The sequence below is a fragment of the Gardnerella sp. c11Ua_71 genome, from assembly GCF_055818025.1.
This window is the reverse complement of sequence record NZ_JARFVR010000003.1, coordinates 57,672-173,014: the sequence shown is the minus strand read 5'-3', so window position 1 is coordinate 173,014 and position 115,343 is coordinate 57,672. Positions and strand designations below refer to the sequence as shown.

Annotated in this window: 67 protein-coding genes, 5 tRNA genes and 1 riboswitch (2 of these 73 cut by a window edge); of the genes, 18 read left to right on the top strand and 54 right to left on the bottom strand. The window is 42.6% G+C overall.

From position 1 onward, the window contains the following. From P0106_RS03255 to infC, 12 genes are all read right to left on the bottom strand, one after another. Nucleotides 1–1,518, bottom strand: the 5' end (the start) of a protein-coding gene (locus P0106_RS03255; RefSeq protein WP_473730434.1) for a peptidase. 6,012 nt of this gene lie to the left of the window's left edge; only the first 1,518 of its 7,530 coding nucleotides appear in the window; the start codon lies at nucleotides 1,516–1,518; its stop codon lies beyond the left edge, outside the window. 1,453 nt (nucleotides 1,519–2,971) lie between these two features. Continuing rightward, nucleotides 2,972–3,418 carry a 50S ribosomal protein L9 gene (gene rplI, locus P0106_RS03250; protein ID WP_004112972.1) on the bottom strand — a complete coding sequence of 149 codons (447 nt, stop codon included), beginning with the start codon at nucleotides 3,416–3,418 and terminating at the stop codon, nucleotides 2,972–2,974. A gap of 16 nt (nucleotides 3,419–3,434) precedes the next feature. After that, nucleotides 3,435–3,683, bottom strand: a complete 249-nt coding sequence (gene rpsR, locus P0106_RS03245; protein ID WP_004105399.1) for a 30S ribosomal protein S18 — start codon at nucleotides 3,681–3,683, stop codon at nucleotides 3,435–3,437. A 205-nt stretch (nucleotides 3,684–3,888) separates the two neighbouring features. Beyond that, nucleotides 3,889–4,530 carry a single-stranded DNA-binding protein gene (gene ssb / locus P0106_RS03240; RefSeq protein ID WP_004112976.1) on the bottom strand — a complete coding sequence of 214 codons (642 nt, stop codon included), beginning with the start codon at nucleotides 4,528–4,530 and terminating at the stop codon, nucleotides 3,889–3,891. Nucleotides 4,531–4,604: 74 nt separating this feature from the next. Next, entirely contained in the window at nucleotides 4,605–4,901 is a 297-nt protein-coding gene (gene rpsF, locus P0106_RS03235) for a 30S ribosomal protein S6 (RefSeq protein WP_004112977.1), read from the bottom strand. A gap of 172 nt (nucleotides 4,902–5,073) precedes the next feature. Next, on the bottom strand, nucleotides 5,074–6,090 hold the full coding sequence (locus P0106_RS03230) for a ribose-phosphate diphosphokinase (RefSeq protein ID WP_004112979.1): 1,017 nt from the start codon (nucleotides 6,088–6,090) through the stop codon (nucleotides 5,074–5,076). Between the two features lie 67 nt (nucleotides 6,091–6,157). Next, a complete protein-coding gene (locus P0106_RS03225) occupies nucleotides 6,158–7,180 on the bottom strand; it encodes a ribokinase (protein ID WP_004114540.1) in 1,023 nt (340 codons plus the stop codon). An 81-nt stretch (nucleotides 7,181–7,261) separates the two neighbouring features. Continuing rightward, nucleotides 7,262–8,626, bottom strand: a complete 1,365-nt coding sequence (locus tag P0106_RS03220) for a PFL family protein (RefSeq protein WP_075038750.1) — start codon at nucleotides 8,624–8,626, stop codon at nucleotides 7,262–7,264. Nucleotides 8,627–8,645: 19 nt separating this feature from the next. Next, nucleotides 8,646–8,939, bottom strand: a complete 294-nt coding sequence (locus tag P0106_RS03215; RefSeq protein ID WP_004112985.1) for an ACT domain-containing protein — start codon at nucleotides 8,937–8,939, stop codon at nucleotides 8,646–8,648. A 368-nt stretch (nucleotides 8,940–9,307) separates the two neighbouring features. After that, entirely contained in the window at nucleotides 9,308–9,691 is a 384-nt protein-coding gene (gene rplT / locus P0106_RS03210) for a 50S ribosomal protein L20 (RefSeq protein ID WP_004114536.1), read from the bottom strand. Nucleotides 9,692–9,747: 56 nt separating this feature from the next. Continuing rightward, entirely contained in the window at nucleotides 9,748–9,942 is a 195-nt protein-coding gene (rpmI, locus tag P0106_RS03205) for a 50S ribosomal protein L35 (protein WP_004112988.1), read from the bottom strand. Continuing rightward, nucleotides 9,923–10,657: a translation initiation factor IF-3 gene (infC, locus tag P0106_RS03200; RefSeq protein ID WP_013399724.1), complete on the bottom strand. Its 735-nt coding sequence runs from the start codon at nucleotides 10,655–10,657 to the stop codon at nucleotides 9,923–9,925. Before infC ends, rpmI begins: the two co-directional genes overlap by 20 nt. 301 nt (nucleotides 10,658–10,958) lie before the next feature. Here infC and P0106_RS03195 point away from each other — a divergent pair, with 301 nt between their 5' ends. The 5 genes from P0106_RS03195 to P0106_RS03175 all read left to right on the top strand — a co-directional run bounded on the left by P0106_RS03195 (nucleotide 10,959) and on the right by P0106_RS03175 (nucleotide 14,722). Further along, nucleotides 10,959–11,696 (top strand): thiamine diphosphokinase, encoded by a 738-nt coding sequence (locus tag P0106_RS03195; RefSeq protein WP_004112993.1) that lies wholly within the window; start codon nucleotides 10,959–10,961, stop codon nucleotides 11,694–11,696. A 175-nt stretch (nucleotides 11,697–11,871) separates the two neighbouring features. After that, a complete protein-coding gene (gap, locus tag P0106_RS03190; protein ID WP_004112995.1) occupies nucleotides 11,872–12,927 on the top strand; it encodes a type I glyceraldehyde-3-phosphate dehydrogenase in 1,056 nt (351 codons plus the stop codon). A gap of 110 nt (nucleotides 12,928–13,037) precedes the next feature. After that, nucleotides 13,038–13,538 (top strand): Cys-tRNA(Pro) deacylase, encoded by a 501-nt coding sequence (gene ybaK / locus P0106_RS03185; RefSeq protein WP_004112997.1) that lies wholly within the window; start codon nucleotides 13,038–13,040, stop codon nucleotides 13,536–13,538. Between the two features lie 47 nt (nucleotides 13,539–13,585). Further along, entirely contained in the window at nucleotides 13,586–14,545 is a 960-nt protein-coding gene (locus tag P0106_RS03180) for an aldose 1-epimerase family protein (RefSeq protein WP_004112999.1), read from the top strand. Nucleotides 14,546–14,647: 102 nt separating this feature from the next. Then, nucleotides 14,648–14,722, top strand: coding sequence for a 50S ribosomal protein bL37 (locus P0106_RS03175; RefSeq protein ID WP_369803150.1), 75 nt, complete (start codon nucleotides 14,648–14,650; stop codon nucleotides 14,720–14,722). Nucleotides 14,723–15,056: 334 nt separating this feature from the next. Here the strand turns inward: P0106_RS03175 and P0106_RS03170 are convergent, their stop codons facing one another. The 3 genes from P0106_RS03170 to P0106_RS03160 all read right to left on the bottom strand — a co-directional run bounded on the left by P0106_RS03170 (nucleotide 15,057) and on the right by P0106_RS03160 (nucleotide 18,301). Then, nucleotides 15,057–15,845, bottom strand: a complete 789-nt coding sequence (locus P0106_RS03170; RefSeq protein WP_473730433.1) for a zeta toxin family protein — start codon at nucleotides 15,843–15,845, stop codon at nucleotides 15,057–15,059. A gap of 38 nt (nucleotides 15,846–15,883) precedes the next feature. Further along, the gene (locus tag P0106_RS03165; protein WP_004113003.1) at nucleotides 15,884–16,357 is read right to left on the bottom strand and encodes a helix-turn-helix transcriptional regulator; all 474 of its coding nucleotides are present in this window, start codon (nucleotides 16,355–16,357) and stop codon (nucleotides 15,884–15,886) included. A 537-nt stretch (nucleotides 16,358–16,894) separates the two neighbouring features. Beyond that, nucleotides 16,895–18,301 (bottom strand): hypothetical protein, encoded by a 1,407-nt coding sequence (locus tag P0106_RS03160; protein ID WP_473730432.1) that lies wholly within the window; start codon nucleotides 18,299–18,301, stop codon nucleotides 16,895–16,897. Nucleotides 18,302–19,158: 857 nt separating this feature from the next. Between P0106_RS03160 and galE the strand changes: the two genes are divergently transcribed. Beyond that, nucleotides 19,159–20,169, top strand: coding sequence for a UDP-glucose 4-epimerase GalE (gene galE, locus P0106_RS03155; RefSeq protein WP_004114525.1), 1,011 nt, complete (start codon nucleotides 19,159–19,161; stop codon nucleotides 20,167–20,169). Nucleotides 20,170–20,393: 224 nt separating this feature from the next. Here galE and P0106_RS03150 read toward each other — a convergent pair whose 3' ends face one another. From P0106_RS03150 to P0106_RS03135, 4 genes are read right to left on the bottom strand one after another with little or no spacing between them, the layout of a single operon-like run. Further along, nucleotides 20,394–21,506: an ROK family transcriptional regulator gene (locus tag P0106_RS03150; RefSeq protein ID WP_016828784.1), complete on the bottom strand. Its 1,113-nt coding sequence runs from the start codon at nucleotides 21,504–21,506 to the stop codon at nucleotides 20,394–20,396. 47 nt (nucleotides 21,507–21,553) lie between these two features. After that, nucleotides 21,554–22,411 carry a carbohydrate ABC transporter permease gene (locus P0106_RS03145; protein WP_004113011.1) on the bottom strand — a complete coding sequence of 286 codons (858 nt, stop codon included), beginning with the start codon at nucleotides 22,409–22,411 and terminating at the stop codon, nucleotides 21,554–21,556. Then, on the bottom strand, nucleotides 22,408–23,361 hold the full coding sequence (locus P0106_RS03140) for a carbohydrate ABC transporter permease (protein ID WP_075038671.1): 954 nt from the start codon (nucleotides 23,359–23,361) through the stop codon (nucleotides 22,408–22,410). Before P0106_RS03140 ends, P0106_RS03145 begins: the two co-directional genes overlap by 4 nt. Then, nucleotides 23,358–24,698 (bottom strand): extracellular solute-binding protein, encoded by a 1,341-nt coding sequence (locus tag P0106_RS03135; protein WP_004113015.1) that lies wholly within the window; start codon nucleotides 24,696–24,698, stop codon nucleotides 23,358–23,360. The genes P0106_RS03140 and P0106_RS03135 overlap by 4 nt, the downstream gene beginning before the upstream one ends. A gap of 346 nt (nucleotides 24,699–25,044) precedes the next feature. Between P0106_RS03135 and P0106_RS03130 the strand changes: the two genes are divergently transcribed. Then, the gene (locus P0106_RS03130; RefSeq protein ID WP_014554396.1) at nucleotides 25,045–26,361 is read left to right on the top strand and encodes a PTS sugar transporter subunit IIC; all 1,317 of its coding nucleotides are present in this window, start codon (nucleotides 25,045–25,047) and stop codon (nucleotides 26,359–26,361) included. A 5-nt stretch (nucleotides 26,362–26,366) separates the two neighbouring features. Beyond that, nucleotides 26,367–28,268, top strand: coding sequence for a DUF4838 domain-containing protein (locus P0106_RS03125; protein ID WP_014554395.1), 1,902 nt, complete (start codon nucleotides 26,367–26,369; stop codon nucleotides 28,266–28,268). 203 nt (nucleotides 28,269–28,471) lie between these two features. Here the strand turns inward: P0106_RS03125 and galK are convergent, their stop codons facing one another. Both galK and galT read right to left on the bottom strand, forming a co-directional pair. Further along, nucleotides 28,472–29,749 (bottom strand): galactokinase, encoded by a 1,278-nt coding sequence (galK, locus tag P0106_RS03120; RefSeq protein ID WP_075038673.1) that lies wholly within the window; start codon nucleotides 29,747–29,749, stop codon nucleotides 28,472–28,474. Between the two features lie 190 nt (nucleotides 29,750–29,939). Next, nucleotides 29,940–31,292: a galactose-1-phosphate uridylyltransferase gene (gene galT, locus P0106_RS03115; protein WP_473730431.1), complete on the bottom strand. Its 1,353-nt coding sequence runs from the start codon at nucleotides 31,290–31,292 to the stop codon at nucleotides 29,940–29,942. Between the two features lie 326 nt (nucleotides 31,293–31,618). Here galT and P0106_RS03110 point away from each other — a divergent pair, with 326 nt between their 5' ends. Further along, a complete protein-coding gene (locus P0106_RS03110) occupies nucleotides 31,619–32,389 on the top strand; it encodes an exonuclease domain-containing protein (protein WP_004113025.1) in 771 nt (256 codons plus the stop codon). A 21-nt stretch (nucleotides 32,390–32,410) separates the two neighbouring features. After that, the gene (locus tag P0106_RS03105; RefSeq protein ID WP_415706715.1) at nucleotides 32,411–34,204 is read left to right on the top strand and encodes a UDP-N-acetylmuramoyl-L-alanyl-D-glutamate--2,6-diaminopimelate ligase; all 1,794 of its coding nucleotides are present in this window, start codon (nucleotides 32,411–32,413) and stop codon (nucleotides 34,202–34,204) included. 38 nt (nucleotides 34,205–34,242) lie between these two features. Here the strand turns inward: P0106_RS03105 and P0106_RS03100 are convergent, their stop codons facing one another. Next, a complete protein-coding gene (locus P0106_RS03100) occupies nucleotides 34,243–35,697 on the bottom strand; it encodes a bifunctional folylpolyglutamate synthase/dihydrofolate synthase (RefSeq protein WP_473730430.1) in 1,455 nt (484 codons plus the stop codon). Between the two features lie 497 nt (nucleotides 35,698–36,194). Between P0106_RS03100 and P0106_RS03095 the strand changes: the two genes are divergently transcribed. Together P0106_RS03095 and P0106_RS03090 are read left to right on the top strand one after the other, a co-directional pair. After that, nucleotides 36,195–36,893 (top strand): ECF transporter S component, encoded by a 699-nt coding sequence (locus P0106_RS03095; RefSeq protein ID WP_473730429.1) that lies wholly within the window; start codon nucleotides 36,195–36,197, stop codon nucleotides 36,891–36,893. A 158-nt stretch (nucleotides 36,894–37,051) separates the two neighbouring features. Further along, nucleotides 37,052–37,125, top strand: a tRNA-Ile gene (locus tag P0106_RS03090). A 111-nt stretch (nucleotides 37,126–37,236) separates the two neighbouring features. On the opposite strand, the gene P0106_RS03085 is transcribed toward P0106_RS03090, so the two are convergent. The 6 genes from P0106_RS03085 to P0106_RS03060 all read right to left on the bottom strand — a co-directional run bounded on the left by P0106_RS03085 (nucleotide 37,237) and on the right by P0106_RS03060 (nucleotide 46,780). Continuing rightward, complete coding sequence (locus P0106_RS03085) at nucleotides 37,237–38,133, bottom strand: carbohydrate kinase family protein (RefSeq protein ID WP_032841172.1); 897 nt, start codon at nucleotides 38,131–38,133, stop codon at nucleotides 37,237–37,239. 249 nt (nucleotides 38,134–38,382) lie between these two features. Next, entirely contained in the window at nucleotides 38,383–39,963 is a 1,581-nt protein-coding gene (locus P0106_RS03080) for an aminopeptidase P family protein (protein ID WP_473730458.1), read from the bottom strand. A gap of 134 nt (nucleotides 39,964–40,097) precedes the next feature. Then, the gene (pepN, locus tag P0106_RS03075; RefSeq protein WP_473730428.1) at nucleotides 40,098–42,710 is read right to left on the bottom strand and encodes an aminopeptidase N; all 2,613 of its coding nucleotides are present in this window, start codon (nucleotides 42,708–42,710) and stop codon (nucleotides 40,098–40,100) included. Nucleotides 42,711–42,748: 38 nt separating this feature from the next. Next, nucleotides 42,749–44,728, bottom strand: coding sequence for a ribonuclease J (locus P0106_RS03070; protein WP_004114505.1), 1,980 nt, complete (start codon nucleotides 44,726–44,728; stop codon nucleotides 42,749–42,751). A 147-nt stretch (nucleotides 44,729–44,875) separates the two neighbouring features. Continuing rightward, a complete protein-coding gene (locus P0106_RS03065) occupies nucleotides 44,876–45,019 on the bottom strand; it encodes a hypothetical protein (protein WP_004113042.1) in 144 nt (47 codons plus the stop codon). A 381-nt stretch (nucleotides 45,020–45,400) separates the two neighbouring features. Beyond that, nucleotides 45,401–46,780, bottom strand: coding sequence for an MFS transporter (locus tag P0106_RS03060; RefSeq protein ID WP_004113044.1), 1,380 nt, complete (start codon nucleotides 46,778–46,780; stop codon nucleotides 45,401–45,403). A 401-nt stretch (nucleotides 46,781–47,181) separates the two neighbouring features. On the opposite strand from P0106_RS03060, the gene P0106_RS03055 reads away from it, so the two are divergent. Next, entirely contained in the window at nucleotides 47,182–51,690 is a 4,509-nt protein-coding gene (locus P0106_RS03055; RefSeq protein WP_473730427.1) for a hypothetical protein, read from the top strand. A 350-nt stretch (nucleotides 51,691–52,040) separates the two neighbouring features. Here P0106_RS03055 and P0106_RS03050 read toward each other — a convergent pair whose 3' ends face one another. From P0106_RS03050 to P0106_RS03010, 9 genes are all read right to left on the bottom strand, one after another. After that, the gene (locus P0106_RS03050) at nucleotides 52,041–57,851 is read right to left on the bottom strand and encodes a MiiA motif-containing surface protein (RefSeq protein ID WP_473730426.1); all 5,811 of its coding nucleotides are present in this window, start codon (nucleotides 57,849–57,851) and stop codon (nucleotides 52,041–52,043) included. Next, complete coding sequence (locus P0106_RS03045; RefSeq protein WP_473730425.1) at nucleotides 57,770–57,940, bottom strand: hypothetical protein; 171 nt, start codon at nucleotides 57,938–57,940, stop codon at nucleotides 57,770–57,772. Before P0106_RS03045 ends, P0106_RS03050 begins: the two co-directional genes overlap by 82 nt. A 495-nt stretch (nucleotides 57,941–58,435) precedes the next feature. Then, complete coding sequence (locus P0106_RS03040) at nucleotides 58,436–59,107, bottom strand: GNAT family N-acetyltransferase (protein WP_004138751.1); 672 nt, start codon at nucleotides 59,105–59,107, stop codon at nucleotides 58,436–58,438. An 87-nt stretch (nucleotides 59,108–59,194) separates the two neighbouring features. Next, entirely contained in the window at nucleotides 59,195–63,406 is a 4,212-nt protein-coding gene (locus P0106_RS03035; RefSeq protein ID WP_473730424.1) for a UvrD-helicase domain-containing protein, read from the bottom strand. Continuing rightward, a complete protein-coding gene (locus tag P0106_RS03030) occupies nucleotides 63,399–68,339 on the bottom strand; it encodes a PD-(D/E)XK nuclease family protein (RefSeq protein WP_473730423.1) in 4,941 nt (1,646 codons plus the stop codon). Before P0106_RS03030 ends, P0106_RS03035 begins: the two co-directional genes overlap by 8 nt. 111 nt (nucleotides 68,340–68,450) lie before the next feature. Next, nucleotides 68,451–69,212: a Pr6Pr family membrane protein gene (locus P0106_RS03025; protein ID WP_473730422.1), complete on the bottom strand. Its 762-nt coding sequence runs from the start codon at nucleotides 69,210–69,212 to the stop codon at nucleotides 68,451–68,453. A 112-nt stretch (nucleotides 69,213–69,324) separates the two neighbouring features. After that, nucleotides 69,325–77,364: a cell wall-binding protein gene (locus tag P0106_RS03020; RefSeq protein ID WP_473730421.1), complete on the bottom strand. Its 8,040-nt coding sequence runs from the start codon at nucleotides 77,362–77,364 to the stop codon at nucleotides 69,325–69,327. Between the two features lie 121 nt (nucleotides 77,365–77,485). After that, nucleotides 77,486–78,643, bottom strand: a complete 1,158-nt coding sequence (locus P0106_RS03015) for a class C sortase (protein WP_075038684.1) — start codon at nucleotides 78,641–78,643, stop codon at nucleotides 77,486–77,488. Between the two features lie 183 nt (nucleotides 78,644–78,826). Next, the gene (locus P0106_RS03010) at nucleotides 78,827–80,638 is read right to left on the bottom strand and encodes a SpaH/EbpB family LPXTG-anchored major pilin (protein ID WP_473730420.1); all 1,812 of its coding nucleotides are present in this window, start codon (nucleotides 80,636–80,638) and stop codon (nucleotides 78,827–78,829) included. 608 nt (nucleotides 80,639–81,246) lie between these two features. Between P0106_RS03010 and P0106_RS03005 the strand changes: the two genes are divergently transcribed. Then, a complete protein-coding gene (locus P0106_RS03005; protein ID WP_473730419.1) occupies nucleotides 81,247–82,689 on the top strand; it encodes an ATP-binding protein in 1,443 nt (480 codons plus the stop codon). Between the two features lie 510 nt (nucleotides 82,690–83,199). Here P0106_RS03005 and P0106_RS03000 read toward each other — a convergent pair. The 5 genes from P0106_RS03000 to P0106_RS02980 form a co-directional block, all read right to left on the bottom strand. After that, complete coding sequence (locus P0106_RS03000) at nucleotides 83,200–87,219, bottom strand: DNA-directed RNA polymerase subunit beta' (protein WP_473730418.1); 4,020 nt, start codon at nucleotides 87,217–87,219, stop codon at nucleotides 83,200–83,202. A gap of 87 nt (nucleotides 87,220–87,306) precedes the next feature. Continuing rightward, nucleotides 87,307–90,873, bottom strand: coding sequence for a DNA-directed RNA polymerase subunit beta (gene rpoB, locus P0106_RS02995; protein ID WP_004116667.1), 3,567 nt, complete (start codon nucleotides 90,871–90,873; stop codon nucleotides 87,307–87,309). A gap of 199 nt (nucleotides 90,874–91,072) precedes the next feature. Next, entirely contained in the window at nucleotides 91,073–91,807 is a 735-nt protein-coding gene (locus P0106_RS02990; RefSeq protein ID WP_285060206.1) for a peptide ABC transporter permease, read from the bottom strand. An 86-nt stretch (nucleotides 91,808–91,893) separates the two neighbouring features. Further along, nucleotides 91,894–92,547, bottom strand: coding sequence for a tRNA (cytidine(34)-2'-O)-methyltransferase (locus P0106_RS02985; protein WP_225622766.1), 654 nt, complete (start codon nucleotides 92,545–92,547; stop codon nucleotides 91,894–91,896). Between the two features lie 56 nt (nucleotides 92,548–92,603). Then, nucleotides 92,604–93,551, bottom strand: a complete 948-nt coding sequence (locus P0106_RS02980; RefSeq protein ID WP_004138573.1) for a DMT family transporter — start codon at nucleotides 93,549–93,551, stop codon at nucleotides 92,604–92,606. Nucleotides 93,552–94,006: 455 nt separating this feature from the next. Here P0106_RS02980 and P0106_RS02975 point away from each other — a divergent pair. After that, nucleotides 94,007–94,091, top strand: a tRNA-Ser gene (locus P0106_RS02975). A 100-nt stretch (nucleotides 94,092–94,191) separates the two neighbouring features. On the opposite strand, the gene P0106_RS02970 is transcribed toward P0106_RS02975, so the two are convergent. The 9 genes from P0106_RS02970 to pgi all read right to left on the bottom strand — a co-directional run bounded on the left by P0106_RS02970 (nucleotide 94,192) and on the right by pgi (nucleotide 106,188). Beyond that, on the bottom strand, nucleotides 94,192–94,929 hold the full coding sequence (locus tag P0106_RS02970) for an HNH endonuclease family protein (protein ID WP_473730417.1): 738 nt from the start codon (nucleotides 94,927–94,929) through the stop codon (nucleotides 94,192–94,194). Then, nucleotides 94,913–97,513 (bottom strand): 6TM ABC transporter family protein, encoded by a 2,601-nt coding sequence (locus P0106_RS02965; RefSeq protein WP_473730416.1) that lies wholly within the window; start codon nucleotides 97,511–97,513, stop codon nucleotides 94,913–94,915. Before P0106_RS02965 ends, P0106_RS02970 begins: the two co-directional genes overlap by 17 nt. Before the next feature lie 253 nt (nucleotides 97,514–97,766). Then, on the bottom strand, nucleotides 97,767–98,450 hold the full coding sequence (locus tag P0106_RS02960; protein WP_004114467.1) for a ribonuclease HII: 684 nt from the start codon (nucleotides 98,448–98,450) through the stop codon (nucleotides 97,767–97,769). Between the two features lie 39 nt (nucleotides 98,451–98,489). Continuing rightward, nucleotides 98,490–99,344: a signal peptidase I gene (gene lepB, locus P0106_RS02955; RefSeq protein WP_004114465.1), complete on the bottom strand. Its 855-nt coding sequence runs from the start codon at nucleotides 99,342–99,344 to the stop codon at nucleotides 98,490–98,492. 38 nt (nucleotides 99,345–99,382) lie between these two features. Continuing rightward, nucleotides 99,383–99,751, bottom strand: a complete 369-nt coding sequence (gene rplS / locus P0106_RS02950) for a 50S ribosomal protein L19 (protein ID WP_004114457.1) — start codon at nucleotides 99,749–99,751, stop codon at nucleotides 99,383–99,385. Nucleotides 99,752–100,004: 253 nt separating this feature from the next. Then, complete coding sequence (locus P0106_RS02945) at nucleotides 100,005–101,555, bottom strand: ABC transporter ATP-binding protein (RefSeq protein WP_020760650.1); 1,551 nt, start codon at nucleotides 101,553–101,555, stop codon at nucleotides 100,005–100,007. Between the two features lie 95 nt (nucleotides 101,556–101,650). Further along, complete coding sequence (locus tag P0106_RS02940; RefSeq protein WP_004114453.1) at nucleotides 101,651–103,399, bottom strand: ABC transporter permease; 1,749 nt, start codon at nucleotides 103,397–103,399, stop codon at nucleotides 101,651–101,653. 137 nt (nucleotides 103,400–103,536) lie between these two features. Then, a complete protein-coding gene (locus P0106_RS02935) occupies nucleotides 103,537–103,749 on the bottom strand; it encodes a hypothetical protein (protein ID WP_226913173.1) in 213 nt (70 codons plus the stop codon). 113 nt (nucleotides 103,750–103,862) lie between these two features. Next, a riboswitch (M-box (ykoK) riboswitch) is annotated at nucleotides 103,863–104,023 on the bottom strand. Nucleotides 104,024–104,493: 470 nt separating this feature from the next. Beyond that, nucleotides 104,494–106,188, bottom strand: a complete 1,695-nt coding sequence (gene pgi, locus P0106_RS02930) for a glucose-6-phosphate isomerase (RefSeq protein WP_004114451.1) — start codon at nucleotides 106,186–106,188, stop codon at nucleotides 104,494–104,496. A gap of 315 nt (nucleotides 106,189–106,503) precedes the next feature. Between pgi and P0106_RS02925 the strand changes: the two genes are divergently transcribed. Then, nucleotides 106,504–106,576 (top strand) — tRNA-Thr (locus P0106_RS02925). Nucleotides 106,577–106,613: 37 nt separating this feature from the next. Further along, nucleotides 106,614–106,694: transfer RNA gene (locus P0106_RS02920), tRNA-Leu, on the top strand. Nucleotides 106,695–106,780: 86 nt separating this feature from the next. On the opposite strand, the gene P0106_RS02915 is transcribed toward P0106_RS02920, so the two are convergent. The 3 genes from P0106_RS02915 to P0106_RS02905 form a co-directional block, all read right to left on the bottom strand. Continuing rightward, the gene (locus P0106_RS02915) at nucleotides 106,781–108,700 is read right to left on the bottom strand and encodes a glycoside hydrolase family 25 protein (protein ID WP_473730415.1); all 1,920 of its coding nucleotides are present in this window, start codon (nucleotides 108,698–108,700) and stop codon (nucleotides 106,781–106,783) included. Nucleotides 108,701–108,875: 175 nt separating this feature from the next. Further along, nucleotides 108,876–108,949: transfer RNA gene (locus P0106_RS02910), tRNA-Gly, on the bottom strand. Between the two features lie 216 nt (nucleotides 108,950–109,165). Beyond that, entirely contained in the window at nucleotides 109,166–109,642 is a 477-nt protein-coding gene (locus tag P0106_RS02905; RefSeq protein WP_014554368.1) for a holo-ACP synthase, read from the bottom strand. A gap of 572 nt (nucleotides 109,643–110,214) precedes the next feature. Between P0106_RS02905 and P0106_RS02900 the strand changes: the two genes are divergently transcribed. After that, nucleotides 110,215–115,343: the 5' portion of a Rib/alpha-like domain-containing protein gene (locus P0106_RS02900; protein WP_473730414.1), read on the top strand. 4,423 nt of this gene lie beyond the right edge of the window; only the first 5,129 of its 9,552 coding nucleotides appear in the window; the start codon lies at nucleotides 110,215–110,217; its stop codon lies off the right edge, out of view.

The window sequence follows — 115,343 nt, the reverse complement described above, 5'->3', positions numbered from 1 at the left end:
CGGAGACTTCATTCCCAAATCTGTTACAAGATACGTTTTAAGCTTTCGCTCGCCAAATGAGTAATCTCCACTATCATTAGTTTTATTAATTTCTCCAAACATAGCTCCGTCATAAGAACCCATGCCCTGCGGAATTTTTGCATCTACCGTATCTGGAGTGTTATTAACAGTGCTTTCATCAACACGTAAGCCAACACCCGCTGACTTACTTTGAGCAACAAGCTGCTCAGCTACACTACTACCAGCCTTATGTTCAGTAGGAAGATTTACTGCTTTGTGAAGTACTTCTCGTACTTTATCTGCCGACAATCTCTCGTCATACTTTAAGACAATTGATCCTGCTGTTTTTGGCGGAACAAGCGTTGCAACACGGAAGTTATTAGATGTTTGGTCATGCTGCAAATTATCCTTATCATAATACAAGAAGATTGAGCGATTTGCACAATAGCCTTGACCCGAAGATATGCCGCCATCCCTGAATGGCTGCTTCATAACCAAGTCCACACTACCGTCAGTATTCGTCTTTAACTCGTAAATTCCGGAATAGCTTTGGTGCATTTCATCTACACGAGCAGAATCAAATTCGATGATTTTCTTGTAAGCTTCAGGATCATCAGTATTAATACTATCTTTTGAATCTGGAAGAATTACTACGCGTACAACCGTCTTACCATCCGCACTCTTTGGCAAATGGTACACAACTTGCTGCTCCGCAAGTTTCGTGTCAAACGTGTTGCTAGGAGTTGCCCAACCATAAATATTTGGCAGATTTTTGGAAAAAGCTACCTCATCAGGATTGTGCTCGTTGCCAGCGCGATCTTCTCCCTGAGCTACTGTGCTTGCAGGAGTCTCAGGTTGCTTATTTTCATCTATCGAACGCTTTGAACGACTCTTCTTTACAGTAGTTTCTGCAGGGGCGCTATTTTCCGCAGTGGTGCGACTGGTTGCATTAGTCCTATCAGCTGCAGAAGTCTTATCGGTAGTGGTCTTATTATCTACAGACTCAGTGCTCGCGGTCTTCTGCTCTGCGATTTTCTTCTGCTCAGCATTATTCTCAATTTGCTTCTTATCTTCAGCCTTTACTACAGACTGCGCAGAAGCATTCTTACTGCTAGTTAAATTCTGTTCGGTCTTAGACTTGTTATCCTGAGTCTCGGCAACCTTATTATCAGTCTGATCTTTCTTAGACTCAGAAGGCTCAGTTTTCTTAGAATCCTCATCCTTAGAAGCCTCATTCTTCTTAGTAGCCTTAGAATCATCAGAAGTCTTAGAATTACCCTTATTAGCATCAACTAAATTCTGCTCTTTTGCTGTATCAGTATTTTTAACAGGCGCAGGATTCGCCTCCGCCGCCATTGCAGGAGTTGCGCCAAAAGCAATCGCAGCGCTAGCAATTACGCCAGCAGCACCAGCCGAAAGAGCAGCCACCTTACGCATATAAACAGCCTTTTCAATCGCTTTACTTACTACAGCATCTAACTTCACAGTATTCGCATGCTTTCTGGATTTTGATACCATGATATACTTCTTTCACTTAGTAATCCGATAACGAGGCAGATTCGCATGCCCGCCTATAGACATGCAAAATGCAAATTTTCAATAACGCTAATTTAAAATTTTCATAGCTCACGTTTATAAAATCGCAAGCTATCTTTGTTAGGTTATTATAACAATTTAAAAATTTTTTTGAAGTCAAATAACATATGTTTAAATCAAAAAAGCCTATAGTACCCCCCCCCCCCAAGCCATATTTTTCAACGATTTTAGGGATTAATATTTTTTTGTAAATATTTTGAATAGGGGCGTTTTTTCACAACTTTTCATTAACCAATCTAAACATTTGTTATGATACAAATCACATTTTAGACCCTCTGCAGTGGGTTTTTTACTTTTATCCCGCGTTTGTTCCCATATTTGGTATTTCGATAAACAAACGCGGGAATACCCCTCGCGAACGTAGAAACACCCAGCCCTCGCGCAACAACAAACAAGGAATATCGCTCGCGCGGATTAGCCGCGCTCACGTCTTCGCCGCATGTAAAGTCCACTGGACTTTACGTTTGAGCGGCTCAGCGCTCCGAATTGCCTTTTCGCGCTACGCTCTAAGCGAAAAGGCAGGTCGTCGCGCAAGCAAGGTAGAGATTCGAGATTTTTCGCACTGAATGAGATGTATCGCTCGCGCGTTACAGCGCGCTCACGTCTTCGCTTGCGTTGAAAGCACACTGTGCTTTCAACTTTGAGCAAGCTCAGCGAATCGAAGTGCATTCGCGCGCTACGCTATTCCTCGCGGCTATTAGTAGCCGCTCGGCTGATTTGGCATGTAAAGTCCACTGGACTTTACATTTGAGCCAAATCACGCTTTGAAGGAGCTTGAAATGCGTTATGCAATTTCAAGCTCAGTCAAAGCGCCCATGCAAGTCGATTCGCAGTCCTCCGATGGTGATTCATCGAATGAAGAAGAAAAATCTCGAATATCGGTGATAAAAACCACGCAAAAGTCCTAGATATTCAGAAGGTTTGATGTATTTCTATACGAGCAATAAAAGAGGAGCGTAGCGACGGGACTTGCGAGGAGAGAAATACATCAAACCTCGCGTAACAACAAATGGGTAATATCGCTCGCGTTATATTTGCATCACGAGCGAGACAAATCTAACGAAATTAAGCCAAAAAACGTTACAAATATCTCATCAATGATGCAAATATAACGAATTTGGGTCAAAAAACGTTACAAATGCCTCACGAGCGAGACATATGTAACAAATCTTGGGAAAAGCACAAAGCGCCCATGCAGGTCGATTCGCACGCAGAATAATAAAAAGCTCTGTGTGAGTCACAGCAAGTAAAACTCGCCACAACTCACACAGAGCCAATGCTTAAGATCAATCCAAATGGATTGCCTCCCAACGCAAATACAACGCAAATCCTACAAAACTCGCAACACTCGCGTGGGAAGCTGGAACACGTTTAACTACTCAGCTACAACCTTAACAGTAAAGGAAGCGCTGATTTCTGGGTGAAGAGCCACAGTTGCTGGGAATTCGCCAGTGGTCTTGATTGCAGCCACGCTAATAGCGCGTGCTTCAACGGCGGCCTTTGGTGCCAAAGCAGCAGCAATCTTATCGGCGGAAATACCACCGAAGAGCTTGCCAGACTCGCTCACCTTAGCGGCGATTTCTACAACAGTACCTTCGATTGCTGCCTTAGCTGCAACAGCCTCTTCGCGAGTGGCAACAGCCTTAGCCAAGCGAGCGCGGCGCATTGCTTCAATCTGGGAAGCAGCACCCTTATTCCATGCAAAAGCTAAGCCTTGTGGAATCAAGTAGTTACGTGCGTAACCAGCCTTAACAGTAATAACGTCACCAGAGTGACCCAAGTTTGCAACGGTCTTGGTGAGAATAACCTTGGTTTCTGCCATGTTCTTATCCTCTCAATCAGCGACCAGTGGTGGCGTATGGGAGCAAAGCCATTTCGCGAGCGTTCTTAACTGCCTTCGCGATCTTGCGCTGTTCCTGTACGGTTACACCAGTAATACGACGGGAACGAATCTTGCCGCGGTCCGAAACGAACTTACGCAACAAAGCAACGTCCTTGTAATCAATTTCAGTAATCTTGGCAGCCTTCAAAGGATTTGGCTTCTTTTTGAAAGGCTTGACCGGTGGTTGCGGCCTCTTACGTGACATAGGATGTCCTCTCTCAAATGCGTTATAAACATTTATTTTTGTTTACACGCTAAACTGATGTTTTTAAGTTTATAAAAGTCAATTTTTAGTTAGATTTTAAATCAAATTCTAAATTATGTTTTAGATTAGACTAACAAGCGCCCAACTAGATAGTCGCAAGCAACCGCGGATTAACCGCCATTATCTCGCCTAGTAAGCTAGTAAACTAGAACTCTGGCTCTTCGTCTGATCCACCAAAATCGGAGCTGGCTCCAAACGTTGCAAATCCGCCATTTGATGGAGCAGAAGCACTCCACGGGTCTTCAACGTTTACGCCCTGATTAGCGCCATTTTGCGCATTCATTCCAGCACCAGCAGCCGCACTATTCGCATAATTCGCGCCGCCAGCATAACCGCCAGTGTATCCACCAGCATTCATACCAGCTCCAGCACCAGCGCCCTGATTGAATCCATTATTGTTCCCAGCAAAACCGCCTTTAGAGCTCAAACGATTAACTTGAGCAGTAGCAAATCGCAGGGATGGCCCAATTTCGTCAATCATCAAATCGATGCTGTATCGCTTTTCGTTGCTGTTTTTATCAACGTAGTTGTTTGCACGCAATCTTCCCTGAACAATAACACGCATTCCCTTTGTAAGCGTTTGCGCGCAATGCTCAGCTAAGTCTCCCCATGCAACACATCTAAGCGATAATGGTGTGCCATTAATGTAGCTATTTGTTCTTCTGTCAAAAGTCGAAGAATTAGACACAATCGTGAAAGAAGTTCTAACACTGCCGTTAGAACTGGTGGCAGTTTCTGGCTCTTTAGCCAAATTTCCAATCACCGTTATAACAGTTTCTCCAGCCATTGCAGCCTCATTCCCTACTTTAAGACTTTTCTTACTTTGAGATTTTAGAACAAAAATCCAACTTTATTTTGACTTTACTTTGCGTCCTTGCGAAGAATCTTCGTGCGGACTACAGATTCGTTAAGATTCAAAACACGGTCAAGCTCGTCGCTAAGAGCTGGCTCAGCAGTGTAATTCACTACAACGTAGTTGCCTTCAGTCTTGCCGTCAATCTCATAGGCAAGCTTACGACGACCCCAGTAGTCGGTACCGTCAACGGAACCGCCCTCTTTGGTGACAAGCTCAAGATACTGCTCGGTCAACTTCTTAAGACCGCGCTCATCAAGCTCTGGATCGGCAATGAACATCAGTTCATACTTATGTGCAGACATCACCCACCTCCTTCGGACTATTCGGCTGTGGAATTTCCACAGCAGGAGTGTGTTTGCAAATCGTTCGCAAATTAAGTTATTACGCAATATTTTTTGCATATTTAATTTTACGAACAACCTATTAAGTCTACATCATGCTGGCGACTCGCCACCGCGCAGCTAATCAACAACACTAATGAGCGTAAATATTTCTGTGCTTCATGTCTTCTGGAAGTGCGTTTCTAAGCGAAACAAGCGATCCAGACCTGAACACAGACCTAATTCCAGCAGCAAGAAGAGGTGCAATCGAAAGAACCGTCATATTCTCTAAGCGCTTTTCTTCTGGAACAGGAACAGTGTCTGTCAAAATGATTTCGCGAGCTCCGCAACCTTTAAGTCGCTCTACGGCAGGTCCTGAAAGAAGCGCATGAGTTGCCACCAAAGTAACAGACTTCGCACCTGCTCCTCTAAGCGTGCGCACAGCTTCACAAATCGTGCCGGCCGTGTCAATCATATCGTCTACAACAATGCAATCTCTGTCTTGAATATCGCCAATAATTCCGTGCGCTTCCGCGTGATTTGGCCTTGTTGTATCTCGAGTTTTGTGAATAAACGCTAACGGCAATCCACCAAGCTTTGCGGCCCACTGCTCCGAAACCTTGATTCGTCCAGCGTCTGGGGAAACAATCGTAGTGTTTTCTAGGCTCATAGTGTTACGAACGTAATCAATCAACACTGGCATTGCTGTTAAGTGGTCTACAGGTCCGTCGAAGAATCCCTGCTCTTGAGCCGCGTGCATGTCAACGGTAAGAATCCTTTTAGCTCCAGCGGAACGGAATAAGTCAAACATAAGTCGCGCTGTAATTGGCTCACGACCTTGATGCTTTTTATCTTGACGCGAATACCCAAAGAAAGGTGCTACAACGTTTATGCTTCTAGCGGATGCTCGCCTTAAAGAGTCAACCATAAGCAGCTGTTCCATAATCCAATTGTTGATTGGATCGGTGTGCGCTTGCAAAACAAAAACGTCTGCGCCTCGAACTGGCTGCGTAAAGCGCACATACATTTCTCCGTTTGCAAAATCGTAGGCAGTTGTTTCTAGAACGTCTATTCCAAGGTATTTGGCAGTTTCTTCCGCAAGTTGCGGATACGCTCTACCCGTTACCAGCATCATTTGCTTTTTTGGAGTGCCTTCAAGAATTGTTGACATATCTGCCTTCCCATTTGCAAAATCTGTAAAAACGCATACTAACCTAGTCTATCAGCATACAGCGCCACTACTCAAACGCACGAACCACCTGTTGCGCGCTGCCGTAAGACGATTGCGCTCCAAATCCTGTTGCTGCGTACGCAGAAACATATGTTGCCACTTGCGCACTTTGAGCTAGACTAAATCCAGCTGCAAGTCCTGCCAAAACGGTTCCCATAAATGCGTCACCGCATCCCGTGGTGTCTACTGCAGAAACTTTTTGCGGGCATATGCGAACAGCCTTTTTACCATCTTCCGCATTGTAATCTAAAACAACAGAGCCTTCTGCACCAAGAGTCACAACTGCCTCGTCGAAACCATACTCGTGCATAATGCGCGCCGCATCAAACCAGTCAAAATCATCCCAATTGCCATCTTCTGGCTCGTGAATTTTAAGTAATTGCGCCATTTCATGCTCGTTTACAAGCAGTATGCTTGCGTTTTCAATCAACTCGCGTGGCAGCTCGCTTACAAAAGGCGAATTATTAAGTAAAACTTTTACGCCAGCTGTGCGCGCAATTTTTGCAGCCTCCGTTACAGTTTCCATTGGGCTTTCAAGGCACAATCCTAAAACGCTTGCACTGCTAATAGCCTTCTTAACATCTTCTTGACTAATATATTCCACACTTACTTTTGCATTAGAACCTGGAGCATAGACGATTGTGTTTTCGCCAGCTTTTGCATCTACTGTTATTACTGTTGCGCCACTTTTTATGCCTTCTACACGTAAAATTTTAGACGTGTCTACACCTGCAGATTCTAGCGTGTTAAGAAGGAATTCTGCGTTTTCGTCGCTGCCTACAGCACCAAACATTTGCACATTCGCGCCGATTTTTGCTGCAGAAACGGCTTGATTCCCAGATTTTCCTCCTGGTAGTACTCGCAAATCACTTCCGTTTACAGTTTCTCCAGGATTTGGAAGACGGTCGGCAACTATTGTGTAATCTGCGTTCATGGAACCTACTACAGCAACATGATTTTGACTTTCGCCTATTTTTTTAAGCGCGTTAGCAAGATTTTCGTTGCTTAACGGAGTAGTTTTTTCTATCATAGAAACCCTTTCATAAATATTCATAAATATTCACAGATATTCACACAATTTTAGACGTCGTCATTTTTAGACGACATCGCCCTAATTTTTAAAGCTATGCACAGGCGCTGGAATTCGCCCACCGCGCGAAACGAATTCCTCGCAGCTTTCGGTGTTTACTGGCATAATCGGAGCATACCCCATTAAACCGCCAAAATTGGCCATTTGCCCAACGCTTTTCCCTTCCACAGGGATTATGCGCACAGCAGTTGTTTTTTGATTTATCATTCCTATTGCTGCCTCATCCGCTATCATTCCAGATATTGTTGCAGCTGTTGTGCTTCCAGGAATTGCAATCATGTCTAAGCCTACAGAGCATACACACGTCATTGCTTCTAGCTTTTCTATTCTAAGGCAGCCTGACTTTGCCGCAGCAATCATGTTTGCGTCTTCCGAAACAGGTATAAACGCGCCAGAAAGCCCACCAACGTAGCTGCTAGCCATTATTCCGCCTTTTTTAACTTGATCATTAAGCATTGCAAGAGCGGCTGTTGTGCCAGGAGCGCCAACAGTAGAAAGTCCGATTTTTTCTAAGACTTCGCCTACGGAATCTCCCACGGCTGGTGTTGGCGCAAGCGACAAGTCGATTATGCCAAATGGCACCCCTAGCCTTCTAGATGCCTCTTGCGCAACCAACTGGCCTACTCGCGTAATCTTAAAAGCCGTACGCTTAATCGTTTCGCACAAGAACGCAAAATCCTTCCCGCGCGCCTCGTCTAGCGCGCGCGAAACCACGCCTGGTCCAGATACGCCAACGTTTATCACAGCGTCTCCTTCTGTTACGCCGTGGAATCCACCTGCCATAAACGGATTATCGTCTGGAGCGTTGCAGAATGCTACGAACTTCACGCATCCGTAGGAGTCTCGGTCTGCAGTTGCCTGTGCGATTTGTTTGATTACTCGCCCAAGTAACTCCACGCAATCCATGTCAATTCCAGTGCGTGTGGAACCTACGTTTGCGCTTGAGCACACAATATCTGTCTCACTCAAGGCTTTTGGCAATGATTCTATAAGCATGCGGTCGGCTGTTGTCATGGATTTTGCAGGCAGCGCTGAGTATCCGCCGATTAGATCCACTCCAACTTTTTTAGCTGCTCTGTCTAGCGCGTGCGCAATTTGCACAAAATCGTCTGGGCTTTTGCACGCAGAAGCTCCAACTAGGCTTATTGGTGTTACGGTTATGCGCTTGTTCACAATAGGAATTCCGTAGTCGCGTTCAATCGCGCAGCCCGTGCTGACTAAGTCTTTTGCAATGCGCGTAATTTTGTTGTACACGTTTTCGCACACTTTTTGCACGTTCGAGTCCGTACAATCTAGCAGGTTTATTCCCATTGTTATGGTTCTAACGTCGAGTTTTTCTTGCTCGATCATTGAGTTTGTTTCGCTCACTTCCATAATGTTTAGCATGGGTTTCTCCTACTAATACCTAGATTCTGTGCATGTTTGTAAAAATTTCCGCGCGCTGGCAGTGTATGCGAACGCCGATTTCTTCGCCTAGTTTTGCTAGTTCTTCCGCTAATTCGCCAAATTCTACGCTTATTTCATTTACGTCTACAATCATCATCATGTTAAAAAAGCCATTGACGATTGTTTGAGATATGTCTAGGATATTCGCTTTGCGGCTTGCTAAATGTGATGTTACTTTGGCTATGATTCCTACGGCATCTTTGCCTACTACGGTGATTACGGCTTTGTTTTCATCATGATTAGTGGTGTTCATAATCACTCCTATTGGCGATTTTTCTCTTTTATTGGTCTTATTATTTTTTTATTTTTTATTTTTATTAGGCGCAAAACCCTTACCGACCGACGGTTGCTGGCGACTCATCAGCACGTCACCTGATCTGTTTCGCTCTAGTAAAGCGCTGGTTTTTGCTCAATGCTTATACTATTGCCCGTTATGTATAAAACGCAACATACATAATACATATGCAAAATACTTATACAAAAACCCGCCACAATGGGCGGGTTTAATATAAAAACCTAGCTAAACTATCTATTTAGCTTAATCTATTCAGTCTAATCTATTTAGCCTGACTAGTCAGCTTAGCTAGAATAGTCAGACCGAACAGGCTAAATCAAACTAAATCAGGCTTCTACTGGAGCATTCACATCAGCTGGCAAAGCAGCCTTAGCAGCTTCAACGATTGCCTTGAAGGTTTCAACGTCGCTAACAGCGAGCTCAGCCAAAGCGCGGCGATCCAGTTCGATGCCAGCCAAACGCAAGCCCTGAATGAAGCGGTTGTAGGTGATTCCTTCTGCGCGAACTGCAGCGTTAATACGCTGAATCCACAACTTGCGGAAGTCGCCCTTGCGAGCCTTGCGGTCGCGGAAGTTGTAAGTAAATGAGTGAAGCAGCTGTTCCTTTGCCTTACGATAAAGACGGGAACGCTGACCGCGATAACCCGAAGCCCTATCAAGAACAACGCGACGCTTCTTGTGAGCATTAACTGCGCGCTTTACTCGTGCCATAAGTATTCCTCAGCTTTCTTAAAAAATCTTTAATTGCGTCTTTGCTTTACTGCAACTTACTTAGCCAGCAAGCCCTTCAAATTCTTGCTCTGTGCTGTAGCCAAAACTTTATCTGCAGACAAAGCACGACGCTTGCGAGCAGACTTATGCTCCAAGTTGTGGCGCATTGCGCTACCATCGTGCATTACCTTACCGGTGCCGGTAAGGCGAACGCGCTTGGACGCTGCGGAATTAGTTTTCATCTTCGGCATTGCTGCCCTCCTTATGATTCTGATCAGATTCTACAGAAGCTTGTGCTGCGACTGCTGCCGCATCCTGAGTTCCTTGCTTTGCTGCAAGACGCGCTGCCTGGCGAGCCTGACGTTCTGCGCGCGATTCAGCGCCTCTACGACGCTGCTCAGACTGAGTATGAATCTTCTTGCCCTTAGGAGCGAGAGTCATTATTATGTTACGACCCTCCTGCTTAGGGGCAAACTCAATAGTTCCACTTTCGGAAACCTCATCTGCAAGCCTACGCAATAACTCAACTCCGCCGATAGGACGCGATTGCTCGCGACCACGCAGCATAATGGTGACTTTAACCTTATCGCCGCCATTTAGGAATCGAAGAACATGACCCTTCTTAACATCGAAATCATGATCATCAATCTTGAGTCGGAAACGAATTTCCTTAATCTCAGCTGTGCTTTGATTACGACGCGCTTCACGAGCCTTAATCTTCTCGTTGTACTTGTACTTACCGTAGTCAATAAGCTTGGCTACAGGAGGCTTAGCAGTAGGTGCCACCTCGACGAGATCGAGGTTCGCTTCCTTTGCCAGGTTCAACGCTACCGAGGTCGCGATGACCCCCACTTGCTCGCCTTTCGGACCGATAAGGCGTACCTGGGAGACGCGAATCTCTTCGTTAATGCGTGGTTCGTCGCTAATGATGACTCCAATCCTTGTTAAAACAGTGGAACAGCACACCAAAAGGCAAAGATAAATTCAAGTTCACACATCAATCAAAATAAGCACGCAACCTAAATTCATAGCCGTGCGGCTTTGTAGCAATAAATAAATGCCACGTGACCGAAGTCATGAACCCGAAACCACTTTGGGCTTCCAGGTGGGATATACCACTTTCTTGATTACTCAAGCCAAATGTCTATTCTACTTGGAGCCTTGACATTAATCAATGCCAATAATCAACCGTGCTCAAAAATACTAAACAAATCGCAGTAAAACACGCAAAATAAACGCAATTCCACGCGCGCGATATTATGAGACTATGGAGCCTTTAAAGCGCTGCGTTGTTTTAGCAGCTGGAGATTATTACGACCATACGCGCGAACATGTTCCTGATCGCGCTTTAACTATTGCGGCAGATGGTGGCTGGGACCATGCGTGCAGACTCGGCTTGCATGTTGATGCTCTAATTGGTGACTTTGATTCTGTGCGCTTAAAGCTTCCAACAGATGCTGCCATTACACGACTTCCCGCCGAAAAAGATGATCCAGATTTGCTTTCTGCTCTTAAAGTTGGCTGGGCTAAAGGTTCTAGAGAATTCCATATTTTTGGCGGCTTAGGCGGTCGCGTCGATCACACGATTTCCAATATTCAGCTTATGGTTCGACTTGCCGTTAGAGGCGGAATTGGATTCTTGTATGGAGACGGCACGATTGTTACAGCAATTCACAACGGTTCTCTTGACTTTCCTGCATCTAATGGTCACGAAGGCCGCATGGTTTCTGTGTTCTCACACACGCCCGTTTCTAGCGATGTAAACGAGATTGGTCTTAAATATCAACTTCAGCACGCAACTATGTATGGTGATGCCGTTCAAGGCTTAAGCAACGAGTTACTAAACGATACTCCTGCACATATTGACGTTCATGAAGGCACTCTTGTAATCACATTCCCTATAGATGCTCCACTGCCGCAAGTCAGCTGGTTTAAGCGGCCAGTTGGCGATTTGGGAGATATAAACACTAGCATTTCAAGCGCTCTCGCTGTGCCATCAAAATAGCGTAAATAATCGCAAATTTGCGGTGTAGAGAGCAAAAATGCCTCGTAATGCGTCGTACATACCGCACATTAAAATGAACATGTTAGTTTAAATAACGAAGACCAAAACGTATTGTTAAAAATCGCGAAAAATCGCTAGAACTATGCGTTAAGGTTTCACTCAAGGGAGATCCCATATGACAGTCAAGATTGGTATTAACGGCTTTGGACGTATCGGCCGTTTGGCATTCCGTCGTATTTTTGAGCTTCAGGCTCGTGGCGGTCAAGCTGGCGATATCGAAGTCGCAGCCATCAACGATCTGACCACTCCTTCGATGCTTGCTTACTTGCTTAAGTACGACAGCACTCATGGCACTTTCCGCCACGACGACGGCACCCCAGTTGAGGTTACCTCCACAGAAGACGCAATCGTCGTAGATGGTAAGACTTACAAGGTTTACGCTGAAAAAGACGCAAACAATATTCCATGGGTTAAGAACGATGGCGTTGAGTTCGTGCTCGAGTGCACTGGTTTCTACACTTCTGCAGAAAAGTCCCAGGCTCACTTGAACGCTGGAGCTAAGAAGGTTCTTATCTCCGCTCCTGCTAAAGACGAAACCACCCCAACCGTTGTGTTTGGTGTGAACCAAGACATTTTGAAGCCAACCGACAACATTGTGTCCGCTGGCTCTTGCACAACTAACTCCATGGCTGCAATGGTTAAGCTTTTGCAGGATAACTGGGGTATTAAGTCTGGCTTCATGACCACCATCCACGCTTACACTGGCACCCAGATGATTCTCGACGGCCCACGCGGCTCCAAGCCACGCAACAACCGTTCTGCAGCTTGCAACACCATCGAGCACTCCACTGGTGCTGCTAAGGCAATCGGCAAGGTTGTTCCAGAGGTTAACGGAAAGCTTCAGGGTCATGCTCAGCGTATTCAGGTTCCAGATGGATCTGTTACCGAGTTGACCACTGTTCTCGAGAAGCCAGCAACCACCGAAGAAATCAACGAAGCCTTTAAGAAGGCATTCGAAAACTGCGAATACTTCGGTTACAATGCCGATAGCATTGTGTCTTCCGATATTATTGGCGACACCCACGGTGGCGTTTTCGATCCAACTCAGACCGATGTTAACACTGTTGACGGCGTAACTTTGGCTCGTACCGTTACCTTCTACGATAACGAGTACGGCTTTACTGCTAACATGATTCGCACCTTGCTTTACTTCGCTGAGATTGCTGAGTAAAGTTAGCGAAACACGGTAAAGCTAATAAAGCTTAAATAAAAGCTATAAACCCCTTGCGATGACTCATCGCAGGGGGTTTTCGCAAAACATTTTGCACACGGGGGGTAAAAATGAGCAAAAAACATGCTACGACAGGTAAAGCAACGCCAGCAATCGCACAGTTAGAAAACGCTGGAATTACGTTCCGCGTTGTTGACTATGAGCACGATGCAGACCACATGGATGATGGGTATGGCATGGAAGCAGCGCAAAAATTAGGCGTAAATGCTGAACAAGTGTGCAAAACACTTATGGTAGACACTGGGGAAAAACGCGTAGTTGGGATTGTGCCAGTAAACGGTAGATTGAGTATGAAGGCGATTGCTAGCGCAGTAAATGCCAAAAAAGCCAGTATGACAAGCCCAGATGTAGCCCAACGCGAAAGCGGCTACGTGGTTGGCGGAATCAGCCCATTTGGTCAGCGTACTCATCACGAAACCGTTCTGGATGCTAGTGTTATGCACTTTGATGAGATTCTTGTTTCTGGAGGCAAACGCGGTCTTGATGTTGTTCTAAATCCAAACGATTTAGTTAGCTTGCTTAACGCAACCGTAGCAGATATATTGGCTTAAGTAATACAATTCGTATTATTAAAAACGTTTTCACATAGGGGTGATTTATGAAATCGTATTCGCTACCACCGCGAACAGGCAACCAATACACGATTTGCCACAAAGATTACAAGGCTACAATAACACAACTTGGAGCTGCACTACGCAATTTTACTTGGAGAAATAGTGATATTGTTGTGCCATTTGAGGCTGACGAGTTACCGCCTTGCTACAATGGACAAATACTTATTCCTTTCCCAAATCGTGTAGATAAAGCGTCTTACAAGTTCCAAAACGCGTCTTATACTCTGCCTATCGACGAGCGAGATAGAGACACAGCTTTACACGGCTACGGATACCGCTCATACTGGCAAACTTTAAGCGTTACACAATCCAGTGTGAGTCTTTTATGGCGATCACCAAATATGGAAGGATATCCTTTTGACATTGTTACAATAGCCACTTGGGAGCTTGACGATTATGGGATTCATTTAACGTTGAATACAACCAATCATGGCAATGATGATGCTCCATGGGCTGCTGCAATGCACCCTTGGCTGTGCAACGGATTACAAGGGCATGGAGACGAGATTGATCAACTAAACTCTAAGTGCAAGCTTAAACTTCCTGCAAAAACGCATGTGCGCGCAAATGAACGTTTAATACCAGTTGGTACAGAAAGCGTAGACGGAACGCGATTTGATTTACGCGATAATCCATTTTTAGTTAATCAGCCATTTGATGATGCTTGGACTGATTTAATTAGGGATGACGATGAGTGGACTACTGCGATTTTTACGCGAGCTGACGACTTACAAATAGCGGTGAAAGGCGACAAAAGCGTAACATCATTCCAAGTGTGCACTGCAACTGGTTTCCCTGCAGACAAGCATCCTTGCGGAGTTGCTGTAGAACCACAGACGGCGTATGCGAATGCATTTAACACAGGAACAGACTTGACTGTTATAGCACCACAGGAAACTGTTGTTAACCAATTTAGAATTTCACCTCTGATTGAGAATATGTGATAGCTGCATATATGTGACATCTGGTGAAAGACAAAAGCTTGAACGTCTTGGCAATGTGCGATAATCCCTAAGGTTGTTCATTTTAATCGTTAGGAGTTTATTATGGGTATGCGTGGACGTAAGCGCAAGGCACGCCGCAAAAAGGCAGCAAATCACGGCAAAAGACCAAATGCTTAAGTTAGTGATTTATTAACCTTTATTTTTGGTGATTTTAAACTATTTAAAAAAAAAAAACGAGCATATTCACTTTTATTGTGGACATGCTCGTTTTTTATATTAACTACGACAAGTCTTTCTTGATATTTCAACGAAAACTCGATTTGTTGACACACCTTTTGCCGCTTATCTGAATTTTTTACACCACAACTCTTCACTCTGCCTATCTCTTACCCCGCATTTGTTTATCAAAACGCCAAATATGGGAACAAATGCGGGATAAAAAAAAAACAAAAATACTACAAAATAACCCACTCGCGCAAATCAGCCGCGCTAATGCAAGTCTCTGCAAATTCTACAAACTTTTATCTATCAACTTGTCTAGTTCATTCAACCTATTCTTAGCGTGGCAAATCAACTTTTTCTCATCAATAGTTTTCTTGCCAAAGAGCACTTCCTTAAGAACACTAGCTGCTGTAATATTTGGACTATTTTTATACGAATCAGAATCATATATACATTTTTCGTCTCGCTTGTAAATCTGAATTCTGTCAAATATTTTCGATTGTTCTAATTTCAACAAGTTATCTACTATATTGTTCACAATATTGTCGTGATGATCCTTAAGAGTTGCCCTAGCACTTTTAGGATCTTCCAAATACATTTCCCTGTAGCGAATCAGCGTACTGATCCATGACAATTCAGGTTTTGTTGCAATGACAGCAAGAGAAACACGGTAACCACGATCTATCAACATTTTCGCAGTACTACTAGGAACTTCAACACTGCGCAAAGTACCTTCAATTATGAGATTATATTTTTTAGAACTTAACTCATCAATTAAGCTTCTCACCATTTTTGCTGAAAAAGCACTCGTATATTTAACACTTTCTTTACCGTATTTATCAAGCAACTCGCAATAATAAGGGTGTTGAGTCCTATAGCTATCAGCATCAAGGATTATTATGTTACAGTTAAATTCTTTTTGTTTTATTACATGAATGGTCGTTTTGCCAGCACCACTTTGACCACCGAGTAAAACCGCCTTAGGATGCAAATCTGCATGCTTATACATTTGTAAAGAACGTAAATTTCTTAACAAACAGTGAGTAAAATACTCTTCGCTAAAATCTTCTATAACCATAGCAAAATCACACTTACCCATATTTTTCTATAAGATTGTTAACTATTTTTATTGCAACTTACGTATTCAAGCAAGCGTTCTATGCCATCTAAATATCCGATATAACGATTTATATCTTCAAAATTTGTAGATGTATAAATCTTTGTATTAATTACATCTGATAAATCATCACTAATTGCAATCCATGCATTAGAAGAATCATCAAATTGTATATTCATACTATCCTCGTATTTATATAAACGAGCCAGTAAAAGTGCGCCACGCTCCTTTAAAACTTCAATCTTCATATTCAAATCGTATTTATCAGATGCAGATAATTCTTTTTCATGTACGATATCAAAAAGAGAAACCTTGAATTTATCACAAATCTTATCTATTAACCTAGTTGAAATAGCACTTGTACCATTTTCGTATCGCACAATGCTATTACGAGATACTCCTAATGCTTCAGCTAACTCTTGTTGAGTTATTTTTTTTGAGCGACGTAGTGCTCGAATATTCACAGAAACCATATATACGCCCTTTTATAAAAAATCTGCAATAACAATTAATTCAAAATTAAGATTTAAGATTTATTTGTGATATAAGCATATAACAAAAAACATTGAAGCACCAATTTTGGTGCAAAATCTTTACAAAATTTTTAAACTCTCACAACACATACAAAAATATTAAATTGCTCAATAATTGAAAATAAAAAGGGTCATAAGCCAAAATAAAAGATTTAAAGAAAACAAAAAGGCTCGGAGAGTTGACGCCCCTAGTAGCATCTATCTCCAAGCCCTTAATAATCACAGCACTATTACTGTCCCTAGCAAAAACAGCACTGCTAATTACCCTCAACAGTCAACTCACAAAACCAGTATCACCAGAATCCACTGCGAAAAAAGGAAATTAAGCAAAACAGTAAAAACCAGTAATGCAATCCTGTAAGAAAACTTGCGATAGAAATCAAAGAAAACTACCACAGTTGAGAGCAAAATCATAGAAGTGAGCGCACTGAAAAATACGCAGCACGCTCACCGATAACACTTAACGTGCTTTTTAACTTAGTGACGCATCTTGCGAACAGCAGCACCCATACCAGCAAGCATAGAAGCAGCCAAAGCAGTCAAAGCAACACCAACACCAGCATTACCAAGCTTCTCGCCAGACTTACCATGACCATTGCCACCCTTAGCAGCAAGCTCACCCTTAGCAGCAGCAGCGGCACCAGCCTTACCAGCGGCTGGAGCAGCAGTCTGAGCCTTAGCCTCAACCTTCTTAGCCTCAGCCTTAGCAGCAGCAGAAGCAGCAGGGAAATCAGTAGAAACTGGGTTCAAAGTGTTAGGATCAGCAAAGCCCTTAACAGCAGAAGCCTCAACCTCAACAGCCTTATTAAAAGCAGCACGATAATTCACAAGAGCAGTATTATAAGCAGTAGCAGCAAGCAAAGCCTTACCACTCTTCTCTCCGAAATTCTTCTCAGCATCAGCATACTCATGAGTCCTATAAGCATTAGCCTTAGACTGAGCAGCCTTCAAATCAATAACAGCAGCCTTGTAAGCATCAGTATCAGTCTTACCAGCCACGCGAAGAGCCTCTTCACGATCAGCAGCAGACTTCACCTGAGCATCCAAAGCAGCCATCTGAGTCTTAGCAGCCTCAAAATCAGCCTTAGCCTTAACAAACTTCTCCTGAGCATCCTTATTAGTAGCATCAGCCTCAGCAAGCACAACCTGAGTACGCATCAACTCAGCAGAAGCAGCAGACTTAGATGGATCAGCAGTCTGAACAGGTTTAGTCTGATCTGGCTTAGTCTGATCTGGCTTAGTCTGATCTGGCTTGGTCTCACCAGGCTTAGTCTGATCTGGCTTAGTCTCACCGCCTGGATTCACACCACGCAACGCGTTCAAATAACGCTGATTGGCTTCAACCTGAGCCTTAGCAGCAGCAACAGCCTCAGTCTGAGCTGTAACCTTAGCATCAGCAGCATCAAGAGCAGTCTTCAAATCTTCAGCTTTCTTCTCAAGAGTATTGCCATCCTTAAGCTTCGCTTCAGCTTCAGCATTAGCCTTATCTAAACTCTTGTATTCTTCAGACTGCTCATATTCTGCAGTAGCTTTAGTCTTATCGAAATCCTTATCGTTAACATGTTTTCCAAGATAAGCAGTCAAGCCATCTTCCACTGCCTTCTTAGCAGCTTCTGCAGCCTTCTTAGCAGCATCAAACTTGGTTTTAGCATTCTCATAAGCCGTCTTAGCTGCAGCTTGGGCGCTTTGAAGCTTGACCAAACTTATCTCTGCAGTTCTCACAGCACGCTGGCTTTCACGAAGAGTCTTGTTAGCCTCATGAATTTGTACAGCATCAGCAAGAGCATCACCTTTGGCACCAGCGAATGCTGGGGTTGCCATTGCGAAGCCGGCAAGCAAAGTTGCGCCAGCAGCGAAAGCGGCGATAGCCTTCTTATTCATCATTTTAATTTCCTTTCTTCTTCTCCTCCACGTAAAACACGCGAAGAGAAATTTTAAACATCCAACAACATTCCGAAATATTGTGGATAACCACCATCTAGAGCATCTAGCTAGCAGCTGTTATTAACATACCCCCCCCCCGTTTAAAAAAGTCAAGAGGCAATCACACAAAACAAACAGAAAAAAATAATGTTATACACAAACTAATCCACAATAAAAACTATTTTCATCATAATATTTGTGGATTAACACTAATAAAACCGTAAAAACACATTGTTTCAAGGTTTTTAAAGAATTTTCCCAGACTTTTCTCAGGAAACTACTCGAACAAGAACACTAACACTATAAAACCATTGAAAAATCAACATTCCACACACATCACACACGCAACACGCCGACACCATGCAGCGCCACACAGCGCCACGCCAACACAAACCAACATCAAACGAAATGCCATGCTACAAGGCAATCACACCCAACTAGATTCCCGCGTTTGTTCCCTTTTTTAGCAAAATAGAAACAAACACGGACGCGATACCTGCCTTCGCGCTCAAAGCGTAGCGCGCGAATGCACTTCGATTCCCGCATTGCTTCTAAAAATTTGCTGCAAAAGTACAAATTCTCGAGCAAGTGTTGTATACTAAAATCACAAAAGATAACATATATGAGCAAAAATGAACACAGAACTGATGGAAAATGTGCATATCACAATCTGTATGTTTTTCAATCTTTCTATTTCAGCTTTTGCTTTATATGATGATTTTTTGCCTTAAAAAATATATAGCGACCTTATACAACCAAGTTCGTATAACAAATCTTATGCAATACTTTTGCGTAAAACATGCAAGAAAGGCTTCAAAATGACAGTCCTTGTAACAGGTGGATGCGGGTACATTGGCGCACACGTTGTTCACGCACTACATCAAGCCAAGCAAAACGTCGTCGTAGTGGATGACCTTAGCTATGGCAAACCAACTCGCATCGAAGGCGCGCGACTTTATGGAATGGATATATCTTCTCCAGACGCTGGTGCGCGACTTGCACAAATCATGAAGGATGAAAATGTTGACTCCGTTATTCACTTTGCAGCGCGCAAGCAGGTTGGGGAATCTGTAGAAAAGCCGCTTTGGTACTATCAGCAGAATATAAACGGCATGCTTAATGTTTTAGAAGCTATGCGACAAAGTGGAGCAAAAAAACTCGTGTTCTCGTCTAGTGCTGCAACATACGGCGAGCCTCCTGTAGAGGTTGTTCCAGAAGACGTTGTACCAATGCTTCCAATTAACCCATATGGTCAAACAAAGCTCTTCGGCGAATGGATGGCACGGGCATGTGAAAAACCATACGGCATTCGCTTCTGCGCCCTACGCTACTTTAACGTTGCAGGCTGCGGACCTGTTGAGCTAGAAGATCCAGCTATACTGAACCTTATTCCTATGCTTCTTGAACGTTTACAGAAAGGCAAAGCGCCTGCAATTTTTGGCAGCGACTACCATACTCCAGACGGCACTTGCATTCGCGACTACATTCATGTTTCCGATCTTGCAGATGCACACATTGCTGCACTATCATACTTGGATCGCGACGAGCGCAAGTACGATGCGTTTAACGTTGGTACTGGAAAGGGCACATCAGTGCGCCAGATTGTTGAAGAGATTCGCAAAGTTACGAAATTGCCATTTAAAGAGGCAATTCTAGATCGTAGAGCTGGCGACCCACCTCAGCTAATTGGCAGCCCGAAGCGAATCAACGAAGAAATGGGATGGCATGCAAAATACAACGTGCAAGACATAGTTGAATCTGCATGGAAAGCTTGGCAAGCAAATCCAGAACATCATATTGACGTTGATACTTGGAAGCAGCAAGACTAAAACAAGATACATAAAAATAAAGACGCATAAACAAAGACACATAAACAAAATAGCTCCTTCGTAAAACGCAACATATGAATCTAAATCACAACATATGTTTATAAACGAAGGAGCTATTTACATTATGATTTATAATTATTTAAATTTGCATTATTGCCAACCAGCCAACAATTAACACAAAACCACTAAGCACACAAACACACTAATGCATACATCAACACGCATCAACAAAGTTCGCTTCGCATAACAGCTACACTTTCTCCAAGCAATGACGCATCTTGTTTTAATGCTGGGAATCGCACTCTTACAGCCCCAAATAGCTTGCTATCAATCCTGCTGTTAATCGCAAACTGCATATTAGCAATAAAAGTATCGTTAATAATACTGCTATCACCATTTACTACCACATCTTCAATACCATTCATAGCTATAGGAATGGCTAATATCTTACCCAAAGAAGTTCCAGCCTGAGTAATAATCCTATCTTTTTCCGATGGAGCATCCGCAATACGCTGTTGCAAACGCGGAATCGATATAAGTGTTTCCAAACATCCTCGTTTACCACAACGACATAAAAGACCATCTTCATCAACAACAACATGTCCAATTTCGCCTGCAGTAAATTTTCCGCCGTCAACAATCTTATTAGAAATCAGTGTTCCTGCACCAACACCACGAGCGATTTGTATGTATATTAAATTACTCGATCCATTAGCAAGTTGTTTTTCTCCCAAGGCTGCAGCATTAGCATTATTATCAACACGAACCGGAACATTAAATATTTTTCGCAAATCATCCGCCAGTGTAACATTTTTCCAACCTAGATGAGGTGCTGATAGAATTTTCCCTTCATCGTCAATAACTCCAGGAGATGAGATACCAATTCCCAATAGTGGTGCCGTAGTCTTTTTACGCAAATCAACGATTAAAGACACAATATCATCTACAGAAAGCTTGTCATCTAAACGAATCGGAGTTTGAATACGCTCTATAACATTTCCAACAAGATTTGTTATAGCTCCAACAATCGTATTCTCTCCAGCAATGTCAACAACTATTATTTGCCTAGAATTCTCGCATAAATGCAATAAAACTGCAGGCTTACCAGGGCACGTTGCAGACTTTGTTTTGCCTTCTTTTACAAGACCGTCGGAAATCAAGGATTCTACCACTGCGGATGCAGACGATTTAGATATACCAGTTAATTTTGCCACATCAGATCTCGAAAGAATATAATTTGAGTAAAGAAGATTTAAAACATTACAACGATTCTTCTTACGAATATCTTCTGGCGTAAATGAGATCAATCTATTACGCGAATCATCAGAGTCTTTCATTCTTTGTTTCTCCTAAGATTCCCACACTAGGTAATTATTTATTTTTATCATTTTATTGCGCCTTGCATAGAACCAAACGTAAGACCATGTTGAATAATCAAGAAGAAAACAATCACTGGCACAGAGAAAATCAGAGATGCAGCCATCTGAGCACCAACATCAACTCCTGAAGGTGTAGCAAATGACGCCAACCATACAGGAAGAGTGTATTTTTCTTGAGTTTTCATAAAAGTATACGCTATTAAATAATCATTCCATGCGTGAATACAAGCAAATACTGATGTTGCGATAATCCCTGGAGCTGCAAGCGGAAATGTAATCCTCCACAAAATTTGCCATTCACTAGCACCTTCAACACGAGCTGATTCAAAAATAGACATTGGCATAGCCAAGAAAAATCCTCGCAAATTCCAAATTGCCACTGGAAGCACAGCAGTAACATAAGCTAAAACTAAACCAACGTAAGTATCAAGCATTCCAAAACGATTGAAAACAATGAATTGTGGTATAAGAATTGCTGTTGCTGGAATCATTTGCACAACAATCACAGCAGCCATAATAAGCTTTCTGCCAGCAAACGCGTGCATAGTTAAAGCAGCACAAGCCAAAAACGCTACAATAACCGCAATAACTACACTCAACACTGTTACCAACAGACTATTGCAAGCATATGAAAGCATTGAATCAGAAGAAAAAGCATCATGCATATGTTCAAACGACCAGTGACTTGGTAACAAAGTTGGCTTGGATTGTAGAACTTCGTTTCGAGGTGAAAATGCCGTAACACACATCCAATACACGGGGAAAATCCATACAATAATAAACACAAAAGCAAGCAACGTGTTAATAATTTTATTCAATGTAACGCGCCTACGAAGCAAATCCAATAAGGTAACTATCTTCATAGCTCATCACCATTCTTTAGAAGTCGTCTAATATAGTAAACCGTGGCAAAAAAGAGTATCAGAGTAGTTACCACGCTTATTGCAGAGCCTTGTCCAATAGAAAAATTAATAAATGCTTTCTTATATGTAAAAACTCCAACGGTTGCAGTAGATTCACGAGGACCGCCCTGAGTGAGTAACCATATTTGATTAAATACGTTGAAATCCCATATGCAAGAAAGTATGGTTATAGCCGTTAATTGTGGAGCCAATATAGGTACTGTAATTTGCCAATATATACGCGTTTTTGAAGCTCCGTCAACTGCCGCAGCCTCAGCATATTCAGGAGCAATCTGCTTTTGTGCCGCATATAAGGTAATAGCAATATATGGAACAGCCTGCCATACGATTATTAATCCAATACAGCAAAAAGCTAAATTCGTGTTACTAGTCCACGAAAGATTGCGAATATTGCCAAAAATTTTTAACTGAGTTAACAGCCAACCTACTACTCCATAACCAGGTTGAAACATCCATTTAAACACTAATGCAGCAGCAACATTAGGCATTGCCCATGCAGCTACAAGAACAATGGACATAATCACCCTTACTACTGCAGATTGTTTAAACATGGTTTGCGCAACCCACATCCCTATGAGCACGCTAGTAATAACGAGAAATGCAGCAAAAGCAATTGTGATTCCTAGAGAATAGTAGAATCCTTTGTCTGCAAAAAGAGCTAAATATTGCTGAATGCCAACGAACTCGAATTCTCCAGTAAACAACGATCTAGCATTAAAATTGCTAAGAGATGCTACAACAAGCATAAGTAGAGGCAAAATAACCAACACTATAAGTAATATGCAAGCTGGAAGTAGCATTAGAACTGGAACTATTTTACTAGCACTGTTACTAGCAGATTTACTAGCACATCTACTACTATAATTTTTGCTAACTTTTAGGAGCCTCATAAGTCACCACCAACCTGATTATGAGAGAAAATCTCTTGTGCATGGTCATGAAATACGCGTGCTGCTTGCAAAACAGATTTTGCAGACATAGCAGATGAAGCGAATAATTCTTTAAGAGAACCATCTGCTTCGATAGTCGACCATCCAGGAGCTGCAGGAGTTGATTGAGATACTCTAGCTGTTTCGAAGAATCCTTTTTGCACCTCGTCTAAATCGCGAGAATGTAAATATTCATCCAACAAGTCAATACTATTAGGAAGCCAACCATCGTGTTCCACAATCCACTTACGCTGAATTAAAGGGCTTGCAGCAATGCGTATCCATTTTAACGCCAACGCAACGTTGCTACTTCTAGACGGTATTGCCCAGTCTGAACCAGCAAGAACAGAAGGTTGTATACCCTTACCATTTACGCTTGGCATTGGAAATGTAGCAAAATCTTTTCTAGAAAGAGATGGATTAATTGAGATTGCCTTTGTAACAGCTGCACTATTTGTCAATACTGCTGAAGCTTTTTGTTGAGCGAGTATTTGCGCTTGATCAGGATTATTTATTTCAGCAGATCTTGATGCTTCTGTTGAGAACGCGTTTTGAAAATCTGCCCATTTTTTAAGTCCTTGTAAGGTTTTCTTACTTATTGCAGACGAATGCCATTGCATTCCATTGAATGAAGCTAAGCTTCCACCACAATCCCAAACAAATTGCATTCCAGCAAACCAATTCTGTCCTGGAAGATACATTGCACTAAAATCCGCTTCATTTTTGTGAGCTTGTTTTATTGTGTTAAGTGCAGAAATCAGCTGAGTAAAAGTTGTTGGCTGATTTGTTATTCCAGCTGAAGACCATATGCGTTTGTTGTAAATAACAACTCTAGATGCCGCAAATGCTGGGACAGCATACAGCTTATCTTTATAAATAGCTGGCTCTCGTAATCCTTTAAGCCAACGTTTACCTTGTGAAAGCATTTTTTCGTGTTCTGTTATATCTAGTAATCCTCCACTTGCTGCAAAATCCGCTATTTTTGTATTACCAATATCAACAACATCTGGCGGACGCGATGTAGATAATGCAGTTGTAAGTTTTGTAGAAATACCGTCCCAGGGCTGAACTTGTACATGTACTCGCACGCCTGTTTGTGCTTCAAACTGTTTGTTGATTGCGTTAAGTGTTTCTTTTGTAAAATCGTCTTGCATAACCCACACTGTTATGCCATTTTTGGATGAGGATTGGGAAGATACACTGCTTGTTGGCGCTCCTATAGAGCATCCACTAAGCATTATTGCCATTGCTAGCGTAATAACCGCATAAGCAGTACACTTTCCGTATATTCGTCTCATGCGCGCTCCTTGAAAACATATTTGGCTTCGCACCATTGCTTAAGCCGTATTACTATTCTACACCTTCATAAGTACGATTTCCGCACTTATTAAATTTTGTAAAATACATGCAAAAAATGAATCAAATAGTTTATAAGACAAAGAGCGACACGCTCATAACTGTTGGAATTAAAACGATTCGACGACAAAGTTTGATTTTTGATAATTTAAATGCGATGATAGATATACTTTATTTTTTAACCAATAATTAGAAAGTAAAGCGAACTAAATATGTTCAGTGAAGAACCCTATACATAACATAAGCCAAACAAAAAGTTCATTGATGAACAACAAACAAAGGATAAAAATGGCTAGAAATACGATGATGGATTTTTTGTCCAATAAACTTGCGCCGTTTGGTGAAAAAGTCGCAGCACAACGGCATTTGAAAGCATTGCGTGAAGGCGTGCTTATGGCAATGCCTCTTGTACTTATTGGTTCCATTTTCACATTAATTGGAAGCTTCCCTATTGAAGCGTGGACCAAATGGCTTCACACACACGGCGAATTAGATGCTTTACTTAGCACTATGGCAAACAATTCCTTTGGATTAATCGGTCTAGCAACCGCATTTGGAATTTCATACAGACTTGCAGAATCATACAAAACAGACGGACCTTCTGCAGGAGTTCTTGCAATCGGCGCATTCCTTCTCGTAACTCCACCAATCGCAAGCAAAGAAGGAGCAAACGGCATTCCTTACGGACTTATTGGCGGAAAAGGTTTATTCACAGCAATTGTTATAGCCTTCATAACCGCAGAAATATATCGCCAGTTTATTCAACGTAAATTCACAATTAAAATGCCAAAAAGCGTTCCAGAAGCTGTTGGACATTCGTTTGCAGCACTCGTGCCAGGAACAGTAATAATTGTTCTATTTGCAATAGTAACAAAAGTTTTGCAAGTCACAGGAATTGGCAGCCTCAATAATCTTCTCGCTATTATAGTTGGAACTCCATTAGCTCTTATTGGTGCAACACTTCCAGGAACATTCGTTGCCGTACTCCTAAACTCCGTATTCTGGTTCTGTGGCGTAAACGGCGGTCAAGTTGTTGGTTCTGTTATGAACCCAATCTGGCTTCAGCAAGCCGACGCCAATCGTATTGCTTTGCAAGCTGGTCACGCGCTTCCTAACATCATCACTGCACCGTTCATGGATTTGTTCGTGTACATGGGTGGCGGCGGAGCAACAATCGGTCTTGCGCTCTGCCTTCTCTTCTTCTCAAGGAGCCGCGAATACAAAACATTGGGTCGCATTTCAGGCATACCAGCATTGTTCAACATCAACACTGCTATCCTCTTCAGCTTCCCAACCGTTCTCAATCCTATTATGATCTTCCCATTCATCTTTACGCCTATCATCAATGCTGTAGTAACATACGGCGCTATGGCAACAGGATTAGTTCCTTACACCACTGGTGTCGCACTACCATGGACGACTCCACCAATCATCGGCGGATTCCTTGCTACAGGAAGCTGGCAAGGTGCTATATTACAAGCACTGCTTGTAGTACTATCCTTTATAATCTACTTCCCATTCTTCAAGGCAGCAGACGCAGCTCATTCTAAGGCTGAAAAGGATTTAATGGATAGCAAGAACAGCGCTACTTCTAAGGAGGATTAATTAACATGTTGTCTAAGACACTATATGTTCAAGCTAATCCTAATACTGGTGAATTTATTTACAATGAGATGGAACGCCTCTGCAAAAGAATGTTTGGCATGAAAATAACGCCTGCAAGCACACTAGAAGAGGCAGATTTCAAGCTTTTATCCGACGAGCAGAAGCAACGTGCGAATCTAAAAGATGCTTTTAGCTTGAAAGTGACTAGCGCAAAAATCTCAATTCACGCTAATACAGATGTAGCACTATTAATTGCCGTTTACAGGTTTGCTTACGAGTTTGGAGCAAGATTCCTAAGACCAGGCAGAAGCAACGAAATACTACCTTCTCTTAGCGAAGAAGACTTTGAAAAGGCAAATATTCAACTTGATGAAACGGCAAGTTTTGCTCATAGAGGCGTATGCATCGAAGGAGCCGACAAGATTGAGAACATAGTCGATTTCATTGATTGGCTTCCTAAAATTGGCATGAATAGCTTCTTTATACAATTTGAAAACCCTTACCCATTCCTCAAACGTTGGTATGAGCACGAGTTTAATCCGTATCAAGAGAAAGAGCCATTCAGCATTGAGATTGCGCAACAAATGAGTGATTCTGTTGATGAAGCAATGCACAAGCGCGGTATTGTTCAGCATAGAGTTGGACATGGTTGGACTGGTGAAGTTCTAGGATACTCCTCAAAATACGGATGGGAATCAGGCGTTAGTCTTCCAGAAGACAAGAAACCACTAGTAGCCGAAATTGCAGGGAAACGAGAACTGTTTAACGGCGCTCCAATATTAACGAGTCTAGATTTTGCAAATCCAGAAGTAACTAAGCAACTTGTTGATATTGTTGTATCGTATGCTCAAGAACATTCAGACGTAGATTATCTGCACGTATGGCTGTCTGACGCTTGCAACAATATTTGTGAATGTGAAGAATGCAAAAAGACATTCCCTTCCGATCAGTACGTTGATTTTCTTAACGCGCTTGACAAAAAACTTACGGAAAAAGGTTTGGACACTCATATTTGCTTCTTGCTTTACCACGAATTATTGTTTGCACCAGAGCATGCGAAAATTGCTAATCCAGAACGTTTCACCATGATGTTTGCACCAATTAGTAGAACGTTTGAAAAAAGTTACGCAGACGTTGACTACAAGAATGGTATTCCACAAACTGAAGCCTACAATCGCAACAATACAGTTATGCCGAACTCGCTAGAAGAAAATCTAAGCTACCTGTTTTCTTGGAAAAAAGCCTTCCAAGGAGATGGATTTGTGTACGATTATCCACTCGGACGAGCACATTATGGCGATTTAGGATACATGGCTATAAGTTCAACTATTTACCGCGATATTGCACATCTTAGTAAGTTAGGATTAGATGGATACATTTCTTGCCAAGAGCTTCGAGCAGGATTCCCACATAATTTCCCTAATTATGTTATGGGATCCATGTTGTGGAACAATACGCGCACTTACGATGATATAAAGCAAGAATACTTTGCATCACTGTATGGCAATAGTTGGAAAACTGCTGTAGATTGGCTGCAAACCGTTTCTTACCTTTCTTCATGCGATTATTTCAACGCCATTGGTGAAAGAATTAATCTAAAGCAAAGCGAACAGTTCAATGCCATTGCTTGCCTAGCGGACTCAATGGTAACAACTATTTCTAAACAGATAAGTAATGAAACTGGTCACATTGCTAACGAATGGTTGCTTCTCTCTTGGCATCGTGAATACGTTAAGAAACTTTCCCAAGCATTGCGAGAAATTTCTTGCGGACACAACGAACAAGCCCAACAATATTGGTACGAATTCCTTGATTTTATTAGAAGGGAAGAAAACAATATTCAACCGAATCTTGATGTTTACAGAGTAATCGAAGTAGCTAAAAACTACGCTGGATTCAAGCTTTAATCAAAAATAATCCAAAAGATCAATAAATTACCATTAAGAAGTGCCTTTGATTGTTTCTACAGGTTGAAAAACAAGTAGAGACTTTCAAAGGCACATTTTGTTTATATATTATTTGTTTATACGTTATATGCTATTTATGCACAATATTTATACACAATCTTTAAGGCGATACTACTTAAGGCATACACCATTTAAGGCAGATACTACAAAATTCGCTCACCACTTGATGACGGTACAGCCGAAAGAGAGCGCGGAGCAGCAAAACCACGTTTTGCAAACTCATCAGCAATAGCCTGAGCAATCGGCTTAGCCCTATTAGTATCAACTAAAGCAATAATGGAACCACCAAATCCGCCGCCAGTCATGCGAGCGCCATAAGCTCCCTCATTGCGAGCCACATCAACAGCAGTATCGAGTTCTGGAACAGTAACCTCATAATCATCTCTTAATGAATTATGTGACTGGTTCATCAATTCTCCCGCAAGAGTAATGTCTGTTTTATGGAAAGCCTCAACAAACTCTCGAACGCGATTTATTTCCGTAACAACATGACGCACTCTTCTCATCATTGTTTCGCCACCAAGTTTCTGCACTCGATTAAGAGTATCTTGTAAAGTCTGCTGTGAATCCTCACTATTAGAAATAGAATCAGCAACAGCACGCAAAGATGACACATTAAGCGCTTGAGCAGCCTCTTGACACATCATTCGACGAGCAGCATATTGACCATCATTAAGCTGATGAGGAGCGCAAGTATCTACAACCAGTAGTTCTAGATTATTCGCCGCCAAATCAAACGGCTGCTGGCTCACGCTTTGTAATGGCGTCAAATCTTTCTTGCAGTCCAACAGAAGCGCATTACCTTCAACACATCGCAAAGAAGCATTTTGATCCAAGCCTCCAGTTGAAGCTCCAGCCATTTCATTCTCTGCCATAATCGCCGCATGAATAAGCTGCACGCGCCCAACATCCGAATCAGATAATCCTAAGTCAAATGCATCACTTAAAGCGAGCGCAATAGAACATGTCATTGCTGCAGAAGAGCTTAAGCCTGATCCAAGCGGAACGCATGAAACAAACGCAGCATCAAAACCACGTACCTTTAAGTAGCCTGCTTTACGCAATGCCCACGCCACTCCAATAGCGTATGCCGCCCAACCTTTTACATCTCCAGCATGTAGATGATCAAGATCCGCTTGTTCGATTGACATAGGGTTAACGCTTGAAACTACTCTAACTTTTGTGTCTCTTCTAGGATGCAACGCAACAAAAGTGCGATGCGGAAGAGCGATAGGCAAGCATAATCCTTCGTTATAATCCGTGTGTTCACCAATAATGTTTACTCGTCCAGGGCTTGCCCATACTCCACCATTATCTTGCAAACGCATTCTGCAATATTCGCCAAAAGTCTCGCTGAATAGTGATGTTGCTTGTCTGGCACCATCATCATTCTTCACTGCTTCAATAAATGATACTGGCATAATAGCACTCCTTTGTACTCACAAATCATAATAACATTTAATATTACTAATATAGTTAATAACATTATCCTAATTATCCTAATTATCCTAATTATCCTAATTATCCTAATTATCCTAATTATCCTAATTATCCTAATTATCCTAATTATCCTAATTATCCTAATTAGCCCAATTATCCCAACTATCTTAACTAGTCTAAGTCAACTGCACCGAGTTCATGGAATCGTTGTGCGATAAGTTCTGGCGTAGTATCTGAAACCCACGCAGCCATACCAGACTCAGATCCAGCCAAATACTTGATTTTGTTAACATCTCTGCGGAATGAGAAGAATTGCAAATTAAGACGATAATTTTCACGACGAGGGTCATGCAATGGGGCTTGATGCCATGCTGCAATATATGGAAGATCCATTCCCAATCCATCTCCCTTATCGAAGAATGCGTTTCCGCGACGCAATAATGTTGAATACATTTGTGCCAAATCCCAACGCTCTTGGTCATCAAGCTGATCCAAAGAAAGAACATCTCTAACTGGAGCAACATGCACCTCTAGTGGCCAGCGCGCTGCAGCTGGAACATATGCCACCCAACTGTGATTTCTCATTACAATGCGCGAAGCATTATCAATCTCTGAAAGCATTAAATCTTTCAACAAATTACTGCCAGTGCGTTCAAAATAAGCTTGAGTATGTCGCAATTCTTGCTCAAGTCTAGGCGCAATAAACGGATAAGAATAAACCTGACCATGAGGATGAGCTAAAGTAACGCCAATTTCTGCACCATGATTTTCGAATGGGAATATTTGTTCAATGCCATCAATCTGGCTAATTTCAGCCGTTCTAAAAGCCCACGCCTCTACTACAGTTCGCAAACGAGATACTGGCAATTGAGCCGGTAACATATTTTCGTCTGGTCCGAAGCAAATCACTTCACAACGACCAGCTGCAGGAGCCTGTTTCCATAGTGGATTGCCATTAAGATAATGAGGTTCACGGCTTACACCAGGAACTTGAACCATGGATGGAAAACGATTTTCAAAAACCACAACATCGTAATCAGTGTCTGGAACTTCCCCATCTTGATATGCAGAACCAGGTTTGCGAGCGGCAAGCGGATTGCCCTTAGTAAGCGCTCCAGGGCCAGCAGTGATTGGTCTATTCATGCGCGCTGTAGACATAGGAATCCAGTCTCCAGTAAGAGGATCTTGACGCATTTGCGGAGCTGCATACTGCACTTCATTACCATCCGCATCAATATGCGAGGCAAACCTATACGCTAATTTTCGAGGATCTTTCAATTCGCGCGTTTTAAGACCGCTAACATAATCTGGGCTATCATCAAGATAGAAAAAGTCACGACCGTCAGACAATTTCGTTGCAGTAATGCGAATATGATTGCGAGCATACTCTCCTTGCTTATATGACTTATAAGAATTATAAGAATATTCGCCATTATTATTATCAGTAGCATTCTGATGATTTTGAACGTCGTTAAGTCCGTCGCCAAGTCCGTCATTAAATCCGTCATTGATGTCTATGTTCATATACACCTTTGTCCTTTTGATTTTAAATCTTTTGCTATGTTGTTATTTTGTATTTATTATTTTGTTTCTTTGCTTTTGCAAAGGTAAATCCACAACGACTCCTAAACAAAAAGCACATCTCAACTCTCAGAAAATGTTACTTTTTGTAACATAACGAGCGTTCTTGATGCTATTCTATCATATAATTGTGTACTTTGAGGGCATTTTATTACATATTTTGCAAAAATTCGCACTAAATAACTCATAGACGAAACATTACAAAAAATAACAATCCACCATTTACTAACACAAACTCAGGGTCTGCAGCGCATTCTACGATTAAGACTATGCCAAACAACATTAACGAGCTTATGGAAGCGCTAAACGAGACACAGCAGCAAAGCGAAAAAACGCCACTCAGCCAATCCTTCCTGCTCGGTTTCGACACAGAAACAACGGGCGCAATTCTCGGCGAAGACTCCATTTGTTCAGCAACTCTTGTGCTCAGAAACCCACAAAATAAGACTCACAATGACGTGATAGCAACCTGGTTAATAAACCCGCACAAGCCAATTAATCCAAAAGCAAGCCAAGTCAACGGATTTACGGACGAGTTCCTACAAGAAAACGGTGGGGAACCAACGGCGGAAATCGAAGCATTGGCTGCGGCGGTAAGCCTCGCGCAGAGCAAAAATATTCCACTGCTTGCATACAACGCTCCTTTCGACGTTGAAATGCTAAGGCATGATTTAAAAAAATGGGATTTAACAAGCCTGAACAATCGCCCGAATAGCACAATCAACGATGGAGAAATTCTTGTAGTAGACCCATTAGTTATAGACCGCGCTGTTTCTAAGCGCACAGGCAAGCGAACACTTACGCATACAACACAATTCTACGGCGTAGAGCCAATAGGAGACTTTCACGACGCAACAGCAGACACTGTAGCCGCAGTAGACTTGATTAAGCCTATAAGCGAATTACATGAAGATGTTGCAAATCTTGAATTATGCGATTTAATGACATGGCAACGCAAAGCGTATACAAAGTGGAAAAACAGCTTCGACGAGTGGCTAAAATCCAAAGGAAAACCAGCTAGCAGCGGAAACTGGCTATAATTCAAAATCAAGAGGAACAAAATGAGCGAAAAAACAAATCTTCATCTAAACATGCTAGACGCAAGCACAATTTTAAAAAATTACAGACTTCTACGAGAAATTATCCAAAAACTCCCACAGACCAATACTGAACACTCAGACGAACAAAACAACTGCATAGAAAACAACATAGAAAACAACGATTTCGTGCATATTCGCAACGAAATCTGGTCTATGAACGCGGACGATTTTAAAAACTACAAAAAAACATACAACCACATAACATACGATTCACGAGATATTAAGAAAAACACTCTTCTGTTCATTAAAGGCAATTTTAAGCCAGAATATCTTAAAGACGCTGATAAAAATGGCTTAACTACATACGTTGCCGAGCAAAGTTACGCGGATTACACCAATGCAGTAGGACTTATAGTAACAGACGTTCGTAAAGCAATGAGCTTGCTTTCATCAGAATTCTTTGGAAACCCGCAAGAAAGACTTAGAGTTATTGGAATTACGGGAACAAAAGGAAAAACAACAACAGCTTACTTCACTCATGCAATTTTAAACGAACATTCTGAAGGCAAAGCAGCCCTATTCTCCTCCGTTGACAATTGCTTAGATGGAAAAACATATGTTGAATCTAATTTGACTACACCAGAAAGCCTAGACGCATTTCGCATGATGAGCCAAGCCGTAAAAAACGGTATGAAATACCTAGTCATGGAAGTTTCATCACAAGCATACAAAGTAAACCGAGTATACGGACTACACTTTAATGTGGCAGCATTCCTAAACATAAGCCCAGACCACATAAGCCCAATAGAACACCCAACTTTTGAAGACTACCTGTATTGCAAACGCCAAATCGTAAAAAACACTGACGCGCTTATACTCAATGCAGACTGCGCTCACGCAGACTTAATACTCCAAGACGCACAAAACGAATACGTGGACGTCACAACATTTTCAAGAGTACGAAAAGAAGAAATGGGCGAAAACATATGCAACTGCCCAGAATGCAGCGATAATTCAGACATTCACCCTTACGAAAAGAGCGAAAAATACCCAGAACTTATTTGGACAAAATATGTAGCAATGCCAGTTTCATCAGACGCGCAAGAACATTATGTTGCTGTTTTAGACAACGAAAGCAAGAAAAACAAAAAACAATTCGTACCTAATTACACAACTATAGACAAATTCAATCTAAAAATCGCAGGCGACTTTAACTACGAAAATGCCACTGCAGCAATTGCAATAGCAAACGCATTAGGCATAAACGAGAACACAGATCGAAAAGCCCTACATGCTATAGAAAACGTTCAAATATCAGGGCGAATGGAAGTCTTTAAAGACACAGAATCCAATACAGTTGCCATAGTAGATTACGCACACAACTACATTTCCACAAAATCTGTTATCGACTTCGTATACGACAAATACGGTAACAATGATCTTAGAATCACGCTTGTAACAGGATCCACTGGAGACAAAGCCGTTGACAGGAGAAAAGAAATAGTTCAAGCTGCACAAGATCGAATCAGCCAATTTGTGTTCACTCAGGAAGACACAAATGTCGAAGACGAAATGGACATTTGCAAATACATGCAATCTTGCGTAACCAATACAAACGTTGAATCGCGAATTATTATAAACAGAGCTGAAGCTATTGAGTACAGTGTCGAAGACGCAAGAAAAGATGCGAGAGAGAACAACAGACTCAACATAATACTTGCTATCGGAAAGGGCGACGAACGCTGGATAAAGGTGCACAACAAGCATGTTCCTTACGAAGGAGATTCGTTTATTATTAAACGCTTATTCAGCTAAGCACCTCTCTTTAGCTAAGCACCTCTCTTTAGCTAAAGTCAATTCGCAATGTTTGGATGAATATTAGCGCGCTGATCCTTAGGCTTCTTTAAGTCTGGATTAACGCGCTCAATAAGCATAGTTCGAGCGTCGCCAGCTGTAACAAAACTGCCGCAAATCAACACTCCATGTCCGTATCCAACTCCAAGCTCATCGTCTTCGTCAACAAGATTCACAGCTTCTTGAATAGCGTCTGGAAGATCGTCAACACGAATCACTCGATCTCTGCCAAATACGTTAACCGCAATCTTCTCCAAATCTTTTGGATCCATAACGCGATCACGCCAAGAGTTACGAGTAACAATAATATTCGTTAAAATCGGCTCAAGAACACCCAAGTATTCTTCAACTTGCTTATCTGCCATCATTGCCACAACGCCAATAAGCTGCTCAAAATTATAATTCTCCTCGATTGTTTTACGAAGCGACTCAGCAGCATTAACATTGTGGCCGCCATCAATAATAATTGTCGGAGAAGTGCGCACTTGCTCAATGCGCCCAGGAACATTAACTTGGCTCAAAGCCTCGGCAACCAAATCGCCATCCAAAGCGCCATTTACAGGCAGAACAACCTCCGCAGCAGCAAGCGCCGCAAGCGCATTATGAGCCTGATGCACACCAAACTTGTCAATCGGAACATCTTCATAAGTTCCAAAAGGCGTGCGCAAAGTGGCAACTTGACCACCAACAGCTGGAGTGCGCGAAATAACATCTAAATCGCCATCCCCATCGTATGAATCGCGTAAAAGCTTGGCATTATTGCGATTTGCAACCTCTTGAATAATTGGCAAAACTTGCGACTCATGCGGCTGCGGACCCAAAATCACAGTGCAATTTGGCTTAATAATACCAGCTTTTGTGCGCGCAATCTCTTCAACCGTGTTTCCAAGCCATTGCATGTGATCCATATCTACAGGACCAATAATTGCAGCATCCGCGTTCATAACATTAGTGGCATCCCATTCGCCACCCATGCCAACTTCCATCACGGCAACATCTACAGGAGCGTCGGCAAAAGCCCAAATCGCCATGGCTGTAAGCACCTCAAAAAAGCTCATGCGCGGTTTGCCATCGGCGTCCATGCGAGCGTCAACCATGTCTATAATGTCTTTCATTTGATCATACACGTCAACGAACTGGTCGTCGCTAATTTCCTCACCATCAATCATGATTCGCTCATTTATGCGCTGCAAATGCGGAGAAGTGTAAAGACCCGTGCGCAAACCGTATGCGCGGCAAATCGCCTCCGCCATGCGAGCCGTGGATCCCTTGCCATTGGTGCCAGTAATGTGAATTACGTGCATCGATTGCTCTGGATGCCCCAAAATATCAAGGATTAGGCGCATTCTGTCTAAATCAAGATTCGTCTTATTATGCTCTGGAGCGCGTCGCATGATATCACGCTCAACGTCAATAATGCGCTCACCGCTACTATTTGGATGTTCCATAGACATTTTGTTTGTACTCCCCCTGATTTAACTCTCGCCATACGCTGTGTTCGTTATATGCGACATTCTTATGCTCATTTTTCCAACTATCTAGATTAGTAACTGTAGTGTTTTTGTTAGTGCGTATCGGCGTGTCGAAGTAGCGACACACTACAAATTCGTTAGATTTATCTCACTCATGAGGCATTTGTAACGCTTTTTGGCTCAAATTCGTTATATTTGTCTCGCGCATAATGCAAATATAACGCGAGCGATACGCCTCGCGCACCGCGAAAAATCTCAAATCTCCACCATGCTCGGTATCGCGCAAACGACTTTATAGCGCGTTATAAATTTCTGCAATAGTGAAAAATGTTACAAATCATACAAAAAATTATCCAAAAGGCGTGTTAGTGGAAACTAAATGGTAGAGTACTCGATGTCGTTTCCGCCCAGGCTGCGTAGGTCAAGAAACGATTTTAAAGAAATTACAATACGCAGCATCTAGTAGTTAAGGGACTCTTATGAGTGATATTTTCAATAATGAATCAAATAATGAATCAAATTACACGCAATCCAGCACGCCTATAACAGACAAATCTCAAAATCAAGAAGAAGTTACGCCTACAATAATTAGCAGTCTTCGCTGGCGAGTGGCAGATATATCACTTGGAGCTGCTTTAGCTGCTTTGTTTGGTGTAATCTACTGGGGCTTTACGATTGTGTTCTTCTCCCAGATTTCACCTATTTTGCGAACGGTTTTGCCTGGTTTTGGAAGCATTTTGCATGGCGTTTGGTACATGTCTGGTCCTCTTGCTCTTCTTTTGATTCGTAAGCCTGGTGCTGCGATTTATGTTAATGTTCTTGGTGCTGTATTCGAAAATATTCTTGGTCAACAATTCTCCGCATTCATGGTTCTTGCTTCTGCCGCTTTACAAGCTGTGTTTAGCGAAATTCCTTTTGCGATTGCCAAATATAAGAAGTATAACCTTACCTTAAGCGTTATTGCTGGTGGTCTTACAGCTATTGAATATGGTATTTATTTGATGTTCGTAATTTACCAAGGTAAGTCTGTAAATTATCTAACAATTCACATGATTTGTGAGTTTATAAGCGGTATTGTGATTGCTGGAATTATTCCTTGGATTTTGTTCGTTGCAGTTCGTAAGACTGGAGCTTTGAGTAATTTCGCTTCTGGAAGAGGACAAGCTACAGTAGCATAATTATTTGCGCTAAAACAGCTGGCGACCAAACTAGCGACTAGATTAGCCAGACCAAATAAGCATTCATTGCAATACGCATTGTATATAAATCGTGTCGCATAGCGTGTTAAACGTTTATGGGTGTGTGCTAATCTAGTCGTTGCTGACTTTGTTAGCGTGGGGCTTTAGCTCAGTCGGTTAGAGCAGCGGACTCATAATCCGCCGGTCCAGGGTTCAAGCCCCTGAGGCCCCACTAGAAAAATAGAAAATAGAAAATAAAACAGTAAAGCTTCAACTCGTTTGATTCTTAGGATTATCCTAATTCTTCTTACAAGTTGAAGCTTTTTGTTTATATTCTTACAGCCTATAGCCCTGCTTTAGCAAGATAGTCTGGGATTTCGCTCGGATATTCTGGCCACGCTCCAGCCTGAGTGCAGACATACGCAGCAGTGTTAATCGCAGCACGATGCGCGTCTTTAAGCGAATCGCCAGCCAAAATCCTTGCAGTAAAAGTACCAGAGAACGAATCGCCAGCGCCAACTGTGTCATTAACTTCCACATGAGGGGTCGGATATGTGGAGCTTTCTCCCGTCTTAGTAAAGATTGTGCTAAAAGTAGATCCGCCAGTCAAAATCACATAATCCAAGCCGTAGCGCGCCTGGAACCATTTGCAAGCCTCATTGTCTGAAGTTTCGCGAATATTGAACATGTCTCTAAGAAGAAGCAGCTCAGAATCGTTAAGCTTAAAAACAGTAGCCTCTTTGAGCAGAGCATCAATTAAATCTTTTGAATAATGATCACTACGAATGTTAATGTCAAAGAACTTCATGGCGTTTGGCTTAGTGTGCTTTAAAAGCTCCAAAACAGTGTCGTGCGTTTCTTGCGATCTTAAGCTAAGAGTGCCAAAGCAAATCGCGTCTGCTTTGCTAACAAGGTCTACAAGTTCTCGCGTATAAACAATATGGTCCCACGCAATGTTTCGCACAATCGTGTATTCTGGAATGCCATTTTTAAGTTCCACATCTACTGTGCTAGTTGGCCAAGCATTGCGCTGAATAACGTGCTTGATCCCTGCTTTTTTAACTTCTTCAACAAGTTCATCACCGAGAGAATCTTCTCCAACCGCACTAATAACATAGCTTTCTGCTCCATTGCATTGCGCGTGATACGCAAAGTTGGCTGGAGCACCTCCAACTCGTTTTCCTTGTGGGAGCAAATCCCACAGTAGTTCTCCAAGCGAAAGAACGATTGGCTTAGTCATTATATTCCTTTCAAGAGCATCAATGATTTTGGCTACAACTTGTTGATTCAACATTTTTACCCGCAGCACGCCGATAATAAAATAATGCTGTTATAACAAAGCGATATAACAACATTATTGCGTTAAGATTAGATAAATTGGGTCTTTAGGATTTTGAACTTTACAACTCAACGGTTAGTTGCCACTTTTCCGCCGAAATTATAAGAAAAGTGGCACTAATCTCATCGAAAAAAGTTGCCCTGCTGCGCGTTACTTTGACGCGCGCTGAGCCATCCAAGCCTCTACATCATCAATCTGCTTAGGAATATCGATAGAAAGCCATTCAGGACCATTCTCCGTCATCAAAACATCGTCTTCAATGCGGATTCCAATTCCGCGCATTTCTGGCGGAAGCATAAGATCGTTGGCAGCAAAGTACAAGCCAGGCTCGATTGTGAAAATCATTCCTGGAGTAATCTTCGCACCCTGATACGCCTCGTAGCGAGCTTGAGCGCAATCGTGAACATCCAAACCCAAGTGGTGAGCAACACCACACGCATGCCAGCGGCGATGCTGCTGACCTTGCGGCGAAAGTGATTCTTCAACGCTAACCTTTAGAATACCCCACTCGTGCAAATGCTCTGCAAGCACGCGCATGCAAGCGTGGTGAATATCGCTGTAAGTGGCGCCTGGCTTAGCAGCCTCAAAACCAGCTTGCTGAGCGTCGAGAACGCACTGGTAAAGCTTCTTTTGCAAATCCGTGAACTTGCCGTTTGTTGGGAAGGTTCGCGTAATGTCTGCAGTGTAAAGGCTGTTGACTTCTACGCCTGCATCAATCAAAAGAAGATCCCCGCTAGAAACCACGCCCGTGTTGCGCATCCAATGCAAAATTGGAGCGTGCTTTCCAGAAGCAACAATCGTATCGTAGCCAACCTCGTTGCCAACTTCTCGAGCAACGGAGTTAAAAGCACCTTCAATCATGCGCTCAGAATGCTCTTTGCCTAAAGCTTGAGGTAAACGCGTAAGCATGCGATCAAAGCCTAACTTTGTAGAAGCAACAGCTTTGCGCATTTCACCAATCTCGTAAGCATCTTTAAGCATACGAGCTTCGGCTGCTACTTCATGCAACTTATCGTCTGCGGCAATATTTGCATCTTCGTCGCTAAATCCGCTCGCTTCTCTTAAAGCATCTACACGTGCTGTTAAATCGGAGTCCGCTTCTCGCACAATTCGCACACGCACGCTTTCGGCAGAGCTATTATCGTCGCTAACGTTTTTTGCGATTGCTTCATCAAGCTCCGCAATATCACGCGTTTCAATGCCTGTCATAGCCTTAAGCTCTTTAAGTCCTGCGCGAGGACCAACCCAGTATTCGCCATAGTGTGGGTCTTTGTAGAATGCGGCAGTACTATTGTCTGCGCGTGGGGCAACAAATAGCTGAGGAACGTGTGTTTTGCCAGCTGCTTCCTCGTCGCTGCATGCTTGCACTGGTTCAAGCACAAGCACGGCACCAGCTTCATAATCTTGACCCAAGCCAGTGTAGTATGCGAACGTTGTGTCTGGTCTAAAAGCGTAGTCGCAATCGTTATTGCGTACTTTTGGCTGACCTGCTGGGATAACAAGGCGCTCGCCTGGGAATCTCTTGCCAAGCGCTTCTAGACGCGCTGGCGTGTACTTTGAGGACTCAAGCGGTTCGATTTGTGGCTCCTGGTTATCCCAGCCACTGGTCATAAACTCTTTAAAGGAGTCGCTGTTTGGGCGCAAAGATCGATTGTTTACGCGGTCTTGCGCTTTCTGCGTACCATCCGCATTAAGCTGCTCGCCATGTATTGTTGGTGTTGATTGACGCATATCTTCTGCCATCTTGCGACTCCTTGATTTTAATATTTAATCAACTTAATCTTTAATCAACTTAGATTCAATCTACATCTTCTTATTTTCTTATTAGGAATGTACATTGAACATCGCCATTAACTTGCAAAAGACTAAAGCGAAGCGTTGTAATGCTGCACCTTAAGCGTGCGACGAGAAGAATCGAGCTTGCCGAGAACCATGCGACACAAAGCCTGATCCGCATCCTTATGCTCATCAAGCCATAGCTGTCCGCGCTCAACTAACTCGTCTACATCCGCATAATTTGGATACAAGCCTTCAATCAAAGTTTCAGCCATGTGGAATGTGCGATTCTTCCAAATCCACTCAACTTCAGCAAAATAGCGCTCAACATAAGGCTTAACTAAATCTCCTTTAGCAGTGCTTGCAAAGCCAGCAACCACAGCACCCATTTGCATATTAGTCAAATCGAGATTGCGCAAAGCCTGTTCAAAAGCCCAATCCTTAGCTTCTGCAGTTGAACGAGCCGCATGAGCTTGATATGCGTATTCGCGATTCTCAGTCGTGTCGCGCTTTTTAAGTTCCGCGTCAATTCCAGCTTCGTCCAAAGCGTTCACACCTGCGAGCGCAATAAGAATGCTCCAGCGCAAGTCGTTGTCGATTTCCAAGCCTTCCAAACTCACGGAACCGTCAAGTAATCCGTTAGCTACGCGCACAAACTCAGCATCTCCAACTTCGCCGTAGCCAAGATAAGCCTTGAGCAACTGGAATTGCTCGTCGGAACCTGCAGAAGCTGCCAAAGCCAACTGCCAGAGTTCGTGAGCTACATGCTTTGCGACTTCTGCTTGGCGCTCTGGAACAACGTAGTGGCTTGCAGTTACCTTTACTTGACCAAGAGCATAGCGGAAAGTAGTTGATTCGCGCTCGGTGGCAAAGGCTTTAAGGCTGAGTTCCACGAAGCGTTCTGCTGGGAATTCTGCGTCTCGAGTCATATCCCACAATGCGAGCCAAATAAGCGAGCGAGTCAAAGAATCCTTAAAGCGGTAAAGATTTTCTGCGGCAAATTCAAGCGACTTTTCGTCGAAACGTAACTTTGTGTAAGTCAAGTCGTCATCGTTTACAAGAATAAGCGCTGGCATTTTTTCGCCGCGAGCTTCAACAACTTCCGTCACTTCGCCGTCAACATCTAGTTCGATTCGCTTTGTGCGCTTAATTTCGCCAGTTGCTTCATCTACATTGTAGAATCCAACAGCCAAGCGGTGTGCGCGCAAAACTGGATGCTCTTCTGGCGCGCTCTGGCGCAAACGCAAGGAAGCAATAGTGCCGTCACCTGCTTCTTCGACTTCGGTGGAAATCGTGTTAATTCCAGCTTTTTCAAGCCACTGAGCACTCCAAGCCTTAAGATCGCGTCCGCTTGTAAGCTCCAACTCGTGCAATAAATCAGCCAAAGTTGCGTTGCTGTATGCATGCTTGCTCAAGTAATTGTGGATTCCTTCAAAGAACTTTTCGCGACCAACGTACGCTACGAGTTGCTTTAATACGGAAGCGCCCTTTGCGTAAGTGATGCCGTCGAAGTTAACGGAAGTGTCGTTCAAATCGTTGATTGGAGCAACGATTGGGTGGGTTGTTGGAAGCTGATCTTGATTAAGCGCCCAGCTTTTTTCGCCGGAGTTGAAAGTGCTCCAAGCGTCATGCCATTCGGTTGCTTCAGCAGTTGCAAGAGTAGACGTAAACTCAGCAAAAGACTCGTTAAGCCACAAGTCATTCCACCACTTCATTGTTACGTAATCGCCAAACCACATGTGTGCAAGCTCGTGCAAAACTGTTACAACGCGGCGCTCAGCATAAGCGTCCGTAACCTTGGATTCAAACACGTATTGGTCGCGAATTGTAACCATGCCAATGTTTTCCATAGCTCCAGCGTTATATTCTGGCACGTAAATCTGATCGTACTTTGCGTACGGGTATGGCACTCCCCAAGTCTTAGCGTAGAAAGCAAAACCTTTCTTCGTAATATCGAACAAGTAGTCAACGTCTTTTGCAAAAGCGTCTTTAAGCGCCTGACGGCAATACATTGCCATTGGCACTACGCGACCGTCTTCGTTGTTGTAAGACGTGTGCCATTCTGCGTAAGGTCCTGCGCAAATCGCAGTTAAGTAGGAGCTCATTTTTGGAGTTGACTCAAACACCCAGCGCTTCATTCCTTCTACAGCGCCATTTTCCAAAGTGCCGTCTTCCGTCTCGCGGCCTTCAATCGCAGTTTCGCTCTTAACTGGCATGTTGGAAGTCACAATCCAGCTTTCTGGAGCATCCACGCTAAAATCAAAAACAGCCTTCAAATCTGGCTGATCAAACACTGCGTAAACGCGGCGAGCGTCCGGAACCTCGAACTGAGTGTACAAATACACGTTGCCGTCGGAAGGATCCACGCTTCTGTGCAATCCCTCGCCCGTGTTGGAATATTGGCAGTTTGCTACAACTTCTACGGTATTATGCTCAAGCAGATTTGCTAGCTCAATTCGGCTGTTTGCAAAAACCTCAGAAACATCAAGAGATGCTCCATTGAGCACAACTGATTCAACGCTGTTTGCAATCAAATCGAGGAAGCTTGTTCCACCAGCTTTAGCATCAAACTCAATCTTTGTGTGCGACTTAAAATCGCGTCCCCCTTTGCCTAAATCAAGCGCAACATCGTAGTGAATTGGCATTTGAATTGCGCTAAAACGTTCCGCTGCTTCTACGCGAGTCAGATTTGCTCCTGGCATATTTACCTTCCTTTTTCTTATTTTCCTTTATATTTTCCTTATTCTTGATTATTTTCTGAAATATTTGCTACTACTGGCACAATCATTGGCTTCCTACGCAACGCACGCGCAATCCAACTTCCAAGCGTTCTTCGCATAATCTGCTGAAGCTTATACGTGTCTTTCTCGCCGTGCATCATGGCATCTTGAAGCTGGAAAACAATTTGAGATCGAACTTTTTCAAAATCAGACTCGTCTTCTGCAACAGCATTCAAGTAGATTTTTGGACCAGCTACAACATCTGCGCTATCTGTATTTACCACTATAAAGCTAGACACAAATCCTTCTGTGCCAAGGATTCTGCGCTTTTCCAGCTCTTCGTCTGTAAGCTCGCCAACGGAATCGCCATCAACATACACGTATCCGCATGGCACAGATCCAACAACGGCGGCGTTTCCGTGGTACAAGTCCACAACATCTCCATCTTCCGCCAAAACAACATTTTTAGGATCCACGCCTGTTTTAACAGCAATCGAACCGTTTGCCACAAGATGCCTGTGTTCGCCGTGAATTGGCATAGCGCATTTTGGCTTAACAATGTTGTACAAGTAGAGCAACTCACCCTCATTGCAATGACCAGAAACATGAATCGCAGCATTATCTTTGTTGATTACGCGAGCGCCCATTTGTACAAGCTTGTTGATTACTTTGTAAACTTCATGCTCGTTTCCTGGGATTAGTGAGCTTGCAAGAATTACGGTATCAAGCTCATTAACTGTAATATCTTTGTGTATTCCGTCTGCTATTCGCCCAAGAGCTGCCATTGGTTCGCCTTGAGATCCTGTGCACATATACACAAGCTTGTCGTCTTGAATATCTTTTGCTTGCTTTAAATCTACAACAGTATTTTCTGGAATATGCAAGTAGCCGAGATCTGCCGCAATAGACATATTTCTAACCATTGAGCGCCCAACGAACACAACTTTTCGACCATACTTGTGTGCAGCGTCTACGACTTGCTGAACGCGGTGAACATGGCTAGAGAAGCTTGCGACGATTATTTTGCGAGTGGCTTCCGCAAATGCACGATCCAAAGCTGGTCCAATAGTGGTTTCTGGCTTAACGAATCCTGGAACCTCGGCATTTGTGGAATCCGCCATTAATAAGTCAATTCCCTGTTCGCCAAGCTTTCCGAATTCAACTAAATCAGTAAGCCTATGGTCTAGTGGAAGCTGATCTAGCTTTATATCTCCCGTATCAATAAGCGTTCCTGCTGGCGTTTTTACACACACTGCAAGAGCGTCTGGAATGGAGTGTGTTACGCTAATAAACTCCAAATTAAAAGGACCTATTTTTAGCTTGTCTCTGCCTTCTACATGAATCATTTTTGGGTTGATTCTGTGTTCTGCACATTTTGCTTCAACAAAAGCGAGTGTTAATTTAGATCCGATTAGAGGAATGTCTGGACGCATTTTTAGCAAATATGGCACGCCACCAATATGGTCTTCATGTCCGTGCGTAAGTACCAGAGCATCTACTTTATCTAACCTGTTTTGAATGTAGTGAAAATCTGGCAAAATCAGGTCTACGCCCGGCTGCTCTTCTTCTGGGAAAAGCACTCCGCAGTCTATAAGCAGAATATGACCGTTGTATTCTATAACGTTCATATTTCTTCCGATTTCGCCCAATCCGCCAAGTGGAACAATTCTCATTGACCCCTTGCGATATTTTGGCGGAGCGATTAACGCACCATCGCGCTGATCGTTTACCACTGGTGGAAGCGCGTTTTTAACTATTTTAGAACTTTTAGAACTTTGCGTATTTTTGATTTTTTTGCTTGCTTTCAAAGATTCGATATTGTTATCGTTAATCTTGTTATCGCTTGTTTTATTGCTTTTTTTACTTGTATTAGTTGTTTTTTCTTTTTTCACAGTTTTATTTGACTTTTTATTCGTTATTTTTGAAGGTTGGGAGGTTTTTACAGAGTCTACAATTTCTGCAAGAATCTCATCCGTCAATTGCATCGTTGTCTTACTCATCTAATCCATTGTAGCGTTACGCCTCAACGGATTAACACTTAAAAATATGAAGCAAATCGCTTTGAATTTGTCGTAAATAACCTATAAAGCTAAAGCTAAAGTCAAAATGTTAAAGCGTGTGTTGAAACGTGTGTTAAAGCGTAAACTCTAATGCTTACCGTATTTTTTCCAAATCTTGATTCCGATGCCGATTAGTACTACAACGATTGCGAAAATCATTGAACCTAAAATTGCGGAGCCTGATTGAATGTCAGCAAAGCCTGCTGCTGCGAATAAATCTGAACCAAACATTACACACCTTCTAAAATTCTTGTTTATTGTTTATTGTTTTGTTATAAAAACCTATTATTCCTAATTCTACAATACTTTTTTGCAAAAGATAATACTCCGAATTGCCTTCGTGCTACGCTTTAAACACTCAGACAGGTTGTCGCGCTTAGAGCGTAGCACGCAAGGGTAATTCTCTGTTTGCTGTTGCGAGATATGCGGATTCGTTACATTTGTATTATCGGTGAGGCATTTGTAACGCTTTTCGGGTCAGATTTGTTATATATGTCTCGCGCATGAGATATTTGTAACACTTTTGGCTAAGATTTGTTACATTCGTCTCGGTGATGAGACATTTGTAACGTTTTTTGGCTGTGGCATATACCCCTTTTAGTATGAAAAGCGTCAGTGTTGTTTGCGTGTTACAATAATCCACCCAATTGACGCGATTGGAATTGCAACAAGCGTAGAAATCCACGGAACCATCATTCCGCCGTGCGAACTCCACGCGTCAATCGCAAAGCCCGCGACCATTGATCCAAGAGAAGCGCCAGTTGCAGATGCCGTTGGCAGCCACGATAATCCTTCGGTAAGCGAGTGCTCAGGAATCGTGTCTTTAACAATAAGATTTCCAGTTGCAAAAATCGGAGAAACACATAGTCCGCTTAAAAGCTCAAAAATGCTTAAAAGCACGAGTCTATCTAAGTTAATGTTCATAAGAATAAAGCCAATAGTAAGAAGGCTTAAAAACACGATTAGATGAGACCAATTAGATCCGCGGAATTTGTGCGAACCAAAAATAACAGCTCCAACTAAAGATCCGCATGCAAACAGCGCAAGTTGCAAGCCGATTAATTTGTCTAATCCTTGCGCGCGCATTGCTGCAGTAACAGATACGTCAAAAGCGCTAAAACTCATATTAAAAACAAGGAACATAACAACAAGTGGTATGATTCCGCGGTAAAGAAGAACGTTTTTAGGCTTCTTCTTACGATTTTTGTTTTTGAGTTGTTTAAGTGAAAGCCTGTCTATAAGCTTTGTAGTGTTGTTGCTTTTATGTGTGTTTTGTACGTTTTCGCTTTGCTCGCTTATTGCATTTTGCACGTCTTCGTCGTATTTAGGCGCGCTTTCTACTTGCACGATTTTAATAACCGCTGGCTGTGTGTTTTTAAGTGATAAGAACCACGCTCCACCTAGTCCACTTGCTAAAACCGGCACAAAAAGTTGAGATACAGGGTGAACGCTAGTGGCAAGCCATGCTGCAAGAATTGGTCCGAAAATAAACACAATCTCGTCAATTCCAGATTCAAGCGCATATGCAACGTTTAGTAACGTATCGTCGCTTTGACTTTTAAGTGTGTATGCCCAGCGCGTTCTAACAAGCGCGCCGAACGCAAATTGCGTAACTCCCATTAAGATTGCAAGCACAAAAAGTATTGGCAAGGGTACACGTATTAGCGCTGCAACAGCAAAAGATAGCATAGCTACAACTTGCGCGCTTAGAGCAAGTGTTCCAACTTTTCTTTGACCAAATCTATCAAAAAACTTTGCATATAATGGCGTTACGGCTGCTTGTGATAGCACGTATGCGGCACTCATAGTGCCTGCAATAGTCCAATTGTTGTAAATGTGGTTTAGTGCAAGAACGATTCCTAAACCCATCATCGAAATAGGCAGCCTTGCTATTGCTCCAGATATGCAAAACGCTCGCGTTCCTTCAAAAGAGAACAATCTTGCATAATTTGACATAGGCGAAGACTTTTGCTGCGCCGATTTCGATGACATATTCACTTCCCTTAAAATTTGTACGCGTTTAACGTGCTTAACATGATTGATTTTTGAGTATCTTTCTAGTCTACATTATGGCGTCAAAGTTTGCAGATTGATGTTTTGATTTTCCCGTGTTTGTTCCCTTTTTGATCGATTGGGGAAACAAAAGCGGGAAAATCGTTCGCGCATTATGCAGATCGAAATCGTCGATTCGAACGTTAATCCATAGGTATTTGATAAAATCGCATTGAAAACTTGATACCCCCCCCCCGTAGAGCTGTATACTATTTTCGTATGAAGCAAGGTTTAAAAAAGATCGCAATGGAAGCGAACAAAAAATTGCGATTCTCGCACAAAATCTTGTTTAAATAGCAGAGTCTACGATTTTAATCATTAGAAAAGAGGAGAGGTTAGTTATGAACGCTAAGCTTGCCGTAGCAATATCTTTAGGCGCAAGTTCTCTTGCATTATTCGGCATGGCAGGTGTTGCCAACGCTGAAACAGTTACTCCACCAAATTCTGATACCAATACGCCACCTGTTGTACAGGCTCCACAACCTGGAAACACAAATCCTGGTGGCAATTCAGGTAGTCAAAATCCTCAACCTGGAAGCACAAATCCTGGAAACACAAATCAAGGTGGTAATTCTGAGCAGAATCAACCTGGCAGCACTCCTGCAGTCCATCAAGGCGGTGGAAATAGCGAGGGAACGAAGCCAGAAGAAAAGAAAAATGAAGCTGCAGAACAAGCTATAAAGGATGCAAAGTCCAAGAGTGAAGACGCTCAAAAAGATGTAACTACAGCAGACAATGAAGTTAAGCAAGCAAACGAAAAGGCAACTGAAGCCAAGAACACTGCCGAAGAAGCTCAGAATGGTTTAAATGCTGCTAACAAGTCAAAAGATAAAGCAGATAAAGAAAAGACCGAAGCTGACAACAATTTAAACGCAGCTAACAATGAAGTTAACGCCAAAGAGAAAGTAGCTGAAGAAGCTGCAGGCGATGTAGCTGCAAAAGATAAGGCTTTAAAAGACGAGCAAGCTAAGCAGACTGCAGCTGAAGAAGCAAAGAAGAAAGCCGAGAACGAACAGGCTGCGGCTGAAGAAGAAAAGAAAACCGCTGAAAATAATGTTACTGATAAAAACACAGCTTTAGAAAAAGCAAAAGGAACTTTAGAATCTAAGCAAGACGAGAAAAACGATTACGACAAAAAATTAAAGGAAGCACAAGAAAAGTTAGAAAACGAAAAGAAGGAACAAGCTCGTTTAGATGATATAGCTGATAGAGCCAAAACAAAACAAGAACAAGCAGATCTCGCTGTTGAAAATAACAAAAAAGAGCAGCAAGAAAAGCAAAATAAGATTGATGCTCTAAATAATCCGACTACTACCACTAACGAAGAAGTAGAAAGACTTAAGCGTGAAGCATCTGAAGCTGAACAAAAAGCTAAAAATGCTAAGGCAGATGAGGATAAGAAAGACAAAGAAGCTAAAAATAAGCAAAACGATTTAGATAACGCTGGAAAGAATCTCAACTCAGCAGAAGACGCGCTTGAAAAGAACCCAGACGCTAAGAAGTTGAGCGATACAGAAAAAGCTGTGAAAGACGCTAAGAATGCTGCAGATGAAGCTGCTAAAAATGCTTCTACAACTACAGCAAACTTTGATGGATTCTTGGATTATGTGATTAAAACTTATAAAAATTCTACTAGCAAAGAAGATAAAGCTCTTCTTGCAGACGCTCAGCGCGCTAAGCAGATTTTGAACGGTGAAAGAGTTGAAATCATGAAGCAAGTCCAGAACGGAGACAAAACAGAAAATGTTCTAGACCACGTTATAGAAGTTCCTATGTGGTATAAGGATCTTGTAAAACTCGGTAAAGTTGGCGGCGCGGATTCATTGCAAAATATGAAGGAAGCTGCAACTTACTACGAGGCACTCAACAAGTTACGCAAAGAAGATAGCGATAAAAACAGCGCAAGTACTGAAGACAAAGCAACTTTGGGCGCTGTTAACGTGCGTCTTAGCTTGATTGCAGAGTCAATTGTAAACTCCTTCTATTCTGGTGCAAATCATGATCATGCAATAAACCACCCTGGTTATAAGAGTAGCGAAGTGATGAAAACTAACCCGTACAATGCTACAGAAAATCTTGCGTGGGGCAATTACGACGGAGACTCTAGCGAACATAAGAATCAGGAGTATGGAAGTTGCCATATAACAGAAAATGGCAATACGTCTTGCTCTGTAGATGCTGAAAAATATAACGCTCTTAGCGGCTGGTATACGGTTGAAAAAGAGCGTTACGACAAGGCTGTTGAAGGAACGTTTGTAACTGGCGAAAAAGGTAGTGAAGTAACTCATAAGATTTCTGATGCTGGTAAAAAGGTTCTTAAAGAACATCGTTATGATTTGGGTCGATACATGCGGCAGAATCCAGATACTAAGTTGTTTGAGTCTGCTGATGATAATAGTAAACTCAAGGGCATTTTCTTGGAATCTGTGGGTCATTACACGAATTTTGCTAGCAAAGATATTACTGCTGGCGGATTCGCTGAAAGCGACTTAAGCTTGCAAGAAGTTACAACAACAACCACAGTAAACGGAAAGTCTACAGTTAGCAAAGAAGATGTTGTAGGAGATGTAGCTGTATGGCACGGAAGCAACGAATCTTCGATTAGCGTTGCTAAATATAAAGAGCTTCTTGCTAATTACGAGAGTAGCCTTGGTGAAAGCGCTAAGGCAGAGTTGCAAGAGAATGACGCTATAAACAAGCTGAATGCTGAAGCAAATAAAGCAAACTACGATTTGTTTGTTAAAAAGTATGAGCTTCGTAAATTGCATTATGACTTGAACATGAGCGATGCTAACAACTTAGACGCTGCAGATGCCGCTAAACCTGAAGCTGGTTTGCAAGATCAGGAAAAGAACGCACTTGATGTTCTTAAGCAAAAAGCTCAAGAACTTGTTGCGTACTATAGCCAAACTGATGTAACGTGGGCAGCTACGCAAGAGACTGTTAATCGACTTCTTAGTCAAGCAAAATCTGAAGTGAAAAAAATAGAATCTAAAATTACTAATATTACTAATTCAATAAGCACTGCTGATTCCAAAAAATCTGAAGTAGAAAAGCTTAAGACTGCTGTTGCAAAAGCAAATACGGAGTTTGAAAAGGCTAAAACTGATGTTCAAGAAGCAAATAAAGCTTTAACACAAGTTCAAGAAACAGCTAATAGGTTAAATACTGAAGCTACAAGTGCGCAGCAGAAGTATAAAGAAGCTGAGCAGAAGGCTCAGACTGCAGCTCAGCAGACTAGTGAAGAGCGCAATAAGCAGATTCAAAATCTTCAAGGTGAGCTCGATCAGCTGAAAGAAAAAGCCAAAACTCTGGAGCAGACTGCTAAACAAGCTAAGACAGCTGCTGATGCAGCAAAAAATGATGCTCAACTTCAAAAGAATAAGATTGATGGAGAGTTAACTCAGGCTGTTACACAAGCTAAGCAGAAGGTTAATCAAGCACAGCAGGCTGTTCAAGATGCAATCAAAGCTAAAAATAGTGCTGTTGAAGCTCTTGAGGCAGCAAATAAGAAGGTTACTGCGTTAACTGAAAAGATATCTGGATTTGCTGCAGCAATACAAAAGCACGACAATGAGATTAAAGCTGCTAAAACAAAGGTAGCAACTGCTCAGAGCGATCTTAAAACAGCAAAACAAAAGCAAACTAGCGCTGAAACTGAGTTTAAGAATGCAAAACAAACAGCAAAAGAAAAAGCTGAAGCTGTTAAGACTGCTGAACAAAATGTAGAAAAAGCAATTGCTGCTATTAGTGCTGCTAAAGAATCTGTTAAGCAAGCTAAAGATAAGGTTGCGCAAGCTCAATCTGCTCTTGCAGCTGCTAAAACTAAGGTTACACAAGCTAAAACAAAGGTTGAGTCTTATAAGACTGAATTCGCAGCAGCCGTAGCTGCTCTTCCTGAACAAGTTCGAGTGACATATCAGGCGAATTTTGCTGCTGTAACTGGTAACTTTACAACAATGCTAGCAACCCTTAACTCTTGCTCTACTACTTTGAGTTCTGCTACTAGCACGTTGCAAAAATCAGCAGAAAGCCTGTCCAAGGCTGTTCCAGTACCAACACCACCTACACAACCAGTAGTACCTGCACCACCAGTGGTACCGGAACATCATAATGAAGGTGGTTCTAATACCAACACTGGCAGTGGAAGACAAGAGCAAAACACTGAATCAGGCAATGCTAATCAAAATACTGGTTCAACTAGTGCAACGCAAAATAACACTAGCAGCAGTACGAGCAACAACACGAGTTCTAGCGAATCCTTCGAAAACTACTACAACCAGTATCTTGCAGGATACGCAAACAACTTGTTCGGAAATGAGCAACTCGGATTCCACGCTGCTATTCCAGCTGCACAATCGCAAAGCGCAAACGATGCTAACGGCGCTAACGGTGCAAACGCTCAAAACGCTCAAAATGCTAATGGCGTTGCAGCGAATAATGTTGCAGGCGCAGCGCACGCTAACACTCTTAGCGCAAGCAGCGCTAACCGCATAGCAGCTGCTCTTGCATCTGGCGCTAAAGCTGCAGCTAAGGATCTTGCTAAAGCACAAGATGCTGCTAAGGATTCTGCTGCTAATAGCGAGTCCAATAATGATAATGCAAAGAACGATGCAAAGGATTCTGCAAAGAGCAAGTCTAAGAGCGAATCCAAGAATGATTCCAAGAGTGAATCTAGTGAATCCAAGGATGAGTCTAAGAACGCTCAAGCTTCTGGCGGCACACAAGACGGCGCGCAAAGCGCATCCAACAACACTACGCTTAAGGTTGTTGCAGCTCTAGCGGCTGTTGTTGCAGGAATCGCAGCAATCGGAGGCGGCACTTACTTCGCTCGCCATCGTCGCGCATAATCAAAACTAAAAAACAAAAATAAAACCGCGGTTAACTGGTCTTATAATTGACTAGTCTTCCGCGGTTTTTTGTATCTGCACACGATCCCGCTTTTTGTAGCTCTACACACGAAAATCAGCAACAAAATGCGGAAAAACGACGCACTTTGTAGCGATTTACGGCGTGTCGAACAACAAAACCCGTCACATCGTTCACACGGATTAGCCGCGCGAACGTCTTCGCTCGCGTTGAAAGCACACCGTGCTTTCAACCTTAAGCAAGCTCAGCGCTCCGAATTGCCTTCGCGCGCTACGCTTTAAGCGCTTATGTAGGTCGTCGCGCGACGACCTACATAAGTAGCAACTAAACGCTAGTCGCGATTAGCGTGCATTGCGCGCATGCGACGAGTTACAAACGCTCCTCCAATTGCAGCAATCATAGTTGCCATCAATCCAGCAGTAGCAACGTCTGCGCCCGCAGCAACGCCTGCATTCCCGCGAGAACGCATGCCCTTTATAACGCGGCTGCGAACAGCTGCACGCACTTTTGCAGCATTGGCTTGAGCATCCGCAAGTGCCTTACGAGCATCCGCAAGCTTAACAGCAGCAGCGTCAACTTGCGCTTGCGTTGCATGCGGATCTGCAGCAACGCGCTTAGCTTGTGCCAAAGCTTCGTCTAGCGTAGCAGCAGCCTGCTTAACTGCAGCATCCGCTTGCTTTACTTCTGGAGCGTTTTCTACAGCGTTGTTTACAGCCTTGTTGTCAACACCTGCATTTGCTGCGCCCGCAGTGCCAGTGCCCATTCCTGAGCCTGAAGATGTACCTGCACCACCCTGGGCGCCTGTAGCTGAGCCAGCGTTTGCGTTACCAGCTCCAGCATTGCCAGGCTTAGAATCAGTTTCAGCACTATCAATCTGAATGTTCAACTCGCCCTTATCTACAATAGTAGGCGCATTATCGTTCACACCATAACCTGCTTCAGAACCAGAACCAGTATTACCAGAACCAGTATTATCAGTTCCGGCACCAGGAGTTGGAAGCGGACTTGGGGTCGGGGTCGGAGTTGGAGTTGGCTCTATTGGTTTCGTGCCATCAAGAGCTTTAGCAGCGTCTTGCAACTTCTTCAAAGCAGCGTCCAAAGCCTTCTGCTTAGCGTCCTTTGTGCTAAGATCTGGCTGTTGAGTACCTTGACCAGGTTGTGCTTGCTGATCGGCAGCGCCAGTCAGCTTCTTGATTAATTCATTAGCTTCGCTCAAAGCTGTATCGAACGCAGTCTGCTTATCCTTAGTAGAATACGTATACTTATCTGAGTTCTTAACGTTGCTGTCCTTATCAATCTCATCTTGCAAAGGCTTGGTGTTAACACCATCCAAAGCAAGGCGAGCCTTAATAAGCTTGTCAAGAGCGTCGTCAACAGCCTTCTGCTTTTGAGCTTCCAGCTCAGGAGTAAGCGGAGTGGAAGTAGGCTTCTTAGCATCCGCATTATCGTCGTTTGCAGTCTTCAAAGCAGCTTCAGCCTCAGTCAGAGCCTTGTCAAACGCATCCTTCTTATCTTTAGAAGAAGTGTTATAAACAGGGTCGCCTGGAGTCTTAGGATCAGTTTCGCTTGGCTTCAAGTTCTTGTCGGAGTCAATCTCCGCAGCAAGAGCATCGGTCTTAACGCCTGCACCCTTAACTTTGTTGTCAAGATCCTGCATTGCCTTAAGAAGATCCTTGTACAGCTCATTAACCTGATCCGCATCCTTAGGATCGCCCTTAGCTTTGTCAAGCACGGCACCAGCTGCAGTAGAAGCATTATCAAATGCCTTCTTCTTATTAGCGTCATTAGAATTCTTGTATGCATCGCCCTTAGCAAACTTATCCGCAATAACCTTCAACTCTTCAAGACGAGCCATAGCGTTATCGGTGTTGATTGCATTTGCGAGCGCATCGTCAATATCGTCAACACCAGTGTCTTTGCCTTTATCGTCAACGTGATTCTTTGCAGCTGTGCCGTTGATAATGTCTTTATACGCTTGCTTTTGTGCATTGTTCAAATGACCAAGCTTATCAATAGCAGCAAGAGCATCCGCAATCTTCTTTGCTTTCAGCGCGCGATCAGCAATACCCGTTGGGTCGCCAAGCTTCTTTGCATTATTGATGTCATCAATAGCCTTCTGCTTATCTTTGTCAGAAAGACCGCTATTTTTGATGCGTTCAATCTGCTTTTCTTTTTCTTGCTTGAGAGCGTTCTGGTCATCGTTGGTGTTGCCAGTCGTATCGCGCTTAGGCGTATTATTCTTGATGTCTTCCTTAGCAGCATTAAGCGAAGTATCTACACCATTAACAGCTGTCATGATGTCAGAAGGCTTTGTTGCACTGTTAACAGTGTTCTTGGCATCATCGATTGCCTTAGTGGCAGCTTCATACTTATCTTTAGCTTTTGCTTTCTGCTCATCATTCAACGCCTTGTATGCTGCATCAAGATCTGCTTTCTTAGCTTCAAGCTTCGCAATACCAGCATTCTTAGCATTTTCTTCGTTAATCGAATTCTGGCGCTTGGCTGCGTCAAGAGCAGTCTTAATCTCTTTTGCAGTGGCAGCAGGATTCGTCTTTGCAAGAGCAGTTTCCAAATCGGTGAGCGTTGAATCCTTACCCGACTTTGTACCGAGCAACTCGTTAAGAGCAGCATCATCGGCGTGGGTTGTATCGGTTTTACCCTCAGCACCCGTACCATGATCAAGGAATGGTAACTCATCCTTAATAGCTTTGCGAGCAGCATTTCGAGCTTGAGCTTCGTTAACAATCTGCTGAACTTCTTCAGGAGTCTTAGCACCAGGCTTGGTAGTATCTCCACTATTACCATTCAGCTTTTCCTTGAGCTTATCCTTTTCATCTTGAGTTAAATCACTAAGACCATCAATAGTGTCGTTAGCACTCTTCTTATCCTTAGTGGTTTGCTCTTCTTGCTTCTTTTCGCGCTCCTTCTTATCCTTTTCTTTTTGCTCGTTTTCACGCTTTTCCTTTTCTTCTTTCTCTTTCTTCTTAATGTCTTCAGGCTTTACATTATTCTTACCAGCCTGATCATTAGCCTGCTTGAGGATATTCTGAATCTGCTCCTTTGTAGTAGCATTTTCAATCTGCTTCTTGTAATCTTCCTTCTGCTTATCAGTAAGCTTTGGATTACGATTAATAATCTCCTTTGCCTGCTCTTTAAACTTCTTGAGATCATCAGCAGATGGGGTTGAGGTTTGATCCTTAGGCTTAGGAGTAAACAAATCAGCTTTCTTAATACGAATCAGTTCTTCCGCATGACTATCGGTAGAGCCTGCTTTCCAGCCGCGAACAACTAAATCACCACTAGAATCAATACCAACACTCGTCACACCACCTGCTTGCTTATCTCCAGTGTAAATATTCAAACCGGATGTTCCAGCAGCAGGAGTTAAGTTATATGTGTTTGCATTGTTGCCAGAAAGAACAGTAGCACTCTTAGAATAAGCATTCGCGAGCTTTGACCAGTCAGTCGTCGTATAGTTCTTCTTCAAGAACTGCTCTACAACAATCTTCTTGTAATCATCATCAGTTAAATCACCCTCGTGATCCAACGTCAACTTCTCAAAATTGTACGTATACTCAACTGGCTTTGGCTTCTGATAATCAGCAATCTTCTTGATAAGCTCACGAAGAGCTTTCTCATTATTCATGCCATCAATATCTGTGTCAGTAGCTTTTAGAGTGGTTATAGCATCATCTGTTAACTCTCCAGCTTGCTTTCGCTGGTCACGAAGCTGCTTAGCAAGCTCTTTCAATTTTTCAACGGTGTTGTCCGTAGGAGTCTGGCTTCCACTATTTGGAGCATACAAATCATCTGCTGAAATAATAAATAATGGGGTCTCAGTTGATACGTCAATATTAGCGTCATCCTGGTCTGCATACTGATAACCAGTAACTGTTAATCCATTATCACTATTTACACTAATTGATGTGACTCTTCCATTACCATTGTTATATGGTTCAAGATTTGTTGTACCGGCTTTCGCTGTCCAGTTTTTACCAACAGCTACGTTACTAGTAACACTTGCTAATTCTTGTTCAGTCCAACCAGTGTAATTATCTTTAACAAACTGCTTTAATGCTTTAGCAGCTTCTTGAGGCTTTACATCAGAAACCTTGGATTCATTAATTTGAGTCTTAGTAACAAAATATTTATAAGTATTTTTGTTGTTGTTAGGGTCAGTATCAGTCTTGCTCGTAGGCGTCTGCTGCGTAGGATTCTGGGTACCAGTTCCAGTTACCTCCTTTTTATAGAAGATTCCGATTGGATAAACCTTATCCTCATATCCATCAGCCTTGAAAGTCACGGTACCATCCGCAATACTAATCGTTGCAGATGTTATAGTCACAGACTTACTAGGATCGTTCGCATCTTTTGCAGTACGACCCTTTAACTGATTTTGAAGTGTTGTAATTAAACCTGGAGCAACAGTAGCATGCTTATCAAATGGATCAAATTTTACCTGAGCAGGTGCATCCGGCAAATCAACCGTGAACGTCTTCTTTTCTTCAGCTGGCTTTGGAGTTGGCGGCTTTGGAGTAGGAGTTTGCTCAGCAGCCTTTTGCTTTAGGAATTGCCAAGAAGGAATCTCTGTTGTTGAACCGTCTGCCCAGGTGATGATGGCATTCTTGAAGTCTTTATCAAAGCTTACAGGAGTTTTATCGTCTTTCTTAGCTGCAATATAGACATCCAAGTCAGCGTTTGCTTTATCGAAAGCATCGGTTACTTGCTTTTTCTCCGTGTCAGTCAATTTTGAAAGATTCTCAACCTCAATCGCATCCGGCACAACGTAAGGCGCCCAGTCGGAGATTTTTGGTCCTTGTAACACCAAATCTGTAGAAGGAATAGTAAGCTCTGATCCATCAGCATAAGTAACTTTTGCGCTGCCGTCTTCTTGAACGCGAATTTCATACTGACTATTAGTTTGCTTCACATGCTTCAAGAACTCGTTTGGAGATGAACCACCATTAGCATCAATAATCGCTTGACGAATTTTAGTTTTTTCATCAGAAGTAAGATTCTTCAAATTCACTACAGGCGTGCGCTCAGGCATGACTGGCTTGTACTTATCTTTATCAGTCTCGTCTTTAGAAACAAGCAAGCTAGCTGGCATAGTGCGAGTCGTCTTATCTTTAAAGGTGATAGTTGCAGAGCCGTCCTTATTCACAACAACACCATTATCAGCAACTAATTCTTTGAAGTACTTGGTGTTTTCATTCGCTTTTGTGATTTTTTCTTTAATTGCTTTCTGTTCCGCATCCTGCAAATTAGAAGGATCCTTAACCTTCGTAACCTCTGGATACACAAGCTTCAAATGGTCCGCAATCTTTGGAGTATTGTGCTTTTGACCAACAGCATAGTGCCAGTTACCAGCAAAACGATACACGCCAGCAGCAAAACGAAGCGGATTCTCATCGCGCTTCTGCCAAGCATCATCCGTCATCTCGCCAACGTAAGTCATGTCATAGAAGCGCTGACCTGCCGACTCCCAGTCTACAAAAATGCCCTGTAAGCCGTCGGTTTCCTTCTGATAATCACCCCACTGACCCTCAGTATTTCCAGCGTTATCGTAACTTCCGCCATTAAGACCAAGCAGCTGCTTCCACCCCTTATTTGCAAGCACATTTTGCTCATCAAAGTAGAAGTTGGAGATGCTTTTCCACTGCTTTGGAGTAGGATATGTTTTCTTAGACACAACGCCGTAGCCGTTTGTATCCGTAAACGTAAACTGCGATGAACCTGCTGGCACAAACGGCTGATTTCCGCGCTGATTTGTCAGTTTTTCAACACGCGTATACGTAATATTTTGAACGTTCTGCAAACCTTTTGGAACGCCGAACCACCACATTGGACGGAATCGCCAATCGTCAGCTGTGCCGTCTTTTTTGGCACAATTAGAAAGATAATGAACGCGAACAAACTTTCCAAGCGGGTCTTTACCCTCATCCTTGCCCGCCTGAGCATGCTCAAGAGTATCGTAATAATCCACTTCTATGTGGAAACGAGCTTCTGTATAACTTGCGTCTGTTTTATAGCCGTAATAAATGTTGTTGCCAGTGCCGTCTACATAACCGTCAGCATAGGCAGGCGAGGAAACGAATACCCCCCCCCAAGCACCATTGCGCCAGCCAGCATTGCAGCGCAAACGCTCTTTGAAAGAACTGGCTGAGAGTCAGCCCCAACACCAGCGTTAATACCAGAATAATGCTTAATTGAACGAATCTTCTTAGACATACTCTTACTCCATTATCTTGTTTTTGAATTCTGTTCCAGCCAAATCACAAAATTCATATAATAACGTGAAGCATATTTTACTAATTGTTATATACAATTTAAGATTGATTCGTATGATGAATTTTATGCGATTAGCGCGCGCAACACACAAAAATCTCGGTGATGAAAATCACGCAATTGTTCAGACACGTAAGAGGGCTGGGTGATTCTTGGTCGAACAATATAAGAGCGGCAGCCGATACCAAATAATCCAAATGATCAACCACTACAAACAAACATCAACCAAAAAACAAAATCAAAGCCAAAACGGAACAACCGCAACACCAGACAACACGCAAGAGGCAGAGCGTTGTGCGAATCGACGACTTCGAGCTGCATAATGCGCGAGAAGTCACCTCGATTCGCTGAGCCGCTTAAACGTAAAGTCCACTGGACTTTATTCTTGAGCCAAATCACGCTTTGAAGGAGCTTGAAATGCGTTATGCAATTTCAAGCTCAGTCAAAGCGCTTGGTGCGGTTTACAAACGGCTCGCCCGAATATATGTACAAGTCCTCAACGAGGTCTTTTACGCGGTTCGCATACTTCTCATGATCCTTTTTAGCCCACGTAGCATCTCGCCTAAGCCCGTGATAATCGTAGAAACTAACATCGCAAGCCGTATCTGTGTGCAAAAAGTAGCGATTCACTCCGCGGCTGCGCAAATGTTGCATTGTGCGCTTCCACAATCCGCCACCGACTCCGTGCCCGCGAGCGTCTGGAGAAACAATAAAAAGCTCCAACTCTGCCTGAGTCAAGTCGTTAATATGGCTCATCGCCTCTAACTTGCGCTCAATCTGTCCCATGCCAATCGCAGAATCCAACGCTTTTGCGTGCAAAGAATCGCCTTTGCTAGACATCTTTGCTTCTTGCTCTTCTAGCATCTTCTGAACTTGCTTAAACAGCACCTTATCTCCGTAAACACGCGCAAGAAGCAGCCCCATAAATTTGCCGTTTATCGTTGCAACAGTTCCAAACGTGGATGGCTCTAAATAGTGCAGCACGAATCGCCTAGAAAGATTGCGCGAAGCGTCTGCTCCAACAGCATTCGCAATCCCCCATGTGCGCTCGTATTCTTCTACGATTGCGTCAATGTCGTTAATTTTAACTGGACGAAACTCAACCGTCATTTTGTCCTTCTTTTACTTTTACTAACTTTACTTTTACTAACTTAAATCGGCTTATATTCTACTTTTAGATTATCAAAAAAGTTGATTTTAAAAAGACGCTTCACTCAAAATTTCGTCGCGCGTTTTACACAATGCGTGAATCTCGCGATTTTCCGCATGCGCCTCGCTAACGTAGTAAAGAGTGGCGTCAATGCATCTTAAATCAACGTTTGTTGCGCGCGCAAGCAGCATCCTATACCAGTCGAGCTGCTCTAGCTTTAGGCGAATATCTTCCGCGCTTTTTGGCCGCTTTCCCGTCTTCCAGTCAACGATTGTGTAGAGTTTTGTAGTATCGCCAGCGTCTAATCCTCCTGCAAAAACAGCGTCCAAAGTACCGTTGATGATTCTATCTGCAAACGCAGAATCGTCGATTTGCATTAGAATCGGCATTTCTGCAGCTAGCGGCACTCGTTTTGCCCAACGCGATTCTATAAGCCGTTGCTTCCATTGATTTAATGCGCAGCTTTGCGAATCTGAATCTTTGCGACTTTGATTAAAATCGTCTATAACTTTCTGTCTGTTTTCAGGCGTTTTTTCTAACGATATTCCATGTTTTACAATGTTTTTCCACTCGTAGCATGCGCAAGATTCGCTCGGTGTTGCTGAGTCTACAAACTGTTGCGCCCAAGCGTGGAATTTTGTGCCTAGGTTTGCATCTATTGAAGGAATGGACGGGATTGGTCTAATGCAAGCCAATAGATTGTTGTAAACGCTTGTTTTTGCATTTTGTGCGATTTTGCTTATTTTTTGCAACGATGTTACGTTTAGTCTTGATTCGCTAGATATTTTATTCACTTTTTCGGCTAATTCTTCTAGCGAATAGTCGCAGTCATTTTGTGATGTTAAGTCCGCGTCTTGTATGAAGATTTTTGCCTTGTAGAGCAACGATTTAGGGTTTGTGTTGATGGATGAATCGTATACGGATTCTAAATCAGAATCGCAGTTTTCCACGAGTTTTGCTGATTCTATTAAGGATTTTTCTATAGTACTGCTCAATGTGCAAGGCCATTTAAGTGTTGGCTCTAAACTTGATGAGTCAGACTGAGGCGCGATTTTGCTAAACTCTGCAGCAAATTCCTGAGCATCGTCTCCAGCTATAAAACCGAAAACATCCTGATTTGAAACATCCTGATTTAAGCCATTTTGACTTAAATCATATTCTTTTGATTCTTTAGATTCTGTTTTATTTTCCTCATCTGAATCACAGCGTTGTACTTCGATAGCTCCATTGAGATTTTTAATAGCATTTATTGATTCGTTAAGAAACACTGACGCACTGCGCTTTCTGCCACTTTGAGCGCTATCTCCAGATGTAGCTGATCCTGTTAAAAGAGCAGCGAACTTTGCGCGCGTAAGAGCAACATACATAAGGTGACGCTCATCCATGTGAAGCTGAATTCCGCGCTCCTCACTTTGCGTAAATGGCATAGAATCAACGTTTTGCTGGGATTTATACGCGTTATACACGCGGCGCGTTTCTTCGCTCAAAAAATCGCCAGAATCCGAAGAATCGCAAGAATCTACTTCTTTAACTGCCTCCGCAAAATCGCACAAAGCTTTGATTCTATCTGGCTTAATCTCGTCAAAAATCTTTTGCACACTATCTAAACTTTGCATTGCTTTTTCTGGGTGCATTGCCTCCGCGCGCGTGACTGTATGCGGAAAATGCGGCAAAATGTTGGCATCCACGCGCAACGCAGAAGGCACGCTTGCACCAAACTCAATCGGTATGCGAGCGCTTGCCTGCCCATTATCATCAACTTTTAGCGAATCTCCTTGATTACTTGGAAAAGCGCCCTCATTTAGACCAACTACAGCAACAGCAGGCCATTGCAAACCTTTGGATTGGTGAACTGTCATTAGCACGACTTGCGCTGGTTCTGTTTGAGACGAAGATGAAACAGAGGATCCTGACTGAGAATCAAGATTTTTTGCTGAGTCAATCCAGCTTATTAGTCCGCGTAAACTTACGTCCTGCCACTCGCCCATTTCCTGAATATATGTTTCTACAATTGCATTTAGCGAATCTAACACACTACGCATGTCGTCCAGCATGATTTGGTTGCTAAAATCCTTGTATTTTAAGGCAGACCCCACTGCTGTATCTATGTCTACATTAAGAGCTTGAACAGCGGCTTGCATTACGTTTGTTAGCGAGTTTCTTTGTACGCCTTCTACATTATGTAGGATTTTACTGAGTCTTTTTACTGCATCAAACCCTCTAATGCTAAGTTTTTGCTGCATTTGATTAACCCACTGGTCGTTTTTTGTGGAAAAATCACGCATTATTAGGTCTGCTAAATAAACTCCGCCATAAATATTTATGACTTGCCCAGATATTTCCCCACTATTCGCCTTGTTTCTAAGATTGCGAACGGCAGAATCCCACTGACTTTTAGGAAGATCTGCTTCTAATAATCCTGCCGACGAGTAAATGTTGTAAAGATATTCCGTGTTTGCGCTATTTGCGATTGCAGCTAATGCCCCCAAATCGTCGGCAGATAGCGCAAAACGCGGTGTAGCTAGAAGTCGCATAAGTGAGTTTGAGTCGCTGTGATCTTGCACTACTTTTAGGAGGCTTAATACATCTTTAACTGCTGGCTTTTCGATTAACGATGAGTATCCTACTATGCTTGTTCTTATACCTGCTGATTCTAATTTTTCAGCATATTTTGGCATATTTGCTTTACTTCTAAATAGTATTGCCAATTGTGGTTCGCGCGATACTTGAGATACTTGAGATCCTTGACTTTCCTGCTTTTCCTGCTTTTCTATAATTTTTTGCGCAAATCGCACTACTGCGTCGATTTCTTCTGCCTGAGATGGCATAAATAGCGCTGCAATCGTGCCATTTTGCGCATCCTCTTTTGGCTTTAAGGTTTCTACTTGCACTTCGCGATCGTCAATGCTGCTAAATCTACGACTTGCGTTTTGCGTTGAATTATCGCCATTTTCTCCGCGCATCGGCTCAGTTAGTGCGTTTGCAACTTTTAGTATAAAAAGCGAGTTTCTGCGTGTAACAGTTAGCGAATATTTGTTTTGTTTGTTTATATTAAAGTCTTGTTCAAATTTGCAGAAAGCTCCAGTTGAAGCTCCTCTAAACGAGTAGATTGCTTGGAATGGGTCTCCTACTGCCATAACGTGTGTACGCTTTGACGCCGCAAAATCTCCACCATTCTCCGCATCATTCTCCGCATGAAACAGCGTATTTATAAGCATTGCTTGCGTTGTAGAAGTATCTTGGTATTCGTCTAAAAGAACTTGCGAATATTGATTCCTGTATTGCGCACAAATCGAAGGAAAATGTGTTACTAAATAGTAGGCTGCGATTGTAAAATCGCTAAATTGTGCCATGTTTACGCGCTTTTTTTCAGCGTCAAATTGCAAAACAAGATCTAACAGTATGTCTCTTTTTACACATGAGTTGTATAGATTCACGCAGAGTTGCAAGCATGAATCATCCCAATATTTTTCGTATTTTTTACACGCTTGTTTAAATTTTTCTGAAGATGTTTTTGTAACGTCTTCCGCACTCATTCCAGCAGTTTTTTTGACTTTTTTGTATTTTGGTATTGCTGGTGATTTAGCAGGTAATGGCGATTCGACTTTCTTGTTTCCTATGACATTTTTTAAGTGTTCTGCAAATTCGTTATTCCACTCTCGTATTTTTTGTACTGCTTGAGGCACACTGGAACAAGTGTTTCCTTGCGCGTCTACACCTATCATTGAGCATGATATTTCAGCACAAAGTTTCATAACATCTGAACATAACGTGTCAAAATCATATAATTTGTTTAAATTTTTATTGTGATTTTGTGGATTATCTAAATATTTTCCGATTATACTTTTTATGATTTCCATCGCGCCAGCATCGCTTAATGGCATTGTGTTTTGATTAAAGCCAACCAAAAGCCCGTATCTTCTTACGATTGATTGAAAGAACGCGTCGTACGTCATAACTTCTGGCTTTAAGAATGACTTTGCGCCATTTGCACCGCTTGCGCTAACCTCCGCCGAAACGCGACTTAGCAATTCCGCAGCCGCCTTGTTTGTAAAGGTTAATCCCAATATGGACTCTGGCGGAACTTTGCTTTTAATTAAATGTATTACGCGACGAGTCATAGTGTATGTTTTGCCGCTGCCAGCTCCAGCAACTATTAGCACGTCTTGATTAATCGGCGCTTCTATAACGTTTTTTTGCTCTAAACTTGGAGCACTATTAGGTGTGGATTTTACGGTTGTAACATTTGCATTATTCATTTTTACCTTCAATCATTTCGTAAACCGTGTCCACTTTTCCAGCGCAACCAGGACATACATCTAAACATCTGCAATGATTTTTATGGTCTGCTTTTGGCTCAACAACAAAACTGGTTGACTTAACAGCAGAAGCAGCAAAGAATACTCGAGATATCATCATAAGAGACCATTTTGTTCTCATAGGCAGGTTTACAAAATCCGACCACGCATTCTGGCTCACACCGTCCGCAGGATTTTGCGCATCAATATCTGGAAGTTCGTAAAGACGATTATCATCTGCATACCTGTATCGACTTATCAGTCCTTTAGTGCTCAACGCGCCATCAGCATCAAACAAAGACGGCTGACAAATGTTTTCTGCAACACCATTATCTTGCGCAGGAGAATCTTTGTATACAACGTGAAACAGCGCACTTCGCGCGATTTTTGTATGCTTAAACTTAAGCAATTGTTTAACGTCTTCAACGTTTTCATTACAAAACACAATCCCAAGCTGATAGCAGATAAGTTGTAAATCGTTAAACACCTGCTGCGTTTTAGGAACTTTTCCTGTTTTATAGTCGATTAAGCGAATTTGTTCCGTATTGTCATTTAATTTTCTAATTTCCATGCGGTCAATTCGACCTTGAATCCTCACTCGCAAATCGCTAGACGCGCCATTTTGCCATCCGCCTACTAAGAATCCCATTATTGAATAAAGATCTTCCAAGTTCGTTTTTGTTTTAGACGCACGATTATAGGCGTTTAAAATATCGTCGAATCCAAAAGTGGCATTTATATTGCACTCGCAATAGGCATGTTCAAGATTCCCCAAATCGACGTCTGCAATTGTAGGTTTTGCAGACTTCGACTTTTCTAACGCTGGTAAAATATCAGTAACCACACCGTCTTCATCTTTTTTTGCCATAATCGGGTAGTTTGATCCAGTTAAAGAACCTACAAAATATTGAGCAATCGTATAAAGCGCTCGTCGAACATTTAAATCATTTTTTATAAAACGATATCGGTCTTTTACGTCTGAAATATTGGAATCACTTGGGCAAATCGAATAATAATGCTCAATCATAGTGTTTGCAACATCTTCAATCGCCTTTTTTTGTAAAGCGCTTATAGATTCAAACGAAAAGTCAAAGTCTGGCAATTCGCTAACTTTGTCATTTTTAATCGCAGCAAACGCGTCCAATTGTGGATATTTTTCGCGTAAATACTCATTATCTAAATGCTCATCTTGACTTGCCCATCTAGCAGTTTCGTGAATAAGCGTGCCGAATTGTGCTGCCGTTCCTCCACGTGTAGGACCTGCAAATTTTCGCTCTAAAAGACAACAGACTGGACATGACCAAAGACTATCCACCATTGATGGAGATAGTGTGACTAAGTTTGATTTTGATTCGTTTTCAATAGATTTCTCTTCGGTCTTAGAACCGTAATTTTTACGAATAAAATCCCAATTTTCTGGATTTGCCGAATCCACTCCATTATTTTTCAAAAGATTCAACGCTGTTAAAGCATCTTTAATAGTAGGATTTTCGTCTAAGTTGTGACTATTTTCTGATTCATATATTGCACGCGCTACTTGTGTTCGCGCCGAAGCAACAAGCCCTCTAGGATCCGCATCCATTACAGCAAAATCTTCACAGAAATCAGTGTATTCACTACTTCCATCCGCATTACGCCAATATATTTCTGGCAAATAGTAGTAGAGAAAATCAGAAGGAACACAATCATCACTATTAACCGCGCTTATAAATAGATGACGGTTGGCGCGCGTGATCGCCATTAAAAAGCTTCGCTGCTCTCCAGTAAAAATCGCTTGTCTATCGTTTACGCAAATTCCAGTAGGATTAGCGTATTCATCTAATAATGTTGAATTTTTAGAATTATTAGATTTAAGGTTTACTGAGCCGAAAATCCTATTATTTAACACCATGTTTACTAGAGTTTCTGACCCAAACATTGTGCTTCGAGCCGCAGTATTTGGCCAGACTCGCTGCTGTACGGCTGGAATCCACACATAATCCCAGCGAGAACCAACTGAACCAGACGGAGTTGTGAGCGTTACAGAATCAGGAACAGGAGCAACGCTGGCAAGAGAATCAGCTTCAATTTCCATTTGACGAACTTGATCAATAAACTGTGTGATTGTTGGTGCCGCTGCAGAATAGTCGCCAGCAACCGACGACTCGTAATAATCCGCACGCGAATCTATGTAATTAAACGAATTAGCATACTCAAATAATCGCATAGCAGCATCTAGTCTATCGTTTGCAAGACGACCTTCATCGTTGTTTTTAAGCGCTTGAATCTGCCACTTTTTAGCGCAATTACAAAGATTCCACGCCTGCCCAAGTATGTAACTAGCCTCGTTTGTTTCACTATTTTGAATTTTTGCTAAATCTTGTTTTAAAATCTTAGATAGTTTAGACGTGATTTTAAAAACGCGCATTAAAGTACGAAGATGAACACTGTTTGGGCGCATTTTTTGCAAAACAGAAAAAATTTCTGTAGTTTGATCAGATTGAGTTTGGTTAGCTGGTGACTTATCAGCTGGTGACTTATCCAATAAATCAGAATCGCAGGAATCAACACTAAAATCATCACAATCCATTGATTTATCAATAGCACAACTATCAATAAGCGCTTTAATTATCAGAAGATAGCAGGAATCAACACTAAATCGCGTGGAATTAGGGTTTGGATTTGAATCAAAAATACGATTGTCGAAGTTAAAATTAGCATCCAAACCATCATTCTTAGAATCAGTCTTGTTTAAAAGCTGATTTTGCAGTAAATCCCACTGTCTTATAAGAACGCTAAGAGGGGAATTTTCCTTAGATGTAACCATGTCACTAAGAGAGACAATGGAACGCATAAGCGCTTCTACAGCACTTAAATCAGCACAATTATAATTATCTGAATCTATCAGAGGACTATCCATTATGGTTTTTATGCGACTTTTCACAAAACGCGCAATCGAAGAAATAGTGCGAGTTCCTAAAGATACGTCTTTAGCTAAATTATCAACGCTATTTTGGCTAAATTGCGCCAATTCAATAAGCGCAAACAGTGCTTTTATAAACGGCTCTTCCCTGAGAGCGCGAGTAACGGACGAGTATCGCACAGGAACACCATCTTTGCGAAGTCGCTCGCCGAAAGCACGAACAGTAGCATTATCGTGAGCAATCACAGCCATATTTTTCCACGGGATTTTGTGATCTAAGTGAGCGCGTTTTATTTGCCAAATAACACAATCCATTTCTTCGCGCGCAGTACGATACAAGTCGCCAGAAACCGAAGAATTTTCTGTTTCTTGCGAATTTGATTCGATTTTTTCTATAGGAAAAGCGCCTTTAACATTTGCCATCTTCCAAGCCCTTCGGGCGATAGGCGTTTGCGTTGGCATAAGCGAAGGGATTGAAAGCGAAACCCTAGATGAAAAAAGACTCAGTGGAATTGAGTGACTATTTTGTTTTAGCAAATCTGAAGTATTTGAAGAATCTACATAGTCATTGGGATCATTGGGATCATTGGGATCATTGTAAGACTCAGCTACACCGTCAATCCTGTAGTCACATTTAAGTACCGCTGCTTGCATAACACCATGCTGAGCAGCTTCAACCACATAATCTGGGTATGATCCACGGAAGGATTGCACAGATTCGTCTGGGTTTGCCGTTAAAACAATACGAACACCTAAACTAGATAGAGACTCAAGAAATGCAAGTCCAGCAAGTGTTACATCATGAAAATCATCTACCACCAAAAGACGTGGAAGTGAACATTTAAGCGCAAATAATTCTTTAGAAAAATCTTTTGAAGAGTCAGCTGAATAGTCGCAAGCAACCGACGATTCTTCTGTATTATCATCATATAAACTCTTAAAAATCTCATTCAAAATTTGAACACCGTTAGCCAAAAGTTTAGAAGAATCTAATCTAAAAGCATTTGGATATTTTTTCCGCACACAATCCGCATACTGACTACGAAGTGCAAAAGCCAAATTCCATTGCACACGCAAACGATTAGCAATGCTAGAAGATTGCAAATCCGCCTGCAAAGTTGCAAGCAAATCGGAACTAGAGCCAGATTGTAAATGCGACTGAAAATTAAGGCTATTTAATATTTGCAACTCTGCAGATTCGCTTACAATTCCCATTTCGTCTAGTCGAGCGAGCATATCGCGAAGTTGATGAATGAAAGCACTATTTATTGGCAAATCCTGAGTATTTTGAGCATCATAAGCATTATGCGCATTATAAGCATTATGCGCATTATGTGCATTCCGATAATCTGTAGAGTCGAACGAATCCATAAGATTATCACTGTTTTGCAACTGCGATATTACGTAAATCCAAGAATCATGTGATTTATAATCACCATCTTGCAAAGATTTAGAATACTCTCCAGAAAAATAATCGTTAAAAAGCGAGCAGATTTTGCAATCACCGCTATCGCCTTGCAAAACATGATTAACATGCATTCGCACTATTTCGCGAAGAATCGCATCTTGTTCAGCGCCGTTAAGCAATTTAGGAGAGGGTATTCCAAAAAGCTTATTTCGTGCGGAAATCAGGCTGAATGCAAAAGCGGAAAGAGTGCCAACTGGACGAGACTGGTATGAAACACCAAGATTGCTTATTACGTAGTTAGACATGCGTGCGGCAGTTGCACGATTCTGGGCTGCGGCGATAGCAAAATCAGTGCGAATCGCATGTTTGAGTAAAAGCTGTACGGCTTTCTCGTATTTAGAGTCCTGCGTATTCTTCCAATTAGCTCGCAAACCGCATAGAAGAGCGTTTAGAGCGAAACTTGACTTTCCAGAATTTGGAGCGCCAAACACCAACAAAACATTGGTGTGACGTTCGCTGGTGTTTTTAAGACTGCCATCAAGCAACGATTGAACAGCATCTAGCGCAGAATCTTCCGTACACATAAACACAATTCTATCAACTGGCGCGAGCTATTCTTCCGCTTTTTGTAGCTCTAAACGGCAAAATTAGCAACAAAAGGCGGAAATAGCGATAGCGCAGATTAGCTGCGCTAACTATTGTTGACTAAAAAGTCGCGTAGCGCGAGCGTTTTTAATCGCAAGAAATGCTATTCCAATGCCAATAAAAATCAGCGTAAAAATGGCAAGCAAATAAACAACACCCACTCCAAGCGTTGTGGAATTAAACGTGTTTGGCGCAAAACCAAACCATCCTGCAGGAGCCTTGTAATTCAAAAAATTGTACGGCGCTGCCATAGCATGCTCTCCCCATCGCACGCCAGCAAACTCGCTTAAACACACAGCGTACGCAACGTAAGTGAGCGGCGGAATCGTAGCAAAATAAACGTGCGCGCGGCTGGACTTGTACTTGTAATCAAAAAGAACAAAGTCAAAAATCGCAAGCAGCGGCGTTATAAAATGCACGCATAAGCTTGAGCACCCATTGTTCATGTACGCGCCAACAAATCCGAGCTTATTTGTAGGAGCCAAAAAGCACAGGTACAGCGTAAAAGTGACGGCGATTGAAATCGTCATCATAAATTTAAAAATGTACCATGCGTTTGACTTTGCATCCACCCAGGCTCCAGCGCGCTCACTCTGTTCATCGTTTTTAGATTTAAGCGCACTTCGCGTGTCTAAAATCAGCGAGCCAAGCAGCGCAACACAAATCATCAAGTTAGAAAGATTCGTAAAATACGTTAGTGCCATTGAATCCCAAGACATTGCCATTCCGTAAATGGACGAAACTATTGCAATAATTCGAATCATGGTTCTTGTAACGTAATCTTTGCGCGCCAAGACTAGTGTTTCGCTCATTCTTATCTCGCTTTCAAATAATTTTTAACTCTCATCTATGTTCTTCAATGTTTTACATAAATAAGATTTACTATACTTGACTCCGATCTAGGAATAGCAAAACGTGCAAAATTTAATGGCGATTTTTGTAGATAAGGCCAAACAATCTCCTGCAGCGCAACGGTTCTGCCGAAACGTTGCAATGCTTGCTGTACGTTAACTCGCCACTAAATCCGTTTCCGCTAAGCACAGACGCCAACCATCCGCGCCTACCGAATGCGCCCGACGCGATGAAGAGTGCCATTAATATGCCGAACAGGAAGGTATACGTAATAGCAGCGTTTCCACCAGTAAACGGCAGCGGAATCGGCGACACGTTGATGCCAGTAATCTTTATGTAACCTATGATCGGAGCTGTTTCTTTACTCTCATCATAGCCAACGCTCTTATTATCTGACTTATCTTTTGTCTGCGCGTATACGGCGTAAACAGCCGTATTGCCATGAGTGACAAGCATCTGCTGCAATTTGTCAGAATCTACACTTGCGTTTCCGCTATTATCGCGCTTCAAAATAGGCGTGCAATCTTTATCTTGAGGCTTGTTATTGTTCATCCAACGCACGCATACTTGAAGATTCTTCTCAACTACGTCTCGAGAATCAAAATCATCGCTAGCGTTTACTAACAGCTCTTTGCCGCCCACTTTACCGTTAGTGTCTGGATTACCTGTGAAAGTGAACTTAATGTCATTAGCACTAACCTCGTAAGGCTTACTCATAGTCGATTTCTGAAGCGAACCTATAGATTCAGCTTTAGGCTTTATTACATCAACCGGCACTACGTATACTGGAAGAAGTGTAGGTGCAGAGGCAACATTCTTAAAATGAGTTTGTGCATTATAGCCATACGTGTTCTTTAAGCTATTCATTGCCCAACCGTTAGAAAGCGACAAAGCATAAACTGGAGCAATAGCCTTTTTAGATGTTCCTTTTATGTCATCTGCAGTTTCTATGTTCTTATGTCCGCCTAAAACTTTTGCAAGTTTAAATGATTCAGAATTGACACTCTTACAATTTGGATTTGCAGTATCACCGCCCTCACACCATTTGCTCACAGTAATATCTTGAGGACTCATATTCGAATAATTATTACCCAATGTACTGTAATTCATGCCATTAGTGTTAGAAACATTTAATCCGCCACAATAGTTTCCATTACCTAATACTAAATCAGGTATATTGATATACTCATCATTCAGCGTGAAGAAACCAGAGCCATTGCCGAATTTATCTACTCTAGTTTTGCCATCAGCGAGCTGTACTGTAACTTCCTTCCTATCTTCACCATTTTTCTTATCTGTACCACTTACAACGCGCAAAGATGGTTGAATCTTCTTAAACTCATCTTCACTCATGCCATTTGGAATATTCGGCTTAAGAGTGAGAGCATCCTGCAATTGGCTTAAGTTGATTTGCTTGTCTTTCGTACTCGCGTTATAACGGTACACAAGCGATTGATGACCAGGCGCGCCAACCAGTTCAAAGCCAGGGTCGCTAGAACGCTCACCAATATATGGCTTCTTCTTATCCCAAGTAATCGTGTAGTCAGCGGCAGAATTACTATCACTTCGCAGCTTAGCAAATCTTGTTACAATATTGCGCCTAGGCTCTAGCGTTACAGTTCTCCTACGCCATCCGCGCGTAAGTATAAACGAGTCCTGCTCGCTACCTACATTAGAGTAATTATTGCGTCCATCATCCTGTTTTTGAGGAGCAATATAGTTCCCACGTTTCCACGTAACTTTCGACTCATTGGCGGCAAGAGTATCGTCATCATCATCTAAGCTAGCGTTACTATTGTCTACACTAACACCACTTCTTGTATTAGTAGCATTATCGAGCGAATCGTTATCACCCGAGTCTAGCCATTTGCCTCCTGCATTTCCGTTGCGCAATACATGATTCACAGCACGCTTTTCGGAATCATTCAGAAGCAGTGGATGCACTTGTACTACTTTCTTATTGACTACGACTGGGAAGAATACACAGTCAGACGGTTCACTCCACACCTTTGGAGCCTTACTTTCAGGACGGCATACAGAACTTCTCTTAGAAGACAAAGAGTCAACTGATTGAACACCTCGCATGTCTTCTTCTTTTGCACTATTTGCTCCGTTTTGAGCCTGACTTACATTTTCACTACCTGAAAGCTTCTTCAAATCATTATTAACAGAAGTAGTTTCATTAGCATCATTTGCTAACTCATCCAAATTTTCGGATTTAACGCCAGGCATATCTGACCAAGGTCCGTAAGATCCAGTGCGATTCCTTGCACGCACTACGCTTCCAGGGGCAAGGAAACCTGATGGGAACAATATTGCAGTTTTATCGCCACCAAATGCTGTCTGATTTAGATCATTTGTACTTAGCCCTTCTGGGAACGTGTAGCCATCACACAAACTCCACCTATCACCTGTTTTAGCTCTACATAATGCCAATGATTCACTAATATCACTATCATCATTTATACCTGTAGTAGCATCTGCACTTCTACTGTATATTGCATTAGCACCAGCATTCCTTAGCGATACTGTATTACCAGTTTTTGCTGCAGCTTTCTTTGCGCGAGCAAAATACACTACGAGTCGAGTTGCATTATTTCCAGAAATCACAGACACCTTATTGCTGTAATTAGGAGCAGAGGCTCCTTCCCAATCATGAAGCCACACGCCAGAACCAGACAAATCATTATAGTGATTACCATCGTATGCTCGCACAACTGGAGCTTTAGCTACAGTCCAATTGAACTTGAATTTGCCTACTACTGCTTCGTCACTCTTGTTTACAGAGTCGTCAGTTACTTGCGCAATCATCTTGAAGGTTGGAGAATTTTTAGAATCGTTTCCACGCCATTTTTCTATAAATCCGCGCAACAGTTCCTTATTTGTATTGCCTCCTGTTACAAACCTTACGCGAGGAGCTTTTTTAGTTTTCGGATCTGTTGCACCTTCTGCTTCAATGTCTATGCTCAGAGTATCCTTCAAAGCTTTGCTTACATGCGTAGTCTTATCTGCAACATTGAAATCATCATCCAGTGCAAGCAAATCTACTACGTTGAATAATCCCGACTGCTTTGTAATATCAGTCTTGTTCATATCAATAGTCGTAACAGTTCCGCAAGAATTAGCATTTGTTTTAGTAGGATTACACTCGCCAAGAAGCTTCTTACTAGGATCGTTAGCATCTTTTACTGAAATCCACGGCTTGTTCTTGTCTACTGGCACGAACCACACGTTAATTACATTTGGCGTGTGATCTTTGTCACCCTCGTCTCTGGCCTCTAATTCTCTCCACGGATTACCGTTGAAAATATATAGCTGCGCATGCAAAGGGTATTTATTACCACTTTTCTTTAGAATAGCAGCACCAATATTAGCTCCAGAAGCTTGCTGATTATAATCTTCGCCACCTGGCATAACGTAACCTTGAGGCTGAACAAAATTATCTTTATCAGTAATGTTATTGGTGAATATAGTCTGACCGCCGCCAAGATTACTGTAATTAACTAAATCAACGATATTAGCCCATTCTCCGCGCGCATTATTTACTTTACGAGCGTAGCCAATTCCATCACCACGATTAGGCATGCTGTTGTATCCACCCCACAGCTTTTCTATGGTTGTCTTATTAGTAGAATCAGCAGCATTAGTGTTCAATGGGTATAGTGATGGCTGTATTTGGTTTCTAAGCCATCGGCTTTTCTTTGTGCCTTGGAATAAGCTCAAAGCCTCATTAGTGTTGAAGTTTTTATTATCACCTTGGTTGATGTTGAATCTGTACACCAAATACTGTGAGCTATTTTCATCACGACCGTACCACTTAAAGCCATCGTCTGTGTTACGACCGTTTATTTTTCCACTGCCGTATGACCAATCATAATCTGCACGAATATTAACAAATCGCGTGATTTTCTTCTGCTTTGGATCAAGTACAGTTTCCTGATTTTGATCATCTTTAGTGTCATTGCCTGTACCAGTTGCTTTTACTACTTTAAAAGTCTTTTCTGAACCTGACTTACCTTGAGATGTATTTTTAGTGTCAGGAGTTACAGAAAGGCAGATTTTATACTGCTTTGTGTTGCCTTTACAAGAATATTTATCGCTTGTGCCGCCAAGAGTTTTAGTTTCATCTTTCGACCAACCAATTTCATCTTTTCGGTATTGGAACAAACGCGGATTCTTTTGCTTAATTCTATCTATCAAACCTTGTTTTTCGGAAGGATTCAGCTCATACGGGTTCACCTGAACCATGCCATCATCTGGCCAAGTCATATCTAATGGCAATGGGTCAGAAGATGCATTCAAAGTTGTTTGAAGCTGAGAAGCATTATTGCCAACACCCGCATAAATTCTTGAACCAATCTCTGCCAAATGCTCTGGGATAGTTATTTCACCAGTTTTTGGATCAAATGTTATATCCTTCTCATAAGGCATAAAGTTAGTAAAGTACGAATGATCAGGTTTATCATCGTTAAGCTGTTGCCAATCTTCACCTGCTTGACGAGTTAACATAATACCGTGGCATGATTTATTAGGACAATCACTAAATATTCTGAATGTATCAGTTTCTCCTACAGGCTTCTGCTTTGGCTCACCTCTTTTCCATATGCGAACAGCTAATACTGCAACTTGCTTAGATTTTGTTAAAAGATTAACTTTACCAACGTATCTACCATTTGGCTGTTTTTGCCAACGAACATTAGGAGCAGTAAACTCATCGCCAGTTATAATAAGCTTAATCTTTTTTTGAACCTTATTTCCAGCATCATCCCAAGCGTGGAACGTAAACTCTTTAACACCAGAATCATTAGATTTAAGTTCAGGACCATTTGTTTCACTTGTAGTTACATAACCTGATTGATCTGTAGCACTATCAACGCCTACAGGCTTAGATTGATCATATTTATTAAAAGCAGTTGCTTTAAATTGTTCACTTGTTGACTGTATATCTGTTTTATTGTTGTTATCTTTTACCTTTTCCTTGGTTCCCATGTACACGTGTTTATCATCGTGACCAGTTACTAGGAATCTAATTCTGCTGCCAACCGATATTTTCATACCATTTTCAGGCACAGATCTAGGCTCTCCACCATTGATGCTAACTTTTACGTCTATAGTCGGCTTCTCATCATCAACATGCGTAAACACAAGTGGTAATACGCCAGTAGACTCATCCCAATACGTTATTTTTGCGTACTTTGCAGCAACATACACTGGCTTTACTTCTGGCTGTTCACCAAATTGAAGCATAATACGATTTTCATCATTAGGATTAGTTGGGGTTGCGTATTCTTCCTTTACAGGATTTGAGAAGTAGTCTTTTGCAAGTTTCGCATATTTTGCTTTTTCGTCGCCAGTTAACTTTTGGTCAACTGTTTTACCACTAGGCGCATCATAAAGTTTCCAAATATAACGCTTTGTATAATTTAGCGGACTAAGCTTACACTCTTGACTATCTTTATTTTTCGCAGCTGCATCCGCTTGTGCAGACTTATCTGCAGCTTTATCAGCAGCTTTGTCATCATCGCCCTTACAAGGATCTACTACGTTTACAACTGGAACTCTTACAGCAACCTTCGTTTCCGCATCTTTCAGAGTGTTAGATTTCTTAAGCGAACCATCTGCATTTGTCCATTCAACACTATAAATGGCGCGATCTTTAATCGCCGCGTTTGCACCAGAATCTTGGCTATACAAATAACTATCGTTAAGCGGATACTCTAAACCATGAGCATCACCAGGAATTTTACCATCCTTAATAGAACCGTAGTAAACAGAGTCATCTGAATCTGAATATTTACTATAGTTTTCAAGATTATTACTACTATGCGAATCTGGCATATATAAACGCGGATTCAATGCGTGAGCAAATTCATATATTTTACCCTTGTTATCAAGATAATTCACATAATCTGCAGCTTTTCCTAAACTATCTTTAGAAGACCTATATTTTGGATTATCTTGCCACTCTTGAGTCTGCAGTGGTCTAAACACATCCGCTTGACCAATAATATCGTACTTTACTTTTTTAGCAGAACCCATTTGAAGCTTGTCATTCCAATATTGAACAGTCAAATCGTGTATGCCAAACTTTGAATCTTTTGTATTAATGTTAGTTTTAGGATCTAATGGTTTTCGCCACCATCTGTTTCCACGAGCATACTTGTTTTCTGACGCATTATACTTTGGCAATAATGAAAGCTGGCCTTTAGCCCAAACTGTATTATTACCACATTGTGCTTCAGTATCTTTATCACACACTTCTTGTCTTGTAGGTTGGAATAACAAACTCGTAACATCAATATTCTTAGTATGAGCCAATAATTGACCATTATTGCTAGTAAAAGGACCTAAATGTGTACCACGAAGGAAGGAGTAATGCGGCACATTTATATCTACAAGATTAGGTATTCCATACCATTGCTGATACAAAGTAGTGTATTCGTAAGTTGTATGGCCTGATCCAATACGATAATTTGACAAAGAGTATTTAGGATTCCTACTATATGGATCGCCTAAACCGTATCTTGAAAGAGGACCATGCCAAGTATCTCCATAATAGCTTCCTGCACCATAGTAGGAAGTACTCAGTTTTCCATATTTACCATTATTCGATGTTGTATAGTGAATATGGTAGCTATAAGGTGATTTGCTCTCATCAAATTGATTACGTAATGCAAAAATCTTTGCTCGTGGCTCTTTATCAGTTCCTCGAAGCTCAGAAAAGAGGTTATCTATCAATTTTATATAAGTGTCATTAAATTTTTGAGTACCATCTGGAGGAAGACGAGTACCAGCTTTATGTTCACCTTCACTTGGGAAACCATAGTTACCAGAATGATAGCAGTCAAAGCCGTAAGAATCACATAATCCAAGTTTACGATTGCTATCATCTCTATCCCTTTGAGTTCCACCTTCAAAAACACCAACATTGTCTATAGCATTTGAATTACCAATGCGATACCACGCTTTATCAAGGGTCTCGCCATCGTTAAGTGGCTCTTTTCTAGTGCCCTCATCAATACAAAAACCGTTTGGATTAACCCAATCTTTTGCGCAACCGCGATTCTTTGCATCAAAATGCAAGCGCTCTACATACTGGTCATACTGACCATTACTTGTGTCGAGACTCTGATCTTTAGGAACAACAAAATAGGTCAAAGCTTTAGCAGCACCATGAATGCGCGCACCCATGTTTACAAGTACATCCCAAATATATCCATTACCATCACGTTTAGGAGTACGTTTCATAAAAATGTAATCGTGAACATCGTCAAGCTGAATACGATTTAAAGAATCAACACCATTTTTATTTTTCAAATAAGCTAAGTTACGTATACGTTTTTGCAGGTATGTTCCACGCGGATATGGAGTAAAGTTTGGGTCATTATTCGTATAAATACCCTGAGGTTGATCATAGCCACTATCTTCGCGCCAAGGATTATCTCCACGTTCCATATCAGCACCTTTTGACGCGCGATGACCTGTTTCATCACCATCATCTGTAATGCATTCAGAACGAGCATAATTACGATTACAGCCGGGACGAAACTCCATCCTGCTGCGATCGTAACCCATTTTGTCTCCATTTGAAGATCGTTCTGTATTATTGAATATTTCATTGGAGCGATCCATGCCAAAAGAAGTATAAGATGCACCCTGCTTAGCCATACCTTTGGCAGCGCTCATCATAGCACTGTCAATAAGTCCTTTATCAGACGCATCACCCTTAGCGGCGTTGTTAGCAAGATTATTATTTACGCTTACACCATTTTTCAGCTTTGCAAACGCATTGTTTTGTCCATCGACAAAAACTGGAGGTTGCGATGGCGCAGAAATATCGGCATTATCTGCATCTACATCGGCATTAGGCTTAGCAGCAGATTTAGGCTTATCGCCAGACTTATTGGACTCATGCTTTTTACCAGAATTACCAGAGATAGCTGCATTCGCAGCAGTGCCACTGTCAGCAGCTACAGCGGTGTTTGCAGTTAGGCACATCGGCAGCCACATAGCCACCGAAATCAGGAAAATAAGAGCAGCCTTAGTCGCATGCTGAGCTAAACGTCCTATCCAGACGATAACGCTTAGCAAACCCGTCCAAATACTTCTCATTTGTCCACCTAAACTCTCGTGTGCTAATTTCCACATGCCAATCAATGTATTAAGTTTTAAAATCTTAAATTTTGAGGTATTTAAATTTTGATGTATTAAACGCATCAACTTATTTAACCTATTAACTTTTCAGTTTTTTAAGCTTTGAAGCCTTCGGACGCTTGCCCTGCGCAAAACCATCAATAATCGACTCAAAGGATTCCTGACTAATCCTTCTCGCTTCTTCGGAATCCCTATACATCTGCTTGTTTTGGTCGCCATAAATGCCAAGCCAAAGAGTATCGTTAGTCTGGTCATCACCATTGGCATCACTATGGTCATCACCATTATTTCGATCATCGCCGTTCTGCTTATCGTTTTTCTTCTTTTTCTTCTTAACAATCGGCAGACCAGCCCAGTAAATGTAGCCTCCAACCACACTCAAGCTTGCAATGCTCCCAACAAGCCACCACGGGAATCTCGGAACATCTGGCTTTTTACCAAGCAAAGACTTGTCCGCAGCAGGAGTCGGTATTACTCGCTCTCCCGTCACCAAGATTCTCTGTGTGTTGATTCCAAGCGGTGTGCAAGTAATCAGAGTCACAAGATCCTTGCCTGGCACTGCAGCAATTTTCTTTGTTTCGTCTGGGTTTACAACAATTTTTTCTATCACCTTGTAAGTGAGAATCTCGTCAAAAACCTCGATCGTAAAAGAATCGCCCTTATCTATCTCATCCAATCTCGTGAACATTTCCGCACTAGCCAAACCGCGGTGGCCAGTAATCACGGAACGAGTCCCTAATCCTCCAACTGGTAGAGAAGTTCCGCGCAAATGTCCCAGTCCCTTAAGCAGAGTATCGTCCTGCGTACCGTGATACACGGGCAAATCTAGGTCAATTTTCTTAATGCGAAGGCGAGCCATAAGACCATCGTCATTCGCTTTCAACTGATCCCAATAGTTTTGACTAACGTCAGATGTTTCGCCATGGGATGTTGGAATATTCGTGTTCGCCTCATATATTGCGCCTACGGATAGCTTGCGATTGTATTCGCGCGCGCGAGCCAGCTGCTCATGCGGAGCTGGAATAGCATGCGTGATTAGCTTAGCGTATTCTGCGGCTACTTCCGACATGTGATACTGGCTTAACCACATTGCTGCATGTGGGTATAACAGTGAGGCGAACGATGCGGTTAATAGAAGCGCTGGAACGATAGAAGATTTAGAAAATCTCCACTTTCGCTTATCGCGCTTCTTATGCTTAACCGCAACGTTTCGATTTAAGAATAAAAACCTAAGCATTTGTTGCTTTGCGATTGGACTTGAAACTGGACTTGTGATTTTATTTGCGATTTTATTTGCGACTTGATTTTCGGTTTTGTAAGCCGATGCGAGTATTCGCGAATACGCGCAATTCACTCACTTGAATACGCAAACACTCGCATACAGCTTAAATCACAAAATAATCACAAAACCAAGTAAGCCTTACGCTTCTTCTTGTTCCTTGCGACGACGAGTGATGATGTAGAACAACGTGCCGCCCAAGCCAACAATGCCGAATGCAGTGAGCAACACTAAGCCGCGCGCACCAGTCATTGGCAGTGCGCCAACAATCTTGTCCAAGGCTGTTGAAAGCTTGTTGACTACTTCTTTACTGTTCTTAGTTGCAGCATCAGCCTGACCCTCAACAGTTAAGTCATAGCAAGTTGGCGTGTCTGAAGACTGATAACCAGCAGGAGCTTTGGTTTCCACAATGCAATACTTCTTAGATGTAGTATCACCATTGCCAATAAACAGTTCTACAGAAGCTTCACCATTGTCGCCAGTAGTAAGGGTAACGCCTTCGACCTTCTTGTTGCCTTTATCATTGCCAGTTACATCAGCATTGGTTGTTGATGTAGCATTATCTTTCATTGCGTAAACTTCGAACTCAGCACCCTTAAGTGTCTTCTTATCTTGACCTGTCTGTTCATTGACCTTAGTAACCTTTAGTGTTGCAAAGTTAGTTACAGACTGACCAGGATTATCGCACGGCTTACTTGTAGTTGGAACGCATGGCTTTGGATCATCTTTTTGACCCGTTACAGTATTATTAACCTCAGTATTAATAACGTTAACAACTTTTGTAGCGCCTTGCTTAACCTTAGCAGTAATCTTGGCAGTAAGCTTCAAAACATTACCGTCGCCAAGATTCTTATACAATGTATCAGCTTTACCTAAACCAGTATTATTTAAAGCAACAGTAACTAATGTGAATTTTTCTGTCTTACTGCCAACTGTATATGTCTTGGTATTATCTGTAGTAACAGTGTAATCTGTATCTTTAGTTAAAGCCTGCGAACCATCGTTACCAGCAACAACAGCACCGCTAGTCTTATTAAACTTTGAAATCTTAACATCGCTTATGCCGCTAGCAGCATCAAACACTAAATCTTTCATTAAAGGATCAGTGAACTTAATAGTAGTGAATTTTGTAGCAGGAGCAATAAGGTTCAAAGGAATAGTAATATCCCAAGACATTGTTGTAGCATTATTGCTCTTTATGTCGAGCGAGCTTGGAGCATTAGCAGGAGTCTTCTTTGGAAGATCAGTGCTTGTATCATTCTTTGGATAGACGTTCACATCGTAAATCCACTTCTTCGTAGTTTCATTAGCGAGTGGAGTTGTAACAAAGAACGGGTCTACACCCTTTGTGATGGAAACTGGCTTCCATGTCTGTCCATCTTTTAATTGCGCGCCAGAAACATCCGTTTCCTCAACGTAGTACAAGCCCATCGCGAGTTGTTCAAACTTGCAGGAGCCATCTTCACCTGTTGTGCACGACTTTCCACTAGCCTTATCAACACCTTCACCAGCATCGGTATACTTATTAAACTCTGGATTAGTGCCAGCTATAAAATCATGAGCGGTCTTCTTGTTGTTCTCAGCTGTTGCGACTAGATTTTCTAAGTCTTTGATCTTCTTCCATCCTTCAGACGTAGAAAGATCAATTTCATCAGCACCCTTCTTTAATCGCCACAGAGTAAACTTAACACCCTTAACTGGCTTTCTATTAGAAAGATCTTTTACTTCCTCACCATTAGCACGTTGAGTACCAGCAGGATTATTTTCATATTTATGAATAGTAATGGATGTAGTACTTTTCTTTGTAGTATCAATAGTAGCTGTATTAACACCAGCATTAGCAGCACCAGGGTTTGCAAATGCAACAGAGCCAGCAATACAGCATGTTCCAAGCGTGCAAACCGCAGCCAAAACAGCAACGGTGCGCTTCAGCGAATTCGTATTTAAACGCATGTTTCCTCTCTTCTTTAGAGTGACATCTCGTTATGAGAATTTCGTGTTTAGAAAGAGTCGCCCATGTGATTAGACTTTTCCGCAAAATCGCATAAATACTGCGAATTACAGATTCCTCTCACCGGGCTTCTAGGCACACTAAAGCCGTGTGCCAAACCTTCATTGACTAAAATAGACTAGCATTTTACGGTATGAAAATCACCTAAAAATCACCTAGCAAAAGCCTACTAAAATAAGCTTTTAATACCCCCCCCCCCGGTATTGTTGAAATATCAGTGTTTTCTCAGCTTAAGAAGTGATTAAAATTGTTAAAAATTCTTTCCGAATTTTTGCTAAATTCGCACCTCGGCGTGTCGAATAAACCGTGTCGTTATCGCTTAGGCAGGTAATCGTTCGCGCGTTTGTTCCCTTTTTAAGCACATACGACTACAAACACGGGCAAAAATAAACGCAAACAAGATAAAGTAAACAAAGACAAGCAAATCAAGTCAAATTGCATTTTATAGCAAAATGTCGATTCTGCAATAAATCATCAAAATAAAATTGTCGATTCTGCAAAAATTTGCTAAAATAAAATAATCGATTTTGCAAAGAATGGCGGAATTACAATGATTTATAACCTTAATCAATCAGCATCTAGCACAACATACACTGAGCGCAAATTTCCACGCAAAATCTATTCGCACATGCTCAATTGGAAAAACTCTTCCAACGGAAAAACAGCACTACTCATAGAAGGACCACGACGCGTAGGAAAATCCACTATTGTAAAAGAGTTTGCGCAAAATGAGTATGAAAGCTACATATTAGTGGATTTTTACACTGCATCTCCAGAAGTAAAACAACTATTTGAAGACCTTTCAGATTTAAACTACATCTTCTTGCAACTCCAGCTTATATATAAAACAAGCCTCAAAGAACGCAAGTCGTGCATTATTTTTGATGAAGTTCAACTCTGCCCAAAAGCGCGCCAAGCAATTAAAGTCCTAGTCAACGACGGAAGATACGACTACATAGAAACGGGCTCACTAATTTCAATCCACAAAAACGTTAAAAATATTCTTATTCCAAGCGAAGAACGCAAACTAAAAATGCATCCTATGGATTATGAGGAATTTAAGTGGGCGCTTGGCGACAATACAACCATTCCGCTTCTAAAAAAACTCTACGATTCTAAAAAACCAATCGGTCAAGCAGCATGCAGAAAAATGCTAAGAGATTTTAGACTTTATATGCTCGTTGGAGGAATGCCACAAGCTGTTGAAAGCTATATTGAAACCAACGATTTTAGTGCTGTAGATAGAGTAAAACGCGATATTCTTTCACTTTACGAAGATGATTTTATAAAAATAGACCCTACTGGTAAAATATCTGCAATTTTTGATTCTATACCAGCTCAGCTCATGTCTAACACTTCCCGTTACCATGTTTCGAGCGTTCTTGCTGGCAACAGAGCAAATACTGTTCTTGAACAACTAGCTCAACTAGAAGATTCTGGAACTGTGCTAATCTCCCACCATACTAACAATCCTAATTCTGGAATGGCTCAACACAAAGATTTATCTAAGTTCAAACTCTTTCTTGCAGATACTGGTTTGTTTGTTACGTTAGCATTTAAAGACAAGTCTTTTACAAGCAACGACATTTATATGCGATTGTTAAACGATAAGTTGCAAGCAAATCTAGGTTATGTATACGAAAATATTGTTGCTCAAACTTTGAGCACTCATGGACACGAATTGTATTATCACACTTTTATGGACGGCGACGCGCGCTTAATCGCGGACGATACTAATGTTGAGATTGACAATCACGATAATCGAAATAATCACAACAATCGCAGCTATGAAGTAGATTTCTTGATTGCTGATAAGAACAAGATTGTGCCGATTGAAGTAAAAAGCTCAGGTTATAAAACGCATGCTTCGCTTGATACTTTCGCGCGCAAGTTTTCTTCGCGAATCGCACGGGAAATTCTGATTTATACAAAAGACTACCAACATAACGGAATGCTGGAATACATTCCAATAGTAATGACTGAGTTCTTGTAATTCGCTCACGTCTTCGCTTGCGTTGAAAGCACATACGACTACAAACACGGGCAAAAATAAACAAACACAGGCGAATCTACTACTTCGAGCTTAAAGCGTAGCGCGAGAGGCGCTTTGACTGAGCTTGAAATTGCATAACGCATTTCAAGCTCCTTCAAAGCGTGATTTGGCTCAAGCATAAAGTCCAGTGGACTTTATGTGCCAAATCAGCCGAGCGGCTACTAATAGCCGCGAGGAATAGAGCGCTGAGCCGCTCAAACGTAAAGTCCAGTGGACTTTACGTGCGGCGAAGACGTGAGCGCGCTTAGACCGCGCGAACGAAGTGACCGCACTTTACACCAGATTCAATACAAAACACGCAAACGCAAAAAACAAAAGCCGCTGCAAGATGTGTAAAACAACTTGCAACGGCTAATTCAATTCAGACTAGCAAAATCAAACCTAGAGATTTAAGCAAATCACCCATAAATAATATAGATAGCCTAAAATCGCCAGTTATACCTAGCCTGATTAGTTAAGGTCATCGTCATAATCACCCTGACCACCCTGATCATCAAGGAAGTCATCTGGATTAAACTCATCCCCAAGCTGCATGTCGCCAAAATCAATGTTCGAGAAATCAACATCTCCCATGTTGCTCTCTCCAAAGTTTGACGGAGTGCCATTTGCTCCACCCAAACCAAGGTTTGGATAAACAGCATCACGCACCTCAGGATCTGCAAAGACATCCGCATTACGATAACGCGCCAAACCAGTACCAGCTGGAATGAGCTTACCAATAATCACGTTCTCCTTTAGACCCTTAAGATCATCTTCCTTCTGGCTCAAAGCAGCCTCAGTAAGCACGCGTGTAGTCTCCTGGAAGGATGCAGCAGAAAGCCAAGAATCCGTAGCCAAAGAAGCCTTGGTAATACCCATAAGCTCTGGTCGACCAGCAGCAGGCTTACCGCCATTCTTAACAGCAGCAAGATTTGCCTCGCGGAACTTTGCCTGATCCACAAGCTCACCTGGAAGAAGCTCAGTGTCTCCAGAATCAATCACCGTAATACGGCGAAGCATCTGGTGAACAATAACCTCAATATGCTTGTCGTGAATATCAACGCCCTGAGAACGGTAAACGTTGTGAACTTCTTCCACAATATTCACCTGAGCTGCACGCGGACCAAGGATTCGCAAAATCTTCTTAGGATCCACAGAACCCTCAATAAGCTGCGTGCCAACCTCAACGTGGTCGCCATCCTTAACAAGCATTGGAGCGCGGCGAGTTACTGGGTAAACGATTGGCTCAACGGTTGTATCGTCTGGAGTCAAAGTGACTTGACGGCCGTGATCCGTATCTTCTACCTTCACAACGCCTGGGAACTCTGCGATTGGAGCCTCGCCCTTAGGAGTACGAGCCTCAAAAAGCTCGGTAACACGAGGAAGACCCTGCGTAATATCGCTTGCAGAAGCAACGCCACCAGAGTGGAAGGAACGAAGCGTAAGCTGCGTACCAGGCTCACCAATGGACTGTGCTGCAACAATACCAACAGCCTCGCCAACATCCACGAGTCGGCTTGTAGCCAAAGACCAGCCGTAGCACTTTGCGCAAACACCACGCTTAGATTCGCAAGTAAGCACGGAGCGAGCCTTAACTTCTTCAACGCCGTGCGCAACCAAATCGCGCAAAACGTCCATAGAAAGCGCGTCTCCACACTTTGCCAAAACTGTTGTGCCGTCTGCAGGATCGAGCACGTCTGCAGCAAGCAAGCGCGAGTATGGGCCACCATCAGCAGCCTTAACAAGCGTCAAATTGCCATTTTCGTCGCGGTCTGCAATCTTCATAACAAGGCCACGCTTTGTGCCGCAATCTTCTTCGCGAACAATAACTTCCTGAGAAACGTCAACAAGACGACGAGTCAAGTAGCCAGATTCTGCTGTACGAAGTGCGGTATCTGCCAAGCCCTTACGAGCGCCGTGCTGAGAGATGAAGTACTCCAACACGGAAAGGCCATCGCGGTAGTTTGACTTAACAGGACGAGGAATAATCTCACCCTTAGGATTTGCCACCAAGCCTCGCATACCAGCAATCTGACGAATCTGCATCCAGTTACCACGTGCGCCAGACTGAACCATAATGTTCACGTTGTTGTCGTCATGGAAGTTCTCGCGCATTGCGTCTGCAACCTTATCGGTGCACTCTGTCCACAAGTTAATCAACTCTTGACGACGCTCTTCGTCTGTAAGAAGACCCATATCGTACTGGGAGTTGATCTTTGCAGCCTGATCCTCGTAATCTTGCGCAATTTGCTCGCGATTTGGAGGAAGCACAATGTCGGAGAATGCCATTGTAACGCCCGACCAAGGTGCGCGCGTAAAGCCAAGATCCTTCAAAGCATCAAGGCTTGCGGCAACCTGAGCGGTGGAATAGCGCGTAGCAATGTCGTCAACAATCTTAGAAAGAACACCCTTTGGAACCTGCTGGTTTACAAACGGATAGTCCTCTGGAAGAGTGCTATTAAACAGCACGCGACCGCAAGACGTTGCAAACAGAACAGTTCCATCCTTAAAGCGCTCTTCACGCACAACATCTGGGCTGCCTGGCTCTGGGTCTACAACCTTAAGCTCTGCAGGCTGCCAATCCTTTGGCAAAACAAAGTCTTCTGGCACACGGATTAACACCTTAGCTTGCATGTCAATCTCGTGCTTGTCGAGCGCCATTTGCGCCTCTGCAAGCGAAGAGAAGATTCGGCCTTGACCCTTTGCACCGTCGATTACGGTAGACAAGTAGTACAAGCCCAAAATCATATCCTGAGATGGCATTGTAACAGTGTGACCATCTGCTGGCTTTAAGATATTGTCGGATGCCATCATCAAGCTGCGAGCTTCTGCTTGAGCTTCGGCGGAAAGTGGCAAATGCACTGCCATCTGGTCACCATCGAAGTCGGCGTTGAATGCTGCGCAAGCAAGTGGTGGCAAGTGGATTGCCTTACCTTCAACCAAGATTGGCTCAAATGCTTGAATACCCAAGCGGTGAAGCGTAGGCGCACGGTTAAGAAGAACAGGATGCTCAGAAATAACTTCCTCGAGCACGCCCCAAACTTCGGAATCTCCGCGATCCACAAGGCGCTTTGCGCTCTTCATATTCTGAGCAAAGCCCTGATCTACCAAACGCTTAATAACAAATGGCTTAAACAGCTCCAACGCCATTGGCTTAGGCAAACCGCATTGATGCATGCGAAGGCTTGGACCAACAACGATTACGGAACGGCCAGAGTAATCAACTCGCTTACCGAGCAAGTTCTGGCGGAATCGACCCTGCTTACCTTTAAGCATATCGGAAAGCGACTTTAGTGGTCTGTTAGATGCACCAGTTACTGGACGGCCACGACGACCGTTGTCGAAGAGTGAATCAACAGCTTCCTGAAGCATGCGCTTTTCGTTATTAAGCATGATTTCAGGAGCGCCAAGCTCAATCAACCTCTTCAAACGGTTGTTACGGTTGATTACACGACGGTACAAGTCGTTCAAATCAGATGTTGCAAAGCGGCCACCATCAAGCTGAACCATTGGTCGCAAGTCTGGTGGAATTACTGGAATAACATCCAAAACCATTGCTTCTGGCTTGTTTCCAGTAGTCAAGAACGCGTTTACAACTTTAAGTCGCTTCAAAGCGCGCGCCTTGCGCTGACCAGTACCATTGTCGATTTCTTCGCGAAGTTCTACGGCAGCAGACTTAAGGTCGAAGTCCTGCAAGCGCTTCTTGATTGCTTCAGCACCCATGCAGCCTTCAAAATAGTCACCGTAGCGGTCTTCCATTTCTCGCCAAAGGTCAACATCGCCTTCCATATCTCCTGCTCGTAAGCCCTTAAAGCGATCGAAAACTGCGTTCAAACGCTGAATCTGCTCATCGTAGCGAGTACGAATAGCAGCCATTTCTCGCTCTGCTCCAGCGCGCAATTTAGACTTTGCGTTGCCTTTTGCTTCGCCTGATTCTTCCAGCTCGTGCAGGTCTTCTTCTACCTTCTTTGCGCGAGCTTCAATCTCATTGTCGCGGCGCTTACGAAGATTGCCGATTTCCGTATCGAACTCGTCTTGCAAGTCTGGAAGATCTTGGTGACGCTGCTCTTCATCTACCTTAGTAACCATGTAGGCTGCAAAGTAAATAACCTTTTCCAAGTCTTTTGGAGCAATATCAAGCAGGTAACCCAAGCGGCTTGGCACACCCTTGAAGAACCAAATGTGTGTTACAGGAGCCGCAAGCTCAATATGACCCATGCGTTCACGGCGAACGCGGCTGCGTGTAACTTCCACGCCGCATCGCTCGCACACGATTCCCTTAAAGCGCACGCGCTTATACTTGCCGCACGCGCACTCCCAGTCGCGAGTAGGACCGAAAATCTGCTCACCGAACAGACCATCCTTCTCTGGTTTAAGGGTACGGTAATTAATGGTTTCTGGCTTCTTAACCTCGCCGTGGCTCCAGCTACGGATGTCTTCGGCGGTTGCCAGTCCAATCCTCAGTTTGTCAAATGCGTTGACGTCCAGCACTATTATCGTCCTGTCTCATGAAATTGTTTTTCTAAGTTTCTTAAAGTGATTAGTGATTAGTGATTAAGTTATTTCTAATCACTGGCATCACTGGTATTCAGGTTCTTGAATAACTTGATCTTCCTTGGCGGACGAATCTGGTCGCGCACCAATGTTGAAGCCCAAATCTTCAGAAGACGACACCGGATCATCATCCTCATCCTTCATGTCAATTGCCACTCCTTCGGAGTTAAGCACCTCAACATTCAAGGAGAGAGACTGCATTTCCTTGAGCAACACCTTGAAGGACTCAGGAATACCAGCTGGTGGAAGGTTATCGCCCTTGACAATAGCGCCATACACGCGCACGCGGCCGTCAACGTCATCAGACTTTGTGGTCATCATTTCGTGCAATGTGTAAGCAGCGCCATAAGCCTCAAGCGCCCACACTTCCATTTCGCCGAAGCGCTGGCCGCCGAACTGCGCCTTACCACCCAACGGCTGCTGGGTAATCATAGAGTAAGGACCAGTGGAACGAGCGTGAATCTTATCATCAACCAAGTGATGCAGCTTCAAGATGTACATGTAGCCAACAGAAATTGGCTTAGGGAATGGCTCACCAGTGCGGCCGTCAAACAATGTTGCCTTACCGTCGGAACCAACAAGCTTATTGCCATCGCGGTCCGCAAGCGTAGTGCTCAAAAGACCCTTCAAGGTTTCTGGACGCACGCCGTCGAACACTGGAGTTGCAACAGGAGTGCATGGATCGCCATGCTCAGCGCCTTCTGGCACATACTTCTTCCAAGCAGCCTCAAGGTCTGGATCCAAATTAATATCCCAACCAGCGTGAGCAATCCAACCCAAGTGAAGCTCGAGCACCTGACCCAAGTTCATTCGAGAAGGCACACCCAACGGGTTAAGCATAATGTCTACTGGAGTACCATCAGCCAAGAATGGCATATCCTCTTCTGGCAAAATGCGGGAAATAACACCCTTGTTGCCGTGGCGACCAGAAAGCTTATCGCCCTGCGTAATCTTACGATGCTGAGCAATGTACACGCGAATCATCTGGTTTACGCCATTTGGAAGCTCATCGCCATCGTCTTCAGCGTCTTCACGAGTGATTTCCTTAACAGCAATCACAGTACCAGTTTCGCCGTGTGGCACGCGCAAAGAAGTGTCTCGAACTTCACGGCTCTTTTCGCCAAAGATTGCACGAAGCAAGCGCTCTTCTGGAGTAAGCTCAGTCTCGCCCTTAGGCGTTACCTTACCAACCAAAATGTCGCCAGCTTCCACCTCGGCACCAATGCGAATAATACCGCGCTCGTCGAGGTTTGCAATAGCGTCTTCGCCAACGTTTGGAAGGTCGCGAGTAATCTCTTCGGCACCAAGCTTGGTTTCACGAGCATCGATTTCGTACTCTTCAATGTGAATCGAAGAAAGCGTATCGTCTTGCACAAGACGCTGGGAAATAATAATAGCATCCTCGTAGTTGTAACCATTCCAAGGCATAAACGCAACGAGCAAATTCTTGCCGAGTGCAAGCTCACCCTTGTCTGTTGCAGGACCGTCTGCCAAAACTGTACCAGCTTCAACACGCTCGCCATCTTTAATAAGTGGCACCTGGTTGTAGCAAGTAGTCTGGTTAGAACGCTGGAACTTAGAAAGCTTGTAACTGGACTGAGTTCCATCGTCGTTCATAACGCGAATAATATCTGCAGAAACGTAGGTTACAACGCCTGGCTTTTCGGAAAGAATCACGTCTCCAGAATCAACTGCAGCACGCCATTCGGAACCCGTACCAACAAGTGGACGCTCCGACTTAATAAGCGGCACAGCCTGACGCTGCATGTTGGTACCCATCAAAGCACGGTGGCCTTCATCGTGCTCCAAGAATGGAATCAAGCTTGCGCCGAGGGAAACCATCTGACGTGGAGAAACATCCATGTAGTCAACAGTGCTTACAGGAACATCGACTGCTTCTTCTTCGTCAACACGAGCAAGTGCCTGAGTGCCAACAAAGTTGCCATTTTCATCGAGTTCCTGATTTGCCTGAGCAATAACGTGCTCGGCTTCGCGATCTGCAGTCATATATTCGACTTCGTTAGTCACATGACCATTAACGACCTTACGATAAGGTGTTTCAATAAAGCCGAATGGGTTGATGCGACCAAAGGTTGCAAGCGAACCGATAAGACCGATGTTTGGACCTTCTGGGGATTCGATTGGGCACATACGACCAAAGTGGGATGGGTGCACGTCTCGAACTTCCATAGATGCGCGGTCTCTAGAAAGACCACCAGGACCAAGAGCCGAAAGACGACGCTTGTTTGTAACGCCCGCCAAAGGATTGTTCTGATCCATAAACTGGCTAAGCTGAGAAGTTCCGAAGAACTCCTTAATAGTAGCGTTAACTGGTCGAATGTTAATCAACGACTGTGGTGTAATCGCCTCAGCATCTTGCGTGGTCATGCGCTCGCGCACAACGCGCTCCATACGGCTTAAGCCAGTACGAATCTGATTCTGTACAAGCTCGCCAACCTGACGGATTCGACGGTTTCCAAAGTGATCAATATCGTCCACGTCTACACGCAATTGCACATCTTCGCCATCACGCTTGCCTGGGAAGGTCTTTTCGCCCGAGTGCAAAGTAACCAAATACTTGATTGTGGCGATTATGTCTTCGCGATTCAAGCTGCGATCGTTGTAATCCGCTTCCAAACCAAGCTTGCGATTGATCTTGTAGCGACCAACGCGCGCCAAATCGTAGCGCTTTGTGTTGAAGTAGAAGGATTCGAGCAAATTGCGACCCGCGTCTGGAGTTGCGGTATCTGCTGGGCGAATCTTGCGATACAAGTCTGTAAGAGCATCATTTTGAGTGTCGATTGGCTCTTTTTCTAGAGCGTCGAGAACAAGAGGATACCCTTGGAATGCCTCTGCAATTTCTGGCTTAGTCATGCCAATTGCCATCAAGAACACGATTGCAGACTGCTTACGCTTGCGATCTACGCGCACGCCAAGAACATCGCGCTTATCAATCTCAAACTCAAGCCACGCTCCGCGACTTGGAATGATTTTTGCGCCAAAAACGTCTTTGTCGGAAGTGCGATCTTGCGTGCGGTCAAAATACACGCCTGGGGAACGCACAAGCTGGGACACAATTACGCGCTCAGTGCCGCCAATAATGAATGTTCCGTGTGGTGTTTGCAGCGGGAAATCACCCATAAACACAGTCTGGCTCTTAATCTCGCCAGTTTCGCCGTTTTCAAACTCTGCGTTTACATACAAAGGAGCGGAATATGTGTAATCCTTCTCTTTGCACTCAAGCACAGTGTGACGTGGCTCTTCAAAATATGGATCCGAGAATGTGAGGCTCATTGTCTCAGCAAAATTCTCAATTGGAGAAATCTCTTGGAACACTTCTTCCAAACCAGAGACATGAGGCACAGTGTGAGTGCCATTTGCCTCATCTTCTTCGACGCGCTTCTTCCAACGCTCGGAGCCGATCAGCCAGTCAAAGCTGTCGGTTTGCACACCGAGGAGGTATGGCACATCGATTGGCTCACAAATGGAGCCGAAATTCACACGATCCGACGCTTTATGCAATTTAATGCTGTGCTCGTCGGCACGCGCGATGACTTTGGTGGTGTTCGTCGTAGCTTGTTCAGCAGCCAATGGACGTTCCTTTATCGCTAGCTAGTTTTCTTAATCCTTGGGAGCTTTAGAAAATCGCAGCAAACGCGCTTAAAATCAACGATTTTGGGTTTGCGGGCGCCTTCTTCGGTTCCTTGAGTATGCCCGCTATATGACACACCTTGTACAAAGAAACGATTTTACCCCTTCACATCGACTTTTGGCGCCATTTGTGCATGTGCTAGCGAACAGAAATAACCACGGGATTGCTTTGTAATCCTGACACATCCTTATGCGCAATTTGTGCAATGTAAGTTCCGCGCGAAACTTTAGGCAAGTCGGCGTCATCTAAGCAATCCTTGCCGGTAGGCGTTCCGACTGTAGCATCCGTGCTCCATACGATTTTTTTCTCGTACGAATCACCTTTTGCCATTAACAAAGGCTTGAGTGGAATTCCGCACACATCTGATCTCCACTGCGGCTCTATTTTCTGCTGCTTTTCTTGCTTTTCTCTAGATTTATCTGATTTATCTGATTTATCTGATTTATCAGATTTATCAGACTTATCAGCACTTACGCTGTCTCCAATTGTCAACACCATTCTGCCATCCGACGCATCTATTCTGCAGGAATCGTCTCCTTCATGAACTATGCGAGCAGTAAATTCTACGCTTCCTCCCATCGGTACAGATTGCGATGCTGAGGTTAATTCAATACGAACGTCTTTTGCACTACATTTTTTTATGATTCCAACAGGCCTTGGATCTGGCACAAGTTGTTTAGATAGAGTAACGTCTGAATGTTTGCTTATAGCACTTCCAATTGCAGATACGCCTTTAAAAATGCTAATTATGCAAAAGATACAAAACACTAAAACAGCCAGCAGCCCCACGCAAACTACGATTCGGCGGCGAATGTACATGCGACGGCGCGCAGCACTAATCTTCCGCTTCGGTTTACGTTTTAACACAGGCATAGTCACCATTGTAATGCATGAGTAGTTTTAAGACTATTTTTGACTATAGGCTATTTTGCTATTTTCTATAAGCTATTTTCTGTAGACTATTTTCCGCCCTCAAATCCAAGCTGACGCCACGCTTCATAAATGGCGATTGATGCGCAATTTGTAAGATTTAAGCTTCTAAGCGAAGGACGCATTGGCAAGCGAACCTGTTCCGCAACATGAGGGCCAGCCATAATATCCATTGGGTCTGGAATATCTCCTGGCTCTGGTCCAAAAAGCAAAATATCGTTCGGCTTATACTCAATATCTGTGTAAAGTTTTGTGGCATTTGCAGTAAACGCGATTATGCGAGAATTTGGCATTGATTCCACAAGGTTTTCAAAATTCGGGTGCATAACAACGTGTGCCATATCGTGATAATCAAGACCCGCGCGACGAAGCTTTGTGTCTTGAAGATTAAATCCAAGCGGCTCTACAAGATGCAAAATGGTGCCCGTTACCGCGCAAAGGCGAATCGCAGAGCCTGTGTTTCCTGGGATTCTAGGCGAATAGAAGCACAAGTGCGGAGTTTGAGTTTGCGCAGTGCTTGCATCTTGCGCGCTTAGCATGGCATCCATAACGCTGATTGGATTTCCGTGCGCGTCTGTTACAAGCTCGTCCGGACCGTAATTTGACTTTCGGTAGCCGTACTCATACATCTGCTCTACACGATTGACTGGGTTTTGTGCGTCTTGATTTTGTGCGTCTTGCATATTTTTATCTTCTTTACTTTTATCTTCTTTACCTGTGACTTGCATACTCGTAATAATCACCTCAATAAAATCATCATAATAAAAATAAGCGCAAATCCTGCAAAATCAGCCCACGAGAACACAGCTCCCGTAAACACAACAGCCGTGATTGCAGCCATAACAGGCTCGCTCGCCCCCAAAAGCGTTCCGCGCACAGATCCAACTCGCATAACGCCAGCCAAAAACATCCAATATGCGCCAAAAGTTCCGCCAACAATCGTAAAAGTAAACAGCAAGTACGCGCGCAAATCCAAAGGAGGCATTGTTTGCCATGGCTTCACAAATGGCATCATAATAAGACCTGCAATAATAAACGTAATTCCGTTTACAGTAAGATTTCCCCATTTTGCAATCAATTTAACTGGCATAATCGCAAGAGCCGCCGTACTTGCAGCATCTGCCAATCCCCACAAAAGTCCCATCAGCGGCAGCGAAAGCGAGCTAAAATTGCCTCCCGTTGCCATAAGCGCAGTTCCTGCAAATGCAAGCAAAACACCAATGTTTTCGCGCAAAGTCGGAGTTCTTTTTGACCGCAAACACACATAAACAAGCACAAAAAGCAGATTCAGGCTTTGCAAAACAGTAGCCGTGCCAGAATTAGTCCAGTCAATTGTAAAAAGATACGCCACTTGCGTTAAAAGCACGCACACAATACCTGTTACGACTAGCATTGGCCATGATTTTTTTGTGCTTAATGCACCAACGAGTTGCTTGCGATTAACAATTGACGCAACGATTACAAAAAGCACGCCTGCAGCAAGCTGACGAACGCACGCGATTTGCAACGGACTCACAAGGTATTGCGACATTAGAATCTTAGAAACAGTAGCATTTGTGCCCCAAAGCGCGCCACCAAGAATCGTTAAGATTATGCCAATCATCATTGTGCGCGGACTATGATCCACCGCAGGATTTGGCTTTTTAGGCTTTATTTTTTGGATATTCTTTACAAAACCAACATCCATGCTAAACACCTTCTAAACTTACATCCCGTACTCGCTAATAATCCTGTAGTTTTGCGCATATGTAGTAAGTCGCAAGTCGCAAACCTCGCAAATCGCTTACTACATATGAAAAATCTACACTATCACATAATCAACAACACGCACATAATCAACAACACGCAATTGCAAGGATTGCATGTGCAATAAATCTATTGAGGTGATTTGAGAATCGTAGATTCGTTAGATTTGCATCATGCGTGAGACAAATCTAACGAAAATCAGTCAAAAAACGTTACAAATGTCTCGCAGCCGAGACAAATCTAACGAATTTTGACCAAAAAACGTTACAAACGCATCACGCGTGATGCAAATCTAACACTCAAACCAATACGCCACGCGCGACTTTGCATTATCCTCAGTTTATGTTATCTTATTTAAGTTGTCTTTCGTTGTGCGTTTAGCACAATGATTGATGTGGAGAATTCGCCTAGTGGTCTATGGCGCACGCTTGGAAAGCGTGTTGGTGTAACAGCCTCACGAGTTCGAATCTCGTATTCTCCGCGAGTAGGGTTTCTAGCCAGCACAATTGGTTGGAACCCTTTTTGTATATTTGCCTATGCATCAAAATATATGAACATACACAAGCAGCTTAGCGTCGAACTCAACTGTTAGGCAATTTCTGCGCAGAGCAACCATGCAAAATTGAAGCCATGCTACGTTTTTCCGCACTAGTAACGCTAAGATCGTACTTATACTTAACAGCAATCTGCCTAGCTACATAATCGCATCTAAAGGATTTATTAGATGGCAGCCAATAAGCTGCAGAAGCAGATCCTTTTTCTTGATTCGCTGCCCCTTGAACAGCAAGAAGATTAAGCATATCATTACCAAACTTAAGCCTCTTAGCATGACTCCATTTCCAAGCGCCTGATTGCCATGCGTTTTCTAGCGCTACAACATGGTCGATTTGAACAAGAGCACTAGTTTTTCTCCCCCGAACAAAATTAATATTTAAGCCAGTATAAGGATCGTGCAAAAGCCCTGATGCTACTTTGCAAGAACCAGAATACTTAAAACGAACCTGTTTTAAATCGCGAGCAAGAACATCTTCTCTAACATCACAGCCATTTTTATCAACATCTGTAGTCCTGTATCCAAAGACACTCCTGTTGTATCCAGACGGATGTGATTTAGAGACTTTTAGCTTATTAAGAAGAGCAGCAGCATCTCCATCAGCAGCGTATTCACCAGTAATTTCGCCAACATCATGATTGATTTTTGGCAAAACAAGCCCAATAACAATGCCTATAATAATAGCCAAAGAAATAAGCCATATAAAAGAGGTTATTCTTTTAGATATAGGGTTACTTGAATAATGCGTATTACGATCGTACTGCATGATTTATATCTACAACCCAAGGAATACGCCTAATAACAACGTCTAGAACTTGTTGAATAAGGCTAATAAGCACAATAATTGCCATAACTGCGTAAACAACATTCCATTGTGGATTCTTAGTGACAATTGGGTGAATAGTGTTAGAAACAAGCATTATTGCGTTCGCAATACCTATAAGAGCAACAGACATAAGAATTGCCTGCATTCTTCCCACTTTACGAGATAATCGCACTCGCTGTTGTGAAAGCTTACGCATTGAATCAACAACACGCTTAACACAATGCTCGCCCTGTCGGAAAGCTAGAACCTCATCAATACCAAGTTCTACATCATCAACTTCAAGCTCTACCATCTTTTGCTCTGAATGAACTTTTTTAATAAAACTGCGGAGTCTAAGTCTAAATAATCCTGGAATTATAAACACTATTAGAGCACAAATCACAACAGCAAAAATAGCAATTTGAATATCAAAGTAACATAACAAAACGATTGCTGGAATAATCGACAAAACCATTCCAACACTCATGCTTAAACCTGCCTTGTGCAAATGCGCATGATGAAGATCCACGCCAGCAAAAGATGTTACTAATGTTATGCATCTTAAACATGCGCATACGCTTACGATAAGCACGTATTCTTGCATAGCAAGTCCAAAAAGCGGGCGATTAGCGATAGCGAACATTGCTGCAAAAGTGCAAACAGGTATCAATACTGCGCAAACTATATTGATTGCTGTAGAGAATGCTGAAAGAATCGCAAAAAACGCCTTTTTCAACGAAGATATAGTTGATTTACTTTCATGAGATAAATCTTTCAATAAGCCTTCGTGTTTTGCATTATTAAAATTCTTATTAGAGTTTTCATCAAAACTTTTAGCATATTCGTCTACTTTATTAGCTTTATCAACGCTACCATCTGCGAAATTTTCGGCATAAGAGCTAATAGAACTAGAACTGGTGTAATGCGAATTATGATATACACTAACGTTAACCAAATTGTCCGCTTTAGAAACGTAGTTATCGTCTGGCAAAAATACAAGAATCGTAGCTTTTTTAGCAACATGACGCAAAATATCACATAAATTCTTAGCTTCATCAGAACTAATATCGCTTGAAGAATAGTCGAAAATATACACTGGAGTTCTACGAATAAGCGCACGAGCCATAATAATTCGTCGGAAAATATCTTGCTTATTTTCAACCTGAATATTGTCTACACGCAAATCTAATCCGTTATAATCCGCATAAACAACACCATCTACATGAGCAGTACGCAATGCTTGCCACATAGATGTAGTAGTAGCATTAGACAATGCCATGAGCAGATTCTCTCGCAAAGTGGCTGAAAACAGATGACTATTTGAACGAACAATAGTAACAAGATCTGCAATAGCACCAGGATTTTCATTATTTAGTGAAACATAAGTTGAGTTTCCAGAAATATCACCAAAATCAGATACTACAAAAGGCGATTCAACATCTACTTCAGAAAAACCATATCTATCACTGTAAGATAACGCAACATCTGATTTATCGCTAAAAACTACGCCATTCAAAACATTATTAGTAAATAAGTCGTAGTATTCCTTTGGCATTACATTCAATTTTCCACTTGAAATATTAAAGGATGCACGCAAAGGTTTATTATTTTCAGTGAAATTGCATCGCACATGAAGAGAAACATTACTGGCTCCATCTGGGATGCTCAGCGACTTTTTATTATCTGAGAAATCTATGGAATCTGCAGAAGCAGAAGATTCTACAGAGTCTAAATTAGAAGAATGAACCTTATTAGAAGCAACACTTTTAAACAAGTCACTAATGTTATTCAAACCTAAAACAGCCCGATTTTTAATATGCATACAGTTAGCAACTCTACGTATTGGATCTACGCTTAGCATAAGAAGGGGCAAAGTTAGCATTGCAGCAGGAAGACCAACAGATTTAACAGAAAGAAGCCAAACTGTAGAAATAATTGCCACACCAGTCATTAAATACGTTAAAAATACGCATAAACAGCGCCACAAAATGCGAACATCTGCAAGAGCAGATACAAGTGCCAAAGTAGAAAAAATTGACGCAAAAACGCAAATAGTGGCAACATAAGAGTTTATTGAAAACATTGCAACACTAACCGCAAAAGGCATAGGAAAAGCAGCAATGATCTGCGGCAAAAGTAAACCATACCAACGTTGAACCCACTCAACATCATCGTTCACGCAAATAGAAGAATATCCCTTAGACCATTTTTTAGAGGAGCTCAAAGAAAGCATAGAACGCAACATTTTTGGTCTAAGCTTCATAGATACGCGAGTTCCAATTTCGGTAGAAATAGTACAAGACTGATGGAACGCAATATATTTTACGATAAGTATTCCAACAAGAGAAATAAGATAAGACGTCAATTCAACAGAGCTTAACAAGGACTTGCCAGTATATTTTGCAGGAATAAGCACTGGCGAAAGAATTCCAACACAAACATACACAAAACCAATATTCGCAAGAGAAGATATAGCAAGACATGCCGCTCTTAAAACAACCAAGTGCTTAACACCTGGAACAAAAGCGAAGAAACGACCAATCATTTAACTATCCTTTTCTTTTCCATAGAAAACTCTTTTAAATTCCAAAAATACTTTCACGCACTACAAAGTACACACACGATACCCTGCAGATTGAATCTACAAATTCGAGTAGCTCGCACTGTTAAAATCAGCTTTAAATCTCTTAAAAACGCTATCTAAACACTCTCTACAAACACATACCCACGCACTAGCTCACTACCCCTTTAGCATTCAAGATTACGCTGAGCATCAGGCATCAACACGCCGAAGAACTTTAGCTTAAATGCCAACTAATACGATGCAAATCACTAGGACCATACTCTAAAATCGCAGCTCTATGCGATTTAGAACCATAACCTTTGTTATGTGCCCAATCATAAATTTTATATTTAGGATCATCAGACAAGCTTGTCATAAGAGAATCTCGAGTCACCTTTGCGATCACAGAAGCTGCAGAAACACTAGCACACTTCTGATCAGCCTTAACTAAAGTGTGAACTTTAACAGGAAAATCAATACTAGGCGCATCAAAAGTTCCAGAAACCTTACCAATATAATTAAATGGTCCATCTAAAATCGCTGCAATATGAGCATTTTCAAGCTTATATCTCATACTGTTTTGCACATCTGAAATTGCACGAATCGCAGCAACACCAAGAGCATAACTTATTCCCCACTCATCAATCTCGCGATTTGTACAAGAACCAACAGCAAAAGCATCGCACCAATTTTCAAGAGGCTCCAATAATCCTTCACGCTTGTGAGCGTTAATAAGCTTGGAATCAGCTAATCCATCAGGAAAATAACCAGAATTAATTTTATCGGCACCAAAAAGAGCAGCACCAACCATAACAGGACCAGCTAAACTACCACGTCCAACCTCATCTAATCCAATAACCCAATCGAAGCCACTTTTTAAAAGGTCTTGCTCAAAGTTAAAAGACGGAACAGCAGCCAAAATCTCCCCAAATCTAATATCTACGCACGTTTAAAAGAACTATTTAGCATCTGACTTATTTCTTACATCATCAAACGCATCGCTATGATTTTCAAAAATACCCATACGATTCAAAGGCCAAAAACGCATAAATGCCACGCCTTCAACCTTAGAAATAGGTACCAAACCATCGTCACCATCATTCTTATGATACCTAGAATCCGCAGAGTTAGCGCGATTATCTCCTAGAACAAATACATGACCAGGTTTAACCTTCACCTTAAACGGGAAGGAACTAGGACTTACACCTGGTTTAATATAAGCAGATTCAAGCACAGGAACACCGTTAACAAGAATTGGGTCACCATCGCCCTTACATTCAACAGTATCCCCAGGCAATCCAATTAGACGCTTTATAAGATCTTTACCAGACACAATTCCGCCGCGACTATTTTCACCTTGAAGCCAATTAGCAGGATCTTCAAAAACAACAATATCTCCACGATTTAGTGGAAACAGGCGAGGAGTGAGCTTAGACGTAACAACATAATCGCCAATATGAATTGTGTCTAGCATGGAGCCAGATGGAATAAAATATACGCCGAGAATAAAAACACGAAGAAAAATAACAACAAGAATAGGCACAAGATACCATGCAACAAGCTCTTTCCAAGATGTTTTAAAAAGCTTGCGAGTACGAACCTTGGACTGAGATTTAGAGGAATCATAATCACTATCTTGATATCCAGAAATATGATTCCCTTTTATTTTTCCATGCCTAGCACGTTTAGCACTGAAGCCAGAAGTTAGACTTGGTCTTTCTTCTGGCTCCGGTGGAACTGGAGAAGGATTTAAGCCGTGACCTGCCACATTAACAATGTGACCATCGCTATTTTGCAAGTCTTCGGCAGACATATTAATCCTTAATGTTAAATCCTTAACCTTAAATAAATTTACTTAGCAGCGCTGTTGTCACGACGCTCGGCAATACGAGCAGCCTTACCACGCAAAGCGCGCAAGTAGTAAAGCTTAGCGCGACGAACGCGACCACTACGAACCAGCTTAATCGAATCGATAGCTGGGGAATGAAGTGGGAAGCGACGCTCAACACCAGTGCCGAAGCTCACCTTACGTACAACGAAAGTCTCGCGAACACCAGCACCCTTACGAGCGATAACAACGCCAGTAAAGGTCTGAATACGAGTGTTGTTGCCTTCCTGAATCTTAACGTTAACGTCAACAGTATCTCCAGGACGGAAAGCTGGGATTTCCTCAGCAGACTTAAGATGCTTAGCATCAAATGCTTCTACAGCATTCACCATGATAATTCCTCCTCGCCGCCGCATATCGACGTAAGCTACATCAAAGTAAGTTAGTCTAATTTTAACTTTTTCAACTTTACTTTGAATAATCCTTCCCAAAAAGTTTGCTTTTCAGGGCTTCCATCTGCCAAAACTTTAAAAAAGCAGGCTAGACTATTGATAAGTCGACTATGCGGCATCGCCTTATCGAAAGCATACAGAACACAAATTTATGCTCAATAATGGACATTATTGAGCATTATTTCGCACTATTTCAGCGCACAACGCCATTAAGCGGCGCCGTCTCAACAGTACGAGTTAATTCGTCATCATCGGCATCGTAGTCAAAAAGCTCACCATAACGACCCCAGCTAATCGCAATATCAAATTGCTGACGAGCCAAGGCGTCCGTATGCTTGCTGCGAAGCAAATCCAAAATCAACTCGCCACGAAGCTTGCCATTGCGGTTTCGGCTCAAAGCCTGATCAATTGCATGAACAAGAGGAGCATGCTCAATTGCAAGACGCGCAAACACCTGCTTGCTGTGCAAAATGTCGGCATTATGCCATTCTTGACCTGCTGGAGTAATAGTAATATGACCATTTTCTGCTGTAAGCAAATTAAGCATTGTTCCAGCATCTACAAGTGGGAACAAATCATCGATTTCGAACGACAGATCCGCAGCCAAATCAGCCAAATCAATGCCATCTGGCTCTTCCGAAATAACGTCTAGCAAACCTGCCATTCCTCCTGGCGTTGCGTTCGGCAGCAAGTGCACAGCAACAGGCTCAGGCTTCGGCTCCCCCGCATCCGCCTGCTCCTCGTTTTGCTTAGCTTCTGCCTCCGCGTCGTGATGCTTTTGAATAAGCATGTCGGCGATTGCAGCAGCTTCTGTTTCTTCCGCATCCGTCTGTTCCACAGGTTGAGAATCGCCATCTGCAGCAGACAAGTCGCCAGCAACCGTTGTATCAGTATTATCTGGCTCAGATTCACCCTCTGGCATAGAACCAGTCAAAATCGCATAAAGATTATCAACCATCGCCTCAAATTCAGCACTATGTTTGTCTCTCGGGCGAGGCAAATCAACTTGCACGTCTGCAATCAAATGCCCAGGATGAGATCCCAAAACCACCACGCGATCTGCCATTTGCACAGCTTCTTCAATATTGTGCGTAACGATTACAACAGACTTGATATCACGCTCTTCACTAGACCAAAGCTTAAGAACTTCCTGACGAAGATTTTCTGCTGTAAGAACGTCAAGCGCAGAAAATGGCTCGTCCATAAACAGAGCATCTGGGCGCAAAACCAGTGCGCGCGCAATACCTACGCGCTGACGCATGCCGCCAGAAAGCTCCTTTGGGTACGCTGTTTCGAAGCCGTCCAAACCAATAGCATCAATTGCAGCTAACGCAAGCTCCGTGCGCTTTTCTTTACTAACGCCTCTAGCGCGCAAACCAAGCTCCACATTGTCTTGAACAGTAAGCCATGGCATAAGTGCGAAGGTTTGGAAAACGATTGCCACCCCTGGGTTTGGACCAGTAAGCTCGCGACCGCGATACGTTACAGTTCCCTCTGTTGGCTGAATTAAGCCTGCCATTGTTCGCAAGAAGGTTGATTTTCCAGCGCCAGAACGCCCTAGAATTGCAACGATTTCGCCTTCGCGCAACGTAAACGATATATCGTGAAGTACGTGCTGAGTAGTTCCACTATCCGATGTGAAACTTTGAGTTATGTGTTTTGCGTCGATGATATCGCTTGTAACTGAAGATTGCGCAGCCAAATTCTGCGCAGCCTTTTCCGCGGTTTTGTTCAAAGTATTCATAATATTTGCCAATCTGTTTTGTAAAGTTAAAAAGTTTATAAACTTAAAAAGTTTAATTTTCCGTAGTTTATTTGATTATTCGATTGATTATTCGATTAATTCAAAACAAATCTTTTTGCCGAATACCTTTGCAAAGGAGTCCAGAACAGTCGATTACTTAACACCACTATTAAGCTCATAACCGTTACTCCCACAAGCGTTTTTACAGAATCACCAACGGTTGTTGCATTCGTAATATACGCGCCCAAACCTTGAGTTGCCATGTGATTCTTGCCGTATTCCACAATCTCTGACACAATCGAAGCGTTCCAAGCACCACCAGCGGCAGTAATTCCGCCAGTGCACCAGGATCCAAAAATCGCAGGCAAAACAAGAGTCTTCCACTTGAGCATACGATTTAATCTAAAGCTTCTTGTCATTTCTCTTAAATCATCTGGAATCGCGCTAGCGCCTGCAATAACGTTAAACAGAATGTACCATTGCGTGCCAAGCGCCATCAAAATAATACTTCCCCATCCAAGGTCAATGTGCCAAGCCATAAACCACATCATTGCAAATGGGAACACAAAGTTTGCTGGGAAGCTAGCCAGAATTTGCACAACAGGTTGCATAATTCGCGAAATCTTAGGATTCATGCCAATATATACGCCTACTGGAACCCAAATCAGCGAGCTCACAAAAATCAACACAGCTACGCGAGCAAAAGTCAAAGCTCCTAACGCTCCAGCTGTAGCAAACTCCTGCAAACCTGTGCGAGTTGCTACAAAGTAAAGCATTTGAGCAGCAAGCCCCAAAATCAGCACAGCCATAACAATGTTGAAAACCAAGTCGCCAAGTTTACGCTGTGATGCTTTACGCGGCCACTGTGAACCTGTGCGTCCGAATGGTCGTGTAATAATTTCAAGCCATTCGCGAATCGGAGAAAACAGCTTGCTAATAACTTCGTCGGCATGCGAATGACGAATAAGCGTCAAAACAGCACTCTTTCGCTCCTCGTCGGATGCGCTTTGAGTTATGCGGAATCGTTCTGCCCAGGCGGTAAGCGGCTTCCAAAGGAAGAAGTCAATCGCTAGCACAACAACAATCATGGATAAAATAGCCCACCAAATGTTTCCAAGCTTGTTTTCTGCTGCAGATTGCGCCACAAAACTACCTACTCCAGGAAGCGCGTAAGTGTGATTGTTTACGGAAATCATTTCGGAAGCAGTAAGGAAGAACCATCCGCCGCCAACGCTCATCATGCAATTCCAAAGCAGCGGAATCATTGCGTTTGGCATATCTAGTACCCAGAATCGCTGCCAATGCGTAAGTTGCAAGCTGCGCACTGCCTCATCTAGCTCTTTTGGCTCGCTTAAAAGCGAACGGTGGAACGAGAAAGTCATATTCCAAGCCTGGCTTGTAAAAATTGCAAAAATCGAAGCGGCTTCAACGCCCATCATCGATCCTGGGAAAATCACCAGCCAAATCGTTACTGTAGCTGAAAGGAAGCCAAGAATTGGAACGGATTGCAAAATGTCTAGCAACGGAATAAGAACCTTGCCTAGTCGGCGGCTGCGCGCTGCAAGAGATCCGTAAATAATGGTAAAAATCAGCGATGCTATAAGCGCAAGCATCATACGAAACACGGATCTAAGCGTGTAGTAAGGCAAATTAATAAGGTCAGTTGAAACTGCAGAAGGTATTCCTTTAGGTCCAATCGGCTGGTTAATGCGCTGCAAAAGGAAAGCGCTTACTCCAAAAAGCGCGATTATACCAACGCACACAATAATGTCGGACCAAAAACGAGTGTTTTCGTCTACTTGCGTACTAGCACCGTTTTTTCCAGATGTTGTAAATATTGTCATGATAAGTCCTCTGGGAACGCGTATTTTTACACGCGTTTGCCGCTTATCACCACTATTTTTTGCGTTTATCTTAAATTTTGCTTAGAATTTTAGACTTTATTTTAGAAGCGCTTATTTAGCGCGCGGTTGCTGGCGACTTATCCCAACAAATCAAATAAAATAAAATCTTTAATCGCAAAACCTGTAATCGCAAACATTTTGGCGGTGACTGCCGGTTTTTTATATTCATCTTTTGTATATTCAGGGGGAACGTCTGTACTACTACTAATACTGTCTGAATCGTCACTAACGGCATTAACTGTATTAGCACTTTGATTACAACTGGTACTACTGCTACTGTCATGTTTCACGGCAATCACCTCCTCTAGCTTGTGCGCGCCAACGCAAAACCGTATCATCGTATCATCATTGAACCGGACGGCAAGCAAGAAGACACAAGGTGATTTTTAAATCAAAAGAAATCAACCTTAATCTTGTCGTTCAAGCTTCAGCTTCGCAGGGCGGTGGTGTTGCATTAGTCGAAGCCTTGAAATCGACAACGACTGTTGACCAACTTGCAGTGTCTCCACTGTGTTGCGGCAGCAACCCGTATCCCCGTGGTAGCCTTACCTACCGACCGTGCTCATTATAAATTATCACTGCTCTTGTGTCAACCTATTTTTGAATTGACTTGAGAATATTAGCCACCACTTGCACCTGTAGTGCGATTGTATAGCGACACGCCGTAAATCAGGTACAAACGCACTACAAGAAAAATCGAGAATCTCGGTGATTAAGCGATACGCAATTGCTCAAGCACGTAAGAGGGCTTGGTGATTCTTGGTCGAACAATATAAGAGCGGTAGCCGATACCAAATAATCCAATGATCAACCACTACAAACAAACTTCAACCTAAAAACAAAATCAAAACCAAAACGGAACAACCGCAACAACAACCAACACGTAATAGGCGGAGCGTTGTGAGACAAGAAACACCCAGCCCTCGCGCAACAGTAAGCAAGGAAATGCCTCGATTAGAGAAAAAGCCTCTTGAAGATTTAATCAACAAGAGGCTTTAAATCAACAATCAAATAAGATTGCTACACACTCACTACTACTTGCGATGAGCGCGATAGAAGCGAATCAAGCTCTGGGTAGAAGCATCCTGAGCTGCCAAAGCATCGTCATCCTTAGAGATTGCAGGAGTAATCTGCTTTGCAAGCTGCTTGCCAAGCTCCACACCCCACTGATCGTAGGAATCCAAGCCCCAAACAGTGCCTTCGACGAAGGTGATGTGCTCGTAGAGAGCAATCAACTCGCCCAAGCTAAATGGAGTCAAAGCTTCGCCGAAGATAGAAGTGGTTGGACGGTTGCCGCTAAATACGCGAGCTGGAACAATCTCTTCTGGAGTTCCTTCAGCGCGAACTTCGTCAGCAGTCTTGCCGAAAGCAAGAGCCTTAGTCTGTGCAAGATAGTTGCCCAAGAAGAGCTCGTGCACATCCTGATCTCCATCTTTAGTAGGATTTGGCGTGTTCACGAAAGCAATGAAGTCAGCTGGAATAAGCTGAGTGCCCTGGTGAATCAACTGGTAGAAAGCGTGCTGGCCGTTGGTGCCTGGCTCACCCCAGAAGATTTCGCCGGTTTCGCTTGTTACAGGAGTGCCGTCCCAGCGCACAGACTTACCGTTGGATTCCATGGTGAGCTGCTGCAAATAAGCTGGGAAACGGTGCAAGTACTGATCGTATGGAAGCACAGCGTGAGAAGCAACCTTGTAGAAGTTGCGGTACCAAACGTTGAGCATACCGAGAAGCACAACAACATTCTTCTCGAATGGGGTTTCAGCAAAGTAAGTATCGATTGCGTGGAAGCCCTTCAAGAACTCTTCGAAGCGCTCTGGTCCAAGAACTACAGCCAAAGAAGTGCCAACAGCGGAATCCACAGAGTAGCGGCCGCCAACCCAGTTCCAGAATCCGAAAGCGTTGGTTGGGTTAATGCCGAACTCTTCAACCTTCTCGAGATTGGTGGAAACAGCCACGAAGTGCTTTGCAACAGCTTCAGCCTTCTTTGCGTCGCTGCCGTCAATAGCACCGCTCTCCTGAAGCTTGTTAAGCAACCAGGTACGAGCGGTACGAGCGTTGGTCAAAGTCTCCAAAGTGGTGAAAGTCTTGGAAACAATGATGAAAAGCGTGGTTTCTGGATCCAAATCCTTGGTCTTCTCTGCCATATCATTTGGATCGATATTAGAAACATAGCGAGCGCTAATTCCAGCATCAGCATATGGCTTCAAGGCTTCGTAAACCATGACTGGACCCAAATCAGAGCCGCCGATACCAATGTTTACAACGGTCTTGATGTTCTTGCCAGTAACGCCCTTCCAAGCGCCGGAGCGAACTTCGTTAGCAAAATCGTAAATGCGACCCAACACTTCACGCACGTCGGCAACGGTATCTTGACCGTCTACCATGAACTTACCAGCATCTTCGGCTGGACGACGCAAAGCGGTGTGCAATACTGCACGATCTTCGGTGTTGTTAATGTGCACGCCAGTGTACATCGCCTTAGTGCGCTCATCAAGCTTAACTGCCTTTGCAAGGTCGGCGAAAAGCTTAAGCGTCTCTGGCTTAATCAAATTCTTAGAAAGATCGAAGTGGAGGTCTCCAGCTTCGAAGCTCAACTTATCCACGCGATTTGCATCCTGAGCAAACCACTTCTTCAGGCTCACGCCTTCGGACTGCAATTCATCATAGTGCTTCTGCAAAGCAGCCCATTCAGGTGTTTTAACGGCGTCAACTGGTGGATTGATGGCCATTTCTTGGTCCTTTCATCTTGAATGAAGTGACGTGATGCCTTGTTTTATCAATCTTTAGGCACACTCGAACACGTTTTAATCACAATAATCATCGAGAATCATAGTGAACTATAAAGTAAACACGTGTAAATGCGCGCAAAGTGGAACTTGTGCATCACTATCTTCCAATTGCCAAGATACTCACAAAAGCGGACAGAAATACACTTTGACTAGAACACATGCGAACATTTGCGGCGCGTCATGCTAGACAAATTGCAAATATTAATATATAGTATTTGATTTGTGCGCGAGTCGCGAATGCTTCTCGGGCAAATTGCCACTTTAGCTCAGTCGGTAGAGCGTCTCACTCGTAATGAGAAGGTCGACAGTTCGATTCTGTCAAGTGGCTCTTAAAGTTTCTTTTTCGCTTGTTTTAGGCGATTTAAGCGCGAGTGGCGAAATGGTAGACGCGCAGGATTTAGGTTCCTGTGTCTTACGACATGTGGGTTCAAGTCCCATCTCGCGCACAAAAATGGACCAGATGCTATTGCACATGGTCCATTTTTTCTCTTAAACGAAACAACCAGAGAAAATATTAACTCTTAGTCTAAAACTACACTCCAAAAGCATAAGTCTTAGTATCTTTGAGTGTACCATTAGATGTGTAGGCTTCAAAATGTGTCCAATAAATTCCAGGTTTAGGACTCCACAAAGCCCATGGACCCTTAAATTGGCTCACCCATTGTTTGGCGTTATAGTCATATATTTTGATAATCGTGTAACCATTAGGATTATTTGTAGTAGCACCTAGTAAAACATTGCTACCACGCCAAGCCGCATAAGTGCCAGAAATCACGGTATCACCTGTAAAAACAGGAGCCGGTGCATTTTGAATCTCATAATGGAAAGCAATGGTTTTGTTACCCAAAGGCTTCTTAGTGAACGAATCACGAACATCACAGTGAAGCCAATAATCACCGTTGCTTGTCACCCAAGAAGCCCAATTGCTAACAGACCAGTCAGAAATAGTCTTCCACTGCTTATTAAGCAAATCGTAAGCAAGCCAACGGTATTCCATATGATTGTAAATACTACTACTTGCTGCAGCGCCTACAGCTATATCGTTACTGCGAATAATCCACGTAAAATCGATGTGAGCGCGGCTTGTAGGCGTAGTTGGCCTAGTACCAAATGCATTTAAATCAACATTACCTTGAATTCCAGATACAGAACCGCTAGAAGTGTACTGCCAGCCACCTAATGGTGTTGTAATGTTAAAAAGCGTACTGGCACCATAGCTAGCAACCCAGCTTGTACGATCGTGAATATATTGGGAATTAAGCGGACCGTTTAAATAATTAGCATAAGAATAAACACCTAGATTAGTGTATCCAACAGAAGCAAGCTGGTTCCACCACGATGCAACAATATTCTGATAAACGTATGGATCAGTAGGTGGTTGATGCCCTGCCCACTCCCATCTTTCCAAATCATAGTAAACAGGGTATGCAAGGTCACTTGGATTAACGCCAGCACCTTGCAAAAGCCTTGCCACATCAGCACCTTCGGAAGCTCCATCAGAAGGCGTTTCAGCGTAGGAATAAACATAAACTCCAAAAGGAATACCTAAACGCTTGCATTCGTTAATATTTCGCACAGCATACTTGTCGTAACCATTATCCCAACCGTAGCTGATGCGAATTATCGCACCTTCTACTCCAGCGGCTTTAGCAGCAGCCCAATCAATTTCGTGCTGATGTTCAGAAACATCTATAACACCCCTAGCGTTATAAGCAAACATGTTTCCGTTGCCATCAAAGAATGATTGAGAACCATTGTAATCTTCCCATTCCACACCATAATTTGTTACAGGCAAATAGGCTTTGCGAACAACACCATCAGTTGTTGTGGCTGTTTTAGAAGACAATATTGTTGAATCTTTTGCTTTAGCAGAAGATTTAGACTCGTCTGGAATAGGCTGATTTGAGCTTATTAGACGAACTTTGGAAGGATTGGCGGAACTGGCAGAATTTGTAGAATTCGTAGAATTGTAGCGCTTAATTGCTTTTCGCAAATCTCCAACAGTAATAGGCGTAAAACGTCTTCCATCGCTCTTAGCAAGAGGATCTGGCTGCTTGTCTTTAGTGCCAATAATTTTAGGATCAGTAACAATATCGCCAGTTTTAAGAGATTTCAAATGACCAGTAGATGTAAGAGCATATTTTGAAGAAACTACTTCGTCACTATTCTTAAATGACGACGCCACTTTTGAAGGCAACTTAAAATCAGGATTATTGGCATCACCATCGGCAAAACCATTCAAACGATTATCTTCAGCAGAATTACTATTTCCATTATCTGCACTTTTTATTGCATTATTTTTGGCACTTCTTAATGAACTTCTTAATGAACTAGAAGCAGAGCCTTCAAAAACACTACGTCCTTCAACATTAATAGATGGAGAAACGTTCATAACAAATGCAGCAGCAACAGAAACTAAACTTGCAATTACACGTACAATAATTTGTCCCACAACTCCTCCAGAGATATGCTTTTACGTGTTTTTACCTCATACAACCATAGCAATATGCGCAAACAGTAAAGAAACAAGTTGCGAATCATATAGAATAACGAAAAACACAAAAATAACTATGACTAATCACGATATATTTAGAACAATCGGAATCAAAGAAATCACAGAAATCAAGTGGAGCGGATGACGGGAATCGGACCCGCGTCATCAGTTTGGAAGACTGATACTCTACCATTGAGCTACATCCGCAATTGCACGTAATGGAATTTTTATAAGACCCCAAAACAGCGACTCGAACAATTATACAGATGATTTTGACATAAAACAACTAACGACACTCCACTTAGATTCTCAAGAGCGTTGTAGCACACTATTAACATTCCCGCGTTTGTTCCCTTTTTATGCAAATACGACAACAAACGCGGGAAAAATACACAAAACCATACAGTGCAAATTGCAAAATATCTAAGCTATTTCTAGAATCACAAACGCAGATGCGATTGCAGATGCGTCTTCAAGCAAACCATCGTGGCTCAAAGAAACATGCCATCTAATAGAAAAGCCATTCTGTGCATTAATCATAGGAACCGTGCCTAAAGATTGCATAAGCTTTTCATTAACAGCATCATCAAGATGAACACTTGGGCAACCATAAGAATCATCTAAAATCTCAATACTCGCCCACGGTGTGTTATCTAGCGTGTAAGGATATTTTGCATCTCCAAACGAAGATAAAGCCTCACACCAAGATTTTATAACCGCCTCTTTTCCAGCCCAGCGCGCTGCAATATGCATCGCCTCAGCGTCGTTTTTTGAGTGCGCTCGCATGGCGCACTGTCTAAGCTCTCTCTGAGAAAACAGAGCACGCCAACCATCGCCATCATGCATCTGCTCAGCAAACTGCGCAACGTTTACCAAGTCGTGCCCTATTCCTGCAATCATACACACCTACTTTTAGCACATATACATACTTTTTTATGTTCTACGCAAAAATACTATATAAAATCTTGTATAAAATATATTTAAATCAACAATCACTTACGCGCTTTTACTGCAGTAGCAAACGCCGAAAAAATCACCGGCAAATGTTTTCCAAAACTACAAAACGACAGCAAACGCCAGAAAATTACGCACGCTACTACCTGCTTAAGCATGTGTACAAGAAACGCTACAAGTGTGATTAATTCATATGCGAATAAATTACTATAAAACGATAAAATTTTAGATAATTTTAAACAATCCGTCGTTATGACAATATTTTATACATAGAGCACCCCCCCCCCCCGCAGGAAATTTTACAGTTATGGAACACTTAACAATAAAAAAATTACGACAAAATAGTAAAAATACGATATAATATTATGCAGCATGTATATAAACGTACTTATTGTCTACCGTTGCTTTATGAAAACACAAAATTAGTATTTGAAGAAGAACTAGACACAAGTTTATATACGACACACATTAGGGAACGTTAAATTAAGAAGCACAAGAATAAAGGATTACGGATTATTATGGCAAATAGCAACCGCAAAAAGCATGCACGCGAGCAAGTTGAGAGCTCGTTTAAAAACGTTGATTCATCTTCTGCGTATGCAACCATGCGCAAGGTTTCATTGAGCACACTTGCCACAGTTCTCACTGCAGCAACCTGCTTGGGTGGTCAGCCAATCCTCGCATCCTCTAATATTCTTCTTCCTCCAACTACGGCAGCTTTCGCGCAAGAAGTGCGTAAGAACGACCCTAATCCTTGGCTGCATACACCAAACATTCTTGAGTATCAGCGCTACCGTTACTTAAACAGTAGAGGCGAATTTGGCTACGTTGGAGACGACAAAGTTGGCGACTGGGATAGAATCATCAACAAAACCGACATGTATGCACACGTTCAAGGCGAAGGCAATAACAAGTACTTGGTTTTCGACGTGTTCTTTAACAATGACGGCAAATCCATGGTTTCCGCATCAACAAAGCATCAATACGTGTGGCAAATTCCTTATGCAATTGCCGATTTAAGCAACGGCGGCTACAAGGGTGACACTATGCGCAATCTTAGTTTTGACTTCTACAAGCGCAATAACAAATCACCTCAAACGTATGCAAATCTTTCACACGATATTGGCTTGTTTGAACACGATGCAAGCAAATCTTTCAATCAAGACTTCTTGAAAGATAGTCAGGATCACAATAACTCAACATATCATTACTCTATAGGCGTACGCCCTGGCGGATCTGGTGCTCAAGATATAAAAGACAACTTCCATGTTAACCCAGATGCTTTGGATTCCGCTATCAAAAAGGCTCTCCCACCAAACCAAAGACCTTATAACAGCTACAACTATGGTATTGGTATAACAACAACTCACGTTGATTACGCTGTACGAATGCATTGCGAGTTAAAGCTTCGACCAGGTGTAACCGATGAAGAAATCAAAAATGCCTTTACTTGGGCAAATAGCAGCTCTTATGGAAGAACTACTCATTCTGCATACACGTTTATTTCTGGTCGCACAAAAGACGAAAATGTGCCACCTACAAAAAGCGATAAAATCCCTCCAAAGCTGTATTTAAACGGCAAGGAGATTGACAACTCCAACAACAGCATAACCGTATATCAGGGAGATATTCCTACAATCACTTTCGGCACATCAGATGACAGCGGAAAGGTTAATAGCTTCTCAGTTAAGGGTCTTCCTAACGGTAATGGAGATGTCACTGAAAACAGTAATGGCATGGAAGCAACTGAAGCTAAGCATCACAACCATGTTGTTAATAGAGTTAAGTTTGAATATAAGAACGGCAACACGCCAGCAAATACTGACTACACGGTTACTGTCTCTGCAACCGACGCTTCTGGAAACAAAGTAGAAAAGAAAGTTACAGTACATCTTAAAAATCTGAACCAGAAGTACAAGGCTCCAACCACTACACCGATTACTGTTGATTGGGGGCATAAGCTTACTGAAAACGACTTGAAGCCTCACGTTACTGGGATTGAAGGCGGAGGGCAACTCGTCTTTAATCCATTCCCTCCAACCAACATTCCACAAGAGTACTTTAACGGAAAGGAAACTCTTACCACAAACGCGTCTGCAAAAGTTGTGTACTCAGATAACTCGTATCACGTTGTTACGATTCCTGTAAACATTAAAAAGCCACTTTCTTTGCAACATAAGCTTAATGGAAATACCGTTAATGCTACTGTTGGCGATAAGCTCACAAAGACCAAAGACGGCAACAAGGTTGACGCTAAGGAATATCTTGGCATAACCGATAAGAATGTTAAAGATAAAATTAAGAGCGCAGAGTGGGTGAACGGCGAACCTTCCACAGACGTTGCAGGAAAGAGAACTTACACTGCTAAAGTCACGTTTAACGACGGCAGTACTGCGGAAGAAAAGATTACTTTTACAGTTAAGCCTAAGAAACCTACAATTGAAACTGATTTGACTGGTGTTGCAGGCGTAAAAAACAAGGAAGTTGTAGTTAACGCAGGCCCTGGCACAGCTGGAAGCACTGTAACGCTTAAAGATAGCAAGGGCAATCAAATTGGAACTGGAAAAGTTGGCAACGATGGCAAAGTTACAATTACAGTTGCTAATGGCATTCCTGAAGGAAACATTACTGCAGTAACTACTACTGCAGATTCCGTAAGCTCTGACGCAAGCGACGCTAAGAAGGCTACTAAGGATGACAAAGCTCCAACGCTTACTGCTGATAAAGATAGCGTTACCGTAAAAGTTGGCGAAGATCTGAAAATTCAGCTTACTGCAAAAGATGATGTAAAGATTGAGTCTATCAATGCCGCAACAGCAACAATGGCTTTTGCTCGAAATGATCTCAGTAAGATGATGGTTGTCGCAGCGCGTGCAAAAACTGATTACACAACGAATACTGATAAGGAAAAGGTTTTCACTTATACATTCTCCGGCTTTAAGCCTGAAGAGGTTGGCACTTACACTCTTACGTTCTCTGCAACTGATGCTGCTGGTCACAAAACAGAAAAAACTGTGACTGTAAAAGTGGAGAAAAAAGAAGACATTAAGCCGAGAAATATTACTGTTGACTTAGGTCATAAGCTAGACGAAAAAGACGCAAAGAAGGCTATTGCCAACCACAGAAGCTTACCAAAAGGAACTAAGTTTGCTTGGAGCAAAGAAACTAACGGCACTCCAGACACTTCCACTGTTGGCAAAGAAAAGTCTGGAAAAGTTATTGTAACTATTCCCACTAACGACAAAAATCACCCACGCGTTGAAACTGTTGACGTTAAGGTAACTGTTAGGGATAACGAAAGTCCTAAAGTTGCGATTCAGCAAAAGGGCGACGGTGGTACATATAACACCATTAACGGCACACATCTAAGTGGTCCAAAAGACGCACCAGTATTTATTATCAATACGTACCGCGGTGATAAGAACGATATTAAGATTACTGCAACAGACAATAGCGGAGAAGTTACAACTCTTACTTTAACGCCTAAAACTCCAGGCGAGACAGAAAAAGCTCCTACTGGAACTGGCACAACTGCAGATCCTAAGACTTTGACGCTTGACGGCACTACTCCACTCAACACTAAGCCTGGCGAGTATACGCGTACCATCACAGCTGTGGACCCTTCGGGCAACACTAATAAAGTTACTGTGAAGTTTATCGTTAAACCGCAATCAGATAAGTACAGCAAAGTCACAGGAACGCCTGTTACGTACAACATGAGCGACGGCACAAAGCATCCGGATCCTAAGAGCGGCATTGGTCTAGAAGCAGTGAAGAAACTGCCTAAGGACGCTAAGTATTCTTGGGCTAAAGAACCAGATTGGAATAAGCCTGGCAAAGATACAACCGCTACAGTCCGCATAACGTTCCCAGACGGCTCAACTAAAGACGTGGAGACAAAAGTTACCGTTAAGGACAATATCGCGCCTGTTATTGAGAACCCTGCTACAAATCAGGTGAAACATGACGATAAACAAATGTACTACCAATTTAAAGTACATAAAGATAAGCCTTTTGATATTGAAATTAAGTCTTACGATAACAGCGGCAAGATTAGTAGCGCAACAATATCAACATTCCCAGGCTACGACGGAAAAATCACTGTTGACAATCAAAACGGAAATTCTGCAGAAAAGCCTGCAACTATTCATATTAAGGGCACTGGAAAGCGAGATCCGAAGTTAACTAATTCGTCCGATAACAAGTGGTCTCGTGATCTTATTGTTAAAGACGAAGCTGGCAATACATCCAAGCTAAAGGTTCAGATTTCCGTATACACGGATGCTGAAGAGCATAATGCTGCTCCTAATGCTACACCAAAGAATCCTGACCAAAACGCTATTACAAACGCGATTATTATTACCAAGAAGGATGACCCGAAGAAGACCCCAATTGATAAGAAAGATTTGACTTTCACAGTTGGAAATATTCCTCAAGATGATGGTGTTCACACTGTTCCTGTAACAATTACATACCCGGATCATTCAACTACAATAGTTAATGTTCCTGTGTTGATTCATAAGGATGCTAAGGATTATGATCCAAAGGGTCAAACAGTTGAAGTTCCATGGAACACTAAGCCAGAAGAATTGACTAAGAAAATCACGTCATTTGATAATGGCGGCGGCTTGACGTGGAATGGCACATCTGGAAAAGATAAACTCAAGTCAGTAGAAATCGTCAACACAAAAGACGTTCCAAGCACCGATAAGCCTGGCGAAAGCCAAGTGCAGGTTAAGGTTACGTATAAGGATGGCTCTAGTGACGTTGCAACAGTAACTGTTAGAGTGCTGAAGCCACAAAGCGAAACTTATAAGCCAGAAGGTCAAACAATTAACATTGACTACAATAAGACGCCGAATGCAGGTATATCCAGCAAGATTACCGGCGTTGGCAAGGATAAAGGTATTAGCTTTGGTAAAGATAAGCAAGGCAAAGATATAACGCTTCCAGAAGGCGCAAGTATTGCTATTGACGACAAAGCTAAGACTGTTCCAGATGGCACTCAGCCTGGTACTTTCGATATTCCTGTAACCATTACATATAAGGATGGTTCTAAAGATCACGCAACAGTAAAGGTTACTGTAGGAAAGCCTCAAAGTGAAACTCATACGCCAAAGGTTGACGGCGGAATCACTAAGAAGTATGGAGAAAGTGGCCCTTCTGACAATGACATCATTGCTAAAGTCACTGTTCCAAATAAACCAAATGGTACAACAATTACAGTTGATAAAGGTCAAACACCTATCGACACTAAGACTCCTGGAACCGTAAACGTTAAGGTTACTGTTAAGTATCCTGACGGTTCTGAGGATCACGTGGAAGTTCCTGTAACAGTTGGCAATCCAGATAACGAAACCTACAAACCAGGCGCAGAAGCTATCAACAAGAAGCGTAATGAGAAAGCTCCTGATGCTGATGAAATCAAGAAGGCTGTAAAGACTTCTACAGTTAAGGACAAGACTGCTCCAAAGGAAACAAAAGTAGAGCTTGTAAATCCAAACAATCCTCTGCCAACTACAGACAAGACTGGCACAACTAACGTACCTGTTAAGGTCACATATCCAGATGGTTCCAGCACTGTTGTGCAAGTACCTGTAGTAGTTACAGATACCGATGCCACTGCAAACACTCCTGCAGTTGACAC

Bases quoted from the DNA above. Each gene is read 5' to 3' on its own strand.
- rplI (WP_004112972.1), bottom strand. From the start codon at position 3,418: ATGGCAGAAACCAAGGTTATTCTCACCAAGACCGTTGCAAACTTGGGT.
- rpsR (WP_004105399.1), bottom strand. From the start codon at position 3,683: ATGTCACGTAAGAGGCCGCAACCACCGGTCAAGCCTTTCAAAAAGAAG.
- ssb (WP_004112976.1), bottom strand. From the start codon at position 4,530: ATGGCTGGAGAAACTGTTATAACGGTGATTGGAAATTTGGCTAAAGAG.
- rpsF (WP_004112977.1), bottom strand. From the start codon at position 4,901: ATGTCTGCACATAAGTATGAACTGATGTTCATTGCCGATCCAGAGCTT.
- P0106_RS03230 (WP_004112979.1), bottom strand. From the start codon at position 6,090: ATGTCAACAATTCTTGAAGGCACTCCAAAAAAGCAAATGATGCTGGTA.
- P0106_RS03225 (WP_004114540.1), bottom strand. From the start codon at position 7,180: ATGATAGAAAAAACTACTCCGTTAAGCAACGAAAATCTTGCTAACGCG.
- P0106_RS03220 (WP_075038750.1), bottom strand. From the start codon at position 8,626: ATGCTAAACATTATGGAAGTGAGCGAAACAAACTCAATGATCGAGCAA.
- P0106_RS03215 (WP_004112985.1), bottom strand. From the start codon at position 8,939: ATGAACACCACTAATCATGATGAAAACAAAGCCGTAATCACCGTAGTA.
- rplT (WP_004114536.1), bottom strand. From the start codon at position 9,691: ATGGCACGAGTAAAGCGCGCAGTTAATGCTCACAAGAAGCGTCGCGTT.
- rpmI (WP_004112988.1), bottom strand. From the start codon at position 9,942: ATGCCGAAGATGAAAACTAATTCCGCAGCGTCCAAGCGCGTTCGCCTT.
- P0106_RS03195 (WP_004112993.1), top strand. From the start codon at position 10,959: ATGGAGCCTTTAAAGCGCTGCGTTGTTTTAGCAGCTGGAGATTATTAC.
- gap (WP_004112995.1), top strand. From the start codon at position 11,872: ATGACAGTCAAGATTGGTATTAACGGCTTTGGACGTATCGGCCGTTTG.
- ybaK (WP_004112997.1), top strand. From the start codon at position 13,038: ATGAGCAAAAAACATGCTACGACAGGTAAAGCAACGCCAGCAATCGCA.
- P0106_RS03180 (WP_004112999.1), top strand. From the start codon at position 13,586: ATGAAATCGTATTCGCTACCACCGCGAACAGGCAACCAATACACGATT.
- P0106_RS03170 (WP_473730433.1), bottom strand. From the start codon at position 15,845: ATGGTTATAGAAGATTTTAGCGAAGAGTATTTTACTCACTGTTTGTTA.
- P0106_RS03165 (WP_004113003.1), bottom strand. From the start codon at position 16,357: ATGGTTTCTGTGAATATTCGAGCACTACGTCGCTCAAAAAAAATAACT.
- P0106_RS03160 (WP_473730432.1), bottom strand. From the start codon at position 18,301: ATGATGAATAAGAAGGCTATCGCCGCTTTCGCTGCTGGCGCAACTTTG.
- galE (WP_004114525.1), top strand. From the start codon at position 19,159: ATGACAGTCCTTGTAACAGGTGGATGCGGGTACATTGGCGCACACGTT.
- P0106_RS03150 (WP_016828784.1), bottom strand. From the start codon at position 21,506: ATGAAAGACTCTGATGATTCGCGTAATAGATTGATCTCATTTACGCCA.
- P0106_RS03145 (WP_004113011.1), bottom strand. From the start codon at position 22,411: ATGAAGATAGTTACCTTATTGGATTTGCTTCGTAGGCGCGTTACATTG.
- P0106_RS03140 (WP_075038671.1), bottom strand. From the start codon at position 23,361: ATGAGGCTCCTAAAAGTTAGCAAAAATTATAGTAGTAGATGTGCTAGT.
- P0106_RS03135 (WP_004113015.1), bottom strand. From the start codon at position 24,698: ATGAGACGAATATACGGAAAGTGTACTGCTTATGCGGTTATTACGCTA.
- P0106_RS03130 (WP_014554396.1), top strand. From the start codon at position 25,045: ATGGCTAGAAATACGATGATGGATTTTTTGTCCAATAAACTTGCGCCG.
- P0106_RS03125 (WP_014554395.1), top strand. From the start codon at position 26,367: ATGTTGTCTAAGACACTATATGTTCAAGCTAATCCTAATACTGGTGAA.
- galK (WP_075038673.1), bottom strand. From the start codon at position 29,749: ATGCCAGTATCATTTATTGAAGCAGTGAAGAATGATGATGGTGCCAGA.
- galT (WP_473730431.1), bottom strand. From the start codon at position 31,292: ATGAACATAGACATCAATGACGGATTTAATGACGGACTTGGCGACGGA.
- P0106_RS03110 (WP_004113025.1), top strand. From the start codon at position 31,619: ATGCCAAACAACATTAACGAGCTTATGGAAGCGCTAAACGAGACACAG.
- P0106_RS03105 (WP_415706715.1), top strand. From the start codon at position 32,411: ATGAGCGAAAAAACAAATCTTCATCTAAACATGCTAGACGCAAGCACA.
- P0106_RS03100 (WP_473730430.1), bottom strand. From the start codon at position 35,697: ATGTCTATGGAACATCCAAATAGTAGCGGTGAGCGCATTATTGACGTT.
- P0106_RS03095 (WP_473730429.1), top strand. From the start codon at position 36,195: ATGAGTGATATTTTCAATAATGAATCAAATAATGAATCAAATTACACG.
- P0106_RS03085 (WP_032841172.1), bottom strand. From the start codon at position 38,133: ATGACTAAGCCAATCGTTCTTTCGCTTGGAGAACTACTGTGGGATTTG.
- P0106_RS03080 (WP_473730458.1), bottom strand. From the start codon at position 39,963: ATGCGTCAATCAACACCAACAATACATGGCGAGCAGCTTAATGCGGAT.
- pepN (WP_473730428.1), bottom strand. From the start codon at position 42,710: ATGCCAGGAGCAAATCTGACTCGCGTAGAAGCAGCGGAACGTTTTAGC.
- P0106_RS03070 (WP_004114505.1), bottom strand. From the start codon at position 44,728: ATGAGTAAGACAACGATGCAATTGACGGATGAGATTCTTGCAGAAATT.
- P0106_RS03065 (WP_004113042.1), bottom strand. From the start codon at position 45,019: ATGTTTGGTTCAGATTTATTCGCAGCAGCAGGCTTTGCTGACATTCAA.
- P0106_RS03060 (WP_004113044.1), bottom strand. From the start codon at position 46,780: ATGTCATCGAAATCGGCGCAGCAAAAGTCTTCGCCTATGTCAAATTAT.
- P0106_RS03055 (WP_473730427.1), top strand. From the start codon at position 47,182: ATGAACGCTAAGCTTGCCGTAGCAATATCTTTAGGCGCAAGTTCTCTT.
- P0106_RS03045 (WP_473730425.1), bottom strand. From the start codon at position 57,940: ATGTCTAAGAAGATTCGTTCAATTAAGCATTATTCTGGTATTAACGCT.
- P0106_RS03040 (WP_004138751.1), bottom strand. From the start codon at position 59,107: ATGACGGTTGAGTTTCGTCCAGTTAAAATTAACGACATTGACGCAATC.
- P0106_RS03035 (WP_473730424.1), bottom strand. From the start codon at position 63,406: ATGAATAATGCAAATGTTACAACCGTAAAATCCACACCTAATAGTGCT.
- P0106_RS03030 (WP_473730423.1), bottom strand. From the start codon at position 68,339: ATGTGTACGGAAGATTCTGCGCTAGATGCTGTTCAATCGTTGCTTGAT.
- P0106_RS03025 (WP_473730422.1), bottom strand. From the start codon at position 69,212: ATGAGCGAAACACTAGTCTTGGCGCGCAAAGATTACGTTACAAGAACC.
- P0106_RS03020 (WP_473730421.1), bottom strand. From the start codon at position 77,364: ATGAGAAGTATTTGGACGGGTTTGCTAAGCGTTATCGTCTGGATAGGA.
- P0106_RS03015 (WP_075038684.1), bottom strand. From the start codon at position 78,643: ATGCTTAGGTTTTTATTCTTAAATCGAAACGTTGCGGTTAAGCATAAG.
- P0106_RS03010 (WP_473730420.1), bottom strand. From the start codon at position 80,638: ATGCGTTTAAATACGAATTCGCTGAAGCGCACCGTTGCTGTTTTGGCT.
- P0106_RS03005 (WP_473730419.1), top strand. From the start codon at position 81,247: ATGATTTATAACCTTAATCAATCAGCATCTAGCACAACATACACTGAG.
- P0106_RS02990 (WP_285060206.1), bottom strand. From the start codon at position 91,807: ATGCCTGTGTTAAAACGTAAACCGAAGCGGAAGATTAGTGCTGCGCGC.
- P0106_RS02985 (WP_225622766.1), bottom strand. From the start codon at position 92,547: ATGCAAGACGCACAAAATCAAGACGCACAAAACCCAGTCAATCGTGTA.
- P0106_RS02980 (WP_004138573.1), bottom strand. From the start codon at position 93,551: ATGGATGTTGGTTTTGTAAAGAATATCCAAAAAATAAAGCCTAAAAAG.
- P0106_RS02970 (WP_473730417.1), bottom strand. From the start codon at position 94,929: ATGCAGTACGATCGTAATACGCATTATTCAAGTAACCCTATATCTAAA.
- P0106_RS02965 (WP_473730416.1), bottom strand. From the start codon at position 97,513: ATGATTGGTCGTTTCTTCGCTTTTGTTCCAGGTGTTAAGCACTTGGTT.
- lepB (WP_004114465.1), bottom strand. From the start codon at position 99,344: ATGTCTGCCGAAGACTTGCAAAATAGCGATGGTCACATTGTTAATGTG.
- rplS (WP_004114457.1), bottom strand. From the start codon at position 99,751: ATGGTGAATGCTGTAGAAGCATTTGATGCTAAGCATCTTAAGTCTGCT.
- P0106_RS02945 (WP_020760650.1), bottom strand. From the start codon at position 101,555: ATGAATACTTTGAACAAAACCGCGGAAAAGGCTGCGCAGAATTTGGCT.
- P0106_RS02940 (WP_004114453.1), bottom strand. From the start codon at position 103,399: ATGACAATATTTACAACATCTGGAAAAAACGGTGCTAGTACGCAAGTA.
- pgi (WP_004114451.1), bottom strand. From the start codon at position 106,188: ATGGCCATCAATCCACCAGTTGACGCCGTTAAAACACCTGAATGGGCT.
- P0106_RS02905 (WP_014554368.1), bottom strand. From the start codon at position 109,642: ATGATTGCAGGAATAGGGCACGACTTGGTAAACGTTGCGCAGTTTGCT.